Origin of the sequence: Actinoplanes sp. NPDC089786, from assembly GCF_040684855.1 — a bacterium.
Classification (GTDB): domain Bacteria; phylum Actinomycetota; class Actinomycetes; order Mycobacteriales; family Micromonosporaceae; genus Actinoplanes.
On record NZ_JBFBGU010000030.1, the window covers coordinates 1 to 82310 of the forward strand.

Here is an 82310-nt window from a genome sequence, read left to right on the forward strand (position 1 = left end):
GCCACCGTGCGAGTACGCCGCCGGCGCGTCCTCAACGGGCTGATCAACGAGTATTCCCAGGCTGCGTAACCGAAGCCGGATTTTCGAACGGTACAGGGCTGAACGCGCTGTGGCGCGAGCGGGAGAGCGGCCTGACAACGCCGCTTCTGGGGAGCCGGAGCCAGGCTTCCCGGCCGTAAGGTGCGGAGTCCTGTGCTGCCGGTCTGGCACGCCTTGGCGGTGGGTCGGTGTGCTTCCAGGCGACGGCATGGTGGGCGAAGACGGTCCAGTCACCGGCGAGCAGGTCGAGGGGCTTCCTTGCCCGGATCGCGGCCGTATATTTCCTTGATCGCGAACCGTACCCAGGCGTCGACGCTGACCAGGTCATTGATGTTGCCGACCCACTGGGCGACCTAGCCGAGTTTCCTCGATAAGTTGATCTTCCCCCCCGCTCGACGGTTCTCTTGAGGCGGTTCATCGCGCGGCGGCCGTTCCCGTCCGATCGAGACGTTCGGGTTACGTCAGGCTGCCGATAACCCGCAGGTCGTCGGCACCGGCTGCGACGACGTCGGAGCGTACCGAGTGTAGGAGTGCGTCAAGAAGGCTGAGGCGTGAGCGGTCGGGATTGGTGCGAACGGCTGGCGGCGCGTCGGGGTCGCGGAGCTTCTCGATGGTCTTCTGGCTCGCGTGAGGCTGGATGATCACAACCCGCGCGGGGTCGGTGGGGCCGCGCATCTGAAGCACCTCAAGGAACTCGTCGCGGTTCTGGCGACGCTCGCCGCCGGTCCATGTCGCTCGTGTCTCACCGCGCGGGCCGGACAGCTCTGAGAGCAGGAAGTCTGTTGTGAGGTATTGGACGTTTTTGAGTGCTTGGCTTGCGACTACTTCGTATTGGGAGACGGAAATGCCGCGGGCGAAGCGGTGGGCGAGCACCAGCTCGGGATCACTTCGCCGGCGGCGTTCGCCGGACGGCCGGTTGACCAATAGCGCAACCGCGACCACGAGCAGGCCCGCGCCCAGGATCAGCGTCAGCACCAGCCAGTCCATGCTCATGCCGACGTACTGGTTGAACATCATGGCCGTACTCCCCTTCCGCGTCGGATGGCTCCGATGGTGAGGGAGGAGGGAGGGTGATGGTCAGGGCCGGAAGTCCCGGAACAGGGGACGTCCGGAGCTGCCAGGTCCGGCATCGCGCGATGCACGCTGACGGGAACACCTATCGGCGTGGAGGTGCCCGATGTCGAGTAGAGCGGTCTACCACCAGATCGCCAAGCACGGCTTCGTCGCCGGTCTGTCGCCGGCGTGGCTGTGGCGGCTGGCGGCGTGCGGCGAGCTGATCGAGCGGCCATCGGGGTTCCGGTTGTTCGACGACGGTGACCCGGCCTACGCCTTCTGGCTGGTGCGGTCGGGTGTCGTCGCCCTCGACCTCCCGGGCATCACGTACGGTCACGTGCGGATCGACCGGCTCGGGCCCGACTCCGTCCTGGGCTGGTCGTGGCTCGTCCCGCCGTACCGGTTCGCTCTCGGCGCGGTCGTCGCCGAACCGATGCGAGCGGTGGAGATCCGCGCCTCCGGCGCGAGGAAGCTGCTCGAGGAAGACCCGGGCGTGAAAGCCGAATTCATGACGCGCTACGTGGGCGTGCTCGGAAAGCGTCTCGTCGCGGTACGCCGGCGACAGGCTCTCTCGAGCTTCGGCGGGGAAGACCTGACAAAGGTCCCGTACGCGACGGCCGATCGGCAGTGACGTGGCTTCCCGGTACGGCCCTACGGTCCAGTCATGCACGGTGTGGTGACGGTGGAGGAGAAGCTTCCCGTTCTGGTCGCAGTCGACGGGTCGCGCAACGGCCTGTCGATCGTCGATCTCGGCGTCATGGAGGCGCTCCGGCACCGGTCCCCGCTGTCGATCGTGCACGTCTGGCCCGGACAGTACGTGGGACCCTTCCGCGGGCGAGGGCCGGTGTCCGGCCCGGAGGACGGCCGCCGGCTGCTCGACCTCGCGGCCCGCCGGGCCGAGCACCTGGCGCCCGGGCTGGAGGTCGTCACCGATCTCGCCCAGGGCAGTGCCTTCGGCACCATCACCGAGCGTTCCGGCACCGCCCGGATGCTGGTCGTCGGACACCGCGACGGTGTGCTCACCCGGCCGAGCTGGGGTTCGACCACGGCCTATCTGGCGCACCACAGCGCCTGCCCTCTGCTGGTACATCGAGGTGTGGCGCCCAGCGGTGGGCCGGTCGGCGTGGCCGTTTCCCTGCGGTCGGACGTCACCGCCTCCGTGGATGTCGCGGCCGAGGAGGCGAGTCTGCGGGGCGTACGCCTGGTCGCGGTGCACGCCTGGCCGCCACCCGACGATGCCACCGCCGCCACCTCCAGAATTCCGCCACCAGCTCTACGCGATGCCGAGGAACGCCTGTCCGCGGCGCTCGCCCCGGCCACCGCGTCTCATCCGGAGCTGCTGGTCGAGCAGGTCGTCGTCTCGGGCGGGGACGTCGACTACACGATTCAGCGCGCGGGTCGTCGCTGCCAGCTGCTGGTGGCCGGGATGGGCGCGACCAGCCGGGTGGCGGAGCTGCTCTACGGCGGACGGCTCGACCAGTCCCTGAGACGGCAGCCGCCGTGCCCGGTCCTGCTGGTTCCGCCGGCGTGGCGGCCCGCCCGGGGCAGCGTGACGGCCACGGCCGTCGACGGCAAGGACGCCGGTTGACGCAAGGATCGGCGGGCCGACGATGTCGTCGGCCCGCCGTTGTTCTTCTCTCATTGGGTGATGTAGACCGGGCAGTCCGCGTGGTGCAGAAGTTGCAGGCCCGTGGAACCAAGCACGGAGCCCGTGATCGCGCCGTGGCCGTGACTGCCGACGACCACCAGTTGCGACCTGTGCGAGACGCCGGCCAGCACCGCGGCGGCGCTGTCGTGCGACAGCAGCGTCGTCACCCGCACCGCCGGGTACTTCGCGATCCACGGAGCCACCAGCTCGTCCAGGCGCTCCCGCTCGTCGGCGTCGTCCTCCGGAGTCGCCACCTCGGCCGCCGGCATGGCGCCGTACATCCACAGCGGCACGGCCGGCAGATAGGTCCGGATCACGTTGAGGTCGGCCCCCGCGTCGCGGCTTCCTCGAAGGCTGTCTCCAGCACCACCTGGGCGGCGGGGGAGTCGTCGACGCCGGCGCTGACCGGTCCGCCGTCGATGCCGGACCGGCCGCGCACCACGACCACCGGGCAGTCGGCGTGTGTGGCGACGTGCTGGCTCACCGAACCCAGCAGCAGACTCGCGAAGCCGCCCCGTCCCCGGTTGCCCAGAACCATCAGCTGCGCGTGCTCGGCCAGGGCCAGCAGGCGGGGCACCGTCCGGCCGAGCAGGGTGCTGGTCTCGATGGAGATCCCCGGCGCCACGGCGGCCGCGGCGTCGAAGGCGTTCGCGGTGATCGCCTCGGCGGTCTTCTGCGCGGCGTGCAGGACAGCGCCGCTGGAGTCGTACCTCGCGCTGGCCCATTCCCAGTCGAACGCGTGCACGATGTGCAGCACCGCCCCGCGCCGCTGAGCTTCCAACGCCGCCCAGCGCACGGCGGCCTTGCCCGGCTCGGCGCCGTCCGACCCACGATGATTTTCCTGGCGTCCATGATTCCTCCCAAGGTCCTGACCGCATCGTCACGCGATTCGCGGTCGCAGGGCAGGGCGGCAAGTCCCGGCCGGCCGGGACCTCCGGCAGGTGCTCGCCGATTCGGGACCGATGGCACTGTGACCCCTGTCCGCCGTCCGCTCTTCTGGATGTACCGAAGGGGAAGGGTCTGTGATGAGAGGTCTCCGGGACTGCGTCGCCGCCGCGACCATGGCGCCGTCATTGCACAACAGCCAGCCCTGGCTGTTCCGGATCAGGCCGGACGGGGTGGACGTGCATGCTGATCGGCGCCGCCTGCTCGAGGTCCTCGACCCGGCCGGGCGGGAGCTCCTGATCAGCGTCGGCGCGGCCTTGTTCACCCTGCGTCTGGCGCTTCGAGCCACGGGCCACCGCACCGGCCTGCGGCTCTTCCCCCAGCCCGACGACCCGGGTTTCGTCGCCTCGGTCACGGTGGGCCCCGAACTGCCGGTGACACCGGCGGTGGAGGCGTTGGCCGCCGCCGTCGTCCACCGGCACACGAACCGGTGGCCGTTCGCCCGGTCCGTCATACCCGTAGATGTCCTGGAGCATCTGCGGGACGCCGCCGGCCGGGAGGGCGCGACCCTCGACGTGGCGAGCGCGGTGAGCCGGAACGCGATCCTCGGTCTGTCCGAGGTCGCCGACCGCCGGCTGCGGGCACGCGGTGGGTATCGGGCCGAACTGGCACGCTGGACGCTTCCGGGGCGCCGTCGCGTCGACGGCGTGCCCGTCACCGCGATCGGACCGTGGGATGCCCTGGAGTCCATGCCGATCCGCGACTTCGGGCTGCTGCAACCGCAACTGAGGCGCACCGCTGAAACGTTCGAGCCACACCCGACGATCGCGGTCCTCTCCACCGCCGGCGACACCGAGATGGACTGGGTGATGGCAGGCCAGGCGATGCAGCGGGTGCTGCTGACCGCCACCTGGCTCAACCTCGCCACCACCCCGATCAGCCAGCCGATCGAGATACCGGTGGTCCGCGAGCTGCTCTCCGACCGCGAGGCCGGGCGATGGGCGCAGATCGTCCTGCGGGTCGGCTACGGCCGCCCGGCCACAGCCACACCACGCCGGTCGCTCGACGAGGTCTTGTGCAGCTGACTCGGGATCCCGCACCGGCGGGACTGATGGCCCTGAGCAGGCGCGGAGACGACTCGTAGGGTCAGGGACGTCGACAGGAGGCTGTCATGAAGCTGTGGCGTGTGGATGACGTCATGACCACCGACGTCGCAACGGTGCGCGAGCGGACCCCGTGCCGCGAGATCGCCGATCTGATGATCCATCGGAAGGTGAATGCCGTACCGGTCGTCGACGACACCGGTCATGCGATCGGCGTGGTCGCCGTGTCGGATCTGATGCCCGGGCCGGTTCGCGCGCCGGGGGGCCGTTATCTCCACGTCCGGCGCAAGGGCCGTGCCGGTGTCGCGCGGGACGTGATGAGCAGGTCGGTGGTCGCCGCACTGCCGTCGCTGGCCGTCGGCTTCGCGGCCCCGCCTGATGCGGCGCGCGAAGGTTGATCGGCTGGTGGTCGTCGACCGCCGCGGCCGCGTCGTCGGGATCGTCATCCGCAGGGATCTGCTGAGTGTCTATCCCGGACGGTGACGGCGAAGGTCCCGTCTCGCCGGGGCGAACGGCCCTGCCGGCACGATTCACGCCCGGCTTACCTTGAGGACGAGCCGACAAGGAGGTGGCGTGATGAGAAAGTGGACGGTCAGTGACGTGATGACCAAGGCGGTCGTTTCGGTGCCGCCGGACGCCCCGTACCGGGCGGTCGTGGACATCCTGATGGAGAAGCGGGTGAGCGCGGTCCCGGTCGTGGACGACTTCCACCGCGTGGCGGGAGTGGTGTCCGAGGCGGACCTGCTTCGCAAGATCGAGTACGCCGGCGACGAGGAACCGCGCATGTTCGAGGGCCGGCGCCGCCGCGCGGACCGGACCAAGGCCAAGGCTCGGCGCGCCCGCGATCTGATGAGCTCGCCGGCGATAACCGCTCAGCAACAGACCACGATCGCGGCCGCCGCCCGGCTGATGGACGGCGAGGGCGTCAAGCGGTTGCCCGTGGTCGATGACGCCGGCCGGTTGGTCGGCATCGTCACCCGCGGCGACCTGCTGAAGGTGCACCTGCGTCCGGATGACGAGATCCGGTCCGACGTCAGCGACAGCATCGAACGCGATCTGCTGGCGGAGGACGCGAAGGGCGTTGCGGTCACCGTGACCGAGGGCGTGGTCACGTTGTCCGGCAAGGTCGAGCGCTGGTCCACCACCGAGCTGGCCGACCATGTGGTCCGGCAGACGCCCGGTGTGGTCTCAGTGGTCAACCGCCTCGACTACACCTTCGATGACCGGGCCATCGTCGGCCCCGGCGTGATCACCGGCATCGCCTGATCCGCGTCGAAAGGTGCCGCCTTTCGGGCGGCGCCTTCGGCGTGTCCGCCGCTCGCCGGCCGGGCCCGCCCGGTCAGGACCTTTGGCCCTGCTGAGCGCCGGGTCGCGGCGAAATGCTGGGAGGTGAGGACACCGGAGGAGGACACCATGACCTATCGCATCGCCATCAATGGTTTCGGCCGGATCGGTCGCAATTACCTGCGTCTGCTGAGCGACCGGAAGATGGCCAACTCGGGGCTGGAGGTGGTGGCGATCAACGACCTGTACGACGCCGCCACGCTGGCTCACCTGTTGGAGTACGACTCGACGTTCGGACGTCTCGACAGCGAGGTCGGCACCGACGACGACCGGCTGATCGTGGGCTGGCACAGCATCCCGACGTTCGCCGAGCGTTCGCCCGACGCGCTGCCGTGGGGGGGCCTGGGCGTGGACCTGGTCATCGAGTCGACCGGCAAGCTGCGTACCCGCGATGACGCGGCGCTGCATCTCAAGGCCGGCGCGGGCCGGGTGCTGATCTCGGCCCCGGGCAAGGGCGTCGACGCCACCCTGGTGCCAGGCGTCAACGCGGACAGCTACGACCCGGAACGCCACCAGATCGTGTCCGCGGCCTCCTGCACCACCAACTGCGTGGCGCCGCTGGTCAAGGTGCTGCACGAGGCATTCGGCATCGAGCACGGCTACCTGACCACCGTGCACGCGTACACCAATGACCAGAACATTCTCGACGGCCCGCACAAGGACCCGCGCCGCGCCCGCGCGGCCGCGATCAACATCATCCCGACCAGCACCGGCGCCGCCAAGGCAGTCGGGCTCGTGCTGCCCGAGCTCGCGGGCAGGCTCGACGGCGTGGCGCTCCGGGTGCCGGTCGTCGACGGGTCGATCAGCGACCTGAGCCTGCAGTTCGCGACCGAGGTCAACGCGGCCGGGATCAACGAGGCCGTTGCCGCCGCGTCGGCGGTGGCCCCCTTGGCCGGCGTCATCCGCTACAGCGAGGCGCCGCTGGTCTCCAGCGACATCGTCGGCGACCCGGCGTCCTGCGTGTTCGACTCCCGGCTGACCCAGGCCCAGGGCCGGCTGGCCAAGGTGTTCGGCTGGTACGACAACGAGTGGGGCTACACCAGCCGGCTGCTCGACCTCACGAAGCAGTTCGCCGGGAGGTGACGACGTGCGCGCCAAGGACATCATGACAAGCCCGGTGATCACGATTCAGCAGATCGCGTCGGTGGAGAGCGCCACCGAGCTGGTGACCGCCCACAACGTGACCGCCTTGCCGGTGGTCGACGCCGTCGGCAAGCTGGTCGGCATGGTCAGCGAGGGTGATCTGCTCCAGCAGCGGGTGCCGGCCGCCCCGTCCACCCACCTGCGTCGTGACTGGGTGGGCAAGCCGGCCCGCCCGCCGGGCATCGTCGCCGAGGTCATGACCACCGGCGTGGTCACCACCTGGCCCGACGCCGACGTGGTGGTGAAGCAGCAGAACGGATCTCGTGAATACGAGAGCACCATGTGGAACGAATAGACCTTCGCGATCCCGACGTGGGCCAGGATGGCGCCCTCGTCGCCCCAGTCCACCTGGGCCTGGGCACCGGTCACGACCTCGAACCGGCGGTGCAGCCCGGCCAGCTGGTCCGGGCTGATCCCCAGCTCGGCTGCAATCATGGGCCTCGCCTGCTGCAGATACAGCTTCACCCGCTGGTAGTCGCCGGTGAACCCGTACTGCTCGACCAATCGTTCGTGAATGACCGTGCCCTTGAGCAGCAACTCCGCTCGCAACCACGCGTCCACCACGTGCGCGAACGCGTCGATCACCTGCCCGCGGGACGGCCTGATCTTCCGCCGGGGCGGCACTTCGCCAGTGTCGCCAGCCAAATACTTTTTGACCGTCCGCCAGTTCAGGCCCGTCTCGCGGGCGATCTCCGAGACACTCGCGCCGGCCTCGTGCAGGGCCCGGAACCGGCGCACGTCCAGCCACCGCTGCTCATCCAGAGCCCCCATCGCCAGCCGCCCAACGTCCGCCCGACAACGACCAGAGCAGCCTCACGCCCAGCACCTCGCGTACGACGCACAAACCGTGCTCACCTATGCACGTTCACTCGTACGCAGCTCTGCACTCACACAGCCGTACGCCGACAACTACCGCGGCAGCGCCCGCGAGCAACAGGTGGTGGCCCAGCTGAACGGGCATCGGCTGCTGGACGAGGAGGACATCGCCGCGCTCGAGGAGCGGATCGACGCACAACGCGCCGCGCGCGAGCTGTCCCAGCGGCACAGCGCGCTGAGCGAGCCATTGCGCGAAGTCCTCGATCTGCTGACCGTCGACGGCCTCACCCCGCGCGAGGTCGCCCAGGTCCTCGGCCTCAACCGGGTGACGGTGCGCAGCCGCCTGCTCCGCGCGAGGCGTGCGCTGCGCGCCGAACGTCCATCCGTCATCAAAGTCACAGAACCCATCCTGGAGGTTGTCTCATGAGCACGCCCACCGGATTCAAGCAGCGCCTGGCATCGGAGCTGTCGGCCATGGCCACGCACCCGGCCCCCGCTCAGGCCACCCGGACCCCGGCCCGGCGTCTTCGCGTCCCGTTCACGATCGCCGCGGTGGCGACGGCCGTCGTCGCGACGGCGGTGGTCGTGCCGGCGCTGAGCGGCGCGGGCGGCTCGCCCGCATACGCCGTGACCAAGGAGGGTGACGGCTCGCTGGTCATGGACCTGAAGCGCGGCGACGGCATGCCCGGCCTCGAGAAGCAGCTGAAGAAGATGGGCGTGCGGGCGGCCATCCTGAAGGCGGACGAGGACTGTTCCACGGGCATGCCGCCCATGGTTCCCGGGTCCTCCCAGCGCGAACCGGTGACGTACTTCGACAACGACCCCGGGAGGGCCCGCATCAACCCGGACCGGATCCGGGACGGCGAGACGCTACTCATCGTGGCCGAGTTCAGGAAGGGCGACGACACACCCTTCGCGGTGTCCGACCGGTTGGTGCTGAAGGTGCCGACGTGCAGCGTAGGCGAGATAGGCACCTTCGTCGCGCACGCGGGGTGACCCTCGGGCGGAGCCACGGGCAACCTCCCGCGGCTCCGCCACGTCCAACAGCACCATCACGCCCATGCCCCCGAGCGGCTTGAGCGTGTCGGTCGATGGTGTTCATTCTGATGATGAGGACAGGTGCGCTTCGGCCCACCGAGTGAGCTCATCCAGGGCCGGACGTAGCGCGTAACCATGCCCGGTGAGTTCGTACTGCACGCGCAACGGAGGACCGTCCATCACCTTGCGCACGACAAGGTCCAGGCTCGCCAGCTCCACCAGTGGCTGCTTGCTACCCACGGACAAAACCACACCGCCACCCGCAGCTCAGAACGGGTCTCCTGCTGGAGTACCAGTGTGGCTGTCTCAGCGCGCGGAGCGGCTCTGAGGGCGCACCAGCCGGGCGAGCACGACCATCCGGTTTGTTCTTGGTCCGAGGCGTCAGATCGCCTTCGCCATGTGGCCGCCGTCCACGAGGATGGTCTGGCCGGTCAGGAAACTCGCGCGGTCGCTCGCGACGAAAACAATGACCTCGGCGATCTCCTCCGGCGTGCCGAGACGGCCGAGCGGGTTGCTTTCGGCCATTGTCTGGAACCTCTCGGCACCGATGAACTCGGTGACGTTATCGCTCGACACGTTGCCCGGCGCGATACCGTTGACCCGGACGTTGTCGGAGCCCCACTCGGCGGCCCACGACCTGGTGTAGGAGTCGATTGCAGCCTTCTGCGCGCCATAGGTGGACATGTGGGGCATGTGGCGCGTTCCGGCGATGCTGCTGATGTTGACGACGGCGCCGCCGCCGCGGGCGGCCATCCCTCTGGCGAAGCCTGTCGTCAAGGCGAAGGCTGCCCGAATGTTGACATCCCAAGACTCGGCGTTCGCTGCGAGGTTCTGTTCCAGGCTCGGCCTGATGCTGGCCCGGTAGCTCGCCGCGTTGTTGACGAGGACGTCGACGTCACCGGCCTCCTTGATGAGCCTGTCGACGTCAGCGGAGTCGCTGAGGTCGGCGAGGATGAAGCGGGCCTCACCGCCCGCCGCGAGGATGTCGGCGACGACCTCGTCCCCGCGCTCCTGGTGCCGACCCGTGATCAGAACCGTGGCCCCGTCGCGCGCGAACGCCTGCGCGGTCGCGGCACCGATTCCACCCCGTGATCCTGCCCCCGTGATCAGGACATTCTTCCTGTTCGAGCTCATGGTTGTCTCTCGACCTCTCCAACGTAGTGAACGTTATATTTAACGTTCACTACGAATATAATCACGGGGATCTCAGGCGTGCAAGCGGCCTGCCCCGCCGGCCACGCCGAAGACTCCCGGTCGCGACTAGCACTACTACGGGACCATCGACCTCGGCGAGGACGGCTACGACGCGTTCCTCAAGGCCACCCTCCCGACAGGGGGGTCAGGGTCCACTCAGCGCGCCGTATGCTTACCCCCATACCCGCTACCTGTGGATGAACCGGCTGCACTGCGTCGGGGCTGGCACGCTTCACGCCGAGGATTCGCAGGCCACCTACGACGGCTGCTCGGTCGCGTAGCACGCCGGCCGGGTGACGAGCCGACAGCCCTTTCTCCCCTCCAGGAAGGTCTGCCGGCCTGCCGCGGTTGGTAGGGTCAAATTCAGCAAAGGAGGCCAGAATGCCCCGTGGCAGGCCGCGAGAGTTCGACGCTGACCAGGCGCTGGACCGCGCAACTGATGTGTTCTGGCGCCAGGGTTACGACGGGACGTCCATCACCGACCTAACCGCGAGCATGGGTATCAGCGCCCCCAGCCTCTATGCAGCGTTCGGGAACAAGCGCCAGATCTTCGACAAAGTCATGGACCGTTACATGCAGACCAGGCTCGTCCGTCGGGCGGAGGCACTTTCCCTTGACGACCCCGTCGAAGCATCGCGAAATTACCTGGAGGGAGTCGTCCTCGACGGGACTATGCCTGGCCATCCGAAGGGCTGCCTTATGGTCGGAGGCGCGCTGGTATGTAGCGACGCCAACCGCGACGTGGCAGATCAGCTCGCCACCCTGCGAATGGATGTTCGGAAGGACCTCCAGCGCCTGTTCGCGCGGGCCATCAAGGCTGGCCGGCTGCCCGCCGACGCCGATGCCGCGCCACTCGGCGCCTACGTCGCGGCCGTCGCGCAAGGAATCTCCGTCGAGGCCTCGGGCGGTGCGTCCAGGCAGAGCCTCATGAAGATTGTGGAAGTGGCCCTGTCAGCCTTGCCGACGTCTGCCACTTAATCCGCGACCGTCCGATATCGCTCGCCGCTGCTGGATCTCAGGTCAAGGTCGCTGACCGCGTAGCCGTGTAGCCGCTGCGCAAGCCGAGGTTGTTTTGCGGGCTCTGTTGCATTGGCCGATCGGAGGATCGAGGCACGCTTGAGCAGTGAAGAGTGCAGCGCGTTGTCGGGTTTGGTCACCTCCGCGGTCGGCGTTCGCCGGCTTCCGATTCCCGGCCGACGTGATCGTGGTCGCAGTCCGCTGGTACCTGCGTTACGGCCTGTCCTACCGCGACGTCGAGGAACTGCTCGTCGAACGTGGCGTCGAGGTCGACCACGTCACCGTCTTTCGGTGGGTCCAGCGCTTCACACCGCTGCTGGCCGACGCAGCCCGGTTCACCCGCCGTTCGCCCGGTGACCGCTGGTTCGTCGACGAGACCTACGTCAAAGTCAACGGCGTGTGGCGCTACGTCTACCGGGCAATCGACCAGCACGGCCAGGTCGTCGACGTGCTGCTGTTCGTCCGCCGAGACGCGGCGGCGGCCCGCCGATTCTTTACCCGGACGCTGCACACGCTCAAGGTGATGCCGACCGAGGTGGTCACCGATGCTGCCGCGGTCTACCCGGCCGTGCTCGACGACTTGGTGCCGGCGGCGTGGCATCACGTCGAGCAGTATGCCAACAATGCGATCGAGGCCGATCACGGTCAGCTCAAGCCCAGGCTCAGACCCATGCGCGGACTCCAGACCGATCGGAGCGCGCAGGTCGTGATCGCCGGGCACGCCTTCCTGCAGAATCTGCGCCGCGGCCACTACGAACTCGCTGTCGACAGCCGGCCTGCGCTGCGGGTCGCCGCGGCGTTCACCGAACTTGCCCAGGCGATTTAGACACCGCACTCGGCCGGCCTACGCCTGTCCAGACCTGTCGCAATGCAACAGAGCCCCCTCGGCTGCTTCGCTCCGGGAGAAGGCTGGGGACACCGCCGGCGCCGAGGCCCTGTGTCGGCAGGCCGCCGACCGCGGCGACACCGACGCGCTGCAGGACTTGGCCGAGCTGGCGGGAGTGTGCCGGAGACACCCCTGGCGCTGGTCAGATACGGAGGTTTGGGCTGACCGGGTCTGGTGAGATTGCTACCGGTTTGGACTTCGAGTCGCCGATCCCCGGTCTGTCTGGTTGAGGTACACCTCGCCGGACGCGGACGTCGCGGACACAGGGAGGGCTCGGGCTGGCGGTTCGACCAAGCAGTTCCTGAGCCACCCCATGCCGCAGTGATCATGTTGTGCCCACGTAGTGGAGTGCGTGCACGCACCGCTCAGGCGTTGAGGCCCTCGACTGTGCGGCGGCACACCTGGTCCCATGGGTCGGCTCGATGCCGAAGTGGGCGCGGGCCGCAGAGTCGTCGAGCACGTGGGGCCGCGTCCACTGGTAGCTCATCTCGGCGATCTCCCGGGTCATGGGCGAGGCGAGCCCGCCCGCGCGCAGCAGCCCGGCCCGGGATTCCCCGTACGCGGACGGCGGGTTTGCCCGCGGCGGCGAGCATGTCTGTCAGGGCCTGCACCTGCGTCTTGCGACGAACCGCTTCAGCCCTCCACGGCGGTCATAAGGCCCGGGCGGGGTCGTGGGGTGGCCAGACGCGTGGCGGCCTCCACGACGGAGGCCCTACGGTGAGCGTCGTCCTTTCCGCCAGGGCCGGCGAGCATCCGGGCGACGTGGGGGGAGACCGACCACCAGCTGGCCAGGGCCAGGACCATGAAGACCAGGTGGGCTGCCTCGATGCCGTTGTCGATCACCCCGCGGCGCTGGGCGGTGGCGACCGCGTCGACCTTGGCCCGGTACAGCTCGCCGCGCGAGGCCTCCTGCGGCACGGCCCCGGCATCGGCCATCCCCTCCCACACCAGCAGGCGCGCCAGATCGGGGTGGGCAAGCTGGTAGTCGAAGCTCGCCCCAGCGAAGGAGCCCACGTCGTCGGCGCCGTCCACCACCAGGGGCACCGCGGCAGCGATGGCGTCGACCTGCTCGCGCACCAGCGCGGTGAACAGGGTCGTCTTGTCACCGAAGTGGGCGTAGACGCGCTCCTTGTTCACCCCCGCCCGCGTCGCGATGCGCTCGACGGTGGTGCCGTGCTGGCCGTGCTCGGCGAACTCCGCCAGACCCGCGGCCGCGATCCTGCGCCTGGTGCCCTCCACGTCCCTGCTCACGAGGGGAGCATACCACCTGAGGCAACGCCAACGTTGACGTTGGCTTATGGAGTGCGTAGGTTCCCATCCCATGGCGCTGCCAGCACGGACCGCGCTATCACACCCCAACACGAAGGAGCCCCCGCATGACCATCACGCTGATCACCGGTGCCAACAAGGGCCTGGGTTACGAGAGCGCCCGCCGCCTGACCGCCGAAGGGCACACCGTTTACCTCGGAGCGCGCGACCTCGAGAAGGGTCAGAGCGCCGCCGCCCAGCTGGGCGCGAGGCCGGTCCAGATCGACGTCACCGACGACGCCTCCATCCAGGCGGCGATGGCGGAGATCGACGAGCGCGAGGGGCGCTTGGACGTCCTGGTCAACAACGCGGGCATCTGGGACAACCTCGACGGCGCTGACGAGCTCACCGCGACGATGGCCTTCGACCAGTTCGACACCAACGCCACCGGCGTGGTGCGCACCACCCAGGCCGCGCTGGCACTGCTGCGCCGCTCCGACAACCCGGTCGTCGTCAACGTCTCCAGCGGCCTGGGGTCCTTCGCGATGGTCACCGACCCTGCCTCCCATCAGTTCGGCGTCCACTCGATCGTCTACTCCGCGACCAAGGCCGCCGTCGACATGCTGACCGTCAGGTACGCCCAGGCGGTACCCGACATCAAGTTCAACGCAGTCGACCCCGGCTTCCTGGCCACCGACCTGCACGGCAACTCCTCCGCGCAGGACCCGGCGATCGGCGCCGAGGTCGTCGCGCGTATGGCGATCATCGACCGCGACGGGCCCACCGGCACCTTCCAGTGCCAGGATGGCGAACTCGCCTGGTGAGCTAGCGGTGGTTTGTCGCCTTCGTAACTTTTCCGTTGTGGGGACTGTACAAATAACGGCGGATCTCGATCTTCAAGGGAGACGCCAGGATGACGACGGAACCTATCCGCCGCGACTTCACCGCCGTCGCGCCGGGTCGCAGGCTGGTCGGCGACATCACCTACCTGCCCACCGCCGAGGGCTGGCTGTATCTGGCCACCACAATCGACCTGTTCAACCGGGAAGTCGTCGGGCATGCCATGGCGACGCACATGCGCGCCGAGCTCGTCTGCGACGCCGTCGAGCTGGCTCACCGGCGTGGCCTGGTCCGCCCGGACGCGATCTTCCACTCTGACCGGGGCAGTACACCTCCACGACCTTCCGGACCACACTGACCAGGCTCGAATTGCGAGCGTCGATGGGCCGGACCGGGTCGTGTTACGACAATGCCGCGGCGGAGTTGTTCTTCGCCAGCCTCAAGACCGAGATCGGCACCCGTGTCTTCGCGACCCGGGCCGAGGCACGCCGGGCAGTGTTCGCCTACATCAACTACTACAACAACAAAAGACTGCATTCCACCGTGAAACATCAGACACCACGCGAAGCGCGTGTCTGCTACCGTCCATCCATCGCCCTCGCGGCATGAAACTCCGGTGTCCGATCCCGGGTGGAACTCCAGTCGTACGGAGACATACCACATCGGACAGGGCAAGGTACCGGTGAGGTGATGCGAGACCAGCCGGCGGAAGGTCAGGTAGTCGAGGATCCCGAAGCTCGGTCGCCCCGCGGCCGAGGCCGAGATGACCGCCGCGGTGGCCGCCCTGGACACCCGTTGCCGGTCACGGTGAGCGTCGGCATCCTGCACCGCGCCAAGCCGCCCCCGACCACACTCTCTCGGCCGTCCTGGAATGCGCCGACCAGGCCCTCTACGAGGCCAAGCGGGCCGGCCGCAACCGCTGCGTGGCATCCTCCGAATAGGCCCGACCCGGTACTCCGATGGACGCCCGTCCGCCGTCGCGAATCCACAACGTAGAGATAGCGCGCGGCGATCGGTTCGGACGAGGGTGTTCCACATCGGAACAGTGGCCCTTAGTGGCACTGCCCGTTCACAGGCCACTACTACCGATCGTGGTGATCCCGGCACGACCCGAATGGTGCTTCGAATGCCACTGTGTTGACCCACCACCACCATGACATGCTCCTTTGGCCTCGGCCAGTACGGACGGCGTCCGAATGGCTCAACGCAATCCTTTGGAGGCACTCTCGAGCGGACGAGCGCAAAGGATCGATCGATCTGTCGTAGAGCGGACAAGATGATCACCACACTGCCACTGCGTAGGAGTCAAGCTCAGTGAAAGCTGTCCAGAGCCGTCCGGCGGTTCCGGCCGCGACGATGGCCCGCAAGTACACCAAGAGACGTCTTCTCGGCGTTCCGCTCCTTGTCCTCATCCTGACCCTGGCCATGAACTTGGTAGCGCGGCCGGCCGCGGCCGGGACCGACTCCGGCTGCTTATCGTTCGGGTCGTCGTTCGCCATCCAGCCGATCTCCGGTGACGGTACCGGCCTGCGCGTCGGCTGCGCCCGCGACTCCGGCGGGCTGCGCTCATTGGCGGGCAATGACAATGACCTCATTGCCGCCATTGACTTCAAGGTCGGCGCTCGCCCGGACCAGTTCCGCCAGGCGATGAACCAGTGGGTCAATACCACCCGCGCCGATATGAGCCGGGGGCTGTCGCTCAGCCAGGCCCTCACCGTGCGGGCTGAGCGCGACAGCGTGGGCTACTCAGCGCTCAGCGAAGTCCGGTATGGCGGCAGTATCCAGGTGGTCGGCGACAGCATCGTGTTCGTGGTGCCGGCTGGCGACATCGGCACCGCTGGCTTCTGGGACGGCTTCTGGAAGAAGCTTATCGCCGGCTTGGTCGTGGTGGCCTCGGCCGTGGTCATTGGCGGGATCTGCCTGGCCGCCTTCGCCGTCGGCGCCCCGCCCGCCGCACCGGTCTGCGGCGCGATCGCCGGCGGTCTGTCGGCCGGCATCGGCGAACTGGTCAGCGCCGCCCTCGATGGCAGGCCGATCGACGGCGAGGCGTGGGGCAACGCCGTCGGCGCCGCGATCGCCGGTGCGGCCGGTGGCGCGTTCCTCGGCGCTCTCGCGCAGTATTTTGCCAGCGGCTCCCGTAGCCTGATCGCCAGCCTCCAAGTGACAGTACGGCGCTACGCGACGATCTTCGATAGCTGGCGGGCGCCCCTGGATTCTATCGCCAACCTGCTCAACCCCGACATCGCACAGATGATCAACAACACTATCCAGCGCATCGTGCGCGGCGTCGGCGCGACCCGGCTCCGGGTCATGCCGCTGGGCGATTCGATCACCTTCGGCTACGCCAGCTCGGACGGATCCGGCTATCTGGCCCGCTTCAGGGAGATCGCCGAGGTCGGCAGCAGCCAGGTCGAGCTGGTCGGCTCTCAGCGGTCCGGGCCGTCGGCGCTGGCCAACGAGGGGCACAGTGGCTGGACCATTAGCCAGGTCGCCGGAATCACCGACTCCGCGTTGCGGTCGTACCAGCCGAATGTGGTGCTTCTCCATATCGGCACCAACGACATGGGCAACAATGTCGACCCCGGTGGCGCCCCCGGCCGTCTCGGCGGCCTGATCGATCAGATTCTGCGCACGGCGCCGGGCGTGACGGTGGTGGTGTCGACCATCGTGCCGGCCGCCAGCGGGACGACGCAGTCGCGGATCAACGCCTACAACGCGGCGATCCCCGGCGTGGTCGCGGCCCGGCAGCGGGCCGGTGAGCACGTGAGGCTCGTCGACATGAGTTCGGTGACCACCGCCAACCTGGCCGACGGCCTGCACCCGGACGACCGCGGCTATCAGAAGATGGCCGTCCCGTTCTACCGCGGCGTACTCGACGCGGCGGACTCTGGCTGGATCAGCGGACCGGCGGTCCCCTCCTGCCCCGGTGCGGGCGGGCGGTGGATTCCCCAAGGCGAGATCGCGAGCGGGACCGGCACAGGCGCCGGTCCTCAGGTTCGCTTCGCCGACCTCGACGGTGACGGACGCGCCGACTACCTTGTCGTGCACCAGGACGGCTCGATCGACGCGTGGCGCAACACCGGCGGCGCCCAGCCCGGCCGGCCAGGCTGGAGCCCGCTCGGTGAGGTGGCCGCGGGCGTCGGCGCGGCCGCGTCCGACGTCGTGCACCTCGCCGACATCAACGGTGACCGGCGCGCCGACTATGTGGTGGTGCGCAGTCAAGGAGCGGTCGATGCCTGGATGAACGCCGGCCCCAACCAGAACGGCCAGCCCGTATGGCTGGCTCAGGCACGCGTCGCTTCGGGCACCGGATCGAGTGGGACGGTCATGTTCGCCGACATCAACGGCGATCGGCTAGCCGACTACCTGGTGGCAGGCCGCACCAACGCGGTCAGCGCTTGGCTGAACACCGGCCCTGGCCAGAACGGCGCGTTCGGGTGGAACCCGCGCGGCGAGATCGCGGCCGGCGTTGGCACCGCCAACGACCTGCTCGCGTTCGCGGATTTGACCTGTGACCGGCTCGATGACTACGCCCTGGTCAAGCTCGACGGCTCGATCGAGGCGTGGCGCAACGTCGCCGGTGACCAGGAGGGGCGTCCCGTCTGGTCGCCGATGGGCCGCATCGCTTCCGGGATCACCGCTGATGGTCAGATTCATCTGGCCGACATCAACGGCGACGGTCTGGACGACTACCTCGTCGTCGGCCCGAACGGCTCGGTGCAGTCCTGGCAGAACAATGGTGGCGACCCGAGCTGATCGCGGCTGACGCCTAGAACCGGGCGCCGGGCCGAAGACGCCAGTCTGATCCTCAGCCCGGCGAGCGGTTCGCAGGGCCCGCACGAGACCGGTCGGAAACCCGCGCAGGCTGACGCGGGCACGAGGGCCGCGGCCGTCAGAGCAGCGACTGGCGCGTCAAGTTCGACCAGCTGGAGCGCGAAGCCAACACCTCGGAGGGGAACATCACGGCCCAAGCCCGGAGGGTGCTCCTCGACATGGAAAACAACTGCCGCTGACGCAGCAGCGCGTGCGCGAGAGCGGCCGGCCCGGCCGGGGACCTGATCGAGGTTTCCGGCCGTGCTCGTGCCGGTACCGCTGTCGGTCTGACCAACGCGAGGTAGCGAGCGGAGGAGACCGTGGCAACCCGGACGACCCGAGGCCCCCGGCCGGTCACGGTGGTTCGGTCAGCGCAGTTGCTTGACTCCTTGTCCAGTGGTGGTTCGGTTGAGCCGGAAGCTGTCACCCTTGGTGACGGGGTCGGCGGCGTTCGGCCCGGACGGACGGGCGCTGACCACCGGGTCCAAGGACCGCTCGGTGGAGTTTTGGGACGTGGGAGAGCTGTCCGGGCCGGTCCGGATGACGTCGATGCGGCGCGCTTCGCTGGGGTCGAAGTCGTTGCTGCCGCACCCGGACGGTCTGAAACTCGATGGCCTCACCCGGCGGATACCTGGCGCTGGGACCCGGCCGGCCGATCGGCCGTCGTCCTCGGCCGGCTTCCGTAGGTGACTCGGCGGATGAGCACCTCGAACGGCCCGCGCCGGTTCGCTCGATGCATCCGGTCAGCGGCGAACACGGTCACCGCCCAGGTGCAGGCGGCCAGCAGGGCTGTCGTGGCACGGTCAACCGGCCCGAGAGGTTCAGCAGGAACGGGGTGAAGACGAGCGCCCACGTAACGGACTGCAGGAGATAGCAGGTCATGGATCGCTGGCCGGTGGCGGCGATCGCCCGCACCAATGGGTGCGGACCGGACCCGACACGGGCGGCGATCAGGGACAGCAGTGCCGCGTAACCGAGCCCGCCCAGGATGGAGGTGGCATCGCGCAGGCTCGCCATCCACGCGAGCGAGGAGTCGGCGGGCATCGCGGTCGTGCCCGGAGGGCGAGCGCGAGCGGCTGAGCACCGAGCACCGCGGCGCCCAGGCCATCACCGCCGTCGGCACGAGCAGGCGCCGATGCCGGTCCGATTCCTCCAGGATGCGCCGACGACCGGCCACGAGTCCGACCAGGAAGGGGCACAGGAAACCCAGTGGGCCGGCGAGGGCAACGATGGCAGCCGCCGGCGCCCGGTCGGCGATCATCGACCCCAGGTCGACCGGAAGCATGTCCGCGTCCGGTCCTTCCCGGCTGATCGCCGCGTAGTCGTCGGTCGGTAGTGCGGTCAGGGCGAGGAACCCCGCGGCGACCAGCAGCAGCCATCGGTCCCCTCCACCACACCAAACCACGCGCCCACGAGCAGCAGCACGCCGTACGCGGCGAGGATGTCACCGACATAGAACAGCAGGGCATCAACAAATCCCACGGCCACCAGCACCAGGCTGCGCCGCCAGAGCAGCCGCCGCACGCCCCATCGGCCCAGGTGCTACTGCCGCTCGGCGATCCGGGCCACGCCGTACCCGAACAGCAGGCCGAACAGGGGAAAGGCGCGCCCGTCGACGAAGGTCGACAGCAACCACGTCACGGCCGAGTCGATGACTGAACCGCGCAACGGGTAGCCGCCGAACACCGGACCGGGCAGAAAGTGGTGCGTGTTGGCCAGAGCGATGAACAGAAGCATGAAGCCACGCGCCAGGTCTGGACTCAGCGCCCGAGCCCCCCCGGGACACAGGACTCGCAGGCCGTCGCCGCACATCGATCGTCATAGGCCGAGCGTAGAAGCGCCTGTGCCAGCTCAACATTGAACGGAGGTCGCTGTCGAGCCGACTGCCGGCTCAGCCTACGGTCATGCATCGATACTTAAGTTCCCCGCCGCGCTCTTCCCGGGGGCCTCGGGTCGTCCGGGTAGCCACGGTCTCCTCCGCCTGCTGCCTGGCGTCGGTCAGCCGTTCGATCTTGCCAGGCAGCCTCCCCGACCGGTTCTGGGCCATCCAGCTGGCAGATCGGTCGGTCCGGCCGCAACCACCTGGGACGCGGCCGACAACGCGCGTCGCATCGGGTCCCCGGCCGCGCTCCGTCGACGGGATGTTCGCTCAGCGGCATGCCGGGGCGCCGCGGCCGGGTCGTGAATCTATCAGTGCACCCGCGCCCGACCGTTCACCTAAAGCACGGAACCCACGCCGACCTGCCCGCCACAGAGCGGATCATCGCCGATGAGCGAGAGCGACGTCGCGTGTTCGAGAACTTCGCCGCCGAATTCAACAGCCGCATGATCCCGGCCGCATCGGAAGGCGGACCTCAGCCGCGGCCGGGGCAAGAGCCGGGACAGGGCCGAAAGCACCGCCCGATCGTTCGGTTCCAGATCCAGACGTTTGACCTGACGACGCAGCACCGCGACCTGGTGCCACAGCACCATGATCTCGACTTCCTTCGCCCCATCGCCGCGCAAACCCAACACGATCAACTGCAGCAACTGACCTAGAACCAGGTACCCGGACGACACGATCATGCCCGTCAGCCTGCCTGCTGAGGGCAATCGGCAACGCACAGAACCGCAGGTCAACCCCCAAACCCTGTTTTCGAGCGGTACACGGCTTGGCGGGAGGCGGGGCGTGAAGGCGAGCCCCGGCTGGTTGCATGCGCCTTCGTCGCCACCGGCAACGTCCACAAGACGCTCGAGAGCGTCGCCGGCTATTACGCTGCCGCGGGCGATTTCCAGAAGACAGCCGTGAACGCCGTCAGCACCACGCCGGACGCGATCCGGGACATGTTCAAGCAGTATGCAGGCTTGGGTGTGGACGAGATCATTCTCTCGACGGGCACCGATGACATGGACGACATCACCCGGCTGGCCAAGATCGTTCTCTGAGCCGGCACTCGCCTCATCGTCATCCGGCGCGGGGCGGCCGACAGCCGGGCGCGATCATCTTCGGTGCCCAGTCTCGCCACGCCCACCCAGGCTGTGATCACGGTCGGACCCCGCCCGGCGCAACGGTCGCTCCATCCCGTCGGGACCGGCCTCACACTCCACACCTCGAAGCGGGAGACCGCGGACAGGGCTCACGGAGGACACGAGATGCAGGTTGAGGCCCTCAGGGGAAGCGACACGGCCACCATGTCACGAAGCCACGTGCGGCGACGCATTCACGTTAGCTTCTACCGCGTAGCAACAACGAGCCGTGGATGCAGTTCAGAGTTATGCCGGTGAGGCTGCCGGGGTGGTCAGGACGGCCTTGGCCGCCAGCCGGAAGCTCCTGATCATCGGATTCGGGTCGCCCTTGCGGCTGACCACGACGACACGGCTGGGGGGAGCGCCTTCGATCGGGACGGTGACCAGGTCGGGACGCAGTGAGCTGCGCAGATCGCCGACTGGTAGCACGGCGACCGCCCGGCCGCTCGCGACCAGTTCCAGCTTGTCCTCGTAGCTCTCCATCGGTGGCACACCGGACCCGAGGAGCTGGTAGGAGGTCCAGTCCCCGGTCTCGAAAGCGCAGGGAACCGCCTTTTCGCCGGCCAGTTCCTCCGAGGTCACCGACGCGCGGTCAGCCAAGGAATGACCGCGCGGCACCACGAGCATCCGGGGTTCCTCGTACAGCGCGGTGGTGAGCACCTTGTCGGCGGCGAGCGGCAGCGGGGCCCGCCCGATCAGGGCGTCGACGCGCTTGTCGGACAGCGCTGCCACGTCGCGGCAGCTCAGGTGCCGGGGGGTGATCTCGGCTTGCGGGTGGCGGCGGCGCAATTCCCGGACCGCGGCGGTGATCACGAGGTCTTCGACGTAGCCGACGGTGATCCGTTCGGTCTCGGCCTGGTCGCGTACGGCCAGTTCGGCCTGCCGGGCGGCCCGCAGCAGGGCTTGGGCCCGGGGGAGGAACGCCTGGCCGGCCGGAGTGAGCCGGGTGCCCTGGGGTACGCGGTCCAGCAGTCGTGCGCCGAGTTGTTTCTCGAGCCGTTGGATCTGGCGGCTCAGCGCAGGCTGGGCGACGTGCAGGTCGGCGGCGGCCCGGCCGAAGTTCTGGTGCTCCGCGACCACGGTGAAGTAGCGCACCAGCCGCAGTTCCAGGTCCTGTCCGAGATCGTTCACCCGGCTGAGTGTACGCGTCATGTCTTTTCGGAATGACCGGGTCACGGAACCGGTCTTGGACGGCCAGGCCGTTCCGGCCTTGACTGAGGGAGCAACGTTTCCCCGAGAAAGCACAGGCGTGATGAAGGCGATTCAGTTCCACGAGGCCGGCGGGCCGGAAGTCTTGCGGTACGACGAGGTGCCGGTGCCCGAGATCGGACCGGGAGAGGTCCTCGTCCGGGTGTACGCGGCGGGCATCAACCCGCCGGACTGGTACCTGCGGGAGGGGCTGAAGGTCATGCCGGCCGAGATGCGGCCGCCGCTGGAGTTCCCGTTGACTCCCGGAACGGACATGTCGGGCGTGGTCCAGGCGGTCGCTGCGGACGTGACGGAGTTCGCCGTCGGTGACGAGGTCTTCGGCATGCTGAGGTTCCCCGGGTTCGACGGCCGGACGTACGCCGAGTATGTGGCCGCGCCGGCGTCGGACCTGGCCCGCAAGCCGGCCGGCATCGACCACGTACAGGCGGCCGGGGCTCCGATGGCCGTGCTCACGGCCTGGCAGTACCTGATTGATCTCGGCCACGACGTGCCGTCTCCGTTCACCGGTCAGGTGCATCAGCCGGTGCCGATCACACCGGGGATGACCGTGCTGGTCAACGGGGCCGCCGGCGGAGTGGGCCACTTCGCGGTGCAGCTGGCGAAGTGGAAGGGAGCGCGCGTGGTCGCGGTGGCCTCGGGCCGCCACGAGCAGTTCCTGCGCAAGCTCGGCGCCGACGAGTTCATCGACTACACCACGACGCGGGCCGCGGACGTGGTCAGCGATGTCGACCTCGTGATCGACACGGTCGGTGGCCCGGACAGCTCACTCTTCCTGACCGTGCTCAAGCGTGGCGGCACCATGCTTCCGGTGTTCTTCGCCCAGTACGACCCGGAAGAGACGGCGCGTCTGGGCATCTCGGTCTCCAACATCCAGGTGCGTTCTGACGGCAGCCAACTCGCCGAGATCGGGCGCCTGTTCGACGAGGGCAAGCTCCAGGTCGGGGTGGACAGCACGTATCCGTTGTCCGAGGCCGGCAACGCGCACACGCGAGCCGCGCGGGGCCACATCCAGGGCAAGATCGTGCTGACGGTGGTCTCGTGATCGCCGAACTGCAGCACGCGGTGGCGACCTACGCTCACGCCCTGGACGAGCTGAACGTGCCCGCGCTGGAGGCGATTCTGACCCAGGACACCACCTGGACCTTCACGGTGCCCGGACAGGGAGTGCTCGGCCCTGTCGCCGGACGCACGGCGGTGCTCAGCTTCGTCCGTGACGGGCACGCGGCCCAGACCGGAAGGGTGCGGCACCACCTGAGCAATGTCGTGGTAATGGCAGCGGGCGCCAGCAGCGCTCAGGTGCGGGCCTACCTACTGCAGACGAGGAACACCGGCGAGAACGTGCAGGTGATCTCGACCGGCGTCTACACGTTCGGACTGCGGCGGTCCGACAGCGGATGGCAGATCGCCGAACTCACCCTGGCGTTGGACAACCCCCTCTCGGGAGGCGTCGGCGGCCCGTGACCATCACGGCGTACGCGCTGGCCTTCGGGGAGCCATGGCAGGTGGGGCACGGCCAGCAGCGGAACCGCGATCCCCGCGGCCAAGGGCCACCAGCGCGCGTCCCGGTTCATGTCCGCCGCCGAGGAGCCTCTGCTCGGCTAGTTGCGTCGGGTCCATCGGCGTATACCTGTGGACCAAGAGTAAGAAGGTACATGAATATGAGCCCCATTGAGTTGGCTCGCCCGCCGGTAGCTATAACCCGGATGCTCAGTCCCGTCGTGTTGGCAATGCTGCGCTCACCCTTCGGAGGGCCTGCGCGACGTTCCATGATGGCGCTACGTTTCACCGGCCGCAAATCGGGACGCCGGTTCGACATTCCAGTCAGCGCGCACCATAGCAACGGCACGCTACTGGCCTTGACCGCCGCAACATGGCGAGTCAATTTCCGCGGCGGACATGACGTCGAGGTCACCTATGACGGCCGGACCACGCCCATGCGAGGAGAACTCGTCGAGGCGATACCAGTCGTGGCTGACTTCTACCAGCAGCAAATCCAGAAGATCGGTATCAAGCAGGCACCGCGACAACTCGCGCTCAAAATCAACGTGCCACGAATGCCGACTGCCGAAGAATTAGCGGAAATCGTGGTACGTGAACGCTTGTCGATCCTTTGGCTGAAACCACGCGACACAAGCTACGCACCGTCATCTCGGAGGGATTCGTGAGCAAGGTCTGGTTCATCACCGGCACGTCCCGCGGCCTCGGCCGCTCGTTTGCCGAGTCGGCACTCGCCCGCGGCGACAAGGTCGCCGCGACGGCCCGCGACACGGCCACGCTCGAGGACCTCGCCGCCAAGTATGGCGACAACCTCCTGCCTCTGGCCCTCGACATCACCGACAAAACGGCGGTCTCCGCCGCGGTCGCCGCCACGCACGAGCGGTTCGGACGGCTCGACGTCGTGGTCAATAACGCCGGGTACGGCCTGTTCGGCGCCGTTGAGGAGATCAGCGAGCAGCAGATGCGCGACCAGCTCGAGACGAACCTGTTCGGCGTCTTCTTCGTCACCCAGACGGTCCTGCCGCTCCTGCGCGCGCAGGGCTCCGGCCACATCATCCAGGTCTCCACGATCGGTGGTATCGGCGCGTTCCCGTACCTGGGCGGCTACCACGCCTCGAAGTGGGCGCTCGAAGGGCTTTCCGAGTCCCTGTCCCAGGAGGTCGCCGGGTTCGGAATCAAGGTCACCCTGGTCGAGCCGGGCGGTTTCAGCACCGACTGGGCCGGCTCGTCCGCGGTGCTCGCCGAGCAAAACCCTATCTACCAGCCGATCCGCGACGCCATGGTCGCCCGCCGCAGCGGCGCGCAGCTTGGCGACCCGACCGCCGCCGGCCCCGCGCTGCTGGAGATCGTCGACGCGGAGAACCCTCCGCTGCGGGTACTGTTCGGCTCCCAGCCCACCGAGGTCGTCAAGCACCTCTACGCCCAGCGCCTTCAGACCTGGGCCGACTGGGAACACGTCGCGCACGCCGCGCAGGGCAAGGCTTGACCAGCCGGGTCAATACCCGGCGCTGACCCCGATGCCGGGTAATCAAGCGCGGCGATGGTTCCTCAAGTGGGCGTGTTGGTGGTGGAGTAGGCAGCGGGACTCCGCGGGTTGCCGGTTGCGGATCCGAGTGAGGCCGCGTTGTCCCAGGCTCGCCAGCGCCTTGGCCCGCAACCGTTGCGGGCGCTCCCCGTCCACCCGGCTTATGTCGAGGTCGTCTGGCGTGTGCCGGGCCACCAGCAGGTTCACGTCCAATTCGGAGGCAGCCACGACCGTCTTCGCCGCCACCGGCCACCGACGATGGCCTGAGGCTGGACGGCTCTCCCGGCTGCGGGTAACTCACCCTCGGCGGCTCTCGTCCGTTTGGGTGCCCGCGCTATCGTGCGCCGACATGGATGCCGACACCGTCAGCGCCATCGGTTCGATCGCCAGCGCCACCATCGCGATCTTCGCCGCGGTCATCGCCTTCTTCGCCTGGCGAACCGCCGTCCACTCCGGCCGGACCGCGAAGACGCTCACCCGCATCGAGCAGACCCGGCTGCGCGGCGACCTGCGACCTACGACCCCAATTCGACATCACTATCGATTGGGTCAAAGCGCAGGAGCCGATCATGCTCATCCGCGCCACCTTGGCCGGCCCCAGCCAGGTGACACGCGTCGAGCAGGCCCGCCTCGTCATGCGGCCGATCACGTTGCCGAAGAGGACGAGCGGAAGACTCGACTGGACGACCCCCCGTCGAGGTCTACCCGTACGACTTCGGGCCCCTGCCCGGTAACCATGCACACGCCACCAGCACCCGCGCCCAGCAACTACAACTCGGCCACACCCTCAACGGCTGGGTCGCCAAATCAAACCTCGACGAAGACCAGATCGTGGCCAGCCTCGGCGAACTACACGTCGAGTTCGCCATCGAATGCACAGTGCCCGGCTTCGAACCATGGCTCATCCCCGCACGAGCCAGCATCCCGACGCGGACAACTCCACAACAGACCTAGAGCGCCCGTGAATCTTGGCTATCTGAACGTGGGTTTCCTGCCGGCCTGGCGGTTCCGTACCGTGCACGAGCGGACCGTCACCGGCGACCCGCTGACGAACGTCGGGAACCGGCCGGGGGGATGGCGCTGGCCTGCGAACGGCTCGCCCCGGCCCGGCCGGTCTGCGACCGGCCGGCGATCACCGCGACGGCTGGGCCGCACGGACGTTCTCGCTGTGCTACGAGTAGATCTGGCGCAAAGGAGGACGTGATGCGACGTCCGTGGGATCCGGTGCCGTGGCGCGAGTACCCGGTCGAGGCGCGGCCGGTGCTCGGGGTGCGGTACTGCACGGTCGCCTCGGTGGTGCAGTACCTGAGCGACAGGTACGAGTTCGGCTACCTGCTCTGGTCGGATGAGGCGTTCACCCCCGAGGTCGTGGCCAGGGAGATGACCGGGCTCGGGTTCACGGTGACCGGGGTATCGATGTCGAGAGTCGCGGACCAGCCGTGGGACGTCACCATCACCGGTGGGCCCCCGCACCGGCCCCGGCAGTCCTACATCGGCCGGTTCTGGGGCGGCGACTGCGCCTCGGTCACCTGGATCGGCCTATGGGGGCGACACGCCGGCTGGGTCGTGTTCAACAAACCCGGTGAAGGCGTGGTCAACACGTACCTACCTCCTTCGCCCGCATACCTCAGGCTTCATCACGCGAGTTGTCCTACCATCAGTCGTCTCCAGCCGGGCGCGACGACCTTTACCGGAGGGCAGTACAGCAAGATCTGTGGTGAACGGGCCGAGCTGGAGGACGAGGGCCCAGCGGCTCGGAGGAACAGCACAGCCTTGCACCCACTACCTTTGACGGCCGGCGGCGAACAGTCCATCCGCGGCAGAACAGTGCACCCCCTTCGAACGCTGGCAGCTACGCTTGTGATTGCCATCCAATTGATCAACAAGCGCTCAGCTTGTTGTTTAACCCGTGGGGGTCGGTGGTGGCCCCTGGTTGATCATGGGAACAGCCCTTGGTCGATGATCTTCTTGTCTAGGGAAGAACATCAATACCAAGGGCTGTCTGTTGAATAGTGGACGTGGATCGTGATCGCCGCCTACACCCAGCTGCGTCTCGCACGCCACCTCGCCCAGGACTTGCGCCGGCCGTGGGAACGTCCCGCACTCGCAGGTCGGCTCACCCCGGCCCGGGTGCGGCGCGGGTTTCGGAACCTGCGCGCCAAGACCGCACGACCGGCCAGTGCACCGAAACCCACCACACCCAGCCCTGGACGCCCACCGGGTCACGAAACCGCCGACCCGCCACCCGCCACGACGTCGGCAAAACCACCAAACGGGCACTCAGCATCGAAGAACACCAGAGGCGCCCAGGTTAAAGAACAAGCTCAGCGGCGTCCGGATGCCGCGCATGAACTCGATCATGGAGCGGTGGATCCAAGCCTGCCGCCACGAACTGCTCGACCGGACGTTGATCTGGAACCAAGCGCATTTGCTGCACGCCCTGGACGAGTACGAACGGCACCACAACCGTCACCGTCCTCACCGGGGCATGGCGAATGCCCGGCCCTTCCATGCGCTGTCGGAGCCGATCACCGATCCCGCCACGATCACGCCTCTGCTCATCCGCCGACGCGATCGGCTCGGCGGACTTCTCCACGAATATGAACATGCCGCCTGAACAGCAAGGATGGAATTCTCGGCACCCACAGGGTCGGGCAGGCCGATCCGGCTGCCCCCGGCCAGCCGACGATGACCGGCGTGGTGTCTAGCACCTGGATCAAAAGGACTCCGGGCCGTACGGGCTCAACAGTCCGTATGCCTACTACCTGGCGGACCATGTGCCGGGCGATACGCTCGTGTCCGGCCGGTACCAGCGCGCAGCACCACGGCAAAAGCGGCCAAGGCGACCAGCGATCCGCCGGCGAGCTGAGCTCCACGCCGACAGCGCCGGGCTCGACGACCGCGATCCAGGTCGGCGTACGCCTGCTCCAGCGTTGGGGCGGTCAGCCGACCGGCCAGCTCCCGCAGCGCCTCCCTGACATCATCGTTCACCGCACTGCACCCCACAGCGCGGTGCGAAGCGCCTCCCTACCGTATCCGCCGCCGCGGTCGCGCTGCTCCCAGTGGGGCGGCTCGGCCATTGACCTTTGGTCGCGCCACGACCGGCGGCGCTCGTCGATGAGCGAGTTGAACAGAACCCGCAGCACGCCTTCGCGACTTCGAAGCGGCGGAAGGCACTCCAGCCGACGTAGAACTTTGCCGGCCTCGACTGAGCCAGGTCCTCGGTGTCGGCCGCCAGCAGCGTCGCGGTGTGCGAGGGGCCGGCCCGCCGAGCCAGCACGAAGTCGTGGAGCCGCCCGTCGTGCTGGCGCATTCGCTTTCCTTGCACTGTCACACATCTATGACGGCCCTCGCGTCATTGAGGTTGCACCGAGTAGCGCAGGCGATTCGGCGGTCTGCGCGCGGTTTCGAGAGATCCGTGCCCGGGTCTACGGCATCGTCCTAATCGGCGCGGTATTGGACGGGCGCCGCCCTTTCCATGACCGGGACCCCGCCGCGTCGCTGCCGCGGCGCATCGAGATCCCCGACGGGCGGCCGGTCGCCGACACCGCACGGGCCGGCCGTAGCGGTAGTGCAACGGGGACAGGCCCCGGGGATCGCCCGGTGCGGCTGGCGCCGCTCGACGTGCTAAGGCCGGGGCTGCTCGGCCTACGCGGCGTACCACGGCTGGCCGGTCGTGGTGCCGGTGACCGCGACGGTCGCCGGTGTGGCCGGTGTGGTGCTGGCGGGGCCCTTCGCCGGGGCCGTACCCATCGATCCGCGCGTCCCGGCTGACGCTGACGGAGACGCTGGCCACGGTGTGCCCGCGGCAGCCTGACAGCCGCCGCGATTCCCGGGTCACTTGCGTCGCGCGGCGACCTCGCGTTCGCACTTCGGCTGCACATCCATTCCGTTAGTGATGGACTCGCGGTCGTTCTCATCGCCGCCGAGCGAGACGTAGATGCCGTCGTCGCCGACCTCGGCGTACTGGATGCCCTTCTCTTTCAAGCATTTCACCACGTCACGCGCGAAGTCCTTGGCCTCCGGGTTCGAGGGGTCCTTCTCCCACGGCGGCAGCGGGTTGTAGAGCGGGCCGCAGATCTTGTCCGCCGCCACCAGCTTCGTCATATCCGCCCCCGTCCACGGATTGCCGGGTTTCGCGTCCTGCTTAGGTTTGGCCCCGTGCTCCCGGACGCAGGCAAGGTACGGCTGCATCATCACCTCGAACTCCTCGGGTGTGGTGTCCAGCCGCTCGCGGGGCCGCTCCGGCGCCGCCGTCGACGCGGCCGGGCTACTGCCCGAGCTGGCCAACGTCGCGACCTTCGGCGCCTCCTTCACGGGCTCCGCCTTCGAGCACGCCGAGCCGACAATCATGGCCGCGGCCATCGCGACGACGACGTGCAGGTACCTGCGTGTGTGTGCCATTCTCTCTCCTTCTGACAGGAAATCCTCCGCATGCAGCATCGCGATCTCATGTATGGAACCTGTCAGATCCGCGGCGCAGTTTACACAATCGTCGGTCTGGTAAGAGTGTGGTTGACCACTCGCATGTCATCGGCGCGGGACACCGGGGTGGCACCGGAACCGCGAGAAAGCAGGCCTGGTTGTCCTTCCAATCGACGACGCCGACATGATCACCCCGCCACGAGGGATTGCGGCGACGGCCTTGTCTGGGCCACCGGCGAGCCCACCCATGCGACACCGCACCTACTCTGGACTGCTGGCCCGTCGGCGACGGTGGCGGCCAGGTGAGCGCCGGCCTCGGCCAGCTTGGTGCGGAGCTCACTACTGTGCGCGGTCGACAGTGAAATCGGTCATCGCGACTACCGGACCGTCGGCGCCGCGCAGAACTTTGCTTTCCCGATGACATGGCCTGGCTCGGCGCCGCACCGCTTGATGATCATTTCGAGTCGCGGACGTCACCTTCGCGGAGATCTCGACCGCGGTGTACATCTGTTGAGCCCTTTGTCGGCCAGCAGGTCTGTTGGTGGTTCACGAAGCATCGGCTGGAGCCGTGGGGACCAAACTCCTCGCCATGGTCATTCATGTGGCAGAAGTCCCACCATCGCGGGTACCCGTCGCCAGCGCGCCAGACAGCAGTTCACGGTCGTTGCCGCCGCCGGCCCCATCGCGCAGGAGCCGCCGGATCCGGGAGACCAGCAGGGCGGCGGCGAGCGCTACCAAAGTCACGCCGACGGCACGGCGGACCGGTTGCTGGGCACGCCTTGGGCCAGATGCTGCTTGTCCCCGTTTCCGGTGCCGCCACCGGCCTCCTCGGGCAGCACCTTCGTGACCGCGGCAGCCAGATTGATCATGCCGTAGCCGAAGCGGCCATCCGACGGCTGAGAGTCGCTGAGCTTGTCCGACGTCATTTGGATGCGGTGCACGATCTGTTCCGGAGTCGGCTCCGGGTACGCCGTCCGAGCCAGCCCGGCCGCGCCGGCGGCCAGGGCGACCGCGTACTGGGTGCCGGTGCCCGCGACCGAGCTGACCCCGGAGATGCCTAGGCTGTTCACGTTGATGCCGGGCGCAACCACGTCGATGGCGCCGCTTCGATAGTCGGCGGCCCGTTGGTTGTCGTTGCCGACCTCGCCACGCGTAGCACACCAGCACCGATCGCGGCCTGCGGATCGACCGCCTCGGAGCCGAGCGGCGCACTGGCCACGACGACGACGCCCTTGTCGACCGCCGCCGCGATCGCCTGGGCCACGGCCGGCTTACCGGGGTCGACGAATCTGCCGAGCGCGATCACCGTGGCGCCCGCCTTGGCCGCCGCCTCGACTGCTGCGGCGCCGTCGGCCGGCTGCACCTTCGAGTCGTTTCCGGCGACCCGAACCGGCAGCACGATGGCCTCCGGTGCGATCCCTTTGACGTTGCCGTCCACGCCCGGCTGAGCAACGATAAGGCTGGCCATGGCGGTGCCCGAACCCAGGCAGTCGGCGTCGCCGCGACCGCTGCCGCCGATCATGTCCACGCCTTGGCCCACGTGGCCGCTGAGCGCCGCCAGGCTGCCGTCCACGCCGGAGTCGACGACCGCGATTATCTGCCCTTCCCGCGGCTCTGTGGCCAGGCCTTGTCCGCGGCCAGCCGCAGGCTCGCCCAGTCGGAGCGGCTGCTCGACGCGCCCGCGCACTTGCCCGGTCTCGGCTTCGGGGCGGGCTTCGGCGGGATGCTCGGCACCTTGGCGGCCTGGGCGATCTGCTCCGGCGGTACGGTCGGCCGGGGCGGTGTCTGGTTCGTCACCGGCGGCTGCGGTCTGCCTGCCGACTGAAGCTCGCTCGGCGTCTGCGGTTTGCTCGCCGGCTGCGGCTGGGCCGCCGGGGCCACGCCCACCGCAGCGCCGCGGCCCAGGCCGGGGTCGCGCTGTCGGTCCGGGCCGCCGGGGAACCTCGAGCTGCAGGCCGATCCCGTACGCCTGCGCCAGATGGTCGGCAGCCTCCGTCTCCAACGCCATCCGCTACACGCCGTCTGGCGGCGCCGTGACGGTGACCGCGGCGGCCGACGGGAACGGCCTCACGATCTCGGTCGCGGACACCGGCGTCAGCATCGCGGCCGACGACCTCCCCCGCATCTTCGACCGGTTCTGGCGCGTGGACAGCTCCCGTACCCCGCGTCACGGACGGCAGCGGGTTCGGCCTCCCGATCGCCCGCAAGCTGGCAGAAGCACACGGCGGCACGATCACTGCGGCCAGCCGGCCCGGCGCGGGAACGACGATGACGATCTGGCTGCCCACGGCGCCGGTGAAACTTCCCTGCTTCCTCCTCCGCCTGACCGCTCGAAGCTCCTCGGGGCGCGATCAGGCGCTCGCCGTGCCGAACTGCACCAACACCTCGACGACCGCGACGGGCGAGTCACTCAACCGTGCGTTACCGCCGGCTTACAGTCATGAGTCTGCGTACGCACGCGGTGGGGAGTCAGGGCCTGATCACGTCGATCGAAGGTCTGGGCACGATGGGGATGACCGCCATGTACGGCACCCGGACGACCGCGAATCGATGGCGACCGTGCAACGCGCGATCGAGCTGGGCGTGACGATGTTCGACACCGCCGACATGTACGGCCCGCACACCGGCGAGCACCTTCTGGGCCGGGCCGTGGCGGGCCGGCGCGACCAGGTGGTGATCGCCACCAAGTTCGGCGGTCTTACCCCTGGACGAGGCCGGCCGTATCGTCGGCGGCCCAAATGGTAAGCCCGAATACGTCCGCGCCTCGGTCGAGGGGTCGCTGCGCCGCTTGGATACCGATTACATCGACTTGTACTACCAGCACCGGGCTGACCCGACGGTGCCGGTCGCCGAGACGTTCGGTGTGCTCGGCGAGCTGGTCGCCGAGGGCAAGGTGCGCTACCTGGGCATCAGCGAAGCCTCCCCGGGGCACAGGGCATGGGTCCTGGCCCAGGGCGACCACATCACCGCCATCCCCGGCACCAAACGCCGCACGTATCTGGCGCAGAGCGTTGCCGCAACCGCCATCGAACTCAGCCCGGCTGCCGTGGCCGAACTCAGCGCCGCCGTCCCCGTCCGCGCGGCAGCGGGCGAGCGCTACACACCGCTGGCAATGGCCGCCATCCAGGAGTACCACCGTCCAACCCGCCCAGCGAACCGCGAAAATTCGATGTCATCACGAGTGACTCCACCACGCCTGGCCGCGCCGTGCCTCAAAGGCCCGAGTCACGGCGTGGCGGCGACCGGAAAGGTCGTGATTGTCGGTGAGGATGCACAGGACAGGCCGTCGTTCACCACCAGTCACAGTCACTCAGGCTGGCACCCCAGCTTCACTCCCGGTCCGGTTCTGCGTTGGTATTGGCTGGTCAGAGACAGCCCGGAGCTGGACGAACTCCTATGAGTGGTACAAGACATTGTCCAGCCAGTCGAAGAGGACCTCGTTGCGGTGCTGAGGTGCTTGCACTGCGTCGTGGTCTCCGGCGCCGTCCGCGGTCGAGAAGGTAACCAGCTTCTTCGGCGCGTCGAGCACGTCGAGAAGCCGCTGGGTCTGGTCGGGCACGAGCTGGTCGTTCTCATAACGGGTGACTAGTACCGGGCATCGCACGCGCGAGGCCACATCGGCGCATTGGAACCGTTGCAGCGTTTCACGCAGCGCCCATACGTCCATTGGCGGCCGACCGGCAAGAGCGTCCGCGTGAAAACCGCGACCGAACAGCTCGGCGCGCTTGGCGAGCGTGAACCGTTGCGCCGCCGACAGGTGGGGTACCACCTGTTCCCGCCACAGCGTGTTGACCTCGTCCGACCGGCGCCGGGCATGAAGACGCCACCGATCTGGGGCTCCCAGATATCCCACACATCCACGATGCCCGGGTCCATGCAGACCGCAGCGAGCCGATGCTCGAACGCGGCCGCACGAGTGACTGACTCCCCGCACAGGCTCCAACCGACCAGAGCAATCCGGTCACGATCCACTTCGCGACGTCGATGTAGCCAGTCCACCATCGGACTGATGAAGTGTTCCCAGTCATAACGCAGCGGCAGATCCCGCTCGAACAGCATCGACCCCTGCCCGGGCCCCTCGACGATCAGGGCGTGATAGCCGCGTTCCAGCGCTGCTGCGGCACCGAACGCATATAGCTCGACGCTCTGTCCGTCGCTGCCATTATTGAGGATGACCGTGGGCCGCGGCCGCACCGACCGGTCGGCTCTCAAAAGGTAGCCGGGAACCGTACCGCCCTCATACTCGATGGCCACCCGCTCGATCGGTGGGTCGAATAGGGCAGCCGCGCTTTCCCAGCATCGCCTCATCTGGGCGAACACGGTAGACTCCGCGGACGGATCGGCGGTGCCGAGCACAAACGTCAGCGCGGCTGAGCCGTAACTCGCGGCCCGCAGATAGCCGGCGCGGGCCGAGACGACGTGTCCTGATCGCTGCCGTAGAGCGGCCGCCTTCGCGGTACGCGCGGATAACGCCCGGAATTCGTCGACGAAAGTCTGATATCCGGCCCCGGCGGCGTTGATCCGGTCTACCGCAGCCAGCACTTCACCGACCTCAGCACCTCCATAGCCGCAGAGTCCGAGGAGCAACTGGATCTGGAAATTCAGGTCGTCGGCGGCGAAGAAGCGAACGCCGTTGCCCGCGGTTGCCGGGCTGGTTGCGGCGGAGGCGGCGGCCATCGCCGGCGTGCCCGGTCCGATCAGCGCGGTCGCGGAGGCAGCCGTTATGGCTGACAGTAGGTCACGGCGCCCGACGGGTACCGACACTCCATGGTGCCCAAACATACGCTCGGCTTTCTCGCGGAGAGGTTGTCCGTCCAAGGCTGGCAGGAGCCGGCCGGCGCTCACCACCACCCTGGGGTGGGGTTCGGGAGGGAAGAACCTTCAGCTGACTTCCCTACGCCTCGATCGCAGGCCCGCAAACGACGACGAGGACTGGGGCCCGGGTGACGGCGGCGACCCCGTACGGCAGCACCGCGTCCCGGTCAGAGCGAAGCGGGCGGCGACGCGGGTTCGTCGAGGTTCGGGTGCACGAGTGCTTGGTCGGCCATTGCCCAGGAAGCAAGCAGCCCCAGCGCCTGCCCCGAGGCCGAGTCATCGGCAGCCGTGTACAGGTAAAGGGTCTGGTCGGCGTCACCCGGCAGATTGAGGGTCTCGTAGTCGACGGTGACCGCCCCCACGACGGGGTGACGCAGACGCTTGGTGCCGAACGTCCGCTGGTAGACGGAGTGTTGACCCCACCAGGTCTTGAAGTGGCTGCTGGCGGAGGACAGTTCCTCGACGAACAGGCGGTCGGCCGGATCGTTCTGGCGTCGTCCGACGTCCAGGCGGAGGCTATCCACCAGGGCGCGGGCCTGTGGTTCCCAATCGACGAACAGGGCCCGAGCCCCCTCGTCGAGGAACATCCACCTCGCGTAGTTCCGTACACCTACCGGCACGCGGTCGAAGTTGGCGAAGAGGGCGCGGGCCATGAGGTTGGACGCGAGCACGTCCCCGCGGCGACCCAGCAGCAACGCCGGCGCCTGCAGCCCATCGACCATCCGCCGGATCGCCGGACGCGCCGCTTGGAAGTTGGGCCTGCGGCCGTCCAGGCGTGAGGCCGCGGGATCCACCAGAACGGCCAGATGCTCGCGGCCGGCGCGGTCGAGTCCCAGCGCGCGGGCGAGAGCCTCGACGACCGAGGGCGACGGCACGATCCGGCGTCCCTGTTCCAGCCGTACGTAATAGTCCGTTGAGATGCCGGCGAGCCGGGCGACCTCTTCCCGGCGGAGCCCTTGCACCCGGCGGGTTCGTCCGTCGGCGGGCAGACCCGCTTGCTCCGGGTCGATCCGGGCCCTCGTGCTGCGGAGGAAATCGGCTAGCTCTGTGTTGCGAACGGCCATGCCAACAGCATCGCACGGAACCGGCTAACGCTGACTGGGCCGCTGAGTCCTAGCCAGCAGCGTCCCCGTCCGGCGGGTTGCGGCGACCGGCTCCCGGCGGGAAATCTGTTGCGAGACGGAACATCCGCCAGGCGCCGTCGCAACCCCCAAATCCTACCTAAGGATCATCCATGCCCTATCCCACCGGCCGCCCCGCCACCTGGTTCGTCACCGGCACCTCCCGCGGCCTCGGCCTGCTCCTGGTTCAGCAGCTGCTGCAGCGCGGCGACAATGTGACCGCCACTACCCGTTCCGCCGAGCGGCTGAGCGACGCCCTGGCGGGAGTCGACACAACGCGCCTGCACGCCGTCGAGGTAGACCTGACCGACGAGCAGGCCGTGGCGGGGGCCCTCAGTGCCACCGTGAACCGCTTTGGCCAGATCGACGTGGTCGTCAACAACGCCGGCTACGGGTTCCTCGCTGCTGTCGAGGAGGTAACCGACGCAGACGCTCGTGAGATGTTCGACGTCCAGATCTTCGGCACCTGGAACGTTCTGCGGGCCGTCCTGCCGATCTTCCGCGCCGCGCGAAGCGGACACGTCATCAACGTGTCCTCCATCCTCGGTCTCACCTCGTTCCCCGGGTGGGGTCTGTACTGCGCCGGCAAGTACGCACTGGAGGGGCTCACGGAGAGCCTCGCCGCCGAGGTCGCCGACCACGGGGTCAAGGTGAACCTCGTCGAGCCCGGCTACATGCGCACCGACTTCCTCAAGACCCACTCCCTCGGCCTGCCCAACAACGCGAGCGACGCCTACCCCGGCGTCCGACAGATGACCGAGCAGCACCTCGCCATGCCCGGCAGCCAACTGGGCGACCCCGCCAAGGCCGCCAGTGCCATCATCTCGGTCGCCGCTTCCGGGAACCCCGCCCCGCTGCACCAGATCCTCGGGTCGGACTCCTACGGGCTCGCGAAGGGTCGGGTCGACGCGCTCCTCGCGGACATCGAGGCCTCTCACGCCCTGGCCGTCACCACAGATATCCCCGACGCCGCCTAGCCGACGCAACGACTGACCACACCCGACGTTCGGACGGCATCGCGCCGCGCCGACCGTCCAAAGCGAGGGAGCACTACGTGACCAACATCCTCATCGTCCTCAGCGCCGCCGATTACTGGACGCTGGCGAACGGAGACAAGCACCCGAGCGGCTACTGGGCCGAGGAGTTCGTCGTCCCGTACCGGAAGTTCCTCGCCGCCGGGTACAGCGTCGACATCGCCACCCCAGGCGGTGTCGCTCCCACGCCTGACCCGACGAGCTTCGACCCCGCCGTCGCCGGTTCCGAGGCCCTCGGCTACGCCGACTACCTCGACTCCCTCGACGCCCTGCGCGCGCCCTTCAAGCTCTCCGAGGTCGACGCCGACGGCTACGACGCCATCGTCATCCCCGGCGGGCACGGACCCATGGAGGACCTCGTCGACGACCCCGACATGGGCGACGTCCTCGCCACCGCCGTCTCCCACGGACGACTCGTCGTCGCCATCTGCCACGGGCCCGCCGCACTGCTGAGCGTGACGGACCCCAACGGCGCGTGGCCGTTCGCGGGCAAGCAGATGACCTCGCTGACCGACGAGGAGGAAACCCTGTTCGGCACCGCCACGAACGCCCGCTGGCTCCTGGAGACCCGGCTGCGCCAGCAGGGCGCCTCGTTCGTCTCCGGACAGCCGTGGGCCTCCAAGGTCGTCGTTGACGGGCGCCTCATCACCGGCCAGAACCCCGCCTCGAGCGCGGAGCTCGCCGACCACGTCCTGGAGGCGCTCGCGTGACCGCCACCGACACCGCGCTCGAGCAAACCTCCCCCCTGTCGGCCACAACCGGCGTCGGCCCCCGGGATCTGGTCGACGCGGTCCCGCACGAACTTTTCATCGGGGGCCAGTGGGTCCCGGCTGGCGACGGCGCGACCCTCGGCGTCGAGAACCCCGCGACCGGTCAGCGGCTGTGCGAGGTTTCGGATGCCTCCGCCGCCGACGGGCTGCGCGCCCTCGACGCCGCCGTCGCCGCTCAAGAAGCGTGGGCCGCCACAGCTCCCCGCGAGCGCGCCGACATCCTCATGCGCGCCTACCACACGATGATGGCGGACACCGAACCCCTTGCGCGGCTCCTCACCCTCGAGATGGGGAAGTCCGTGGCCGAGTCGCGCGGCGAGGTCCGCTACGCCGCCGACTATCTGCGCTGGTTCGGTGAGGAAGTCCCGCGTATCGCCGGCGCCTGGCGCATCAACGGGCCGGGGGACGGTCGCATCATCACCATGCAGCAGCCCGTCGGGCCCTGCCTGCTGGTCACCCCGTGGAACGCCCCCCTCGCCCTGGCCACACGCAAGATCGGCCCTGCGCTCGCAGCGGGCTGCACCGCCGTCGTCAAGCCGGCCGCCCAGACACCGCTAAACACGCTCTACCTGGCCGACGTGTTCGCCCGCGCCGGTCTGCCCGCCGGCGTCCTCAACGTCGTCACCACGACCAACGCCGCGGGACTCACCGGGCCGCTCCTCGCCGACGACAGGCTCCGCAAGGTCTCGTTCACGGGTTCCACCCCCGTCGGGAAACTGCTGCTCGAGCAGGCGGCCGGCAACGTGCTGCGCACCTCCATGGAACTCGGCGGGAATGCCCCGTTCGTCGTCTGCCAGGACGCCGACCTCGACGTCGCGGTTAGCGCCGCGCTCACCGCGAAGATGCGCAACATCGGCGAGGCGTGCATCGCCGCGAACCGCTTCTTCGTGCATGCGACAGTCGCCGACGAGTTCGTGGCCAGGCTCACTGCGGAGATGGCCGCGCTGAGGGTCGGTGACGGGAGCGAGCCCGGCGTCAACGTCGGGCCGCTCATCGACGGACGTCAGCGCGCGAGGCTGGGCGCGCTGGTCGACGAGGCGGTCGCCGGGGGCGCCAACCTCCACATAGGCGGCTACATCGACGCCCAGCCCGGCTACTTCTATCCCCCGACCATCCTCACCGACGTGCCGGACGACGCCCGCATCCGCCAAGAGGAGATCTTCGGGCCCGTCGCGGTCGTCAACACGTTCACCGATGAACAGGCCGTCATGCAGGCAGCCAACGACACCCCTTACGGGCTGGTCGGCTACGTCTTCACCCGGGACCTCAGCCGCGGTGTCCGACTCGTCGAGCAGCTGCAGACCGGCATGGTCGGGCTCAACCGGGGCTTCGTCTCCGACGCCACGGCACCATTCGGTGGCGTCAAGCAGTCCGGTACCGGCCGCGAGGGCGGCTTCGAGGGCATCCGCGAGTATCTGGAGACCAAGTATGTCGCCCTCGGCCTCTGAGGCTACGGCTCCCGGTGCCCCGAGGCTCCTGCCCGGTCCGGGGAAGCCGGCCGGCAGCGGTCCCTTCTCGCTGCTCATGCGACTGACCGGCGACCCGGCGCAACAGGCCATCTTCGACGAGGACAGCACGATCGAGAGCTGGCTCTCGGCCGAGCGTGCGCTCGCCGCGGCGCAGGCGGAGCACGGAGTCATCAGCCCGGACACCGCCGACGCGATCGCGGGCGCCGCCCAGCTCCACAACATCGACCGGGACGCGCTGTGGGCCACCGCCGGCAACGTCGGGTACCCCGTCCTGGGGCTCGTCCGCCAGATCGCCGCGGCCCTCCCTGCCGGGCCGAGCGGACGGGTCCACTACGGGGCTACCACGCAGGACATCATGGATACCGGTCTCGCGTTGCAGATGCAGGCGTCCCTCGCGGGGCTGCAGCGGCAGGTCCAGCAACTGGGCGACGCCCTCGTGGAGCAGGCCACCCGCCACCGCGACACGGTGATGGCTGCGCGCACGCACGCGCAGCAAGCAGTGCCCACCACGTTCGGCGCCACGCTCGCCGTCACCCTCGCGCAGGTCGCAAGACAACGGGAGCGTCTGCGGGAGGCAACGGACCGGGTCGCGGTGGTGTCGCTGTTCGGTGCGGGTGGGACGGCTGCGGCTCTCGGCCCGCACGTAGTACGTATCCGCCGCAGCATGGCGCGCCGGCTCGGGCTCCGGTCCACCGACGTCCCGTGGCACGTGACGCGCGATGGGCCCGCGGAATTTGGGTGGCTCTGCGCGACCCTTGCGGGCACCTGCGCCCGTGCCGCGCGCAACATCGTCGACCTGTCCCGCACGGAGGTCGGCGAGGTTTTCGAGCCCTACAGCAGCCACCGCGGAGCGTCGTCAACAATGCCGCAAAAGGTAAACCCTATCTCCTCCGAGGGGATCATCGGCGCGGCCGGAGCGGCAGGGGCGCTCACCTCGGCTCTCGTGCGCATGTACGAGGCCGGTCACGAGAGAGCCGCAGGCGAGTGGCAGACCGAGTGGCAGGTCTTGCCCCAGCTCGCCGTCCTGGCCGGCACTGCCCTCGGGGAGACCATCACCATCGTGCAGGGCCTGCGCGTAGACGAACAGCGCATGAGTGCGAACCTGACCCTCGACCACGGCGCGGTCCTTGCCGAGGCGCACCTGTTCGCGCTCGCTCCGACGCTCGGCCGGGAGCTCGCCCACGACGTGGTGTACGAGGCGGCGACTCGCGCGCGTTCGAGCGGTAGGTCCCTGACTTCCTCCATCGAGAGTGTCCTCGACGAGAGGCGGCTCGCTCACTCGGGCACGTCGGGAGCCGTGACTGTGCAGGGCGGCCTCGGTCAGGCCGGTGCCATCGTCGAGGCTGCCGTGGACGCATGGACGTCAGGCTTGGCCGGCTGACCGGTCGAGAGGCGCCATCAGGCGGTGGTGTGGCCTGTGCCGCCACGGCCCGGCGCCGGGTGCTTCATGGCATCCGAAATCGGTAGCCGGGGTTCTCCGTCCGCAACGCGGCCAGACCCGCGGCGGCCGGCCACGCCGCCGGAACAGCTCCAGGGTGTAGGGCTGCTCCAACCACCCCATCAGCACCGCTCGCACAGCGTGTAGTCGACCTCGAAGATGAACTCGTCGCGGTCGACGCCCTCGCCGGCGCGCAGGTTCGCCGCGCGCGTCCGCCAGCCGGGCCGCTCCGCCGAGACGGTGTCCTGCCACGGCGTGTCCAGCCGTGGCACGACCGGCCACCGATGGGCGGCCACCGGCCGCCGGTCAGCCGCCGCAGCAGCTCACGCCACGGCTGCCGGCCGGAGACCCGGCCGCCCTGTCCGGTGCCGGCGATCAACGCCGCGGTCGCCGCATCCCGCTGGTCGTCCAGGCACACCGGCGTCAGGCCAGCTCGCCGGCGTCGATCTGTGCCTGGCTCGCCTGCTCGAGCAGCGCGTTGGCCAGGTCCCGCAGCGGACTCAGAAGCTGCAGATCCGGATGGGCACCGGCGAACGTCTGACCGCCGCGTTGCTGGGCCGCGTCGACGTTCTCGGCGCGGCCCAGCGGAACAGGCAACTGACACGCAGGCGTCGCCGGAACGCGCCATTCCCCCTCCCAGCAGGTTCGCAGGGTTCGGGAACGTCGACTGACATCGATAGTGTGTGCTGGTGGGCGGGGGCGAGTGAGGGTGGCGGAGCAGGTGGACGTGGCGGCGCCGGATGGGTCGGTGCGGATTGTGGCCCGGCTGGACGGCGCTGTGGGTCCGCCTAGGCATGTGCGTCCTCGTCGCTCCGGCACCCGGTCAGTTCATATACGTCGCGAACCAGTCCAGGACCTGCTTCGGCTCCCGCTGGAAGCGGACGTAGCCGTCCCAACGCGCGGTGCTCCCGTGGATCCAGTGCAGCTGCCGCTCGGTCGGGATGTTGTCGAAGATCGCCTGCACGTCGTCGGGACGGGTGAGCGCATCGTCGTGGACCTGGTAGAGGAACGTCGGCGCCGTGACGCCCTTCGCCGCCTCAACCGGCGAGAGCTCCGCGAGGCCGAAGCCGGCGACGGCGGCTGATGCGAGCGCCGCGCTCCTCACTCGTCGCCGAGCCGTCCCGAAATGGGACGGCCGCTCCCGAGTCGAATATCCAGCCGTTATCGTCGTCTAATTTGGGACAGCTGGCGCCCCGCTGCTGTTTCGATTTTCATCCGGGATACCCACAGCGCAACCTCCACCCGGCTGCGGACGTTCAGCCGCGAGCGGATGTTCGCCAGGTGGCTGGCTACCGTGCGTACGCTGATGAAGAGCCCTTTCGCGATCTGAGCGTTCGTCAGCCCTTGGGCGACCTGCACCGCCACCGCGAGCTCCCGGCGTGTCAGGGTGCCGGTGGGGTCTTCGTCGATCGGCAGGCCACCGCTGAGTGCCAGATCGGTGAGCTGTGGAATGGTCATCAAGGGACCGGCCGCCGACGCCGCCTGAGCCGCCGCAGGGCCGATGGCCTGCTCCGCCGCTCTGGTCGTCTCCTGCAGCTGCCGAGTCCAGAAGGCCTGGACCGGGCGGCCCACGGCGGCCGTTCCGGCTATCAAGGTGAGAGCCAACGTGTGCTTTTTGCGCCGCATTGCGAGGATCGCTGCGCATTCGATCGCGCTGAGCACGATGTCGCGACGCGGGACCGGCATGGTGAGCACGGCGGTGATGTACTCGGCCGCGGCGGCATCATCGTGTTCCAAAGTCGCCGCCACAGCAGCGGTGTGCAGCAGGCTCAACCCGGAATCGTTGGCGTAGGGGAGGGCCCAGTCGGCTTGTGACTCGTACATCCGCATGGATTCGGTGATTGCCTCGCGCGCCGCTGCAGGGTCTCCGTTTGCCACGAGCAGCCATGCCTGCTTGCTGAGGACCCAACCAGCAAGGTCGGTCCGATCCTCGCGCAGAAGCATCTCGGTCAGCTCATGTCCGATTCGGAGTCCGCCCGGAAGGTCGCCTGTGGAGCCGCGCGTCATCATGACGCTTGTCAGCGCGATCGCCAGCGTGTCAACGTCGTCAAGCTCGCGTGCCAGCTCGTATGCCTGGTTCGAATGGTGAACCGCGGCTTCGAGGTCGCCCTGGCGCGTGTCGTTCCTCGCGAGCCAGGCCAGGGCGTTCGCTCGGTGCAGCGCAGGCGTCCCAGAGTTGCTCACTACGTCCGAGAGAAGCCGTCCGACCTCGTCTAGGTCGGAGGTGTTTGCGAGAAGGCGGGCAAGCAGAATGGCCAGGTCGGGGTGCGACGGGTGGCTCATCGCAGCAGCGACATTCACGCCGTAGCGCAGATTTTCCGTCTCAGCGACGATGTGTTGTTCGATCATCGTCCGCTCGGCGCTCCACGAGTGCTGCGACAGTTGTTGCCCGACGGCAGCCAGCCACTCCAGCAGCAGAATCTGTGTGGGAATGAGGTCGCCGACATCGGTCAGGACTTCCCGGCCGAACGCGCGGAGCGATTCGAGCATGCGGAATCTGACTGGACACTGCGCGTCGGTGACGATCATCGACTTGCGAGCGAGGCCGGCCAGCAGAGCCCACAACTGCGCCCGGCTGAGACCCAGGTCGGCCGTCACTGCGGCGGCACTTCGCTGGTCGAACCCGCCAGGCAGCAGCGAAAGCCGGGCGTACACCTGCCGTTCCGTCTCGTCCAGCAGCTCGTAGCTCCACCGGATCGCGTTGCGAAGGCTGCGTCGGCGACCGATCGCCGAACGCTGGGCGCCGACGAGCAGATCGAGCCGCTGCGCCATCATGGACAGCAGAGACTCCGGCGTGAGCACGTCCATCTGGTGTGCGGCCAGCTCGATCGCGAGCGGCAGGCCATCGAGCCGGTCGCAGATCTCCGCGATGACGTCAGCCCAGGCATCCGGATCGAAGTCGGGCCTCGCCGCCGACGCCCGAGCGCCGAACAGGCGTACCGCTTCCGCTCGTAGCGGCTCCAGCAGCATCACGGTCTCGCCCTGTAGACCCAACGCCTCTCGGCTCGTGGTCAGAATGTTCAGGTTCGGCGCGTGCGCGAGCAGTTTAGGTACGACCTCGCTCAAACTGTCCAGCACGTGTTCGCAGTTGTCGAGCACCAGCAGGGCAGCTTCCGTACCGTTGGGTTCTCCCGCCCTGCCGACGGCCAGCGCGACCTGCCACGGCTTGGTCACCGGCGCCAGCTCGACCCATCGGACGCCACCGGGGTATGACGGCTCGCCACGTCGGGCCAACTCTGCGGCGAACCTCGTCTTTCCTACGCCGACCGGGCCGACGACGCTGACCTGCCGCGACCGGCGCAGCAGGTCGGACAAGGCCGCGAGTTCTCGCTCGCGGCCGACGAAGCTGTCGAACACCGGTGGTACCTGACACGTGCCCGGAGGCGCTTCGGTGAAGCTGGGCCGAGATTCGGCTGCGGACAAGATGGCCGTGCCGCTGCGGTATTGACGGTGCAGCGTCGAGACCGGAATGTCGATCAGATCGGCGAGCTGCCGCCAGCTGAGCCCTCGATCGCGACCGAGCTCGACGGCTGACCGAAGCCCCCAGGCGGCCACGCGCTGCGCTTCAGCGAACGCCGCCGCGATCGCCGCCGCCTCCGAGGCGTTGCCGGCGGACTCGGCCACGGCGGTGAGCTGACGCAGATAGGACTCGACGTCCCGGACCAGATCGCCGTTTTCCTGCCGTACCAACTCGCCTCCGTAACTGCTCGGGAATCAGATGCGTCTCCTCGATCTCTTACCGACGCGGATCGCCCATGACGCCGACCAAGCTGAACATCGCCGGGTCTTTGATCGCCCGGGTAACATCGTCGGCGCAAGAAGTCGGTCCAGAGCCGGTTGTTGTCGGGCGTTCACAACGCTCAGCATTCCCGCGCGCTGCGCACCGGCGGGCAATTCCGTCCGCTGGATGGACAGCCGCGAGGATCGGCACGCGAGCCGGTGATACGAAGGTGACATGACAGCTGCGCAGGATTCAGGCATCAACCGCCCGGACCAGGGTCGCGGCGTCATCGACGGCGCGTTCCGGCTGCTCAGCCTATTGCCCGAGGTGACCGGCGATCATCAACTCAACCAGCTTGCGGAATTGTCCGGGATACCCCGTCCGTCGGTCTACCGGCTGATGTCCCAGCTCCAACACGTGGGCGCCGTCGACCTCGTCGGCCGGCGCTATGTCGTTGGGCCTTCGATCACCGAGCTCGCCCGCCGCGCGGAACCGGCCAAGGGCTTACGCGACCGGGCTCTGCCGTACATGTCCGCGCTGAGGCAGCGAAGCGGTGCCTGCGTGTCCCTGGTCGCCCCGGCCAGCCAGGGGGCAGTCATCCTCGAGGTCCTGCCCGGCCGAGATCAACTACCGGTGCACATCCACGCTGGACGCGTACTGCCCGACCTGGCCGCAGCCTCCCTCATCCTCAACGCGGCCGAAGTCCCCGACCGCGTGGACCCCGTTCGCCGCACAGCCGTCGACCACCAGCACATTGTCCCCGGTTTGCATTGTTTCGCCGCCGCCATAACCCTCCCCGACGGCGGTCGGGCAGCGTTGCAGATCGCCACCAACGAGCCGATCACCAGCCCGGACGACCTACGCCTGGCCCAGGAAGCGAGCCACCGGATCGGCGCAGCCCTCCGCGCCGATGCGGCACAGTAGCGGTTTCTTGTTGCTTCGTCTGTGTGCGGCTTACAGGAACTCGCTGCGATAGGCCGACGCCGGCGCGGCGGCGGCGCTCGGCGCGTTCGCCGTCGGATAGCTGCGGCGGGGGCGCGTCCCAGCCGGCGACGACGTCGCCGATGCGCATAAGGGACTCGTCCTGGCCGGTGCTCGCGGTGGCCGTGAGCCCCGGCCCCGTACGAGATCGCGACCAGGCCCGTGCGGGTAGTGACGCGATCAAGGTGTCGACCCGAGCGAAGCCCATGCTGGGGTGACCACGCCGTCGTTGCGCCGCGTCGCGACCACGTGCGGCGGGTCGTGTTCCTACATGAACACTCGCAGCTACTTCATTGGCCGTAGGCTTCGTCCATCGTCACCCGGCCGGCCGGAATACCCGCGGCGAACGCCCTGGCCAGCATGGTGCGGGCCATCTGAACCTTCGTCACGAACTCGACCTCGTCCGTGACGCTGGCGGCCCGGCAGCACTCACGCTCGTCGGTCCAGGCCTGCGGCAGATACAACTGCCGGTCGATCAGTGCATGACCGTTGTGCGAGCGGTAGGGCCATAAACACGCCGACCTGGCAGGTGCCCCGGATCGAGGAGGAGATCCTCTACCGGGTGCTCACCGGCGCGCTCGGCGGGTCGCTAAGCGCGGCGATGCGCCCAGGAAACGTCGCCACGGTGCGCGGGGCGGCCGCGCATCTCGCCGAGAACGTGGCCGTACCGGTCTCGCTGGCGGAACTGGCCGCCAGCGCGCACTGCAGCCCGGTCACCCTGGCGAAGCATTTTCGGCGTGTGACGGGCACGAGCCCCTGCAGTTCCACAAACAGCTCAAGCTGCAGCGGGCCCGTCAGCTGCTGGCCACCGGAAGCCACACGGCGGCTTCTGCCGCCGCATCCGTCGGTTACCTCAGCCCCTCACAATTCAGCCGGGACTACCGCCGCCGATACGGCACACCCCCGCTGCAGCATGCCCGCATACTCACCACGCCGGAGCAGCCGGTCTGATAGCCGCTCAAATCGAGCCTAGGGTGAGGTTGCTTCAGGCCGGCGGCGGCAGGACATTGAGCGTTATCCAACTTGCTTCGCCCAGCTGAACGACGCCTGACTGCAAGACCGTAGTCCGAATCGAAGGCTACCTCAGCTTGTTCTTTAAGTGCGCCACGAGCGCGGAAGGTGAGGTTGTGTAGGAAACCTCATTGATGCGGTGCTGTGTAGATGATGAAGGTTTTGTGGCCCTTCGGCGTCGCCCTGCGGGGGCGTCAAACCGTCCCAAGCTGCGTTGGTTGATGACCGTCGTGGTGAGCGTTGGGGAGAAGGCGCGGCGTGATCGCGTCAGGTGGGGATTGGGGAGGCGAGCGTGAGCGAACCGCTGATGACGTGTCGAAACAAGTAGATGACATCGAAACCGGGGCGGTTAAATGGCGCCGGGATGAGCCTGGCGGGTGCCCGTCTATTGGCCAGGTGGTGTCCGGCATGGAGGCGGCGCGAGTCCGGTCTGCGGCTTCTACACGGAACGTGGGAAGGCGAGTGTCGATACTGTCGTCTGGCGCCAAGAGTGTGAGACGGCGAGAGGGAGCGCGTCGTGCGACGGAAATCGTGGGCGTTGAGTACCGATGCGACACGCGCTGGCGGACCGGCCCGTAGTAGTGGTGAAGCACCTGTAATGGGTGTGGAGCGAAGGGCCGGCTCATCAAGATTTGTTTACGCGAACAACCGGGCGTGAGCCTGGGATGAAACGGGTGAGCATGTCAGGTCCACAGGTTAAATCGTTTGATGTTCCGAAGAGTCTCGTGTGGGAGGCGTACAAGCGAGTCAAGGCGAACAAGGGTGCCGCCGGAGTGGACCGGTGCTCGATGGAGGAATTCGAGAAGGATCTGAAAAGGAATCTGTACAAGATCTGGAATCGGATGTCGTCGGGTACGTACTTCCCTCCGGCGGTGAGAGCGGTGGAGATCCCGAAACCGGGTGGGACGCGCATGCTCGGCGTTCCCACTGTGGGTGATCGCATTGCACAGACGGTGGTCGCGCTGACGTTGGAATCCCGCACGGAAGGGATCTTTCACGACGATTCCTACGGGTACCGGCCGAGGCGGTCCGCCCTGCAGGCGGTCGAACGGTGCCGGCAACGGTGCTGGAAGAAGGACTGGGTGTTGGACCTCGACGTCCAGAAGTTCTTCGACTCCGTGGATCACGTTCTCATGGTCAAGGCTGTGGAGGCGAACACCGACCAGCGTTGGGTGGTGCTGTATGTGAAGCGGTGGCTGGTCGCACCGCTGCAACTGCCCGATGGAACCCTGCAACCACGGGACCGGGGGACCCCGCAGGGTTCCGCGGTCTCGCCTGTGCTGGCGAACCTGTTCATGCATTACGCGTTCGACATGTTCCTGGCCCGGGAGTTCCCGACCGTGCAGTTCGAGAGGTATGCGGACGATGCGGTGGTGCACTGCGTGACCGAGCGCCAAGCTCGGCAGGTATGGGCGGCGCTGGCTGAGAGGATGGAGGGAGTCGGGCTGCGACTGCATCCCGACAAAACCAAGATCGTGTATTGCAAGGACGGCAGGCGGCGGGGTTCGTTCGCGAAGACGTCGTTCAAATTCCTCGGATACACGTTTGGCCCCCGGAAAGCGCAATACCCGGACGGGAGGGCGTTCACGTCTTTCCTGCCCGCGGTGAGTCCGGAGGCACTCAAGGAGATGGGTCACCGGGTCCGTGAATGGCGGATCCATCTGCTCACCAGACTCGATTTGAACGAGCTCGCCGAGTGGATCAATCCAATCGTGTCGGGCTGGATGACATAATACGGCCGGTTCTACCGGTCGCAGCTGTATCCCTTTCTGTTACGCGTCAACACCTACCTGGCGCGGTGGGCTCGGAAGAAGTACAAACGGCTGCGCGGCTATAAACGTTTCAGAACTTGGTGGTCCGGGCTCGTCGATCGAGAACCCGGCCTGTTCAAGCACTGGGCGTGGGTCGACAATTTCCTGTGGGTTCGATGAGAAGAGCGGAATGACGGGAGACTGTCACGTTCCGTTCTGAGGGAGCCCGGGGGTGCGATTCCCCCGGGCCACCCGACCCCGTGAGGGATCCTTGGTGGCCCTGGTTGATCATGGGAACAGCCCTTGGTCGATGATCTTCTTGTCTAGGGAAGAACATCAATACCAAGGGCTGTCTGTTGAATAGTGTGCACGACGGGTGTCAGGCGGACGCAGCGGGGGAGTTGGCAGGGTTTCGGCGTGAGTTGCATCGATGTCTGACCGCTCGTGCGGACGCGTTGTTCGAGTTGACAGATGCGCTGTTGTGTACCGACGGGCCGGTGAAATCGTTGGTGGGGTTGAGTTTGGCGCCGGAACACCGGCGTGGCCACGGCGCGATGTATGACGCGTTGAACTGCGGCCGTATCGATGTGCAGCGGTTGCGGACCGCGGTTACCGGGCTGAGGCTTCCGCGCGCTGTTGACGGCCGGTTGGTGTTGGCGGTCGATGTCAGCGCATGGCTGCGACCGGACGCGGCGACGAGTCCGGATCGGTTGTTCTGCCACGTGTACGGCCGTAGCCGCAGCAAGGTTCAGTTCATTCCGGGGTGGCCGTACTCGTTCGTGGCGGCGTTGGAGCCGGGCCGCACGTCGTGGACGCAGGTGCTGGACGCGGTCCGACTCGGTCCGGACGATGACGTCGCGCAGGTGACCGCGGTGCAGGTCCGTGCGGTGGTGCAACGGCTGATCGCGGTCGGTCAGTGGCAGCCGGGTGATGCGGATGTGCTGGTCGTGTTCGACGCCGGTTACGACCTGGCCCGGCTGGCGTTCCTGCTCGCGGACCTGCCGGTGGAGGTGCTGGGCCGGCTGCGGTCGGACCGGGTGTTCCGGCTGCCCGCCCCGCCGCGTGCGGCCGGGGCCATCGGCCGGCCGGCCAAGCACGGCGGTGAGTTCGGCTTCGCTGACCGCGACACGTGACCGGAGCCGGACGTCGTAACCCTCACCGATACCAGCCGTTACGGCACGGCGCCCGCGACGGCCTGGGACCGGTTGCATCCGCGGTTGACCCGCCGCGCGGCGTGGCTGGACTACGACGGTGATCTCCCGGTGCTGGAAGGCACTTTGATCCGACTCGTCGTGGATCACCTGCCGGGCGACGGTGATCCGAAACCGTTGTGGTTGTGGTCTTCGCGCATCGGAGCCACGCCGTCTCATGTGGATTTCCTGTGGCATGCGTTCCTGCGCCGCTTCGACCTCGAACACACATTCCGGTTCTTCAAGCAGACCCTCGGCTGGACCACCCCGAAGCTGCGTGACCCGCACGCCGCGGACCGGTGGACGTGGATCGTGATCGCCGCCTACACCCAGCTGCGTCTCGCACGCCACCTCGCCCAGGACTTGCGCCGGCCGTGGGAACGTCTCGCACTCGCAGGTCGGCTCACCCCGGCCCGGGTGCGGCGCGGGTTTCGGAACCCCCAGGGGTCAATTTTCGGGAATCGGCGACACCGACCTGCTCAACCCAGTCACGTAGCCGCAGCTCCGACTCGTACAGCGGCTCCGAGCGCGTTCGTCGGGGCGTCTCCCCAACGGCGCAACACGCCAATCTCGCTATCTGCCGGACCGGACTGCGCACGGTGCGCGGCAGATCCGGATACGCGATCTCGCGTGGAACTCACGAACTTCCAGCGGCGCACGTGCGAGCGAGTGCGTCAGCTGAGTTCCACCAGGCGGTCACCGGAGAGCAGGGTGCCCGACTGTTTGACGTGCCGCAGCAGCGGAGAGATCTCCATGCTCTGCAGCCCCGTCATCGACCCGAGGCGGTCGGACGTGAACTCGAACAGTTCGTTGAGGTCGCGGCAGTGAGCGACCGCATGGATGTTGTGCGGCCCGGTGACGGCCGCTGCGAAGGCGATCTCCGGCTGTCGGGCAAGGGCGCGTCCGACTGTTTTGACCGCGGGCGGGTGCACGCGAAGCCACAGGTTGGCCCGGGCCCGATAGCCCAGCGCGACCGCAGCGATCTCGACGTCGATGTGTACCACCCGCCTCCGCAGCAGGGCTTGCAGGCGCCGGGACGCACGTCCGGGCGTGAGGCCGGCCACCGCGGCGAGGTCGACCAGGCCGGCGCGTCCGTCCGAGGCGAGCAGCTCAAGCATCTTCTCGTCGGGCATGGTGAGGGTGATCGGGTCGCGGGCGACGACCGGGCTTTCGACGAACGGGGCGCCGTCGCCCGGCCGCGACTCCTCTTCCGGGGTCAGCGTCCCGTGCAGGGCGGCCCAGTAGTGGCCCCGGCCGCCGACGAACTGGCGGAGCATCGCCGACGCGTTGATGTCGATGACCGGCGCCGTGCGGGCAAGCCGCCGGCCGAGGAGGTCGTCGCGCTGCTCCGCGGTGCGGGACGGGACCGGGCACGTGACCTCGGCTTCCGCCGCAGTGATCGCCACCCAGCTGACGTCTACCCGCCGGGCCAGGGCGTCGGCGATCGCGGTGACGCTGCCGGGCCGGCAGCGCAGCCGCACCAGCCATTTGCTCTGCCCCAGCGCCCCGGGATCGACGATGCCGGCGACGCGGATGACGCCGTCGGCCAGCAGACGCCGGTAGCGCCGGCGCACAGCGGTTTCGGTGAGGCCGAGCGCGGTCGCGACGGACGCGAACGAGGCCCTCGGGTCGATCTGTAATGCCCGCACGATTCGCACATCATCGACGTGCAACCTGCCGGATTCGCTCATCTGGTCGCCAGGCCACGTAGGCAATCATACAAATCCGCCGCCCGGAAATCGCCGTGGCGGGCGGCGCGGCGGAAACTGGCGCCATGACTGATCTCGGTACACCGACAGCACTCATCGTCGGCGCCTCACGTGGCCTCGGCCACGCGATAGCCGCCGAGCTCCTCGCCCGGGAATGGGAGGTCATCGGCACGGTCCGGGACAGGGCCGCTCGTACGCCGTTGCACGACCTGGCCGACCGGTCAGCCGGACGGCTCCGCATCGAGCCCCTCGACATCAACGAACCCGCGCAGCTGACCGCCCTGCACGAGCGGCTCGCGAACCGGCGACTTGACCTGCTCTTCGTCAACGCGGGAACCACGAACAACCAGGAGACGCCTATCGGCGCGGTCCCAACAGCCGACTTCGTCGATGTGATGGTAACCAACGCCTTGAGCCCCATGCGCGTCGTCGAGGCACTCGACGACCTGGTGCCGTCGACCGGCCTCATCGGCGCGATGTCGTCCGGGCAGGGCAGCATCACCCACAACACGAGCGGCTCGCGCGAGGTCTACCGGGGCAGCAAGGCCGCCCTCAACATGTTCATGCGCGGCTACGCAGCCCGGCGGTCGGACCGCGCACTCGTGCTCATCGCACCCGGCTGGATCCGCACCGGCCTGGGCGGCTCCGAGGCGCCGTTCACCATCGAGGAAACCGTCCCCCAGATCGTCGACGTACTGCTGTCAGCGCTCGGAAAGCCGGGCCTGCAATATCTGGACCGCTTCGGCAATACCGTGCCATGGTGATCGACCGGCCAGTGCCGCACCGCCTGACCCCCCTTTTGGCCCTGCCGGTGCGCACGCACATCGGCTAATCCGAGAGCGCCGTACGCCGCTAGCGCCGTGAATCTGCGTAGTCGTTGGACTCCTTGCGACTGACTTCCGCAGACGCACGGACGTAGATGGTTGCTGTGTACTTCGCGGCGTACGCGGCTCTGCAGTCCAAGGGCTCTGGCAAGATTTTCGTGGCTGGAGATCATCAGTGGCGGCGTAGGTGCGCGATGAGTATGACTCGTTGGCGTAGGAGTGGGATTTCCGCCCGGCCGGCCATGATTCGTTTCTGGAGTTTGACGTCGGTGATGCGGCCTTCGTTGACGCCGGAGCTGTGGGGCGAGGTGATGGCTTGGATGACTGCGGGGAGGTCTTCGCGGATGACTTTGGCGAGGCTGGGCAGTCCGGGCAGGCGGCTCGTTTCGAGTTCGTCGAGCCAGTCCGGCAGAGGTTCGGCGTCGCCGGTATCGAACATGGCGGCGAATGCTCGGACCAGGGTGTGAGCGCGGTTGAGCTCGGGGCAGTTCGGGAGCAGCCGTTGAAGTCGTTCGGCGGTGTCGAGGGTCCGGCGCGAGGGGTTGCTGGTTATCCACCGGGCCGTTTCTCGTGGTGACGGTGGCCGCTGGCGGGGCTGATCGACGGGCAAACCTTGGCGTAGCGGCGCGACCGCCATCTTCACCCGCTGGTAGTGGCCGAGGTAGCCCTTGGCTTTCAGCTCTTCGTGCAGCACGGTGGCGTTGTGTTCGCCTTCGTCCCAGCGCTGCTGCAGATACTCAAGGTAACGGTCGAGCGGAGACGGGACCCGTGGGCGCCGGCGTACGCAGTCCTGCCAGTTGGAGGCGGTCGCGTACTTGCGGACGGTGCGCCAGTTGAGTCCCAGTTCACGGGCGACGGAATTGTAGGCGCGGCCGGTATCGGTCAGCGCGTGCACGGTCTCGAACAGGTGCTTGGCGTGGCTCACCGCAGGGCTGTCCGTGGTGGGCGTGGCCTTGGTTTCGGCGTCCGTGGCCAGGGCCGGATCGGGTTCGCCGGCCGCGGTGCGAAGACAGGCGTGGTGCACAGTGGCGATCTGCTGGACCGTCCAACCGAGCCGCTCCAGCCTTAACATGATCATGTCCCGGGTGTCCTCGTCGTCCTCGGCCACCAGAACCGTTGCCATGGGGAACCTCCACCGGTCACCATGCCGGACGACGCGGGGCTCATTCCTGACTGTCTGCGCGCTCCGTGCCCTGTTTCTATCGGCTGGTCCGGCGGATCACCGCGCCGGTTTAGCGCCGGCAACCGGTTTGCACCCGGACTGCAACCCCGATCGCGGGGCTTGTCTCGCCGGCGAGGACCTCCATCATGCCGGTCAAGCTGGCGGCGTTTGACCACCGAGAAGCCTTTGACCTCCGGATCCTTGGTGACCACTTCGACGTCGACGCCGCGTTCGGCGCCGTGCTCGACGGTTTTGACCTTGGATCCTGTATCGACCCGGGCCTTGGTCAGAGTCGGGTGGCTGGCGGTGGCGTGATCGAGCAGGTCGTTGCCGATCGCGTTGTCGCTGATGCCGGCGGCGGTGACGATCACGGCGAGCAGCAGGCGAGGGTGTCGGTGATGTTGCCACGTTTGCGGCCGATGATTCTCTTGCCGGCGTCGATGCCGTGGGTGGTGGTCGGGACATTGGTGGAGGTCTTCGCACTTCGGCTATCCATGATGGATTCTGATGGCATCCGGCGGCGAGTGCCGGCGCCACCCTTTCGCGTCGCCATGGCGAGTGACAAGTTCCATGGCGTGATGAGGTAGCGGGGGCCGATCGCGAGGGGATCGCCTTTCCCGGGGCCGCGTGAGAGCCGCCTTGCAGGGGGAAGGCTTGACGGCGCGACGCACGCGCCGATGGCCCGACTCGCAAAGGGCGAGAGCGGGCGAGGGATCGTCGTCCGACTTCGGGATGGCCCGATGTTGGGGACGGAGCAACCCCCGCGGCTGCCGGAACCGTCAGGTGGGCATGAAGCCAATCAATGTACGCCGGCGCACCGCGGTGGTGGCGAGCCTCGTACTCGTCGCCGCGGTCTGTCCGCCGGCCCTGCGGCCGCCAAGGTTGCCCCACCCGCTTCTGGTGCGGCCGGTCAGTCCCGCACGGTCACTCTGGTCAGCGGGGATCGGGTGACGGTCTCCCGGCCCGACGCCACCACGGCGCGGGTCGAGCCCGCCGCCGGCCGCGAACGCATCGCCTTCACCACGACCGTGGTGGACGGACACCTGCTCGTGGTGCCCGCCGACGCGGCCCCGCTGCTGCGGACCCAGCAGGTCGACCGGCGCCTGTTCGACGTCACCGAGCTGATCCGGCTCGGCTACGACGACGCGTCACGGCCGACCGTACCCATGATCGTCCAGCCCGGCTCCACGGCGCGGACCAAGCAGAGGATCGCCGAAGCCGGCGGCCTGATGGGCCGGGACCTGCCGGCAGTGCGCGGGCTCGCCGTCCAGGCGCGCAAAGCTGACACCAAGGGCTTGTGGGAGACGCTGAAGAGCACGAAGCCGCGGGTCTGGTTGGACGGGATCCGGCAGCTGAGCCTGGATGTCAGCGTGCCGCAGATCGGTGCACCGACGGCGTGGCAGGCCGGCTACACCGGCGAGGGGTTGGCCGTGGCGGTGCTCGACACGGGCGTCGACGCCGATCACCCCGACCTCAAGGGCAAGGTGACCGCCCGGAGTTTCACCGAGGACCCGACTCCCGGAGACGTCCACGGCCATGGGCACCACGTCGCGTCGACCGTCGCCGGCACCGGTGCTGCGTCGAGCGGGAAGTACAAGGGTGTGGCGCCCGACGCGACCATCCTCAGCGGGCGGGTGTGTGGCAGCTTCGGCTGCCCTGATTCGGCGATCCTGGCCGGGATGGAGTGGGCCGCGGTGGACCAGAAGGCCGGGTGATCAATATGAGTCTGGGCGGTCTCGATCTTCCTGGGATCGACCCGATGGAGGAGGCCGTGAACACGCTGTCGGAGCGGACCGGGGCGCTGTTCGTGATCGCGGCCGGCAATAACGGCGCAGCCGAGACGATCGGCTCACCCGGGAGCGCGGACGCGGCGCTGACGGTGGGTGCGGTCGACAAGTCCGATCGCACGGCCGAGTTCTCCAGCCGGGGGCCGCGTTCTTTCGACGGAGCCATCAAGCCGACATCGCCGCGCCGGGCGTCGGCATCGTGGCGGCCCGGGCGGCCGGAACCGCGATCGGGACGCCGTCGGCCGACTTCCCCGAGGCGTACACGGCGCTGAACGGCACGTCGATGGCCACGCCGCACGTCGCGGGCGCCGCCACCCTGCTTGCTCAGCAACATCCGGATTGGGCCGGCGCGCGGCTCAAGACTGCGCTGATGGCGTCGGCCAAGCCGGACACCGCCGCGGGGCCGTTCGAGCAGGGCGCCGGGCGGGTGGATGTGGCTCGGGCGGTCACCCAGACGCTGACCAGTGAGCCGGCGTCGGTCTCGTTCGGGCTGCAGCCGTGGCCGCACGACAACGACACCGCCCTGACCAAGACGCTGACGTACCGCAATGCCGGGACGGCCGATGTGACCGCCGAGCTGGCGCTGACCGGTGAGGCGGGATCGGTGTTCCGGCTGAGCGCGACCAGCGTGACGATTCCGGCCGGCGGCACGGCGAGCGTCACGGTCACCGCCGACACCACGGGTGACGTGGCGCCCGGAGCCTACAGCGGACGGATCATCGCCACCGCCGGGACGGCCCGGACCTCCACGCCGGTCGCTGTTCAGAAGGAGGACGAGCGGTACTCCGTCACGTTGCGCAACATTGACTCGGACGGCAACCTCACCCCGAACAACATCGCGCAGATCATCGGGCTCGACGGCGACTACTACACGCCCCGAGCCACCCGAAATGGACGCCGAGAAGAAGATCAACCGTCAGGCAGACTGGTCAAGCATGTCCCGATAGCGATCCGTCAAGCATGTCTTGAGACCCCACATTGACAACCCTCGCTGACCTGCAAGATCAGGTTGGAAAAGGCTCAATGTCGCGAGGGCCGTCATAGATGTGTGACAGTGCAAGGAAAGCGAATGCGCCAGCACGACGCGCGGCTCCACGAGTTCGTGCTGGCTCGGCGGGCTGGCCCCTCGCGCATCTCGACGCTGCTGGCGGCCGTTGCGGTGAACGATGATGTCAGGGAGGCACTGCGGGGGCTGGCCGGTCGGTTGACCGCTTCAACGCTGGAGCTGGCGTACGCCGACCTGGATCGCGGTCGTCGGCCCGGCGCTGCCGGCGTGGAGCTTCGTTCTGCTGGAACACCTGGTTCGACCCACTATCCACAAACGACACCAAGAAACGCGTCCGCTGGACCGTCAGCCGACGAATCCGCAAGGGGCCAATCAGCCGACCCGCCGGCTGAACTCCCCAACTAGCCAAAGCGCTACGCGCGGTCCGCTCATGGCTCACCCCATGGCTGCACCTGCAACGCTGGTGGCAAGCATGGACCGACACACCCCCACCGGCTGAAACTCCAGCAACTCCTCAACGCCCTCGAGCGAGGTCACGCCATCAACCTCTATCTACCCCCATAAAGGCGACAAACTACCGCTAGCCTGCGTCCTTCGTGCGGCAAACAGCCCTGGGCGCCTGCGGCGATGGTTGTGCCGAGCCCAGCGGCGAAGGCCCAGGTTGGGGCAGCAGCGCTACTGGTAGCGCACACGACGGCGGAGGTAACAACACCCCGGTGCTACCCCCGGCCCCGGCTCGTACCGGCCCATGTGCGACCAGGTGTCCTGACGCCCACCTATCCGGTCCACGAGCGGACAGACCGGCGAACAGGTCACCGCTCTGTCCGCCTGTCCGCGCACCTGCTGGGGTACCTGTCCGGATGTTGTTGCTGGTTAGAGATGAATCGCGAGGAAGGCGATGAGCTGGTTGTAACTGGTCGGGTTGGATTAGGTTGAGAAGTCCGGCGAGGCGGTCGCTGGGCGCGGCTGGGGAAGGCTATCGACATGCTTGATCGCCGACTTCCTTGCAGCAGATTATCCCCTTCGGGCGTATGCACTGCCTTCTCGCCGCCTGGAGGGGTGTTGCGCGACCGGCTCAAACCCTTACGGTTCGACCACAGAGCGTCCAATGCAGAGGAGCTTCCCGAGGCGCAGAGGCGCTGGCGCCGTGCCCGCTCATTGATCTTGCAATCGGCGTAGGGTATGGCCGTGGCAATGCCGGAGAACACCCTGGGCGCATTCCTGCGGTCCCGCCGCGAGCGCCTCGACCCCGCCGACGTCGGCCTGCCCGCGCTTATCCGTCGCCGTACGCCCGGACTGCGCCGCGAGGAAGTCGCCCACCGCGCGAAGCTGAGCGTCGAGTGGTACACCCGCCTCGAACAGGGACGTGGCGGGCCGCCCTCGGCGCAGGTACTCGACAGCGTGGCCGGCGCGCTGCTGCTGAGCCGCACCGAACGCGAACACCTCTTCCTGCTCGCCCACGGACAGCGCCCCGAGGCGCCGCACATCGACGCGGACCGCATCGACCCCCGGTTTCGGCGCGCCCTCGACGGTTTCGCGCCCGGACCGGCATACATCAAGACCGCGGCGTGGGACGTGATCGCCTGGAACCGGGCCGCGCGGCTCATCCTGTCGGACTACGAAGCCAGGGCGCCTGAGGATCGCAACATCCTCAAAATCCTGTTCCTCGAGCCCGCCACGCGCGGGCAGCTTGCCGAATGGGAGCTGGAGGCTGGGCGGATTGTGTCGACATTCCGGCGCGAGCTGACCCGCTGGGGCGCCACCGAACGGGCGGAGAAGCTCGTCGAGCAGCTCCGCGTCCGCAGCTCCGACTTCGCTCGCATGTGGGGCGCCCATGACGTCGGCACGCTGGGCGAAGGCGTCAAGCACCTGGCCCATCCGATCGCCGGTGACCTCGCTATGTGGTACTCGTCCTACGTCATCGACGACGAGCCCGGGCTGGGGCTGGTGCTCTATACCCCCGAAACCGACGACGACGCGCGTCGCATGCAGCGGCTGCTCGACCGCTGAGACGGGTACTGGCCATACCCGTATAAACACACCGTGAATAGCCTTCCGGTCCCGAGCGACCATCGGTGGCGTAACCCTCGCCCGGAAGGAAAACGGCAATGATCACCGCACAGACCCCCGGCCTCGATCAGCAGATCCGGCAACGGATGCTGGCCTGGAAGGACGCCTTCGAAGCCAAGGATGTCGACGCCATGATGTCCTTCTACGCCGACGGCGACGCCTTCAGCGCCTTCGACCTCATGCCGCCCATCGAGTTCCGCGGCGGCACCATGTGGCGCGACAACTGGGTGAATTTCTTCGCCGTTTTCGAGGGACCCCTGCGCCTGGAATTCTCCGGCCTGCAGGTGCAGGCCGCGGACCAGCTCGCCGTCGTCCGCGTGCTCGTGCGCCTGGACGGCACCATGGACGGCCAAGTCACCGACATGTGGGTCCGCACGACCAACTGCTTCCGCCTTATCGGCGGCCAGTGGCTGATGTTCCACGACCACGTGTCGATGCCCGTCGACTTCGCCACCGGCCGCACGCTGATGCACCTCACCCCCGAGAAGCCGTTCGGATGAGCACGCCCATGAAGCAGCAGACCGAAACCGCACTCAACCACCTGTCGCAGGCCTTCATCAACCCACCGCGATCACCGATCCTTCACGCCCCCGACGTGCCTCACGAGGACGTCACGTTCCCCTCAGCCGACGGGGTGCCGCTGGAAGGCTGGTTCATCCCGGCCGACTCCGACCGACTGATCATCGCCAACCACCCGATGGGCTTCAACCGCGCCGGCCAGCCCACCCACCTCGAGCCGTGGGCATCGATCTGGGGCCCCAGCGGCAACGCTATCGAAGTCAATTTCGTCCCCGACTACCGCATCTTGCACGAGGCCGGCTACAACGTGCTGGCCTACGACCTGCGCAACATGGGTCTCAGCGGGGCCGCCAACGGCGGCGCGGTCACCAGCGGCCTGTTCGAGGCCCGTGACGTGCTCGGATCCCTGCGATATGTGGCACAGCGACGCGACACCGCCACTATGCGTGTCAGCCTGTTCAGCCGCTGCCTTGGCGCGAACTCTACCTTCGCGGCGATGCGACAGGACCCGGCAGCGTTCGAGCACGTCTACTCTCTGGTGGCGTGCCAGCCCGTCTCCGACCGCGTCATCATGGGCCGCATGCTTGACCTTCTCTGCGTCGGCGCACACCATCTTGACGACCTGGACAGGCGAGTCAAGATCGGCACCTCCATCGGTTTCGGCGAGCGCCCGGACGCTGCCTGGGCACGCCACGTGCGAATCCCCACGTACCTGTACGGCGTCCACGACGACGCCCTGACCACGCCCGAAGACCTCAAGCAGATGCACCACGTCATGGACGTCAACGACAAACATCTGGCCTGGGTACGCGACACCACCGCTCGCTGGGACGGCTACCTGGAGTTCCAGCGCCGCCCGGAGCCGATGCTCGACTGGTGGCGGCGCCACCTGAGCTGATCCGGCACCACGGGTTTTGCCGGCCCGGACACGGTCTGTCTCAGCGCGTGTCCGGGCCGCAGCGAGCTCGTTCCGCTCAGCGACGGTGCCTGCGTCATCGACGCGGTCGGCGGGCGTCGAGTCCTGGAAGACGGGGGACCGGGTCATCAGCGTCTGCTCGGGGATGGACGGACGGCGCGCCCGGCCCCGACAGGGGGCTCGGCCTGGGGTCTGGGGTCGGGCACCGAGAACGGCATGCTCGCGGAGTACGCGATCCTGCAGGGCCGATCGCGTCACCGCCGCTCCCAGAGTCTGACGGAGGCGGCAACCTTGCCGTGCGCGGGTCTGACGACGTGGACAGCGCTGAGCGAACCGGCCCTACAGCGTTCGACCGCTCAAGCCGACGACACCGTGCTGGTTCTTGGCACCGGCGGCGTGTCCCTCTACGCCGCTCAGCTCGCCCACGCCGTCAGCGCTCAGGTTTGGGCGACGACCAGCGACCGGAGCAAGCACAACCGGCTGGCTGCGCTGGAGATCGCCGGCGTTGTCGACTACACCGAGGTGGAGTCCTGGGGGTGCCTATCTCCGCGGTTTTCGGCACCGTTTCAACGCCATTTTCCGCATCGCATGATCGTCCGAGGATTTCGTGTCCACGACTCTCGACACCACCGGACGACCAACCCGGCAGGGTCCCCGCGATCGTCAACCGGCAGCTGCTCTGGCTTCCCGGCGCGGGCCGAACGCGGCCAACCCGGCACACCGGCGCCGCGTTCGAAGGTGAAACAAACGGCCTGGACCTTTCGGACTGCCTAGACATGGCGAAGAACGAGGTTCTCGCGGCCGCCATCAGAATCCGCTCCAGATCGGCGAACGCGCTCCCGGCCATGAACCGAGCGCCCGCAAATTCGTCGGGATCGGGGGATCCACCGGCCGCACCTCCTCCGTGTGCGGTTCAACGAAGACGAAGGAGTGCACACATGAACGACCTTGACGCAGTCAAGCGGGTGGCACCGCATGTGTACACCGCGTGGCAGCAGAGCTGGGAGACGACCGCTTCCGCGATCGACGCCAACCTGCTGGATACTCTGCGCGAACGTGTCAACGATCGGCTGGAGGGCCGTCGTGGCAGCGAATCCGGCGACGCCGAACGCACGCTCGCCGACCTGTTCGTCGACCGCGTCGCGGACGTGGGCGAGGACCACCTCAATTCGGTACGCGCGAAGCACGGCGACCAAGGCCTGCGCAACTTCGTCGAAGCGCTGTACCTGATCGACCAGACCACACGTCTGCGCATAGCGCACCGAGCCCTCCTCAGCGGCGCGGCAACGCTTACCGGACCCGAGACGTCCGAGAGCACGGAGCCTCATATGGACCGTCCGATGACCCTGACGCACGCGAACGTGCAATGGCATGACCGCATCCTCGCGTCGAGCGGGATCCCCTCCGACACGCGTGAACTCCTTCGGCTGCGGGCCGCCCGATACCACCGGTGCGGGACCTGTTCCTCCGTACGCCTCGTCGAGAACGGCCGTCGAGTGGTCGGCCCCCAGCTCGAAGCCGCTCTCGACGATTACCCGGCCAGCGACCTGCCACCGGCGCAGAAGGCAGCGCTGTCACTCGCCGACGCATACATGGCCGATCCGCTGACAATTGACGCGGCCCTGGTCGCCGAACTCACCGAGCACTACAGCCCAGCCGACCAGGTTCGGCTGACCCTGGAGGTCAGCGCATGGAATTACCAGAAGGTGCTGGTCGCGCTGAAGATGGATCGACCGGTCAACGAAGGCGTTCTGAGCGCCCTGACCATCGGCGCCGCCGGCGAATGCAGATTCGGAGGCCCCCTGGCCTGAGCCGGAACCATGCGGCCGGAGGGAGAGCAGGCGCTCACCGCCAACCCCAACGTTGACCCCGCCGTCGTCCACACCCTCGCCCAATGCGACTGGATCAAGAAAGGGTTACCGCTCTGCCTGATCGGCGACTCCGGCACCGGGAAATCACACCTGCTCATAGCCCTGGGCGCCGAGGCAGCGATGGCCGGGCACCGCGTCCGCTACGTCCTGGTCACCAAACGCGTCAACGAACTCGTCGAGGCCGCCGACGAGAAGATGCTCGCCAAGACCATCGCTCGCTACGGCCGCGTCGACTTTCTCTGCATCGATGAACTCGGCTGTGCGCCACGAGGCGCTGAAGAACCGTGTCGAGCGCCAGCCGTGGGCACAGGCGGAACTGGCCAGAATCCTCGACAACCGCGCGCTGGCCGGGATACCGCCCGGCTTCGGCGACGTCGAGGACATCCCGGATGCTCACCGATTCGGCTACCCGCTGTACTCCCGCCTCGCCCTCGGCAACGGCAGCCGCAGGTAGCGAAGCCAGCTGAGCTACACGAGATCGTTGCGACCCGGTACTGCTCGGCCGAGTGACCAAGCAACGCGATCGTGCGCGCCGAGGCCGAGGACCGACGTACGAGTCGTGCGTCGACCCCCTTCGCGAAACCGGGAACGACGAATAGGGCTGCGGGCGAGCAGCGAGAGCGCCAGCGGCGACAAGGCTGGCGGCGGACCTGGATTTGACGGGCCGCCCGTGCGAGTAGATGCATCGGGTGAACTATCCCGGCGTAGTTCACGAGACAACTAAACGGCCAGTGACCTTCGACGTAGCCTCACGGCGTGGCAACTGATCAAGGCCTGCGCGCAGTCGACAGCGCCGAACCCGGCGGCCGGGCCGGCGAGTTCTCAGAAGCTGCAGTTGCTGTCCGCTGTTGGCGCTTAACGGGCTGGTCGCCTCCGGCCAGCTGCGGTCCTGGCGGGCAGACCTGTCCCGTTGTGAGACAGCGAGGGCTCGACGAAACGGGCATTTCAACCTAGTCACATTGCATCAAATGATGATCCATTCGGCTAAACCCTTCCTCTATCGTGGAATTGCCGATCGGTCAGTCCTCGGCTTTCGCAAGATCGACAGGTGGGGTCTCCGTTGATGGATGGTGGGACGTCTCCCCGGCGGGGGGATCGCCGTTCGCGGCCTGTTCATCCGTGCCTGCGCTACCACCGCGCCTTGCTCGGCCTGTCGGCAGAGGAGGATTGACGTGGATCGGGCGCTGCTGTCGGACTTTCAGCGGGCACGCCGCGAGGCGCTGCCGCTCGAGAATGTCGGGCTTCCCCGCGGTCCGCACCGGCGCACGGGCGGGTTACGGAGTGAGGAGCTGGCGGCATTGGCTGGCATGTCGGCCGACTACTACGGCCGCATCGAGCAGCAACGCGGCCCTATGCCCTCCATACCCATACTCACTACGCCAACGATGTGTGGAGCGACGTCGGTCGCCGGTTCGGTGGACAGGCCATCTGCGGCGTCCTGGCCTCGGCCGGGCTGGTCGCCTCCAATATCGACCTCATCGTCACGACTTCGGTCAGCGGGCTCGCAGTGCCCAGCCAGGACGTCCGAATCGGCAATGTGCTGTGACTGCGAGCCGATATCAAGCGGATGTCCGTGTTCATTCTGGGCTGTGGCCGATGTCGCGGGCGTTGCCCGGATCACGATCATCGTCGAGGGCTTGGACTACGGGCGGCGGTACCGGCGGCACGCGGCCTTCGACGACCGGGCGGGCGAGGTGGGCGGCGCGTTCCCGCAGACCGCGGTCCTGGCGCTGCACGGCGGCGGGATCGAGCCGGGCTGTTCCGAGCTGGCCCTCGCCGTGGCCGGCTACCACCCGGCGACGATGGCGGCCACGGCGCCGGTTCACGACTACTCGATGTACGAGGCCTGCGGTCCCGGGACAACGGCGAACTGCACGTCACCGCGACGCACTGCGACGACCCGGTGGCCGTGCTCGTGGCCGCCCGTGCCACCCGGCTGGTGAGCCTGCACGGCTGCTCGCCGGCGCAGGCCGGGCTGCCCTCGGGCAGACAGGCCATGCTGTTCGGCGGGCGGGACGCGGCGCTCAAGAGCCGCCTGATGGCCGCGTTCGACCAGCACTCGATCGAGGCGATCGACGCGGCCGACACCCCCGACCTGGGCGGGGACCGACCCGCGCAACATCTGCAACCGCACGTTCACCGGGGCCGGGGCACAGCTGGAGCTGACCACGCCGCTGCGTGACGCCATGTTCCTGCTCAACACGGCCGCCGATCGCAAGAGCACCATCACCGACGTGTTCCGGGAGTTCGTCACCGCCACCCGGACCGCACTCGCCTGAGGAGGCGCAACGACATGCAGGTCAAGGCACGTGAATTCAGTTTCGACGTGGTGATCGACGGGCCGGCGGACGGTGTACCTGTCCTCCTGCTCCACGGTTTCCCGCAGGATCACCGCGAGTTCGACCTGATCCGGCCCAAGCTGCACGCCGCCGGGCTGCGGACCATCGCATACGACCAGCGTGGCTACGCGCCCGGCGCCCGGCCGGCCGACCCGGCCGCGTACACCCCGCTCGAGGCGGCCACCGACGCCGTCGCGATCATGGACACGCTCGGGGTGCCCGCGTTCCACCTGATCGGCCACGACTGGGGCGCGGTGGTGTCCTGGCTGGTGACCGCGCTGCACCCGGAGCGGGTCCGGACGCTGACCGCGGTGTCGGTGCCGCACCCGGCGGCGATGGCCAAGGCGCTGGCCGACGACGAGAGCCAGCGGGAACAGTTCGGTTATCAGGCGATGCTGGCCGCGCCGGACGGCGAGGACTCCGTGCGAGCCGACGACTTCGCCTGGTTCCGCCGCGCCCTCGCCCCGATCGGTGACCGGGCCGAGCAGTACATCGACGCGATGCGGGACCCGGGCCGGCTGACCGGCGCGGTCAACTGGTATCGCGCGCTGCGGGTCGGCGACTGGGCCGAGCTGCCCGCGGTCACCGTGCCGACCACGTTCGTGTGGAGCGACAGCGACCTGGCCATCGGCGCCACCGCGGCCCACCTGTGCGCCGACTGGGTGAGCGGCGACTACCGCTTCGTGGCCCTGTCCGGGGTCAGCCACTGGATCCCGGAGGAGGCACCCGGCGCGCTCCTCGACGCCGCCCTGGCCCGGATCACGCCCGAGGGCTGACCCGCCCCGACCCGGGTGACCGGTGCCGCGGTACTGGCCACCCGGTTCGGTCATCTCGGCCATCAGCACGGGAAGGCGTTCCAGCGCGGCCGGTCCTGTCGGCGCTGGAAATCATGGCCCGGCGGCACGGCGGCGAACCAGCCCGGAACCGCCGGGCGGGGTACCGACGGGCACGACGAAGGGTGCGCGGCGGCAGGGCTCAGATCGGGTCGCGGGCGTGAGTGGGGTCGAGGCCGGCGCCCAGCGGGACACGGGAGATCAATCCGGCCGGCAGGCGGACAGGACGGGCCGCCAACTAGCCGAGGATCCCGAGCACGTGCGGTCACCCGTGACCGGCGACGACCTGGCCGCCGTCGGCGGCAGGCCGCCGTGGGAACTGATCACGGCCCTGGAGGAGGCGCTGGCCGCGAAGGTGCTGGTCGACGAGGGCGGGGTCCTGGCGTTCCGGCATCCCGGCCTGCGGTCGGCGCTGACCACGGACCTCCCAGCGCCGCGCCGCAGCAACCTTTGCATACCGTCTGGGCAAATGGATTCGGGCCGACGTCTTCGAGCAGGCAGGGCATGCCCCCGCGTTACCACGCACGGCGGCCATGAAGAGCAGAGCGGCGTCCGAGTGCACCTCTTCGATCTTGATGTCGGCCAGATGAGGGAGCAGTTGCTCGACGGCGTCACACGGCCGGACAACGACTGATCGTCAGGCGTCCATCACACAGTTCGCGCCAGAGCCGAGTTTCGACACCACTGCTCCTCAGGGCGCTGACCACTATTATCGGGGTCCTGGGTGCGCGGTCTGGAGTCTGCAAGGGGCGGCTGCCTCGATGCCTACCGTGGTTGGCGAATGTCGTTGCGTGGCTTCTGACGCAGATAGATGATCATCTGGTGATCGACGCCACGGCCGCGTCGGCCTGCTCTGCATTGACCTATGCCGAGACCGAAACTATGCCGAACCACTGTCCTCGATCGAGTGAAAGACGCGGTGATGGCATCGACATAGTTCCATGAATGGGCACAGCCCTGATCGGAGGGGAGCGCGCGCTCCCTGCAAGAGGGGTGATGGTGATGGGGACTCCCCGCAGGAAGGCCGGTGCTCTGGCCGGGCAGGTCGAGGGTTATCGGGAGTGGCTGTCGCAGCGCGGCTACACGCGGTCGACGGTCCGGAACATGCTCAAGGACCTCGGCTTGGTGGGGCGGTGGCTGCGCCAGGAGGAGCTCGAGGTCGCCGATCTATCCGAGGATCGGCTCGCTGCATTCCTGGCGGACCAGCGACGAGCCGGTCGTCAACGGCTGGCTGGTGCCCGGGGCTGGTTGCCGTTGTTGACGTTCCTGCGTGAGGTGGGCGTGGTCCCCGAGGCGGCGCCGGTCGCGGCGACGCCGCTGGCTGCTTTGTTAGGCCGGTATCGCCGCTGGATGCAGCAAGAGCGTGGCCTTTCGCCGTCCACGATGCTGCGTTACGAGAACACCGCCCGCCGGTTCCTGACCAAGTACGCGACGACCGGCGGCTGGTTCGCGCCGCAGCAGTTGACCGGTGCGCAGCTGAACGCGTTTCTGCTGACGAGTGCGGGCGGATCTCGTCGGGCTCGGCGAAAGGCCGGGTGGCTGAGCTTCGCTCCTTGATGCGGTTCCTTCACCTGAGCGGTATCACACCGACGAAACTGGGGGCGGCAGTGCCTCCGGTCGGCGGCTGGCGCCTGGCCTCGCTGCCGCCGATGATGCCGGCGAGCGATGTTCAATTGCTGCTGGATCGCTGCCCACGCGACAACGCGGTCGAGGTACGCGACTACGCGATCCTGATGCTCGTCGCGCGGCTGGGACTGCGGTCGATCGAGGTGGCCCGGCTCCGGCTCGACGATGTCGACTGGCGCGGTGGTGAGATCGCCGTCCGGAGCAAGGGCCGGCGCGAGGACCGGCTTCCGCCTCGGCGGCTTGCCGGGCTGTGTCGACCTCTTCTGTCTCGACGAGCACCTCGATCGCTCGCAGGCGTGCCACCGTGTCCTCGAGTCCGGTTCCAGCACTGGCGAGTGCCCGCTCGCCCCACGTCTTGGCTCGCTCGGGACCTTGACCAGATTGGGCTGCACACTGGGCTAACGAGGAGAGCTGCCGGGCGGCCTGCCCAGATATGGTCCCGACGTGTTCACCGGCCCGCTCCAGCAGCCGAACGCCCTCGCCTGCAGTCACCGCGTGCTGTAGATAGAGCTCCGCGACGAGTGCGTCAGGGCCGTCGACGGACGGCGCCTGGTCGTCCGCACCCGTGAGGTAGCGCACGTCGGCGAGGGCGGCCAACGCGCGGCGGCGGTTGGCGTCGTCGAGCGGCATTGCGAGGGCAGCGGCGATGTGGTCGTTCGCAGGCTGACCCGAGGTACGGGCTTCGATCTCGGCCAAGCTCAGCAGCGCGTCCGCCCGCAAGGCGGCAGGCAGCGGCTCGGCGTTGAGGCGGGTCAGATAATTGGCTGCGGCGGTGAGGTTTCCGTCGCGGACGGCGTCGTCGGCGGCCTGCTTCAGGGATACCGCCGCCCAGTCCTCTGCGACAACGGGCGACGCGAGCAGGTATCGCGCCACTTGTGCGGCCGGAGCATCGTCGCGGGCCATTGCCTGCGCCGCTTGCGCGTTGGTCGCCAGCAGTGCGGTGTGCGTAATCCCGCGGCTGAGCTGGAGCCGGCAGAGTTCGTGGGCCAGCCGAACGGTGCTGCCTTCCACGGCGACCAACCCGGTCTCGGTAAGCGCACGGACGGTGTCGGCCACGACCACCGGGGTGAGGCCGGTGAGTTGATTGATCAGGTGGAGATCGCCGGTCCCGCCCAGAACAGCGAGTATCTCGGCGACGGTCTGCCCGTGCGCGGATATGCGCTGCAGGCGGGAGAGCAAGATCCGTGTGAGGGTGCCCACGTCGATCGTGTACAGGATCCGAGGTGTTCAGCAGTCGGCTCGACGCCGTGGTCGAGCATCGCGTCCGCCAACAGCGTCAGGAGCAGGGGGTTTCCCAGCGTAAGCTGTCCGCATTTCGCCGCGAACGAGGCGTCCGGCACAGTGCCGAGTCGGTGACTGAGCAGCTTTTCGGTGGCTTCGACATCAAGCCCCGGCAAGCGCAGCGGTCGCGCTGAGAGCGTACGCAATTCCTCGATCAGCTCGGGGTCACGGCTCGGCTCGCCGACGCTGACGGTGAGCATCACAGCAAGGGGCCGGTGTAGTCCGCCACGAGTCGACAGCGCGCACAGCCATTCGAGGGACTCGCGCTCCAGCCATTGGCAGTCATCGACGGCCACGAGGACCGGTCCGTTGGCGACGAGCTTATCGAGTCGCTGATGCAAATCGTCCATGCTGGCTGGGACGTTGCCGCAGTCATTCATGCCCAGAAGTCGTGCAGCGACGCCGAATGGTGGAGTCATGTCCCGATGAGACGCGGCGTCGGCCAGAACCGTGAATCCGAGGCGATGAGCTTGCCGTACCCCAGCCGTCAACAGCGCCGTCTTGCCGGTACCTGCACCGGCCGCGATCACATAAAAGCCGCCGAAACCCTCTGCCGCGGCATCGTGACTGCACCTCCAGGCGATGGTGGATATCAACACTTTGTCCGGTTACTGTGCGTTGTCAAATGTCTCCGCCGACATCCGCATCAACGCAACTACGTTGGATGCCTCAACAGATACTTTCCGTCACGGCCATCAAGTCGGGGCCACGCCGCCGACCGCTCGCGTGGCAGAAAGCGCCTTCACGGGCGACGACCTCCGGTGAACGATGTCAAAGAACCTTCGCCATCGAAGGAGAGCCGTCGCCATAGAAACGCATCGTTTCCGTGGCGGTTCCTGAAGGCGTCTTCCGGTCGACGCCGCGGTGAACGGCAGCGCCCCGCAGGCTTCCTTGGCCAAGCCCGGCCGACTTCGGCCGTCCACTTCGGCACGCCGCCGGTCGCGCGACATAGCAGGGCGCACTCGGATTGCCGGCTTGAATAGTGACGACTCCTTGCCTACGTACCACCCGCAATCGAGCAGGCCGACCCGCGCCGCCGCCGTACCGGCGACCGCGCCGCCGCCTGACTCGCCCACCCCGTCGACCGATCGGGCAGGCTCAGGGAACGAGTGCGTGCTTTCCGCCGCCCGGGTGGCGCTGGCTGAGGAAGTTGAGCACGTCCGCGGCATCCGACAATGGATGCGTTGCGGCGACTGGCACAACGAGCTTGCCGGCGGCGGCCAGCTCGATGATGTCGGCGCGCGCCGCGCGCTCCGCCGCCCCGGGCCACGTGCCGATGGAGAACTCCATATCCTCGTCGAACGCCCGCGGATACGCGCAACATGTCATGATCCGCCGCCGATTTTGCACCAGGGCGAAGGAGACGTCCAAGGCCTCGTCTGTGCCGGCACAATCCAGGGCGACCTGTATACCGTCCGGGGCCAGGTCCCGTACGCGCTCTGCGAGGCCCTCCCCGTACTCCACCGGTTCTCCACCGAAACGCCGAACCACCTCGAAGTTGTCTTTCCCGCAGGTACCGATGACCCGCGCACCCACCATTCGGGCCTGCTGCAAAATGCTGACTCCGGTGCCACCCGAGGCGGCGTGCAGCAGGACCGTGTCGCCGGCCGTGACGCCGGTGACGCGGAGCATCTTCGATGCCGATGTCCCGCACAGCAGCAGGTTCGCCGCCTCCGGGAAAGTCAGCGTGTCCGGCTTCCGGTAGACATCGTCGGCCCGGGCGTTGAGCCGGTCGGTGTACCCACCTCTCACTCGAAACGCCAGCACCGGATCGCCCACCGCGCCCCCACCCGAGGCGATCGCGGTGTCCGGCCCGATTGCCGAGATCACCCCGGCGACCTCGTACCCGAGGGGATGAGCCGGAAAGCGCTTGGCGTTCGCGATCGCACCCAGGCAGACCATGAAATCGGCCAGGTTCACGCCCGCGGCGCGCACGTCGATGGTGACCTCGCCGGGCCCGGGGGCCGGCACGTCGACGTCGATCGCCGTCAGGGAGACCGGCGCACCGACCATCTCGGCGACCACTGCGACACTGGACATGCCTTGCTCCTGACTCCGGGTCTGTCGGTACGGCCATGCTGGTGCGGGCCGCGGGACCAGGCTAGGAGACGACGGTCCGGAGAGCCCTCCCACATTCCTGGGATATCGTCCACATTCCTGGGATATCGTCGGACCGGTGACAGCGTCGGACCCTAACCGCGAAACCGCGCACAGTATCGAGGCCCTGTGCCGTCTGGGCCTCGACTCCCGGGAGCTGGGCCGCCGGATCGGCTCTCACCTGTCGCGTCGTCTGACCGCTGACGCCTTCTGTTTCGGCCTGATCGACCCCTCGACCCTGCTCGTGACCGACCATGTGATCGAAGGCATTTCGTCGGACGCCGCCGCGGACGCCGCGTACAACGAGTATCTGGTCGATGACGTACTGAAGTTCGCCGAGCTCGCCCGGGCCAAGGACCGCGTTGGCATTCTCAGCGAAGCGACCGGCGGGGATCCGACGTTGAGTCACCGATACCGGGCATTGCTGCCGCTCATCGACGCCAGCCATGAACTTCGCGCAGCGTTTGTGATCGACGACCGATGCTGGGGTGGCATGTCGCTGTATCGCAGTGGGTCGCGACCCGACTTCAGCCCGGACGACGTCGACCTGTTCCGGCGGTTCTCCGTCACGGTTGCGGCGGCGCTGCGAAGGGCCGCTCATCGCCCGGCCAGCGTTGCTGTCGGCGGACCCGCCGAAGCGGGTGTGCTCATCCTCGACCACGACTTCCGGTTGCTCACCGCGAATCCGGCCGGGCAAGAGTGGCTCGAGGAACTCGCTACCGACATCACAGGGGCGCCGCCGATAGCCGTCCTCGATGTCGCGGCTCGGGGGAAGAACTCGCCGCTGGGAGCCTACGCCCGAATCCGAGGGACGTCGGGACGGTGGCTCTCGGTGCAGGCGTCCCCTCTGACGGGCGACCGGCACCCGGCGACCATCGCCGTGCTGATCCAGCCGGCGCCGGCATCCGAGGTGATTGAGGTCCTGCAACTCGCGTACGGGCTGACGCCCCGAGAACGGGACATCCTCGAACAGGTCATCAGCGGCAGGCCATCGCGGGCGATTGCCGGCCTCCTGCACATCACCACCGCAACCGTGCAGGACCACTTGAAGTCGATCTTCGCGAAGGTCGGCGTGCGTAGCCGCGGCGAGCTGGTGGCGCGCATGCTGGACGGCGTATTCAACCGGCCTTCGTAACAACGGCGGGCCCGTCTGCTGGGCGCACCGGCTACCGCGCCACCACCATCGACCCCGGCGCCCACACCGTCACCGCCACCACCCCCGGCGGCGGCACGATCACCCTCGGATACGACCGGCTGGTCATCGGCACCGACGCAGTCCCGGCCCGGCCACCGATCGCCGGCCTCGACGACGGCGTCCACGTCCTGCACACCATGGGCGACACCGTTGCCCTGCTCGACTCCCTGAACGCCCGCCAGGCCCGCACCGCGATCATCGTCGGCGCCGGATACATCGGACTCGAGGGCCCCGGTGCCGCCAGGCATCAGGTCAAGTTCGGGACGGTCGGGCCAGCTCACCGGAAGCAGGGTGGTGATCTCACCGAGTTCCGGGAACGTTCCCGACGGGCGTGTCCGCGCTTTCGCTTGGTCGTCACTGTCCGGGCGTTCGTCGGCCTGGATCGGCTGCCCGTCAGCGCCCGCCCGTGGTACCCATGCCGGGCGTCGTTCCTGCCGGCACCGGATCCGGTCGAGGTCGGCGATAAGTTCAGACTTCGACGGCTGCGAGCGCAGGAATCCGCCGGCGACCGGGCGCCAAGCCGAACCGCCAACCCTTACCACCAGGACCCCCGGGCCCGCCCATGGCACCATCCTGACAGAACCGGTGAGGCAAGCGGAACGATGCGCGTCGGCTGCATCGACCGGCTCCCTCGACAAATCACCGCGACCACGGCGAGCTGGCGGCTCAGCACGGAGTCACCTGCCCCTCCGACGGAACCTCGCGGCGCTCATCGCCCCGCGCATAGATGCAGGCCACGTTCGGGTGACTCGGTGGAGGTGGGCGAGGCGAGCACCGGGTCGACGCTGCGGTGGTGCGAGCGGACGTAGGTGCCGTCCGTACGGTGGTGGGCACTGACGCGGACGTGGCCGGTGCTCTGCACGGCGCGGGGGGTGTTGCGCCGGTAGTGCGGGCGGACGCCGGTCGTGACGAGCACGGGAACCCTTGGGCTTTCCCTGAGCTTCGCACCCGCAATTACTCACCACGCACGTCAGGGCGGGGACCGGTCTCGGACACTGACCGGGAGCTACGTACCGGGCATAAACCCCGGCCTCCAATCAACGCAGCTCACTCATCGCGAGCGACATCGTGTCGCGGTGGTCCGGGAGGCGACGATTACCTGCGTCAGGTGAAATTCGGCGAGGACAATGCCGAGCTGACCTCCAAGGCTTGTGCCGGAGCCATCGCCCTGTATCTGGCGTGGTGCCGACGCACTCGGCGAGACTGGAGGACCGCCTGGGCCTTCATGGGACTGTTCGTGACGTGGCTCAAGCACGTGCCGCGGGAACTCGGAAACCTCAGGCGGTGCGGAGGTGCTGGTCGGCCCCGGTGAGAAGCCGGTCCGTGGAGCGAGGCGTATCAACGTTGTGCTGGCCGATCGTGTTGCTGATGGCGCGGGCCTGCCTTCGACGCAGTGAGTTGTGGGTCAGCGTCGCGAGGACATCCACTTCCTGGTCGACTCATCGTCGCTGGGTTGTCTGATTGGCCGCTCGCATCTGCATGTGGTGCCTCGGCAGAACGTCGACGGGGCCTGGGCCAAGTCGATCCACAGCAGGCCGGTGCCGGTCGACTCGCTGGTGGTGCGGGCTTACGTCTTCGAGCGGCCACGGTCGAACGGGCTTCGGACAGCGACTTCGTCATCGCCAATCTGTTCCGCGAGCCGATCGGTGTCCCGATGCCGCAGGGAGCGGTCAACGATCTTCTCGCCAGGCTGGAGAAGCGGGCTGGGCCTATGCCGGCTGCCGCCTACTGGCAGGAGCGGTCCCGCCTGCCGTGGGGGTGAGCAGCTCCACGCCGTTTGCGTCGAGGGCCTCGCGCAGGTCGGGCGGCGGCGCGCTGTCGGTGATCAGGTAATCGGCGGCAGCCAGTTCGGAGACCTGGGCGAACAGGCGCCGGCCGAACTTGGAGGTGTCGGCGAGGATCGCCACCCGGGCGGCCCGCGAGATCATTTCCTGCATCATCGCGGCCTCGGCCAGGTTGCTCGTCGTGTAGCCGGCGTCGGCCGAGACCGCGCCGACGCCGATCAGGGCCAGATCGCAGCTGATGTCGAGGTCGGCGCCGGTGTTGGCGCGGAAGCTGACCGGGCCGATGGTGGCCAGGGTGAGGGCGCGGACCGCGCCGCCGAAGACGTAGATGTCGCGGACCGCGGTGGGCGGCAGCGCGCCTGGCACCAGCAGGTTGTTGGTGGCCACCGTCAGGTCGCGGTGCTGGCCCAGGTTGCGGGCCAGGGCGAGGGTGGTCGTGCCGCCGTTGATCATGATGGTGGAGCCGTCCTGGACCAGGGCCGCGGCCAGCGCCGCGATCTTCTCCTTCTCCTGCTCCTGGACGCTGAGCCGCTGGTCGACGGCGCGGTCGGTGCGGGAGACGGTGGAGAGGCTGACGGCGCCGCCGTAGGTGCGCACGAGGCTGCCCTCGGCGGCCAGCTGGTCCAGGTCTCGGCGGACGGTGTCGATCGAGACGCCGAAGCGTTCGGCCAGCTCACCGACGGTGACCTGGCCGGTTTCGGCAACGTAGGCGGCCAGCTGGGCCTTGCGCCCGGCTGGCAGGTGGCGCTGCCGTTCGTTGCTGTCCACGCTCACTGATTCCCCCTTGTCAGTGCGGCAGTATGCCACAAATGCGTTTCCACCCTGCGGGCCGCTGCTCAGAGCCGCGAAGACCTGCAAGATCGGGCATTCCTAGCTGAGCAGCAGTATCGACTGGGTGAAGACCGTGTATCGAGATATCCACGCGCAACCGTATGCAGTACTACGCAGCTCCTTGCTGTTCTTCTCTTGTCTTCATCTGTAACACGCTGCTAACGTGACGCCAACACGGCAGAGAACAGGAAGACTTCGATATAGAAGGAGCCCGCCATGGCGGTTCGTTCGACCCGGTTGAAGCGAGTGGTAGGGGCAGTGACGGCGGCCGCCATGGTCGCGTTCGTGGTGGCCTGCGGCGGGGGCGACTCCGATGACTCCGCCGCGGGCGGCGACGTAACGCTGGAGTTCGCCCAGTGGTGGGGGGCCGAGCTTCCGGCCGGGGAGTTGGACAAGATCGTCGCCGACTTCACCACGCAAAACCCGAACATCAAGATCAAACTGATCAGCGCGCCGTACGCTTCGACCAAGCAGCAGCTGATCACGGGGGCCGCCTCGAAGACCCTGCCCGACGTGGTGGGTCTCGACGGTGCCTGGGTCAACGACTTCGCCAAGCAGGGCGCGATCGCGGACATGTCCAAGCTGATGACCGACGCGAACTATGACTCCAGTCAGCTGGCCAGCCAGATTCAGCTCGAAAGCAAGACGTACATGATCCCGGTGGTCAACTTCGTCTATCCGCTGTTCGTCAACAAGGACCTGCTGACCAAGGCCGGCGTGGCCACGACGCCGAAGAACCGCACCGAGTTCCTCGACGCGGCCAAGAAGATCAGCGCGAGCGGCGGCAACGTGAAGGGCTGGGCGCTCCCGCTCGACACTGCCGTGCCCAACGGCATCCAGAACGACGTCATGTCCTGGCTGTGGGCTTCCGGCGGCAGCATGCTGGCCGACGGCAAGCCGGCCCTGCAGACCGCTGCGGTCAAGAGCACGGTCGAGTACGTGAAGAGCCTGAACGACGCGAACGTGATCGCCCCCGGCTCCCTCACCATGAAGGAGCAGGACAAGGTCGAGAAGTTCACGCAGGGCCAGGTCGGCATGATGATCGACTCGCTCGCCCACGTCACCCTGATCAAGAAGAACAAGCCGGACCTCAAGTTCGAGATCGCGGCCATCCCGGCCGAGGACAGCTACACCGGCAAGCGCGGCATCCCGTACGCGTCCTGGGGTGTCGGCATCTCCAACTCGACCAAGCACAAGGCCGAGGCGTGGAAGTTCGTCTCCTACCTGATGAGCCAGCACACCAACGCGAAGCTCGCCACCCTGGCCAACGGCTTCACCGGTAACAAGAACGCCGAGCCCGACTTCAGCAACAGCGACCCGCTGTTCAAGCAGGCCTTCGACATCTACAAGGAGAGCGTCCCGGCCAACGAGTTCGTCGGCCTGCCCAAGTCCGAGGACCTGATGCGCAGCTTCGACGAGCAGCTGCAACTCGTGCTGACCGGCAAGACGAGCGTCGACGAGGCCCTCGCCAAGTCGCAGGAGTCCTGGTCGTCGGTGATCGGTTAGCCAGCCCAGGCGCCGCGCCGGTCCGCAGCCCGGTGCGGCGCCCGACCTAGGAGACAGTGATGACTTTGCTCGCCTCGAAGGCTGCCCCGCCGGCCGAGCAGGCGGCGCCGGCGCGGAAGACGCTGGCCCGGCGCCTGGTCCCGTACGGCTATCTGTCCCCGACGATCGTGCTGATCGTGGTCCTGATGGTGGTCCCCATCGTCATGGTGATCAGCTACTCGTTCCGGGACAACGTGATAGTCCAGGAGAACTCGGTGTTCGCCGGGTTCGCCAACTACACCAAGGTGCTCACCGACCCGGACTTCCTGGTCGCGATGAAGAACACCGCCGTCTTCATCACCGTCAGCATGGTCGCCCACCTGGTCCTCGGCCTGGCCTTCGCGATGATGCTGAACACCGAGCTGCTGGGCGGGGTCACCAAGGTCATCTTCCGGCTCGTCTACATCCTTCCTTGGCTGTTCACGATCGCGGTCATCGCGGTCATCTGGCGGCTGCTGCTCGACCCCTCCGGCGTCATCAACTACGTCATGCACTCGATCGGATTGATCAACGAGGGAGTGAACTGGCTCGGTGACCCGGGCAAGGCGCTCTGGGCGGTCACCTTCATCAACATCTGGTCGGGTTATCCGTTCTTTATGATCAGCCTGCTGGCCGGCCTTCAGGGCATTCCCAAAGACCTGTACGAGGCGGCCGCGGTGGACGGGACGAACTGGTTCCAGCGGTTCCGGCACGTGACGCTGCCCCAGCTACGGCCGGTGATCATCAGCATGGCGGTGCTCGACTTGATCTGGACGTCCCAGCAGTTCGCGCTGATCTGGATGACGACCGGCGGTGGCCCGCTGAACGCCACCGAAATGCTCAGCACCTACACCTACAAGCAGGCCTTCAGTGAGTACGAGTTCTCCACCGCGTCCGCCGCGGCCGTGATCGTCCTGCTGCTGACGATGGTGCTGGCCTTCTTCTACGTACGCCAGCAAAGGGTGAGGTGATCGCCATGGCCGTCGCCATCAAGACCAAGCGCACCTTCGCGAAGGCCGGGGTCATCACCGGGCTGATCGTCGGAGGCCTGTTCGCCGGCCTGCCGGTGCTGTGGATGCTGTCCACCTCGTTCAAGAGCAACGGGGAGGTTTTCCAGAACCCGCCGAAACTGATCACCTCGACGTTCTCGCTGGACGCCTACACCGCGATCCTCGGCAACGGCGCCCAGCTGCGGTATTTCCTGAACAGCTACATCGTCGCGATCGCGGTGACGCTCCTGACCCTGTTGGTGGCACTGGTGGCCGGGTACGCGTTCAGCCGCTTCACCTTCCCGTTCCAGAAGACCATCAACGCGGTGATCGTCAGTGTGCAGGCTGTGCCGCCGATCACCCTCGTCATTCCGTACTTCGGGCTCGTCGTTGCGCTCGGGCTGTACAACACCTATCCCGGCCTGATCCTCACGCACATGGTGTTCACGCTCCCGTACGCGATCATCATGATCACCGCGTATCTGAACACCCTGCCGCGCGAGCTGGACGAGTCCGTCAAGGTGGACGGCGGCACCGGCTGGACCGCACTATGGCGGATCCTCGTGCCGATCTCCGTACCAGGTCTGATCGCGGTCGGGGTCTATACGTTCATGATCTCGTGGAACGAATACCTCTTCGCTCTCACCCTCACTCGTACCGATGACATGCGCACGGTGCCGATCGGCATTCAGATGCTCATGGGCCAGCACTCGTACGAGTGGAACCAAATGATGGCGATGAGCATCCTCGGTTCCATTCCCGTCCTCGTCCTCTTCCTGCTGTTCCAGAAGCGGTTCATCGGCGGGCTCACTGCCGGCGCCGTGAAGGCCTGAACCACCGCCCCCTCGCTAAGGAGAAACACCGAAATGCTGACGACCGGCAAGGCGATCCTGGATGTCGCCAATGAGCACAGCTTCGCCGTGCCCGCTTTCAATATCAGCGACTGGGCGATGTTCAAGGGAATCGTGGAGATCAGCGAGGAGACGAACGCGCCGCTCATCGTTGCTATCCACCCGGACGAGGTCCGGCACATCGGACCCGAACTGATCAAGGCGATCGCCGAGCGGGCACACAACTCGAGCGTCCCGGTCGCGATCCACTGGGACCACGGCGCCGACTACGACCAGATGCTGCAGGCGTTCCAGTACGGCTTCACCTCCGTGATGATCGACGGCTCGCTGAAGCCGTTCCAGGAAAACCTCGCGCTCACCAAGAAGGTCACCGACTCCGCACACGTGCTCGGCGTGTCGGTCGAGGGTGAGCTCGGCACGATCGGCGGCAACGACAGCTACGCCGAGGCCGGCGCCGCCGAGATCATTTACACCGACCCGGACGACGCGGTCACGTTCGTCGAGCGGACCGGCGTGGACTCCCTCGCGATCGCGATCGGCACGTTCCACGGCTTCTACCCGGCGCACCTCAAGCCGGAGCTGAAGCTCGACCTGCTCAAGGAGATCAAGAGCCGGGTGGGCATCCCGCTGGTCCTGCACGGCGGCTCTGGCAATCCGGACGACGAGATCCGCGAGGCCGCCCGCACCGGCATCAACAAGATCAACATCTCCACCGACATCAAGGTCGCCTACCACGACAAGATGCGCGAGGTTCTGGGCAGCGACTCGAAGGTGCGCGAGCCCAACGCCATCCAGCCCGCCTGCCTCGACGCCATGAAGGTCGTGGCGGCGCAGAAGATCGAGCTGTTCGGCGCCGAGGGCAAGGGTTCTCTGTTCTGACATGCCTCGTTCCGACATGACAGGCGCGTCTCGAGTCGTTTTGGGCCTGGGCGGCTGTGTCGACTACGAGCTGAAGCTGACCGCTCCCGTTCTGCAGCAGCTGATCATCGAGTACGGCATCGTCGCCGCGGACCTGACGTCGCCGGTTGAGGTGGCCGGCGAGCGGGACCTGGTCGTGTCGATCCTGGGATCCGTCGCCCGGGACCGGGGCGGCGAGCACTTCGTCGCCTCCGCCCCGGCGCTGCAGACCTTCGCCAATCGGTTCCCGCATCGGCAGACGCTGGGCGGGACGTCGGTGCGGGCCGGGATCCTGATGAGTCGGCTGGGCGTGCCGTCGACCCTGCACCTGGTCAGCGTCAACGACACGTTCCGCAGGCTGCTGCCGGACGACAGCGAATACATCAACAGCGGCGTCGAGGACACCTACTATCCGCACCTGATCGTCCAGTACGACCAGGGCCTGCGGATCCGGGCGAACGACATCGACATCAACCCACCGTTCCCCAACCGCCTGATCTACGTGAACGACCCGGCGAACAGTGACATGGTGCTCACCGCTGATCTCGGAGAGCGGCTGAGCGCGGCCGACCTATTCCTCATCTCCGGATTCAACGCCATGCGTGACGCCGCCGAGCTCGATGATCGGCTCGCGTCCCTCACCGCGCACATGCGGCAGCTACCGCCGTCCGCGGTGACCTACTTCGAGGACGCGGCCTACCACGAGCCCGCCTTCAGCCGCCGGGTCCGGGAGGCGTTGCTCGACCACATCGACGTGTACGGGCTGAACGAGGACGAGTTGCAGTCCTACCTGAACCGGACGGTCGACCTGTTGGACGCCGAGGACGTGGCGTCGGCACTCGCTGAGGTGCGCGAACTGATCCCGGTGCCCACCTTGGTGCTGCACACCAAGTACTGGGCCCTGGCGACCGGCGCGGGCGATTACGCCGCCGCCCTCGACACCGGCACGGTCATGGCCGCCACCCGCTACTGCCACGGCGACGACTTCACCGACAAGGACGTCGAGCGGCTGCGTCGGCGGCCGCGGCGGCCCGAGTCCGTCGCGTTCGCGTCTCGGATGAAGGGCACTGTCATTCCCGGCTTCGTGCTCGACGTCGAGAACCCCACCACCGTTGGTCTCGGCGACACGTTCGTCGGCGGTTTTCTCGCCGAGCTGGCAAGGAAACCCGTCCAACCGTCCCACCCCCACTCTTAACGTGCGCCCCGGCGCGTGCGTCCATCTAGGTTTTGCTCGTGATGTCGATCTTGATGAGCTGGCCGGGTGGGTTGATGGGCAGAAGAACGACGAGATGCTCGCCGCGACCAGCCGGATCCCGGTCGCGCCGGCGACGCGATCCTCTGCCCGGCCGGCCTGCCGCACGCGATCGGCGATGGGATTCTGTTGGTCGAGATCCAGGAACCGACAGACGCGGCGCTGAGACGGCCGCATCGTCGAACGGCAGCCATGGCGACCAGTCTGCGAGGAGAGAACCGGTTCGGCCACCGATCGAGCTGCGAACGATCCCACCTGCGACAACGAGCCAGGCCTCTGGCTGGGTCAAGAACCGTCGGCCAGATCCTTGATCCATCGCACGCTCCCGCACTCGCATCAGCGTTCCACGACATTAATTCCCGGGAACTAGTGCTACTCGTTCCCGGGAACTACGCGCGCGAGCGTGTTTCCTTTTAGGTTTTCCGGCATGTCGATCAGAGTGCTGGTGACCTTGCTGATGGCGGTCGCGGCGGTGGCGGTGGGCGGGGCACCGGCCGCCGCGCACGGGCCGGTGCCGGGTGGGGACACCGTGCTGGCGCAGACGATCGCCGGGATGGAGGTGACCCTGGCGGTCCGGCGTGTCGGCGAGGTGCCCGGTCCGCTGCGAGTGGACCTCATCCCGCACACCCCGGTGCGAGCGCTGCCGATCGAGGTGACGGTGCGGTCAGGCACCTCCGCGGGGGCGACGGCCGGGAGTTTCCTATTCGAGCGGGACGTGGCACGGACGTACCCGCTGATGCTGGCGGTACGCGACCAGGGGCCGCACTGGCTGGAGCTACGTGCCGGAGGGGAGTTCTCCCAGCTGCCGTTCCGGGTGCAAGTGCCGCGGGCGGCGCCCTCGGACCTGTCCGGAGGGCACCTCGACCGGGGTCCTGGCGCTGCCGGTGGGTTCGCGTCCCGGACCGTCAGCGGCGCTGAGCTGGACGGTTGGCCTGCTGCCGTGGATCCTCGCGGTGCCCGTGGTGGCGTATCTCTGGACCAGGAGCAAGCCGAAGCGGCGGCGAATCGACTCCGACTGGAGTGGATGAGCAGTGTCCTTCTCGTCGGCCTGCCTCTGCTCGCCGCCCTGGTGACCGTGCTGGGGAGGCGGCCGGGCGGGCCGGCCGGGCTGCTGCTTGGTGTGGTCCTCGGGCAGTCGCTGGCCCTGCTGTTGTGTCGCCGGTTCCCGTTGACCGTCCTGATCGTCGTCACCGTTCTGGAAGCGGTGCTGGTGGTCAAGGACATGGAGTTGCTGGTCGGCTTCCTCGCCGCCGCATGCGGGTTGGGCGCGTAGGCCGGTCGCCGGCAGCAGCAGGCCGGTCTGGTCCTCACCTTCAGCCTGATCGCCGTTCTGGTCACGGTGTCCAGCGTCACGGGCGACGATCCCGGGTACGCCGCGGCGGGGAGCATCGCGCTCACCGTCCTGTTCGGCGCATTCTGGGGAGTCGGCCGGCTCAGCGCCCACCAGATCCGATATTCCCGGCGACTGGAGGAGCAACGTGCCCGGGCTGAGCAGCGTGCGGCCGAACGGGAACGTGTCCTGCTGGCGAGGGAACTGCACGACATCCTCAACCACGCGGTCACCGCGATGGTGCTCGACGCCGACGCGACCTCGGAGACCGGCGACGACGCGGAGCTGCGCGAGGCACTGCGGCGGCTGGCGGCAACCGGCCGTCAGTCGCTGGCCGAGCTCCGCCGCCTGCTCGGGGTGCTGCGGATGGCCCCCGACTCGGTCCTTCATGATCCGCTCGTCGTGCTTCCCGGGCTGGACGACGTGGATACGTTACGGGTGAACAACGCACCTCCGGTCCGGTCGGGTAGGGCTCCCGGTGGCAGCGGACTGGGTTTGGTCGGCATGCGTGAACGTGTCGCACTGGTGGGCGGGACTCTGTCGACCGCGTCACGTGCTGACGGCAGCTTCGAGGTCATCGCTACGTTCCCGATGCGGGGCGAGACTTGACCGCCGACCGTCCCGTGCGCGTGTTGGTGGCCGACGACGAGCAGCTGCTGCGCGACGCGCTCACCCGGCTGGTCGGAGCAGCCCCGGACCTCGAGATCGCGGGTACGGCAGCCAACGGCGCCGACGCGGTGACGGCAGCCAGCCGCCTCACACCGGACGTAGTGCTGATGGACATCCGGATGCCGGTGATGGACGGCATCGAAGCGACCCGCCGCATCGTGGCCGGTCCCTCCACAGTCTCCGGCCACCCGCCCCGGGTACTGATCCTGACCACCTACGACCTGGACAGCTACGTCTATGCCGCGGTTTCGGCCGGAGCCAGCGGCTTCCTGCTCAAAGACGCACCCGGCGACCGGCTGCGCGACGGCATCCGGATCGTCGTCTCCGGCCACGCTGTCCTGGCACCCGAGGCCACCGCGCGCGTGTTCGAAACGTTCGGTCCGGCGATGCCGACCGCGGAGGGCCAGCGCCTGCGCGCGGCCCTGCGCCACCTGTCCCAGCGCGAGCGCGAAGTCTGTGACCTTGTGGGTCACGGGCTGTCCAACGACGACGTCGCCCACCGGCTCGGCATCAGCCGGTACACGGTCAAGGCACACGTCTCCAGCATCCTGGCGAAGCTCAACCTGCCGGACCGTGTCCACATTGTGCTCGCCTGGTCCCGGCGGCCTCCCACGTGGTGAAAGCGCGAGCGGCTCCAGCCTGAGTTGACCTGTGTCGGCGCTCGGCGAGGGCGCCCATGTCAAACCTTTCCGGGCCGCCGAGGCCGACGACGCCGAGCAGTCGCTTCGCCGCACGCCGACAGCTGGCGCCGCCACTACCGGGGCGCCTACGCCGGCTCTGGGTGCTGGAGCGGAGTCTCGCCGCCCAGCGGTTCTATCTGACCGCGCGGGAGCGGCCACTGTGGAGACCCGCGTCGTCTCGCCGCCCGGTGGGGATCCGGCCCGGCTGACCGGAAATCCGCGGAAACTGCGCATGGTGTGGGCGCGCTTTTGAACTGACCGCCCGCCGCCGCGTCGTCCCTGGTATGACTGACGCACCCACCCTGCCCGACGGCGTAGGCTGGACCGCCGTGCTGGTGGCCACCCACCGGGCCGCTGAGTCGCTGTCCCCGAATCCCGCCTTCCGCGACCCCTTGGCCGAGGCCCTGATGGTCCACCTGGGACTGTCCGAACCGGGCACACCGCCGGACTTCGAGAGAATGCCGGGCGACATGGCCGGGATGGCGCGGATGATAGGCGACGTCATCGTCCTGCGGACCCTGCACTACGACCAGATGATCATCGATTCCGGGGTCGAGCAGATCGTGCTGCTCGGTGCCGGACTGGACGGCCGCGCCTACCGCCAGACATGGCCCGGGCGCCGGATCTTCGAGCTGGACCGGCCGGCCGGGCTGGCGCTGAAGGAGCAGGCGGCGGCCAAGGCCGGCGTGCCGGTGCTGACCGAGCGTACGGCCATCCCGGTCGACCTGGCCGACGACTGGCCGTCCGCTCTGCTCGCGGCCGGCTTCGACCCGTCCCGCCCGACCGCCTGGATCGCCGAGGGCCTGGCCGTCTACCTCGACCGGCCCGAGCTGGAGGCGCTGCTGACCCGCGCCCGGGAGCTGTCCGCGCCGGGCAGCCGCCTCGGCATCGAGCTGGCCTCGGTCAGCCCGGACGCCCGGTCCGAACTCGCGGCGTCCGACGACGGCACCCGCCGCTTCGAAGGACTGATCCGCTCCGGCCACCCCGTTCCGCCGCACGACTGGCTGCTGGACCACGGCTGGACCCCCGACGAGCTCACCGCGGTCGAACTGGGCTGGCGGTACGACCGCCCGGTGACGTCCTGGCTGGACCCGGACCGCGGCGGCTCGGCCCTCTGGTACTTCAGCTGCGCGCCGGTGGACCTTTAGGGCCTGACGATGAATTAGCTGGTCGGTTCGAGGTTGATTGTCTGGTCTCGTAGGGTTTCTGGGATCGGTCCAGGATGGATGACGTAGTTC

General features: G+C 68.0%; 89 protein-coding genes and 7 pseudogenes. 65 read left to right on the forward strand and 31 right to left on the reverse strand.

Going from position 1 to position 82310, the window contains the following annotated elements; translation table 11 throughout:
• Positions 1 to 495: 495 nt before the first annotated feature.
• Positions 496 to 1056, reverse strand: coding sequence for a hypothetical protein (locus tag AB0O15_RS42675; RefSeq protein ID WP_364332049.1), 561 nt, complete (start codon positions 1054 to 1056; stop codon positions 496 to 498).
• A gap of 160 nt (positions 1057 to 1216) precedes the next feature.
• Here AB0O15_RS42675 and AB0O15_RS42680 point away from each other — a divergent pair, with 160 nt between their 5' ends.
• Entirely contained in the window at positions 1217 to 1723 is a 507-nt protein-coding gene (locus AB0O15_RS42680; protein WP_364332051.1) for a cyclic nucleotide-binding domain-containing protein, read from the forward strand.
• Positions 1724 to 1756: 33 nt separating this feature from the next.
• Positions 1757 to 2680, forward strand: coding sequence for a universal stress protein (locus AB0O15_RS42685; RefSeq protein WP_364332054.1), 924 nt, complete (start codon positions 1757 to 1759; stop codon positions 2678 to 2680).
• Between the two features lie 50 nt (positions 2681 to 2730).
• Here the strand turns inward: AB0O15_RS42685 and AB0O15_RS42690 are convergent, their stop codons facing one another.
• Positions 2731 to 3057, reverse strand: coding sequence for a universal stress protein (locus tag AB0O15_RS42690; RefSeq protein WP_364332057.1), 327 nt, complete (start codon positions 3055 to 3057; stop codon positions 2731 to 2733).
• Entirely contained in the window at positions 3054 to 3521 is a 468-nt protein-coding gene (locus tag AB0O15_RS42695; protein ID WP_364332060.1) for a universal stress protein, read from the reverse strand. The genes AB0O15_RS42690 and AB0O15_RS42695 overlap by 4 nt, the downstream gene beginning before the upstream one ends.
• Positions 3522 to 3765: 244 nt before the next feature.
• Here AB0O15_RS42695 and AB0O15_RS42700 point away from each other — a divergent pair, with 244 nt between their 5' ends.
• From AB0O15_RS42700 to AB0O15_RS42735, 8 genes are all read left to right on the forward strand, one after another.
• Entirely contained in the window at positions 3766 to 4710 is a 945-nt protein-coding gene (locus tag AB0O15_RS42700) for a nitroreductase family protein (protein WP_364332062.1), read from the forward strand.
• A gap of 86 nt (positions 4711 to 4796) precedes the next feature.
• Entirely contained in the window at positions 4797 to 5126 is a 330-nt protein-coding gene (locus AB0O15_RS42705) for a CBS domain-containing protein (RefSeq protein WP_364332064.1), read from the forward strand.
• Positions 5107 to 5211, forward strand: coding sequence for a CBS domain-containing protein (locus AB0O15_RS42710; protein ID WP_364332066.1), 105 nt, complete (start codon positions 5107 to 5109; stop codon positions 5209 to 5211). Before AB0O15_RS42705 ends, AB0O15_RS42710 begins: the two co-directional genes overlap by 20 nt.
• A gap of 93 nt (positions 5212 to 5304) precedes the next feature.
• Positions 5305 to 5994: a CBS domain-containing protein gene (locus AB0O15_RS42715; RefSeq protein ID WP_364332069.1), complete on the forward strand. Its 690-nt coding sequence runs from the start codon at positions 5305 to 5307 to the stop codon at positions 5992 to 5994.
• Between the two features lie 147 nt (positions 5995 to 6141).
• On the forward strand, positions 6142 to 7155 hold the full coding sequence (gene gap / locus AB0O15_RS42720) for a type I glyceraldehyde-3-phosphate dehydrogenase (protein WP_364332072.1): 1014 nt from the start codon (positions 6142 to 6144) through the stop codon (positions 7153 to 7155).
• A gap of 22 nt (positions 7156 to 7177) precedes the next feature.
• Positions 7178 to 7510 carry a CBS domain-containing protein gene (locus AB0O15_RS42725; RefSeq protein ID WP_364332263.1) on the forward strand — a complete coding sequence of 111 codons (333 nt, stop codon included), beginning with the start codon at positions 7178 to 7180 and terminating at the stop codon, positions 7508 to 7510.
• A 552-nt stretch (positions 7511 to 8062) separates the two neighbouring features.
• Positions 8063 to 8458, forward strand: a complete 396-nt coding sequence (locus AB0O15_RS42730; protein ID WP_364332265.1) for a sigma-70 family RNA polymerase sigma factor — start codon at positions 8063 to 8065, stop codon at positions 8456 to 8458.
• Positions 8455 to 9027 carry a hypothetical protein gene (locus AB0O15_RS42735; protein WP_364332075.1) on the forward strand — a complete coding sequence of 191 codons (573 nt, stop codon included), beginning with the start codon at positions 8455 to 8457 and terminating at the stop codon, positions 9025 to 9027. Before AB0O15_RS42730 ends, AB0O15_RS42735 begins: the two co-directional genes overlap by 4 nt.
• A 102-nt stretch (positions 9028 to 9129) precedes the next feature.
• On the opposite strand, the gene AB0O15_RS42740 is transcribed toward AB0O15_RS42735, so the two are convergent.
• Positions 9130 to 9309 carry a winged helix-turn-helix transcriptional regulator gene (locus tag AB0O15_RS42740; RefSeq protein ID WP_364332078.1) on the reverse strand — a complete coding sequence of 60 codons (180 nt, stop codon included), beginning with the start codon at positions 9307 to 9309 and terminating at the stop codon, positions 9130 to 9132.
• A gap of 141 nt (positions 9310 to 9450) precedes the next feature.
• Positions 9451 to 10203, reverse strand: a complete 753-nt coding sequence (locus AB0O15_RS42745) for an SDR family oxidoreductase (protein ID WP_364332081.1) — start codon at positions 10201 to 10203, stop codon at positions 9451 to 9453.
• Between the two features lie 441 nt (positions 10204 to 10644).
• Between AB0O15_RS42745 and AB0O15_RS42750 the strand changes: the two genes are divergently transcribed.
• A complete protein-coding gene (locus AB0O15_RS42750) occupies positions 10645 to 11241 on the forward strand; it encodes a TetR/AcrR family transcriptional regulator (RefSeq protein ID WP_364332084.1) in 597 nt (198 codons plus the stop codon).
• A 145-nt stretch (positions 11242 to 11386) separates the two neighbouring features.
• The gene (locus AB0O15_RS42755) at positions 11387 to 12106 is read left to right on the forward strand and encodes an IS6 family transposase (protein WP_364332087.1); all 720 of its coding nucleotides are present in this window, start codon (positions 11387 to 11389) and stop codon (positions 12104 to 12106) included.
• 693 nt (positions 12107 to 12799) lie between these two features.
• Here the strand turns inward: AB0O15_RS42755 and AB0O15_RS42760 are convergent.
• Positions 12800 to 13417, reverse strand: coding sequence for a TetR family transcriptional regulator (locus tag AB0O15_RS42760; RefSeq protein ID WP_364332089.1), 618 nt, complete (start codon positions 13415 to 13417; stop codon positions 12800 to 12802).
• A 125-nt stretch (positions 13418 to 13542) separates the two neighbouring features.
• Between AB0O15_RS42760 and AB0O15_RS42765 the strand changes: the two genes are divergently transcribed.
• From AB0O15_RS42765 to AB0O15_RS42780, 4 genes are all read left to right on the forward strand, one after another.
• A complete protein-coding gene (locus AB0O15_RS42765; protein ID WP_364332091.1) occupies positions 13543 to 14238 on the forward strand; it encodes an SDR family NAD(P)-dependent oxidoreductase in 696 nt (231 codons plus the stop codon).
• 89 nt (positions 14239 to 14327) lie between these two features.
• Positions 14328 to 14612 (forward strand): DDE-type integrase/transposase/recombinase, encoded by a 285-nt coding sequence (locus AB0O15_RS42770; RefSeq protein ID WP_364332094.1) that lies wholly within the window; start codon positions 14328 to 14330, stop codon positions 14610 to 14612.
• A 23-nt stretch (positions 14613 to 14635) separates the two neighbouring features.
• Positions 14636 to 14863: an IS3 family transposase gene (locus AB0O15_RS42775; protein WP_364332097.1), complete on the forward strand. Its 228-nt coding sequence runs from the start codon at positions 14636 to 14638 to the stop codon at positions 14861 to 14863.
• A 705-nt stretch (positions 14864 to 15568) separates the two neighbouring features.
• Entirely contained in the window at positions 15569 to 18010 is a 2442-nt protein-coding gene (locus AB0O15_RS42780) for an FG-GAP-like repeat-containing protein (protein ID WP_364332100.1), read from the forward strand.
• Between the two features lie 673 nt (positions 18011 to 18683).
• Here the strand turns inward: AB0O15_RS42780 and AB0O15_RS42785 are convergent.
• The 4 genes and pseudogenes from AB0O15_RS42785 to AB0O15_RS42800 form a co-directional block, all read right to left on the reverse strand.
• A pseudogene (locus AB0O15_RS42785) lies at positions 18684 to 19111 on the reverse strand (DUF418 domain-containing protein).
• 297 nt (positions 19112 to 19408) lie between these two features.
• A complete protein-coding gene (locus AB0O15_RS42790; RefSeq protein WP_364332102.1) occupies positions 19409 to 19591 on the reverse strand; it encodes a hypothetical protein in 183 nt (60 codons plus the stop codon).
• Between the two features lie 18 nt (positions 19592 to 19609).
• On the reverse strand, positions 19610 to 19804 hold the full coding sequence (locus AB0O15_RS42795) for a hypothetical protein (protein WP_364332105.1): 195 nt from the start codon (positions 19802 to 19804) through the stop codon (positions 19610 to 19612).
• Positions 19805 to 20284: 480 nt separating this feature from the next.
• Complete coding sequence (locus AB0O15_RS42800; RefSeq protein ID WP_364332108.1) at positions 20285 to 20632, reverse strand: hypothetical protein; 348 nt, start codon at positions 20630 to 20632, stop codon at positions 20285 to 20287.
• A 219-nt stretch (positions 20633 to 20851) separates the two neighbouring features.
• Between AB0O15_RS42800 and AB0O15_RS42805 the strand changes: the two genes are divergently transcribed.
• A complete protein-coding gene (locus AB0O15_RS42805; RefSeq protein WP_364332111.1) occupies positions 20852 to 20992 on the forward strand; it encodes a hypothetical protein in 141 nt (46 codons plus the stop codon).
• 327 nt (positions 20993 to 21319) lie between these two features.
• Here the strand turns inward: AB0O15_RS42805 and AB0O15_RS42810 are convergent, their stop codons facing one another.
• On the reverse strand, positions 21320 to 22204 hold the full coding sequence (locus AB0O15_RS42810) for a LysR family transcriptional regulator (RefSeq protein ID WP_364332114.1): 885 nt from the start codon (positions 22202 to 22204) through the stop codon (positions 21320 to 21322).
• A gap of 121 nt (positions 22205 to 22325) precedes the next feature.
• On the opposite strand from AB0O15_RS42810, the gene AB0O15_RS42815 reads away from it, so the two are divergent.
• From AB0O15_RS42815 to AB0O15_RS42830, 4 genes are all read left to right on the forward strand, one after another.
• Positions 22326 to 23324 carry an NADP-dependent oxidoreductase gene (locus AB0O15_RS42815; protein ID WP_364332117.1) on the forward strand — a complete coding sequence of 333 codons (999 nt, stop codon included), beginning with the start codon at positions 22326 to 22328 and terminating at the stop codon, positions 23322 to 23324.
• A complete protein-coding gene (locus AB0O15_RS42820; RefSeq protein WP_364332120.1) occupies positions 23321 to 23743 on the forward strand; it encodes a nuclear transport factor 2 family protein in 423 nt (140 codons plus the stop codon). The genes AB0O15_RS42815 and AB0O15_RS42820 overlap by 4 nt, the downstream gene beginning before the upstream one ends.
• 197 nt (positions 23744 to 23940) lie before the next feature.
• Positions 23941 to 24447, forward strand: a complete 507-nt coding sequence (locus tag AB0O15_RS42825) for a hypothetical protein (RefSeq protein WP_364332123.1) — start codon at positions 23941 to 23943, stop codon at positions 24445 to 24447.
• Entirely contained in the window at positions 24444 to 25265 is an 822-nt protein-coding gene (locus tag AB0O15_RS42830; RefSeq protein WP_364332126.1) for an SDR family oxidoreductase, read from the forward strand. The genes AB0O15_RS42825 and AB0O15_RS42830 overlap by 4 nt, the downstream gene beginning before the upstream one ends.
• A 336-nt stretch (positions 25266 to 25601) precedes the next feature.
• On the opposite strand, the gene AB0O15_RS42835 is transcribed toward AB0O15_RS42830, so the two are convergent.
• On the reverse strand, positions 25602 to 25787 hold the full coding sequence (locus AB0O15_RS42835; protein ID WP_364332129.1) for a hypothetical protein: 186 nt from the start codon (positions 25785 to 25787) through the stop codon (positions 25602 to 25604).
• Between the two features lie 720 nt (positions 25788 to 26507).
• On the opposite strand from AB0O15_RS42835, the gene AB0O15_RS42840 reads away from it, so the two are divergent.
• From AB0O15_RS42840 to AB0O15_RS42850, 3 genes and pseudogenes are all read left to right on the forward strand, one after another.
• Complete coding sequence (locus AB0O15_RS42840; protein ID WP_364332283.1) at positions 26508 to 27317, forward strand: hypothetical protein; 810 nt, start codon at positions 26508 to 26510, stop codon at positions 27315 to 27317.
• Positions 27306 to 27619 (forward strand): annotated as a pseudogene (locus AB0O15_RS42845) (transposase); the annotation flags it as partial. The gene AB0O15_RS42840 and the pseudogene AB0O15_RS42845, both read left to right, overlap by 12 nt.
• Positions 27620 to 27651: 32 nt before the next feature.
• Positions 27652 to 27921, forward strand: coding sequence for an integrase core domain-containing protein (locus tag AB0O15_RS42850; RefSeq protein ID WP_364332132.1), 270 nt, complete (start codon positions 27652 to 27654; stop codon positions 27919 to 27921).
• Positions 27922 to 28284: 363 nt separating this feature from the next.
• On the opposite strand, the gene AB0O15_RS42855 is transcribed toward AB0O15_RS42850, so the two are convergent.
• From AB0O15_RS42855 to AB0O15_RS42870, 4 genes are all read right to left on the reverse strand, one after another.
• A complete protein-coding gene (locus AB0O15_RS42855) occupies positions 28285 to 28617 on the reverse strand; it encodes a hypothetical protein (RefSeq protein WP_364332134.1) in 333 nt (110 codons plus the stop codon).
• Positions 28618 to 29141: 524 nt separating this feature from the next.
• A complete protein-coding gene (locus tag AB0O15_RS42860) occupies positions 29142 to 29708 on the reverse strand; it encodes a hypothetical protein (RefSeq protein WP_364332137.1) in 567 nt (188 codons plus the stop codon).
• 761 nt (positions 29709 to 30469) lie between these two features.
• Positions 30470 to 30799, reverse strand: a complete 330-nt coding sequence (locus AB0O15_RS42865) for a S8 family serine peptidase (protein ID WP_364332140.1) — start codon at positions 30797 to 30799, stop codon at positions 30470 to 30472.
• A complete protein-coding gene (locus AB0O15_RS42870) occupies positions 30796 to 31302 on the reverse strand; it encodes a S8 family serine peptidase (RefSeq protein WP_364332143.1) in 507 nt (168 codons plus the stop codon). Before AB0O15_RS42870 ends, AB0O15_RS42865 begins: the two co-directional genes overlap by 4 nt.
• Between AB0O15_RS42870 and AB0O15_RS42875 the strand changes: the two genes are divergently transcribed.
• The 4 genes and pseudogenes from AB0O15_RS42875 to AB0O15_RS42890 all read left to right on the forward strand — a co-directional run bounded on the left by AB0O15_RS42875 (position 31270) and on the right by AB0O15_RS42890 (position 33129).
• Positions 31270 to 31554, forward strand: coding sequence for a hypothetical protein (locus AB0O15_RS42875; RefSeq protein WP_364332145.1), 285 nt, complete (start codon positions 31270 to 31272; stop codon positions 31552 to 31554). The genes AB0O15_RS42870 and AB0O15_RS42875 overlap by 33 nt on opposite strands.
• Positions 31555 to 31768: 214 nt before the next feature.
• Positions 31769 to 31837, forward strand: a pseudogene (locus AB0O15_RS42880) (hypothetical protein); the annotation flags it as partial.
• Between the two features lie 160 nt (positions 31838 to 31997).
• Positions 31998 to 32474, forward strand: a complete 477-nt coding sequence (locus tag AB0O15_RS42885) for an aldo/keto reductase (RefSeq protein ID WP_364332147.1) — start codon at positions 31998 to 32000, stop codon at positions 32472 to 32474.
• Between the two features lie 43 nt (positions 32475 to 32517).
• Positions 32518 to 33129, forward strand: a complete 612-nt coding sequence (locus tag AB0O15_RS42890) for an aldo/keto reductase (RefSeq protein ID WP_364332149.1) — start codon at positions 32518 to 32520, stop codon at positions 33127 to 33129.
• Here AB0O15_RS42890 and AB0O15_RS42895 read toward each other — a convergent pair.
• From AB0O15_RS42895 to AB0O15_RS42905, 3 genes are all read right to left on the reverse strand, one after another.
• Positions 33124 to 33288 (reverse strand): hypothetical protein, encoded by a 165-nt coding sequence (locus tag AB0O15_RS42895; RefSeq protein ID WP_364332152.1) that lies wholly within the window; start codon positions 33286 to 33288, stop codon positions 33124 to 33126. The two genes, AB0O15_RS42890 and AB0O15_RS42895, sit on opposite strands and share 6 nt — an antisense overlap.
• A gap of 26 nt (positions 33289 to 33314) precedes the next feature.
• Positions 33315 to 34406 (reverse strand): hypothetical protein, encoded by a 1092-nt coding sequence (locus AB0O15_RS42900; RefSeq protein ID WP_364332155.1) that lies wholly within the window; start codon positions 34404 to 34406, stop codon positions 33315 to 33317.
• Positions 34407 to 34711: 305 nt separating this feature from the next.
• Positions 34712 to 35608: a helix-turn-helix transcriptional regulator gene (locus AB0O15_RS42905; protein ID WP_364332157.1), complete on the reverse strand. Its 897-nt coding sequence runs from the start codon at positions 35606 to 35608 to the stop codon at positions 34712 to 34714.
• Between the two features lie 170 nt (positions 35609 to 35778).
• Here AB0O15_RS42905 and AB0O15_RS42910 point away from each other — a divergent pair, with 170 nt between their 5' ends.
• The 4 genes from AB0O15_RS42910 (at position 35779) to AB0O15_RS42925 (ending at position 40319) form a co-directional block, all read left to right on the forward strand.
• Positions 35779 to 36642, forward strand: a complete 864-nt coding sequence (locus tag AB0O15_RS42910) for an SDR family NAD(P)-dependent oxidoreductase (RefSeq protein ID WP_364332160.1) — start codon at positions 35779 to 35781, stop codon at positions 36640 to 36642.
• Positions 36643 to 36719: 77 nt separating this feature from the next.
• The gene (locus AB0O15_RS42915) at positions 36720 to 37409 is read left to right on the forward strand and encodes a type 1 glutamine amidotransferase domain-containing protein (protein ID WP_364332163.1); all 690 of its coding nucleotides are present in this window, start codon (positions 36720 to 36722) and stop codon (positions 37407 to 37409) included.
• Entirely contained in the window at positions 37406 to 38917 is a 1512-nt protein-coding gene (locus AB0O15_RS42920) for an NAD-dependent succinate-semialdehyde dehydrogenase (RefSeq protein ID WP_364332166.1), read from the forward strand. Before AB0O15_RS42915 ends, AB0O15_RS42920 begins: the two co-directional genes overlap by 4 nt.
• A 76-nt stretch (positions 38918 to 38993) precedes the next feature.
• Entirely contained in the window at positions 38994 to 40319 is a 1326-nt protein-coding gene (locus AB0O15_RS42925; RefSeq protein WP_364332169.1) for a lyase family protein, read from the forward strand.
• 179 nt (positions 40320 to 40498) lie between these two features.
• Here AB0O15_RS42925 and AB0O15_RS42930 read toward each other — a convergent pair whose 3' ends face one another.
• From AB0O15_RS42930 to AB0O15_RS42945, 4 genes are all read right to left on the reverse strand, one after another.
• Positions 40499 to 40648, reverse strand: coding sequence for a hypothetical protein (locus tag AB0O15_RS42930; RefSeq protein WP_364332172.1), 150 nt, complete (start codon positions 40646 to 40648; stop codon positions 40499 to 40501).
• 151 nt (positions 40649 to 40799) lie between these two features.
• The gene (locus AB0O15_RS42935; protein ID WP_364332175.1) at positions 40800 to 40973 is read right to left on the reverse strand and encodes a hypothetical protein; all 174 of its coding nucleotides are present in this window, start codon (positions 40971 to 40973) and stop codon (positions 40800 to 40802) included.
• A 226-nt stretch (positions 40974 to 41199) separates the two neighbouring features.
• On the reverse strand, positions 41200 to 41481 hold the full coding sequence (locus AB0O15_RS42940; RefSeq protein WP_364332178.1) for a hypothetical protein: 282 nt from the start codon (positions 41479 to 41481) through the stop codon (positions 41200 to 41202).
• Positions 41482 to 41537: 56 nt separating this feature from the next.
• Positions 41538 to 44066, reverse strand: a complete 2529-nt coding sequence (locus tag AB0O15_RS42945; protein ID WP_364332181.1) for a LuxR C-terminal-related transcriptional regulator — start codon at positions 44064 to 44066, stop codon at positions 41538 to 41540.
• 265 nt (positions 44067 to 44331) lie between these two features.
• Between AB0O15_RS42945 and AB0O15_RS42950 the strand changes: the two genes are divergently transcribed.
• A complete protein-coding gene (locus AB0O15_RS42950) occupies positions 44332 to 45021 on the forward strand; it encodes a helix-turn-helix domain-containing protein (protein WP_364332184.1) in 690 nt (229 codons plus the stop codon).
• A gap of 347 nt (positions 45022 to 45368) precedes the next feature.
• Here AB0O15_RS42950 and AB0O15_RS42955 read toward each other — a convergent pair whose 3' ends face one another.
• Positions 45369 to 45542: a transposase gene (locus AB0O15_RS42955; RefSeq protein WP_364332187.1), complete on the reverse strand. Its 174-nt coding sequence runs from the start codon at positions 45540 to 45542 to the stop codon at positions 45369 to 45371.
• 316 nt (positions 45543 to 45858) lie between these two features.
• Here AB0O15_RS42955 and AB0O15_RS42960 point away from each other — a divergent pair, with 316 nt between their 5' ends.
• The 3 genes and pseudogenes from AB0O15_RS42960 to AB0O15_RS42970 all read left to right on the forward strand — a co-directional run.
• Positions 45859 to 46029 (forward strand): helix-turn-helix domain-containing protein, encoded by a 171-nt coding sequence (locus AB0O15_RS42960; protein WP_364332267.1) that lies wholly within the window; start codon positions 45859 to 45861, stop codon positions 46027 to 46029.
• A 785-nt stretch (positions 46030 to 46814) separates the two neighbouring features.
• Entirely contained in the window at positions 46815 to 47822 is a 1008-nt protein-coding gene (gene ltrA / locus AB0O15_RS42965) for a group II intron reverse transcriptase/maturase (RefSeq protein ID WP_364332190.1), read from the forward strand.
• Positions 47823 to 48196: 374 nt separating this feature from the next.
• Positions 48197 to 49468, forward strand: a pseudogene (locus tag AB0O15_RS42970) (NF041680 family putative transposase); the annotation flags it as partial.
• Positions 49469 to 49704: 236 nt separating this feature from the next.
• Here the strand turns inward: AB0O15_RS42970 and AB0O15_RS42975 are convergent.
• The gene (locus AB0O15_RS42975; protein WP_364332192.1) at positions 49705 to 50679 is read right to left on the reverse strand and encodes an Lrp/AsnC family transcriptional regulator; all 975 of its coding nucleotides are present in this window, start codon (positions 50677 to 50679) and stop codon (positions 49705 to 49707) included.
• A gap of 95 nt (positions 50680 to 50774) precedes the next feature.
• Between AB0O15_RS42975 and AB0O15_RS42980 the strand changes: the two genes are divergently transcribed.
• Positions 50775 to 51503, forward strand: coding sequence for an SDR family NAD(P)-dependent oxidoreductase (locus AB0O15_RS42980; RefSeq protein WP_364332195.1), 729 nt, complete (start codon positions 50775 to 50777; stop codon positions 51501 to 51503).
• A gap of 232 nt (positions 51504 to 51735) precedes the next feature.
• Here AB0O15_RS42980 and AB0O15_RS42985 read toward each other — a convergent pair whose 3' ends face one another.
• Both AB0O15_RS42985 and AB0O15_RS42990 read right to left on the reverse strand, forming a co-directional pair.
• The gene (locus AB0O15_RS42985; protein WP_364332198.1) at positions 51736 to 52686 is read right to left on the reverse strand and encodes a transposase; all 951 of its coding nucleotides are present in this window, start codon (positions 52684 to 52686) and stop codon (positions 51736 to 51738) included.
• A 200-nt stretch (positions 52687 to 52886) separates the two neighbouring features.
• Positions 52887 to 53236, reverse strand: a pseudogene (locus tag AB0O15_RS42990) (transposase); the annotation flags it as partial.
• Between the two features lie 436 nt (positions 53237 to 53672).
• Between AB0O15_RS42990 and AB0O15_RS42995 the strand changes: the two are divergent.
• From AB0O15_RS42995 to AB0O15_RS43075, 17 genes and pseudogenes are all read left to right on the forward strand, one after another.
• A complete protein-coding gene (locus AB0O15_RS42995) occupies positions 53673 to 54440 on the forward strand; it encodes a S8 family serine peptidase (RefSeq protein ID WP_364332201.1) in 768 nt (255 codons plus the stop codon).
• A 44-nt stretch (positions 54441 to 54484) separates the two neighbouring features.
• Positions 54485 to 55494 (forward strand): annotated as a pseudogene (locus AB0O15_RS43000) (S8 family serine peptidase).
• 1218 nt (positions 55495 to 56712) lie between these two features.
• Positions 56713 to 57528, forward strand: coding sequence for a helix-turn-helix transcriptional regulator (locus tag AB0O15_RS43005; RefSeq protein WP_364332270.1), 816 nt, complete (start codon positions 56713 to 56715; stop codon positions 57526 to 57528).
• A 98-nt stretch (positions 57529 to 57626) separates the two neighbouring features.
• A complete protein-coding gene (locus AB0O15_RS43010) occupies positions 57627 to 58088 on the forward strand; it encodes a nuclear transport factor 2 family protein (RefSeq protein ID WP_364332204.1) in 462 nt (153 codons plus the stop codon).
• Positions 58089 to 58096: 8 nt separating this feature from the next.
• Entirely contained in the window at positions 58097 to 59005 is a 909-nt protein-coding gene (locus AB0O15_RS43015; protein WP_364332207.1) for an alpha/beta hydrolase, read from the forward strand.
• 234 nt (positions 59006 to 59239) lie between these two features.
• The gene (locus AB0O15_RS43020; protein ID WP_364332210.1) at positions 59240 to 59797 is read left to right on the forward strand and encodes a hypothetical protein; all 558 of its coding nucleotides are present in this window, start codon (positions 59240 to 59242) and stop codon (positions 59795 to 59797) included.
• Between the two features lie 164 nt (positions 59798 to 59961).
• Positions 59962 to 60834, forward strand: coding sequence for a hypothetical protein (locus AB0O15_RS43025; RefSeq protein WP_364332213.1), 873 nt, complete (start codon positions 59962 to 59964; stop codon positions 60832 to 60834).
• Positions 60835 to 60843: 9 nt separating this feature from the next.
• Positions 60844 to 61101, forward strand: a pseudogene (locus AB0O15_RS43030) (ATP-binding protein); the annotation flags it as partial.
• A gap of 40 nt (positions 61102 to 61141) precedes the next feature.
• Entirely contained in the window at positions 61142 to 61348 is a 207-nt protein-coding gene (locus tag AB0O15_RS43035; protein ID WP_364332286.1) for a hypothetical protein, read from the forward strand.
• A gap of 933 nt (positions 61349 to 62281) precedes the next feature.
• Positions 62282 to 62440 (forward strand): hypothetical protein, encoded by a 159-nt coding sequence (locus tag AB0O15_RS43040; protein WP_364332215.1) that lies wholly within the window; start codon positions 62282 to 62284, stop codon positions 62438 to 62440.
• A 43-nt stretch (positions 62441 to 62483) separates the two neighbouring features.
• On the forward strand, positions 62484 to 62837 hold the full coding sequence (locus AB0O15_RS43045) for a poly-gamma-glutamate hydrolase family protein (RefSeq protein WP_364332288.1): 354 nt from the start codon (positions 62484 to 62486) through the stop codon (positions 62835 to 62837).
• Positions 62765 to 63076 carry a poly-gamma-glutamate hydrolase family protein gene (locus AB0O15_RS43050; RefSeq protein WP_364332273.1) on the forward strand — a complete coding sequence of 104 codons (312 nt, stop codon included), beginning with the start codon at positions 62765 to 62767 and terminating at the stop codon, positions 63074 to 63076. Before AB0O15_RS43045 ends, AB0O15_RS43050 begins: the two co-directional genes overlap by 73 nt.
• Complete coding sequence (locus AB0O15_RS43055) at positions 63015 to 63173, forward strand: poly-gamma-glutamate hydrolase family protein (protein WP_364332276.1); 159 nt, start codon at positions 63015 to 63017, stop codon at positions 63171 to 63173. Before AB0O15_RS43050 ends, AB0O15_RS43055 begins: the two co-directional genes overlap by 62 nt.
• Positions 63174 to 63187: 14 nt before the next feature.
• Positions 63188 to 64009: an alpha/beta hydrolase gene (locus AB0O15_RS43060; protein WP_364332217.1), complete on the forward strand. Its 822-nt coding sequence runs from the start codon at positions 63188 to 63190 to the stop codon at positions 64007 to 64009.
• A 328-nt stretch (positions 64010 to 64337) separates the two neighbouring features.
• Positions 64338 to 64700, forward strand: coding sequence for a hypothetical protein (locus tag AB0O15_RS43065; RefSeq protein ID WP_364332220.1), 363 nt, complete (start codon positions 64338 to 64340; stop codon positions 64698 to 64700).
• 311 nt (positions 64701 to 65011) lie between these two features.
• Positions 65012 to 65623, forward strand: coding sequence for a hypothetical protein (locus tag AB0O15_RS43070; protein WP_364332223.1), 612 nt, complete (start codon positions 65012 to 65014; stop codon positions 65621 to 65623).
• A 95-nt stretch (positions 65624 to 65718) separates the two neighbouring features.
• Positions 65719 to 66261 (forward strand): tyrosine-type recombinase/integrase, encoded by a 543-nt coding sequence (locus AB0O15_RS43075; RefSeq protein WP_364332278.1) that lies wholly within the window; start codon positions 65719 to 65721, stop codon positions 66259 to 66261.
• Between the two features lie 519 nt (positions 66262 to 66780).
• Here the strand turns inward: AB0O15_RS43075 and AB0O15_RS43080 are convergent.
• Positions 66781 to 67572, reverse strand: a complete 792-nt coding sequence (locus tag AB0O15_RS43080) for an ATP-binding protein (protein WP_364332226.1) — start codon at positions 67570 to 67572, stop codon at positions 66781 to 66783.
• Between the two features lie 499 nt (positions 67573 to 68071).
• The gene (locus AB0O15_RS43085; protein ID WP_364332228.1) at positions 68072 to 69013 is read right to left on the reverse strand and encodes an NADP-dependent oxidoreductase; all 942 of its coding nucleotides are present in this window, start codon (positions 69011 to 69013) and stop codon (positions 68072 to 68074) included.
• A 136-nt stretch (positions 69014 to 69149) separates the two neighbouring features.
• Here AB0O15_RS43085 and AB0O15_RS43090 point away from each other — a divergent pair, with 136 nt between their 5' ends.
• Both AB0O15_RS43090 and AB0O15_RS43095 read left to right on the forward strand, forming a co-directional pair.
• Positions 69150 to 70205, forward strand: coding sequence for a helix-turn-helix transcriptional regulator (locus AB0O15_RS43090; RefSeq protein WP_364332231.1), 1056 nt, complete (start codon positions 69150 to 69152; stop codon positions 70203 to 70205).
• A gap of 47 nt (positions 70206 to 70252) precedes the next feature.
• Positions 70253 to 71074 carry an FAD-dependent oxidoreductase gene (locus AB0O15_RS43095; protein WP_364332281.1) on the forward strand — a complete coding sequence of 274 codons (822 nt, stop codon included), beginning with the start codon at positions 70253 to 70255 and terminating at the stop codon, positions 71072 to 71074.
• Here AB0O15_RS43095 and AB0O15_RS43100 read toward each other — a convergent pair.
• Complete coding sequence (locus AB0O15_RS43100; RefSeq protein WP_364332234.1) at positions 70975 to 71181, reverse strand: hypothetical protein; 207 nt, start codon at positions 71179 to 71181, stop codon at positions 70975 to 70977. The genes AB0O15_RS43095 and AB0O15_RS43100 overlap by 100 nt on opposite strands.
• Positions 71182 to 71974: 793 nt before the next feature.
• On the reverse strand, positions 71975 to 72823 hold the full coding sequence (locus AB0O15_RS43105) for a DeoR/GlpR family DNA-binding transcription regulator (RefSeq protein ID WP_364332237.1): 849 nt from the start codon (positions 72821 to 72823) through the stop codon (positions 71975 to 71977).
• Between the two features lie 273 nt (positions 72824 to 73096).
• On the opposite strand from AB0O15_RS43105, the gene AB0O15_RS43110 reads away from it, so the two are divergent.
• The 9 genes from AB0O15_RS43110 to AB0O15_RS43150 all read left to right on the forward strand — a co-directional run bounded on the left by AB0O15_RS43110 (position 73097) and on the right by AB0O15_RS43150 (position 82220).
• Complete coding sequence (locus AB0O15_RS43110; RefSeq protein ID WP_364332240.1) at positions 73097 to 74386, forward strand: sugar ABC transporter substrate-binding protein; 1290 nt, start codon at positions 73097 to 73099, stop codon at positions 74384 to 74386.
• 59 nt (positions 74387 to 74445) lie between these two features.
• Entirely contained in the window at positions 74446 to 75375 is a 930-nt protein-coding gene (locus tag AB0O15_RS43115; RefSeq protein ID WP_364332242.1) for a sugar ABC transporter permease, read from the forward strand.
• A gap of 5 nt (positions 75376 to 75380) precedes the next feature.
• On the forward strand, positions 75381 to 76226 hold the full coding sequence (locus AB0O15_RS43120) for a carbohydrate ABC transporter permease (RefSeq protein ID WP_364332245.1): 846 nt from the start codon (positions 75381 to 75383) through the stop codon (positions 76224 to 76226).
• A 33-nt stretch (positions 76227 to 76259) separates the two neighbouring features.
• Complete coding sequence (locus tag AB0O15_RS43125; RefSeq protein WP_364332247.1) at positions 76260 to 77123, forward strand: ketose-bisphosphate aldolase; 864 nt, start codon at positions 76260 to 76262, stop codon at positions 77121 to 77123.
• A 16-nt stretch (positions 77124 to 77139) separates the two neighbouring features.
• Positions 77140 to 78336 carry an ADP-dependent glucokinase/phosphofructokinase gene (locus AB0O15_RS43130; protein ID WP_364332250.1) on the forward strand — a complete coding sequence of 399 codons (1197 nt, stop codon included), beginning with the start codon at positions 77140 to 77142 and terminating at the stop codon, positions 78334 to 78336.
• A gap of 484 nt (positions 78337 to 78820) precedes the next feature.
• Entirely contained in the window at positions 78821 to 79666 is an 846-nt protein-coding gene (locus AB0O15_RS43135) for a hypothetical protein (RefSeq protein WP_364332253.1), read from the forward strand.
• A gap of 66 nt (positions 79667 to 79732) precedes the next feature.
• Complete coding sequence (locus AB0O15_RS43140) at positions 79733 to 80332, forward strand: histidine kinase (protein ID WP_364332256.1); 600 nt, start codon at positions 79733 to 79735, stop codon at positions 80330 to 80332.
• A 14-nt stretch (positions 80333 to 80346) separates the two neighbouring features.
• Positions 80347 to 81012, forward strand: coding sequence for a response regulator transcription factor (locus tag AB0O15_RS43145; protein ID WP_364332259.1), 666 nt, complete (start codon positions 80347 to 80349; stop codon positions 81010 to 81012).
• A gap of 344 nt (positions 81013 to 81356) precedes the next feature.
• Complete coding sequence (locus AB0O15_RS43150; protein WP_364332261.1) at positions 81357 to 82220, forward strand: SAM-dependent methyltransferase; 864 nt, start codon at positions 81357 to 81359, stop codon at positions 82218 to 82220.
• Positions 82221 to 82310 lie beyond the last annotated feature (90 nt).

Coding starts and splice junctions, on each gene's coding strand:
- AB0O15_RS42795 (WP_364332105.1), bottom strand. CDS start 19,804: ATGCTTCTGTTCATCGCTCTGGCCAACACGCACCACTTTCTGCCCGGT.
- AB0O15_RS43005 (WP_364332270.1), top strand. CDS start 56,713: ATGCCGGAGAACACCCTGGGCGCATTCCTGCGGTCCCGCCGCGAGCGC.
- AB0O15_RS42910 (WP_364332160.1), top strand. CDS start 35,779: ATGCCCTATCCCACCGGCCGCCCCGCCACCTGGTTCGTCACCGGCACC.
- AB0O15_RS43130 (WP_364332250.1), top strand. CDS start 77,140: ATGACAGGCGCGTCTCGAGTCGTTTTGGGCCTGGGCGGCTGTGTCGAC.
- AB0O15_RS42710 (WP_364332066.1), top strand. CDS start 5,107: ATGCGGCGCGCGAAGGTTGATCGGCTGGTGGTCGTCGACCGCCGCGGC.
- AB0O15_RS43125 (WP_364332247.1), top strand. CDS start 76,260: ATGCTGACGACCGGCAAGGCGATCCTGGATGTCGCCAATGAGCACAGC.
- AB0O15_RS42675 (WP_364332049.1), bottom strand. CDS start 1,056: ATGATGTTCAACCAGTACGTCGGCATGAGCATGGACTGGCTGGTGCTG.
- AB0O15_RS43010 (WP_364332204.1), top strand. CDS start 57,627: ATGATCACCGCACAGACCCCCGGCCTCGATCAGCAGATCCGGCAACGG.
- AB0O15_RS42840 (WP_364332283.1), top strand. CDS start 26,508: ATGCGACGTCCGTGGGATCCGGTGCCGTGGCGCGAGTACCCGGTCGAG.
- AB0O15_RS42770 (WP_364332094.1), top strand. CDS start 14,328: ATGACGACGGAACCTATCCGCCGCGACTTCACCGCCGTCGCGCCGGGT.
- AB0O15_RS42825 (WP_364332123.1), top strand. CDS start 23,941: ATGAGCCCCATTGAGTTGGCTCGCCCGCCGGTAGCTATAACCCGGATG.
- AB0O15_RS43070 (WP_364332223.1), top strand. CDS start 65,012: ATGGGCACAGCCCTGATCGGAGGGGAGCGCGCGCTCCCTGCAAGAGGG.
- AB0O15_RS43015 (WP_364332207.1), top strand. CDS start 58,097: ATGAAGCAGCAGACCGAAACCGCACTCAACCACCTGTCGCAGGCCTTC.
- AB0O15_RS42900 (WP_364332155.1), bottom strand. CDS start 34,406: ATGGCCGCCGCCTCCGCCGCAACCAGCCCGGCAACCGCGGGCAACGGC.
- AB0O15_RS43120 (WP_364332245.1), top strand. CDS start 75,381: ATGGCCGTCGCCATCAAGACCAAGCGCACCTTCGCGAAGGCCGGGGTC.
- gap (WP_364332072.1), top strand. CDS start 6,142: ATGACCTATCGCATCGCCATCAATGGTTTCGGCCGGATCGGTCGCAAT.
- AB0O15_RS42715 (WP_364332069.1), top strand. CDS start 5,305: ATGAGAAAGTGGACGGTCAGTGACGTGATGACCAAGGCGGTCGTTTCG.
- AB0O15_RS42725 (WP_364332263.1), top strand. CDS start 7,178: ATGACAAGCCCGGTGATCACGATTCAGCAGATCGCGTCGGTGGAGAGC.
- AB0O15_RS42765 (WP_364332091.1), top strand. CDS start 13,543: ATGACCATCACGCTGATCACCGGTGCCAACAAGGGCCTGGGTTACGAG.
- AB0O15_RS42985 (WP_364332198.1), bottom strand. CDS start 52,686: ATGGCAACGGTTCTGGTGGCCGAGGACGACGAGGACACCCGGGACATG.
- AB0O15_RS42850 (WP_364332132.1), top strand. CDS start 27,652: ATGAACTCGATCATGGAGCGGTGGATCCAAGCCTGCCGCCACGAACTG.
- AB0O15_RS42855 (WP_364332134.1), bottom strand. CDS start 28,617: ATGCGCCAGCACGACGGGCGGCTCCACGACTTCGTGCTGGCTCGGCGG.
- AB0O15_RS42750 (WP_364332084.1), top strand. CDS start 10,645: ATGCCCCGTGGCAGGCCGCGAGAGTTCGACGCTGACCAGGCGCTGGAC.
- AB0O15_RS43020 (WP_364332210.1), top strand. CDS start 59,240: ATGCTCGCGGAGTACGCGATCCTGCAGGGCCGATCGCGTCACCGCCGC.
- AB0O15_RS42950 (WP_364332184.1), top strand. CDS start 44,332: ATGACAGCTGCGCAGGATTCAGGCATCAACCGCCCGGACCAGGGTCGC.
- AB0O15_RS42905 (WP_364332157.1), bottom strand. CDS start 35,608: ATGGCCGTTCGCAACACAGAGCTAGCCGATTTCCTCCGCAGCACGAGG.
- AB0O15_RS42775 (WP_364332097.1), top strand. CDS start 14,636: ATGGGCCGGACCGGGTCGTGTTACGACAATGCCGCGGCGGAGTTGTTC.
- AB0O15_RS43115 (WP_364332242.1), top strand. CDS start 74,446: ATGACTTTGCTCGCCTCGAAGGCTGCCCCGCCGGCCGAGCAGGCGGCG.
- AB0O15_RS42745 (WP_364332081.1), bottom strand. CDS start 10,203: ATGAGCTCGAACAGGAAGAATGTCCTGATCACGGGGGCAGGATCACGG.
- AB0O15_RS43060 (WP_364332217.1), top strand. CDS start 63,188: ATGCAGGTCAAGGCACGTGAATTCAGTTTCGACGTGGTGATCGACGGG.
- AB0O15_RS42885 (WP_364332147.1), top strand. CDS start 31,998: ATGACGATCTGGCTGCCCACGGCGCCGGTGAAACTTCCCTGCTTCCTC.
- AB0O15_RS42860 (WP_364332137.1), bottom strand. CDS start 29,708: ATGGCACACACACGCAGGTACCTGCACGTCGTCGTCGCGATGGCCGCG.
- AB0O15_RS42735 (WP_364332075.1), top strand. CDS start 8,455: ATGAGCACGCCCACCGGATTCAAGCAGCGCCTGGCATCGGAGCTGTCG.
- AB0O15_RS42700 (WP_364332062.1), top strand. CDS start 3,766: ATGAGAGGTCTCCGGGACTGCGTCGCCGCCGCGACCATGGCGCCGTCA.
- AB0O15_RS42815 (WP_364332117.1), top strand. CDS start 22,326: ATGAAGGCGATTCAGTTCCACGAGGCCGGCGGGCCGGAAGTCTTGCGG.
- AB0O15_RS43085 (WP_364332228.1), bottom strand. CDS start 69,013: ATGTCCAGTGTCGCAGTGGTCGCCGAGATGGTCGGTGCGCCGGTCTCC.
- AB0O15_RS42835 (WP_364332129.1), bottom strand. CDS start 25,787: ATGCGGGTGAGCGTCTTCGCGGTCCGGCCGGAGTGGACGGCGGTTCGC.
- AB0O15_RS43135 (WP_364332253.1), top strand. CDS start 78,821: ATGTCGATCAGAGTGCTGGTGACCTTGCTGATGGCGGTCGCGGCGGTG.
- AB0O15_RS43075 (WP_364332278.1), top strand. CDS start 65,719: ATGCCGGCGAGCGATGTTCAATTGCTGCTGGATCGCTGCCCACGCGAC.
- AB0O15_RS42800 (WP_364332108.1), bottom strand. CDS start 20,632: ATGATCGTGTCGTCCGGGTACCTGGTTCTAGGTCAGTTGCTGCAGTTG.
- AB0O15_RS42680 (WP_364332051.1), top strand. CDS start 1,217: ATGTCGAGTAGAGCGGTCTACCACCAGATCGCCAAGCACGGCTTCGTC.
- AB0O15_RS43110 (WP_364332240.1), top strand. CDS start 73,097: ATGGCGGTTCGTTCGACCCGGTTGAAGCGAGTGGTAGGGGCAGTGACG.
- AB0O15_RS43150 (WP_364332261.1), top strand. CDS start 81,357: ATGACTGACGCACCCACCCTGCCCGACGGCGTAGGCTGGACCGCCGTG.
- AB0O15_RS42925 (WP_364332169.1), top strand. CDS start 38,994: ATGCGACTGACCGGCGACCCGGCGCAACAGGCCATCTTCGACGAGGAC.
- AB0O15_RS43025 (WP_364332213.1), top strand. CDS start 59,962: ATGAACGACCTTGACGCAGTCAAGCGGGTGGCACCGCATGTGTACACC.
- AB0O15_RS42705 (WP_364332064.1), top strand. CDS start 4,797: ATGAAGCTGTGGCGTGTGGATGACGTCATGACCACCGACGTCGCAACG.
- AB0O15_RS43035 (WP_364332286.1), top strand. CDS start 61,142: ATGAACTCGGCTGTGCGCCACGAGGCGCTGAAGAACCGTGTCGAGCGC.
- AB0O15_RS42685 (WP_364332054.1), top strand. CDS start 1,757: ATGCACGGTGTGGTGACGGTGGAGGAGAAGCTTCCCGTTCTGGTCGCA.